This window comes from Pseudomonas sp. AC193, from assembly GCF_979258075.1.
This window is the reverse complement of sequence record NZ_OZ409832.1, coordinates 1,671,798-1,784,652: the sequence shown is the minus strand read 5'-3', so window position 1 is coordinate 1,784,652 and position 112,855 is coordinate 1,671,798. Positions and strand designations below refer to the sequence as shown.

At 59.2% G+C, this 112,855-nt stretch carries 106 protein-coding genes and 5 pseudogenes (2 of these 111 only partly in view); 61 read left to right on the top strand and 50 right to left on the bottom strand.

Annotation, left to right across the window (positions count from 1 at the left end):
* Positions 1-500, top strand: the 3' portion of a protein-coding gene (locus ACZZ0D_RS08280) for an AraC family transcriptional regulator (protein WP_463552896.1). The gene continues 289 nt to the left of window position 1, outside the view; 500 of the gene's 789 nt are visible here — the last part of the coding sequence; its start codon lies off the left edge, out of view; it ends in the stop codon at positions 498-500.
* On the opposite strand, the gene ACZZ0D_RS08275 is transcribed toward ACZZ0D_RS08280, so the two are convergent.
* Positions 501-1,445, bottom strand: coding sequence for a Dyp-type peroxidase (locus tag ACZZ0D_RS08275; protein ID WP_463552895.1), 945 nt, complete (start codon positions 1,443-1,445; stop codon positions 501-503). It abuts the gene before it with no gap.
* Between the two features lie 196 nt (positions 1,446-1,641).
* Between ACZZ0D_RS08275 and ACZZ0D_RS08270 the strand changes: the two genes are divergently transcribed.
* A complete protein-coding gene (locus ACZZ0D_RS08270; RefSeq protein ID WP_463552894.1) occupies positions 1,642-2,616 on the top strand; it encodes a TerC family protein in 975 nt (324 codons plus the stop codon).
* A gap of 123 nt (positions 2,617-2,739) precedes the next feature.
* Here the strand turns inward: ACZZ0D_RS08270 and ACZZ0D_RS08265 are convergent.
* Positions 2,740-3,841: pseudogene (locus ACZZ0D_RS08265) on the bottom strand (polyamine ABC transporter substrate-binding protein).
* Between the two features lie 250 nt (positions 3,842-4,091).
* Positions 4,092-5,498, bottom strand: coding sequence for a purine-cytosine permease family protein (locus ACZZ0D_RS08260; RefSeq protein ID WP_463552893.1), 1,407 nt, complete (start codon positions 5,496-5,498; stop codon positions 4,092-4,094).
* A 323-nt stretch (positions 5,499-5,821) separates the two neighbouring features.
* On the opposite strand from ACZZ0D_RS08260, the gene ACZZ0D_RS08255 reads away from it, so the two are divergent.
* Together ACZZ0D_RS08255 and ACZZ0D_RS08250 are read left to right on the top strand one after the other, a co-directional pair.
* Positions 5,822-6,307, top strand: coding sequence for a flavin reductase family protein (locus ACZZ0D_RS08255; protein ID WP_095120372.1), 486 nt, complete (start codon positions 5,822-5,824; stop codon positions 6,305-6,307).
* A gap of 160 nt (positions 6,308-6,467) precedes the next feature.
* Positions 6,468-7,511 carry an LLM class flavin-dependent oxidoreductase gene (locus tag ACZZ0D_RS08250; RefSeq protein WP_463552892.1) on the top strand — a complete coding sequence of 348 codons (1,044 nt, stop codon included), beginning with the start codon at positions 6,468-6,470 and terminating at the stop codon, positions 7,509-7,511.
* A 127-nt stretch (positions 7,512-7,638) separates the two neighbouring features.
* Here ACZZ0D_RS08250 and ACZZ0D_RS08245 read toward each other — a convergent pair whose 3' ends face one another.
* Together ACZZ0D_RS08245 and ACZZ0D_RS08240 are read right to left on the bottom strand one after the other, a co-directional pair.
* Complete coding sequence (locus ACZZ0D_RS08245) at positions 7,639-8,238, bottom strand: hypothetical protein (RefSeq protein ID WP_463552891.1); 600 nt, start codon at positions 8,236-8,238, stop codon at positions 7,639-7,641.
* A 97-nt stretch (positions 8,239-8,335) separates the two neighbouring features.
* Positions 8,336-8,685: pseudogene (locus ACZZ0D_RS08240) on the bottom strand (winged helix-turn-helix transcriptional regulator); the annotation flags it as partial.
* 165 nt (positions 8,686-8,850) lie between these two features.
* Here ACZZ0D_RS08240 and ACZZ0D_RS08235 point away from each other — a divergent pair.
* The 5 genes from ACZZ0D_RS08235 to argE all read left to right on the top strand — a co-directional run bounded on the left by ACZZ0D_RS08235 (position 8,851) and on the right by argE (position 13,773).
* Positions 8,851-9,669 carry an alpha/beta fold hydrolase gene (locus ACZZ0D_RS08235; protein WP_463552890.1) on the top strand — a complete coding sequence of 273 codons (819 nt, stop codon included), beginning with the start codon at positions 8,851-8,853 and terminating at the stop codon, positions 9,667-9,669.
* Positions 9,670-10,035: 366 nt separating this feature from the next.
* Positions 10,036-11,355 carry a flavin-containing monooxygenase gene (locus tag ACZZ0D_RS08230; protein WP_463552889.1) on the top strand — a complete coding sequence of 440 codons (1,320 nt, stop codon included), beginning with the start codon at positions 10,036-10,038 and terminating at the stop codon, positions 11,353-11,355.
* A gap of 58 nt (positions 11,356-11,413) precedes the next feature.
* Complete coding sequence (locus ACZZ0D_RS08225; protein ID WP_159814050.1) at positions 11,414-11,830, top strand: RidA family protein; 417 nt, start codon at positions 11,414-11,416, stop codon at positions 11,828-11,830.
* 120 nt (positions 11,831-11,950) lie between these two features.
* Entirely contained in the window at positions 11,951-12,628 is a 678-nt protein-coding gene (locus ACZZ0D_RS08220; RefSeq protein ID WP_463552888.1) for a DUF1028 domain-containing protein, read from the top strand.
* Entirely contained in the window at positions 12,625-13,773 is a 1,149-nt protein-coding gene (gene argE / locus ACZZ0D_RS08215) for an acetylornithine deacetylase (protein WP_463552887.1), read from the top strand. The genes ACZZ0D_RS08220 and argE overlap by 4 nt, the downstream gene beginning before the upstream one ends.
* 18 nt (positions 13,774-13,791) lie before the next feature.
* Here argE and ACZZ0D_RS08210 read toward each other — a convergent pair whose 3' ends face one another.
* Positions 13,792-14,703, bottom strand: a complete 912-nt coding sequence (locus ACZZ0D_RS08210; protein ID WP_053121255.1) for a LysR family transcriptional regulator — start codon at positions 14,701-14,703, stop codon at positions 13,792-13,794.
* Between the two features lie 463 nt (positions 14,704-15,166).
* Here ACZZ0D_RS08210 and ACZZ0D_RS08205 point away from each other — a divergent pair, with 463 nt between their 5' ends.
* Positions 15,167-16,582, top strand: coding sequence for a purine-cytosine permease family protein (locus tag ACZZ0D_RS08205; RefSeq protein WP_053121257.1), 1,416 nt, complete (start codon positions 15,167-15,169; stop codon positions 16,580-16,582).
* Between the two features lie 100 nt (positions 16,583-16,682).
* Entirely contained in the window at positions 16,683-17,306 is a 624-nt protein-coding gene (locus ACZZ0D_RS08200; RefSeq protein WP_463552886.1) for a glutathione S-transferase family protein, read from the top strand.
* Positions 17,307-17,360: 54 nt separating this feature from the next.
* On the opposite strand, the gene ACZZ0D_RS08195 is transcribed toward ACZZ0D_RS08200, so the two are convergent.
* From ACZZ0D_RS08195 to ptrR, 4 genes are all read right to left on the bottom strand, one after another.
* Positions 17,361-17,789, bottom strand: coding sequence for a TOBE domain-containing protein (locus ACZZ0D_RS08195; protein WP_158957911.1), 429 nt, complete (start codon positions 17,787-17,789; stop codon positions 17,361-17,363).
* A 96-nt stretch (positions 17,790-17,885) separates the two neighbouring features.
* Entirely contained in the window at positions 17,886-18,230 is a 345-nt protein-coding gene (locus tag ACZZ0D_RS08190; protein WP_053121263.1) for a gamma-glutamylcyclotransferase family protein, read from the bottom strand.
* 9 nt (positions 18,231-18,239) lie between these two features.
* On the bottom strand, positions 18,240-18,902 hold the full coding sequence (locus tag ACZZ0D_RS08185; RefSeq protein WP_463552885.1) for a M24 family metallopeptidase: 663 nt from the start codon (positions 18,900-18,902) through the stop codon (positions 18,240-18,242).
* Between the two features lie 82 nt (positions 18,903-18,984).
* Positions 18,985-19,863 (bottom strand): putrescine utilization regulator PtrR, encoded by an 879-nt coding sequence (ptrR, locus tag ACZZ0D_RS08180; protein ID WP_212544736.1) that lies wholly within the window; start codon positions 19,861-19,863, stop codon positions 18,985-18,987.
* A 103-nt stretch (positions 19,864-19,966) separates the two neighbouring features.
* Between ptrR and ACZZ0D_RS08175 the strand changes: the two genes are divergently transcribed.
* The 3 genes from ACZZ0D_RS08175 (at position 19,967) to ACZZ0D_RS08165 (ending at position 22,807) form a co-directional block, all read left to right on the top strand.
* Positions 19,967-21,358, top strand: coding sequence for an aldehyde dehydrogenase family protein (locus tag ACZZ0D_RS08175; protein ID WP_463552884.1), 1,392 nt, complete (start codon positions 19,967-19,969; stop codon positions 21,356-21,358).
* A 166-nt stretch (positions 21,359-21,524) separates the two neighbouring features.
* Positions 21,525-22,121: a paraquat-inducible protein A gene (locus ACZZ0D_RS08170; RefSeq protein WP_053121267.1), complete on the top strand. Its 597-nt coding sequence runs from the start codon at positions 21,525-21,527 to the stop codon at positions 22,119-22,121.
* Complete coding sequence (locus ACZZ0D_RS08165; protein WP_053121268.1) at positions 22,118-22,807, top strand: paraquat-inducible protein A; 690 nt, start codon at positions 22,118-22,120, stop codon at positions 22,805-22,807. The genes ACZZ0D_RS08170 and ACZZ0D_RS08165 overlap by 4 nt, the downstream gene beginning before the upstream one ends.
* On the opposite strand, the gene ydiJ is transcribed toward ACZZ0D_RS08165, so the two are convergent.
* Positions 22,740-25,760 (bottom strand): D-2-hydroxyglutarate dehydrogenase YdiJ, encoded by a 3,021-nt coding sequence (ydiJ, locus tag ACZZ0D_RS08160; protein WP_463552883.1) that lies wholly within the window; start codon positions 25,758-25,760, stop codon positions 22,740-22,742. The genes ACZZ0D_RS08165 and ydiJ overlap by 68 nt on opposite strands.
* Positions 25,761-25,918: 158 nt before the next feature.
* Between ydiJ and ACZZ0D_RS08155 the strand changes: the two genes are divergently transcribed.
* On the top strand, positions 25,919-26,803 hold the full coding sequence (locus tag ACZZ0D_RS08155; protein ID WP_053121272.1) for a LysR substrate-binding domain-containing protein: 885 nt from the start codon (positions 25,919-25,921) through the stop codon (positions 26,801-26,803).
* Positions 26,804-26,945: 142 nt separating this feature from the next.
* Here ACZZ0D_RS08155 and ACZZ0D_RS08150 read toward each other — a convergent pair whose 3' ends face one another.
* The 3 genes from ACZZ0D_RS08150 to ACZZ0D_RS08140 all read right to left on the bottom strand — a co-directional run bounded on the left by ACZZ0D_RS08150 (position 26,946) and on the right by ACZZ0D_RS08140 (position 29,043).
* Entirely contained in the window at positions 26,946-27,068 is a 123-nt protein-coding gene (locus ACZZ0D_RS08150) for a hypothetical protein (RefSeq protein WP_463552882.1), read from the bottom strand.
* On the bottom strand, positions 27,065-27,670 hold the full coding sequence (locus ACZZ0D_RS08145; protein WP_400644619.1) for a DUF6338 family protein: 606 nt from the start codon (positions 27,668-27,670) through the stop codon (positions 27,065-27,067). Before ACZZ0D_RS08145 ends, ACZZ0D_RS08150 begins: the two co-directional genes overlap by 4 nt.
* A 167-nt stretch (positions 27,671-27,837) precedes the next feature.
* Positions 27,838-29,043, bottom strand: coding sequence for an NAD(P)/FAD-dependent oxidoreductase (locus ACZZ0D_RS08140; RefSeq protein ID WP_463552881.1), 1,206 nt, complete (start codon positions 29,041-29,043; stop codon positions 27,838-27,840).
* A 293-nt stretch (positions 29,044-29,336) separates the two neighbouring features.
* On the opposite strand from ACZZ0D_RS08140, the gene ACZZ0D_RS08135 reads away from it, so the two are divergent.
* Positions 29,337-29,885, top strand: coding sequence for an RrF2 family transcriptional regulator (locus tag ACZZ0D_RS08135; protein WP_463552880.1), 549 nt, complete (start codon positions 29,337-29,339; stop codon positions 29,883-29,885).
* A 61-nt stretch (positions 29,886-29,946) separates the two neighbouring features.
* Here the strand turns inward: ACZZ0D_RS08135 and ACZZ0D_RS08130 are convergent, their stop codons facing one another.
* Positions 29,947-30,282, bottom strand: coding sequence for a hypothetical protein (locus ACZZ0D_RS08130; protein WP_053121280.1), 336 nt, complete (start codon positions 30,280-30,282; stop codon positions 29,947-29,949).
* Between the two features lie 186 nt (positions 30,283-30,468).
* Here ACZZ0D_RS08130 and ACZZ0D_RS08125 point away from each other — a divergent pair, with 186 nt between their 5' ends.
* A complete protein-coding gene (locus ACZZ0D_RS08125; RefSeq protein WP_053121283.1) occupies positions 30,469-30,708 on the top strand; it encodes a hypothetical protein in 240 nt (79 codons plus the stop codon).
* Positions 30,709-30,817: 109 nt separating this feature from the next.
* Here ACZZ0D_RS08125 and ACZZ0D_RS08120 read toward each other — a convergent pair whose 3' ends face one another.
* Positions 30,818-31,015, bottom strand: a complete 198-nt coding sequence (locus tag ACZZ0D_RS08120; protein WP_053121284.1) for a hypothetical protein — start codon at positions 31,013-31,015, stop codon at positions 30,818-30,820.
* Positions 31,016-31,225: 210 nt separating this feature from the next.
* Between ACZZ0D_RS08120 and ACZZ0D_RS08115 the strand changes: the two genes are divergently transcribed.
* On the top strand, positions 31,226-31,588 hold the full coding sequence (locus tag ACZZ0D_RS08115) for an NUDIX hydrolase (protein ID WP_053121286.1): 363 nt from the start codon (positions 31,226-31,228) through the stop codon (positions 31,586-31,588).
* Between the two features lie 3 nt (positions 31,589-31,591).
* On the opposite strand, the gene ACZZ0D_RS08110 is transcribed toward ACZZ0D_RS08115, so the two are convergent.
* The 3 genes from ACZZ0D_RS08110 to ACZZ0D_RS08100 form a co-directional block, all read right to left on the bottom strand.
* The gene (locus tag ACZZ0D_RS08110; RefSeq protein ID WP_053121289.1) at positions 31,592-31,831 is read right to left on the bottom strand and encodes a DUF1652 domain-containing protein; all 240 of its coding nucleotides are present in this window, start codon (positions 31,829-31,831) and stop codon (positions 31,592-31,594) included.
* 108 nt (positions 31,832-31,939) lie between these two features.
* Positions 31,940-32,839: a polysaccharide deacetylase family protein gene (locus ACZZ0D_RS08105; protein WP_463552879.1), complete on the bottom strand. Its 900-nt coding sequence runs from the start codon at positions 32,837-32,839 to the stop codon at positions 31,940-31,942.
* Positions 32,840-32,970: 131 nt separating this feature from the next.
* The gene (locus ACZZ0D_RS08100) at positions 32,971-33,918 is read right to left on the bottom strand and encodes an ABC transporter substrate-binding protein (protein WP_400644635.1); all 948 of its coding nucleotides are present in this window, start codon (positions 33,916-33,918) and stop codon (positions 32,971-32,973) included.
* 296 nt (positions 33,919-34,214) lie between these two features.
* On the opposite strand from ACZZ0D_RS08100, the gene ACZZ0D_RS08095 reads away from it, so the two are divergent.
* The 4 genes from ACZZ0D_RS08095 to ACZZ0D_RS08080 all read left to right on the top strand — a co-directional run bounded on the left by ACZZ0D_RS08095 (position 34,215) and on the right by ACZZ0D_RS08080 (position 37,444).
* Positions 34,215-35,201 (top strand): aliphatic sulfonate ABC transporter substrate-binding protein, encoded by a 987-nt coding sequence (locus ACZZ0D_RS08095; RefSeq protein WP_463552878.1) that lies wholly within the window; start codon positions 34,215-34,217, stop codon positions 35,199-35,201.
* A 61-nt stretch (positions 35,202-35,262) separates the two neighbouring features.
* On the top strand, positions 35,263-36,105 hold the full coding sequence (locus ACZZ0D_RS08090; protein WP_463552877.1) for an ABC transporter permease: 843 nt from the start codon (positions 35,263-35,265) through the stop codon (positions 36,103-36,105).
* A gap of 47 nt (positions 36,106-36,152) precedes the next feature.
* Positions 36,153-36,833: an SOS response-associated peptidase gene (locus tag ACZZ0D_RS08085; RefSeq protein WP_463552876.1), complete on the top strand. Its 681-nt coding sequence runs from the start codon at positions 36,153-36,155 to the stop codon at positions 36,831-36,833.
* A gap of 338 nt (positions 36,834-37,171) precedes the next feature.
* Positions 37,172-37,444: a hypothetical protein gene (locus tag ACZZ0D_RS08080; RefSeq protein WP_463552875.1), complete on the top strand. Its 273-nt coding sequence runs from the start codon at positions 37,172-37,174 to the stop codon at positions 37,442-37,444.
* Between the two features lie 42 nt (positions 37,445-37,486).
* On the opposite strand, the gene ACZZ0D_RS08075 is transcribed toward ACZZ0D_RS08080, so the two are convergent.
* The 3 genes from ACZZ0D_RS08075 to ACZZ0D_RS08065 form a co-directional block, all read right to left on the bottom strand.
* Positions 37,487-37,633, bottom strand: coding sequence for a hypothetical protein (locus ACZZ0D_RS08075; protein ID WP_463552874.1), 147 nt, complete (start codon positions 37,631-37,633; stop codon positions 37,487-37,489).
* Positions 37,634-37,696: 63 nt separating this feature from the next.
* Positions 37,697-38,008 (bottom strand): AzlD domain-containing protein, encoded by a 312-nt coding sequence (locus ACZZ0D_RS08070; protein ID WP_463401462.1) that lies wholly within the window; start codon positions 38,006-38,008, stop codon positions 37,697-37,699.
* Positions 38,008-38,706: an AzlC family ABC transporter permease gene (locus tag ACZZ0D_RS08065; protein WP_463552873.1), complete on the bottom strand. Its 699-nt coding sequence runs from the start codon at positions 38,704-38,706 to the stop codon at positions 38,008-38,010. The genes ACZZ0D_RS08070 and ACZZ0D_RS08065 overlap by 1 nt, the downstream gene beginning before the upstream one ends.
* Positions 38,707-38,900: 194 nt before the next feature.
* Here ACZZ0D_RS08065 and ACZZ0D_RS08060 point away from each other — a divergent pair, with 194 nt between their 5' ends.
* Positions 38,901-39,836, top strand: coding sequence for a GGDEF domain-containing protein (locus ACZZ0D_RS08060; protein ID WP_463554774.1), 936 nt, complete (start codon positions 38,901-38,903; stop codon positions 39,834-39,836).
* Between the two features lie 52 nt (positions 39,837-39,888).
* Positions 39,889-40,269 carry a DUF2784 domain-containing protein gene (locus ACZZ0D_RS08055; protein ID WP_463552872.1) on the top strand — a complete coding sequence of 127 codons (381 nt, stop codon included), beginning with the start codon at positions 39,889-39,891 and terminating at the stop codon, positions 40,267-40,269.
* Here the strand turns inward: ACZZ0D_RS08055 and ACZZ0D_RS08050 are convergent.
* Positions 40,266-40,793: a DUF3087 family protein gene (locus tag ACZZ0D_RS08050; RefSeq protein ID WP_463552871.1), complete on the bottom strand. Its 528-nt coding sequence runs from the start codon at positions 40,791-40,793 to the stop codon at positions 40,266-40,268. The two genes, ACZZ0D_RS08055 and ACZZ0D_RS08050, sit on opposite strands and share 4 nt — an antisense overlap.
* Positions 40,794-41,016: 223 nt before the next feature.
* On the opposite strand from ACZZ0D_RS08050, the gene ppnN reads away from it, so the two are divergent.
* Positions 41,017-42,390 carry a nucleotide 5'-monophosphate nucleosidase PpnN gene (gene ppnN, locus ACZZ0D_RS08045; protein WP_053121310.1) on the top strand — a complete coding sequence of 458 codons (1,374 nt, stop codon included), beginning with the start codon at positions 41,017-41,019 and terminating at the stop codon, positions 42,388-42,390.
* Between the two features lie 176 nt (positions 42,391-42,566).
* Here the strand turns inward: ppnN and ACZZ0D_RS08040 are convergent, their stop codons facing one another.
* Together ACZZ0D_RS08040 and ACZZ0D_RS08035 are read right to left on the bottom strand one after the other, a co-directional pair.
* Positions 42,567-43,958: an FAD/NAD(P)-binding protein gene (locus tag ACZZ0D_RS08040; protein WP_463552870.1), complete on the bottom strand. Its 1,392-nt coding sequence runs from the start codon at positions 43,956-43,958 to the stop codon at positions 42,567-42,569.
* Complete coding sequence (locus ACZZ0D_RS08035) at positions 43,959-44,522, bottom strand: helix-turn-helix domain-containing protein (protein WP_463552869.1); 564 nt, start codon at positions 44,520-44,522, stop codon at positions 43,959-43,961.
* A gap of 85 nt (positions 44,523-44,607) precedes the next feature.
* Here ACZZ0D_RS08035 and ACZZ0D_RS08030 point away from each other — a divergent pair, with 85 nt between their 5' ends.
* The 7 genes from ACZZ0D_RS08030 (at position 44,608) to ACZZ0D_RS08000 (ending at position 51,848) form a co-directional block, all read left to right on the top strand.
* On the top strand, positions 44,608-45,543 hold the full coding sequence (locus ACZZ0D_RS08030) for a DMT family transporter (RefSeq protein ID WP_463552868.1): 936 nt from the start codon (positions 44,608-44,610) through the stop codon (positions 45,541-45,543).
* 247 nt (positions 45,544-45,790) lie between these two features.
* Complete coding sequence (locus ACZZ0D_RS08025; protein ID WP_463552867.1) at positions 45,791-48,709, top strand: monovalent cation/H+ antiporter subunit A; 2,919 nt, start codon at positions 45,791-45,793, stop codon at positions 48,707-48,709.
* Positions 48,709-49,053, top strand: coding sequence for a Na+/H+ antiporter subunit C (locus ACZZ0D_RS08020; protein ID WP_007910763.1), 345 nt, complete (start codon positions 48,709-48,711; stop codon positions 49,051-49,053). Before ACZZ0D_RS08025 ends, ACZZ0D_RS08020 begins: the two co-directional genes overlap by 1 nt.
* Positions 49,050-50,729 (top strand): monovalent cation/H+ antiporter subunit D, encoded by a 1,680-nt coding sequence (locus tag ACZZ0D_RS08015; RefSeq protein ID WP_053121321.1) that lies wholly within the window; start codon positions 49,050-49,052, stop codon positions 50,727-50,729. Before ACZZ0D_RS08020 ends, ACZZ0D_RS08015 begins: the two co-directional genes overlap by 4 nt.
* On the top strand, positions 50,726-51,214 hold the full coding sequence (locus ACZZ0D_RS08010) for a Na+/H+ antiporter subunit E (protein ID WP_463552866.1): 489 nt from the start codon (positions 50,726-50,728) through the stop codon (positions 51,212-51,214). Before ACZZ0D_RS08015 ends, ACZZ0D_RS08010 begins: the two co-directional genes overlap by 4 nt.
* Positions 51,211-51,489, top strand: coding sequence for a K+/H+ antiporter subunit F (locus tag ACZZ0D_RS08005; protein ID WP_003225959.1), 279 nt, complete (start codon positions 51,211-51,213; stop codon positions 51,487-51,489). Before ACZZ0D_RS08010 ends, ACZZ0D_RS08005 begins: the two co-directional genes overlap by 4 nt.
* On the top strand, positions 51,486-51,848 hold the full coding sequence (locus ACZZ0D_RS08000; RefSeq protein WP_053121325.1) for a Na+/H+ antiporter subunit G: 363 nt from the start codon (positions 51,486-51,488) through the stop codon (positions 51,846-51,848). Before ACZZ0D_RS08005 ends, ACZZ0D_RS08000 begins: the two co-directional genes overlap by 4 nt.
* Before the next feature lie 115 nt (positions 51,849-51,963).
* On the opposite strand, the gene ACZZ0D_RS07995 is transcribed toward ACZZ0D_RS08000, so the two are convergent.
* The 3 genes and pseudogenes from ACZZ0D_RS07995 to ACZZ0D_RS07985 all read right to left on the bottom strand — a co-directional run bounded on the left by ACZZ0D_RS07995 (position 51,964) and on the right by ACZZ0D_RS07985 (position 55,171).
* Complete coding sequence (locus ACZZ0D_RS07995; protein WP_463552865.1) at positions 51,964-53,061, bottom strand: extracellular solute-binding protein; 1,098 nt, start codon at positions 53,059-53,061, stop codon at positions 51,964-51,966.
* Between the two features lie 2 nt (positions 53,062-53,063).
* Positions 53,064-54,188: pseudogene (aguA, locus tag ACZZ0D_RS07990) on the bottom strand (agmatine deiminase).
* A gap of 99 nt (positions 54,189-54,287) precedes the next feature.
* Positions 54,288-55,171, bottom strand: a pseudogene (locus ACZZ0D_RS07985) (LysR substrate-binding domain-containing protein).
* A 253-nt stretch (positions 55,172-55,424) separates the two neighbouring features.
* Here ACZZ0D_RS07985 and ACZZ0D_RS07980 point away from each other — a divergent pair.
* Both ACZZ0D_RS07980 and ACZZ0D_RS07975 read left to right on the top strand, forming a co-directional pair.
* Positions 55,425-55,913, top strand: coding sequence for a GFA family protein (locus tag ACZZ0D_RS07980; protein WP_463552864.1), 489 nt, complete (start codon positions 55,425-55,427; stop codon positions 55,911-55,913).
* 234 nt (positions 55,914-56,147) lie between these two features.
* Complete coding sequence (locus ACZZ0D_RS07975; RefSeq protein WP_463552863.1) at positions 56,148-58,355, top strand: TonB-dependent siderophore receptor; 2,208 nt, start codon at positions 56,148-56,150, stop codon at positions 58,353-58,355.
* A gap of 256 nt (positions 58,356-58,611) precedes the next feature.
* Here the strand turns inward: ACZZ0D_RS07975 and ACZZ0D_RS07970 are convergent, their stop codons facing one another.
* The 3 genes from ACZZ0D_RS07970 to ACZZ0D_RS07960 form a co-directional block, all read right to left on the bottom strand.
* Positions 58,612-59,898, bottom strand: a complete 1,287-nt coding sequence (locus ACZZ0D_RS07970) for an ATP-binding protein (RefSeq protein WP_463552862.1) — start codon at positions 59,896-59,898, stop codon at positions 58,612-58,614.
* The gene (locus tag ACZZ0D_RS07965) at positions 59,899-60,606 is read right to left on the bottom strand and encodes a response regulator (protein WP_463554773.1); all 708 of its coding nucleotides are present in this window, start codon (positions 60,604-60,606) and stop codon (positions 59,899-59,901) included.
* A gap of 181 nt (positions 60,607-60,787) precedes the next feature.
* Positions 60,788-61,396, bottom strand: a complete 609-nt coding sequence (locus ACZZ0D_RS07960; RefSeq protein WP_053121340.1) for a MiaE family protein — start codon at positions 61,394-61,396, stop codon at positions 60,788-60,790.
* A 158-nt stretch (positions 61,397-61,554) separates the two neighbouring features.
* Between ACZZ0D_RS07960 and ACZZ0D_RS07955 the strand changes: the two genes are divergently transcribed.
* On the top strand, positions 61,555-62,418 hold the full coding sequence (locus ACZZ0D_RS07955) for a universal stress protein (RefSeq protein WP_463552861.1): 864 nt from the start codon (positions 61,555-61,557) through the stop codon (positions 62,416-62,418).
* Between the two features lie 208 nt (positions 62,419-62,626).
* Here the strand turns inward: ACZZ0D_RS07955 and ACZZ0D_RS07950 are convergent, their stop codons facing one another.
* A complete protein-coding gene (locus ACZZ0D_RS07950) occupies positions 62,627-63,097 on the bottom strand; it encodes a DUF1289 domain-containing protein (RefSeq protein ID WP_159814138.1) in 471 nt (156 codons plus the stop codon).
* Positions 63,098-63,507: 410 nt separating this feature from the next.
* On the opposite strand from ACZZ0D_RS07950, the gene acnB reads away from it, so the two are divergent.
* Positions 63,508-66,117 (top strand): bifunctional aconitate hydratase 2/2-methylisocitrate dehydratase, encoded by a 2,610-nt coding sequence (gene acnB / locus ACZZ0D_RS07945; RefSeq protein ID WP_463554772.1) that lies wholly within the window; start codon positions 63,508-63,510, stop codon positions 66,115-66,117.
* A gap of 267 nt (positions 66,118-66,384) precedes the next feature.
* On the opposite strand, the gene ACZZ0D_RS07940 is transcribed toward acnB, so the two are convergent.
* From ACZZ0D_RS07940 to ACZZ0D_RS07925, 4 genes are all read right to left on the bottom strand, one after another.
* Positions 66,385-67,665, bottom strand: coding sequence for an HAAAP family serine/threonine permease (locus ACZZ0D_RS07940; RefSeq protein WP_463552860.1), 1,281 nt, complete (start codon positions 67,663-67,665; stop codon positions 66,385-66,387).
* A 256-nt stretch (positions 67,666-67,921) separates the two neighbouring features.
* Entirely contained in the window at positions 67,922-68,095 is a 174-nt protein-coding gene (locus ACZZ0D_RS07935) for a hypothetical protein (RefSeq protein WP_463552859.1), read from the bottom strand.
* Between the two features lie 35 nt (positions 68,096-68,130).
* On the bottom strand, positions 68,131-68,325 hold the full coding sequence (locus tag ACZZ0D_RS07930) for a hypothetical protein (protein WP_159814142.1): 195 nt from the start codon (positions 68,323-68,325) through the stop codon (positions 68,131-68,133).
* A gap of 179 nt (positions 68,326-68,504) precedes the next feature.
* A complete protein-coding gene (locus ACZZ0D_RS07925; protein WP_463552858.1) occupies positions 68,505-68,870 on the bottom strand; it encodes a DUF6124 family protein in 366 nt (121 codons plus the stop codon).
* A 602-nt stretch (positions 68,871-69,472) separates the two neighbouring features.
* Here ACZZ0D_RS07925 and ACZZ0D_RS07920 point away from each other — a divergent pair.
* From ACZZ0D_RS07920 to ACZZ0D_RS07900, 5 genes are all read left to right on the top strand, one after another.
* Complete coding sequence (locus tag ACZZ0D_RS07920) at positions 69,473-69,856, top strand: tautomerase family protein (RefSeq protein WP_463552857.1); 384 nt, start codon at positions 69,473-69,475, stop codon at positions 69,854-69,856.
* A 207-nt stretch (positions 69,857-70,063) separates the two neighbouring features.
* Positions 70,064-70,588, top strand: a complete 525-nt coding sequence (locus ACZZ0D_RS07915) for a cysteine hydrolase family protein (RefSeq protein WP_463552856.1) — start codon at positions 70,064-70,066, stop codon at positions 70,586-70,588.
* A 141-nt stretch (positions 70,589-70,729) separates the two neighbouring features.
* Positions 70,730-71,698 (top strand): 2-hydroxyacid dehydrogenase, encoded by a 969-nt coding sequence (locus ACZZ0D_RS07910; protein WP_463552855.1) that lies wholly within the window; start codon positions 70,730-70,732, stop codon positions 71,696-71,698.
* A gap of 351 nt (positions 71,699-72,049) precedes the next feature.
* Positions 72,050-73,117, top strand: a complete 1,068-nt coding sequence (locus tag ACZZ0D_RS07905) for a phosphotransferase family protein (protein WP_463552854.1) — start codon at positions 72,050-72,052, stop codon at positions 73,115-73,117.
* A gap of 22 nt (positions 73,118-73,139) precedes the next feature.
* Entirely contained in the window at positions 73,140-73,907 is a 768-nt protein-coding gene (locus ACZZ0D_RS07900) for an SDR family oxidoreductase (RefSeq protein ID WP_007911074.1), read from the top strand.
* 131 nt (positions 73,908-74,038) lie between these two features.
* Here ACZZ0D_RS07900 and ACZZ0D_RS07895 read toward each other — a convergent pair whose 3' ends face one another.
* The 6 genes from ACZZ0D_RS07895 to ACZZ0D_RS07870 all read right to left on the bottom strand — a co-directional run bounded on the left by ACZZ0D_RS07895 (position 74,039) and on the right by ACZZ0D_RS07870 (position 80,703).
* Complete coding sequence (locus ACZZ0D_RS07895; protein WP_053121366.1) at positions 74,039-74,248, bottom strand: hypothetical protein; 210 nt, start codon at positions 74,246-74,248, stop codon at positions 74,039-74,041.
* 825 nt (positions 74,249-75,073) lie between these two features.
* Positions 75,074-75,331, bottom strand: a complete 258-nt coding sequence (locus ACZZ0D_RS07890) for a DUF1652 domain-containing protein (protein WP_053121368.1) — start codon at positions 75,329-75,331, stop codon at positions 75,074-75,076.
* Positions 75,332-75,466: 135 nt separating this feature from the next.
* Positions 75,467-76,957 (bottom strand): helix-turn-helix transcriptional regulator, encoded by a 1,491-nt coding sequence (locus ACZZ0D_RS07885; protein WP_053121370.1) that lies wholly within the window; start codon positions 76,955-76,957, stop codon positions 75,467-75,469.
* A gap of 168 nt (positions 76,958-77,125) precedes the next feature.
* On the bottom strand, positions 77,126-78,019 hold the full coding sequence (locus ACZZ0D_RS07880; RefSeq protein ID WP_053121372.1) for a LysR substrate-binding domain-containing protein: 894 nt from the start codon (positions 78,017-78,019) through the stop codon (positions 77,126-77,128).
* A 6-nt stretch (positions 78,020-78,025) separates the two neighbouring features.
* A complete protein-coding gene (locus tag ACZZ0D_RS07875) occupies positions 78,026-80,239 on the bottom strand; it encodes a xanthine dehydrogenase family protein molybdopterin-binding subunit (RefSeq protein ID WP_463552853.1) in 2,214 nt (737 codons plus the stop codon).
* Positions 80,239-80,703 (bottom strand): (2Fe-2S)-binding protein, encoded by a 465-nt coding sequence (locus ACZZ0D_RS07870; protein ID WP_159815707.1) that lies wholly within the window; start codon positions 80,701-80,703, stop codon positions 80,239-80,241. Before ACZZ0D_RS07870 ends, ACZZ0D_RS07875 begins: the two co-directional genes overlap by 1 nt.
* Positions 80,704-80,821: 118 nt before the next feature.
* Here ACZZ0D_RS07870 and ACZZ0D_RS07865 point away from each other — a divergent pair, with 118 nt between their 5' ends.
* The 9 genes from ACZZ0D_RS07865 (at position 80,822) to ACZZ0D_RS07825 (ending at position 90,893) form a co-directional block, all read left to right on the top strand.
* Positions 80,822-81,712 carry a LysR substrate-binding domain-containing protein gene (locus ACZZ0D_RS07865; protein ID WP_463552852.1) on the top strand — a complete coding sequence of 297 codons (891 nt, stop codon included), beginning with the start codon at positions 80,822-80,824 and terminating at the stop codon, positions 81,710-81,712.
* Between the two features lie 389 nt (positions 81,713-82,101).
* Complete coding sequence (locus tag ACZZ0D_RS07860) at positions 82,102-83,031, top strand: amidohydrolase family protein (protein ID WP_463552851.1); 930 nt, start codon at positions 82,102-82,104, stop codon at positions 83,029-83,031.
* 4 nt (positions 83,032-83,035) lie between these two features.
* Positions 83,036-83,941 carry an amidohydrolase family protein gene (locus ACZZ0D_RS07855; protein ID WP_008081961.1) on the top strand — a complete coding sequence of 302 codons (906 nt, stop codon included), beginning with the start codon at positions 83,036-83,038 and terminating at the stop codon, positions 83,939-83,941.
* A 316-nt stretch (positions 83,942-84,257) separates the two neighbouring features.
* On the top strand, positions 84,258-85,643 hold the full coding sequence (locus tag ACZZ0D_RS07850; RefSeq protein WP_463552850.1) for a UbiD family decarboxylase: 1,386 nt from the start codon (positions 84,258-84,260) through the stop codon (positions 85,641-85,643).
* Between the two features lie 11 nt (positions 85,644-85,654).
* Complete coding sequence (locus tag ACZZ0D_RS07845; RefSeq protein WP_463554771.1) at positions 85,655-86,284, top strand: UbiX family flavin prenyltransferase; 630 nt, start codon at positions 85,655-85,657, stop codon at positions 86,282-86,284.
* Positions 86,285-86,430: 146 nt separating this feature from the next.
* On the top strand, positions 86,431-87,492 hold the full coding sequence (locus tag ACZZ0D_RS07840; RefSeq protein ID WP_282358471.1) for a CobW family GTP-binding protein: 1,062 nt from the start codon (positions 86,431-86,433) through the stop codon (positions 87,490-87,492).
* 228 nt (positions 87,493-87,720) lie between these two features.
* The gene (locus ACZZ0D_RS07835) at positions 87,721-89,088 is read left to right on the top strand and encodes a nucleobase:cation symporter-2 family protein (RefSeq protein ID WP_159814670.1); all 1,368 of its coding nucleotides are present in this window, start codon (positions 87,721-87,723) and stop codon (positions 89,086-89,088) included.
* 13 nt (positions 89,089-89,101) lie between these two features.
* Positions 89,102-90,490, top strand: a complete 1,389-nt coding sequence (locus tag ACZZ0D_RS07830; RefSeq protein WP_463552849.1) for an amidohydrolase family protein — start codon at positions 89,102-89,104, stop codon at positions 90,488-90,490.
* Positions 90,491-90,695: 205 nt separating this feature from the next.
* Positions 90,696-90,893 carry a hypothetical protein gene (locus ACZZ0D_RS07825; protein WP_463552848.1) on the top strand — a complete coding sequence of 66 codons (198 nt, stop codon included), beginning with the start codon at positions 90,696-90,698 and terminating at the stop codon, positions 90,891-90,893.
* 136 nt (positions 90,894-91,029) lie between these two features.
* Here the strand turns inward: ACZZ0D_RS07825 and ACZZ0D_RS07820 are convergent, their stop codons facing one another.
* The 3 genes and pseudogenes from ACZZ0D_RS07820 to ACZZ0D_RS07810 all read right to left on the bottom strand — a co-directional run bounded on the left by ACZZ0D_RS07820 (position 91,030) and on the right by ACZZ0D_RS07810 (position 94,996).
* Positions 91,030-91,956 (bottom strand): DHH family phosphoesterase, encoded by a 927-nt coding sequence (locus tag ACZZ0D_RS07820; protein ID WP_463552847.1) that lies wholly within the window; start codon positions 91,954-91,956, stop codon positions 91,030-91,032.
* 135 nt (positions 91,957-92,091) lie between these two features.
* Positions 92,092-93,377: pseudogene (locus ACZZ0D_RS07815) on the bottom strand (Zn-dependent hydrolase).
* Positions 93,378-93,511: 134 nt separating this feature from the next.
* Entirely contained in the window at positions 93,512-94,996 is a 1,485-nt protein-coding gene (locus ACZZ0D_RS07810; RefSeq protein WP_463552846.1) for an NCS1 family nucleobase:cation symporter-1, read from the bottom strand.
* Positions 94,997-95,620: 624 nt separating this feature from the next.
* On the opposite strand from ACZZ0D_RS07810, the gene hydA reads away from it, so the two are divergent.
* From hydA to preA, 3 genes are all read left to right on the top strand, one after another.
* Complete coding sequence (gene hydA, locus ACZZ0D_RS07805; RefSeq protein WP_463552845.1) at positions 95,621-97,060, top strand: dihydropyrimidinase; 1,440 nt, start codon at positions 95,621-95,623, stop codon at positions 97,058-97,060.
* Positions 97,061-97,253: 193 nt separating this feature from the next.
* On the top strand, positions 97,254-98,621 hold the full coding sequence (locus tag ACZZ0D_RS07800) for an NAD(P)-dependent oxidoreductase (protein WP_463552844.1): 1,368 nt from the start codon (positions 97,254-97,256) through the stop codon (positions 98,619-98,621).
* Positions 98,622-99,896: an NAD-dependent dihydropyrimidine dehydrogenase subunit PreA gene (gene preA, locus ACZZ0D_RS07795; RefSeq protein ID WP_053121404.1), complete on the top strand. Its 1,275-nt coding sequence runs from the start codon at positions 98,622-98,624 to the stop codon at positions 99,894-99,896.
* Positions 99,897-100,125: 229 nt separating this feature from the next.
* Here preA and ACZZ0D_RS07790 read toward each other — a convergent pair whose 3' ends face one another.
* Positions 100,126-100,746: a TetR/AcrR family transcriptional regulator gene (locus tag ACZZ0D_RS07790; protein WP_212544627.1), complete on the bottom strand. Its 621-nt coding sequence runs from the start codon at positions 100,744-100,746 to the stop codon at positions 100,126-100,128.
* A gap of 145 nt (positions 100,747-100,891) precedes the next feature.
* Here ACZZ0D_RS07790 and copC point away from each other — a divergent pair, with 145 nt between their 5' ends.
* The gene (gene copC, locus ACZZ0D_RS07785; RefSeq protein WP_159814677.1) at positions 100,892-101,254 is read left to right on the top strand and encodes a copper homeostasis periplasmic binding protein CopC; all 363 of its coding nucleotides are present in this window, start codon (positions 100,892-100,894) and stop codon (positions 101,252-101,254) included.
* 3 nt (positions 101,255-101,257) lie between these two features.
* A complete protein-coding gene (gene copD, locus ACZZ0D_RS07780; protein ID WP_463552843.1) occupies positions 101,258-102,112 on the top strand; it encodes a copper homeostasis membrane protein CopD in 855 nt (284 codons plus the stop codon).
* Between the two features lie 120 nt (positions 102,113-102,232).
* On the opposite strand, the gene ACZZ0D_RS07775 is transcribed toward copD, so the two are convergent.
* Positions 102,233-103,375 carry an HlyD family secretion protein gene (locus ACZZ0D_RS07775; RefSeq protein WP_159814679.1) on the bottom strand — a complete coding sequence of 381 codons (1,143 nt, stop codon included), beginning with the start codon at positions 103,373-103,375 and terminating at the stop codon, positions 102,233-102,235.
* Entirely contained in the window at positions 103,372-105,027 is a 1,656-nt protein-coding gene (locus ACZZ0D_RS07770) for an MFS transporter (protein ID WP_463552842.1), read from the bottom strand. The genes ACZZ0D_RS07775 and ACZZ0D_RS07770 overlap by 4 nt, the downstream gene beginning before the upstream one ends.
* A gap of 294 nt (positions 105,028-105,321) precedes the next feature.
* Here ACZZ0D_RS07770 and ACZZ0D_RS07765 point away from each other — a divergent pair, with 294 nt between their 5' ends.
* The 6 genes from ACZZ0D_RS07765 (at position 105,322) to ACZZ0D_RS07740 (ending at position 111,576) form a co-directional block, all read left to right on the top strand.
* The gene (locus ACZZ0D_RS07765; RefSeq protein ID WP_212544632.1) at positions 105,322-106,617 is read left to right on the top strand and encodes an OprD family porin; all 1,296 of its coding nucleotides are present in this window, start codon (positions 105,322-105,324) and stop codon (positions 106,615-106,617) included.
* Positions 106,618-106,894: 277 nt separating this feature from the next.
* Entirely contained in the window at positions 106,895-107,719 is an 825-nt protein-coding gene (locus ACZZ0D_RS07760; RefSeq protein WP_463552841.1) for an NAD-dependent epimerase/dehydratase family protein, read from the top strand.
* A 43-nt stretch (positions 107,720-107,762) separates the two neighbouring features.
* Positions 107,763-108,656: an SMP-30/gluconolactonase/LRE family protein gene (locus ACZZ0D_RS07755; protein WP_463552840.1), complete on the top strand. Its 894-nt coding sequence runs from the start codon at positions 107,763-107,765 to the stop codon at positions 108,654-108,656.
* Positions 108,657-108,717: 61 nt separating this feature from the next.
* Positions 108,718-109,689, top strand: a complete 972-nt coding sequence (locus ACZZ0D_RS07750; RefSeq protein WP_053121423.1) for a TRAP transporter substrate-binding protein — start codon at positions 108,718-108,720, stop codon at positions 109,687-109,689.
* Positions 109,690-109,768: 79 nt separating this feature from the next.
* Positions 109,769-110,296, top strand: a complete 528-nt coding sequence (locus tag ACZZ0D_RS07745; protein WP_463552839.1) for a TRAP transporter small permease — start codon at positions 109,769-109,771, stop codon at positions 110,294-110,296.
* Entirely contained in the window at positions 110,296-111,576 is a 1,281-nt protein-coding gene (locus ACZZ0D_RS07740) for a TRAP transporter large permease (protein WP_053121428.1), read from the top strand. The genes ACZZ0D_RS07745 and ACZZ0D_RS07740 overlap by 1 nt, the downstream gene beginning before the upstream one ends.
* A 101-nt stretch (positions 111,577-111,677) precedes the next feature.
* Here the strand turns inward: ACZZ0D_RS07740 and ACZZ0D_RS07735 are convergent, their stop codons facing one another.
* Positions 111,678-112,478, bottom strand: coding sequence for a sulfite exporter TauE/SafE family protein (locus ACZZ0D_RS07735; protein WP_463552838.1), 801 nt, complete (start codon positions 112,476-112,478; stop codon positions 111,678-111,680).
* A 9-nt stretch (positions 112,479-112,487) separates the two neighbouring features.
* A protein-coding gene (locus ACZZ0D_RS07730; protein WP_463552837.1) for an NAD(P)/FAD-dependent oxidoreductase crosses the window boundary here: on the bottom strand, positions 112,488-112,855 show its 3' portion. The gene runs 877 nt beyond the window's last position; the window shows 368 of its 1,245 coding nt (coding positions 878-1,245); its start codon lies off the right edge, out of view; the stop codon is at positions 112,488-112,490.

Here is a 112,855-nt window from a genome sequence, read left to right as displayed (position 1 = left end):
GCAGCGTGGCGGGCTGGGCGGTTGAGCATTGTCATGTGCTCGGCGTCAGTGATTTGCTTCGCGAACTGATCCGCGCGTTCAGTCAGGTGCCGGTGGAATACGACCAGAGCGGCCCGCACGGGCGCATGGCCCAAGTGATCCTAGATCAACTGGCAGACGCCCCGCAGATCGATTTGATGCTGCCGCTGCCGCAGGACGCGCGTTTAAAACAGATCTACCAAAGCCTGGAGCAACACCCCGAGCAGCAGACCACCCTGAGTCACTGGAGCGAAAAATTTGGCATCACCGAAAAGACCCTCACCCGCCTGTTCCTGCGCGACACCGGCCTGACCTTCCGCGCCTGGCGCCAACGCCTGCGCCTGCTCGGGGCACTGACGCCGCTGGAGAAAGGTGAACGCGTCACCGATGTGGCGCTGGCCTGTGGTTACGATTCGACGTCAGCGTTTATTGCGGCGTTTCGGCAGCAGTTTGGCGAAACGCCGGGGGAGTTCTTTCGTTGATCAGCGATCCGCCAACTCTTCCAGCAAATCAGCCGACGGCACGAAATACAGGCTCCCTGTGACTGCAGTGCTGAAATCCAGCAATTTGTCATAGTTGCCGACTGGCTTGCCGACAAACATGTTCTCCAGCATCTGCTCCATCGGCTCAGGCGAACGCGCATAGCCAATAAAGAACGTACCAAACTCCCCCGCTCCCGGTCGGCCAAACGGCATGTTGTCGCGCAGGATCTTCACCTCCTCGCCCTCGGCGGTGGTGATCGTCGTCAGTGCACTGTGTGAATTGGAAGGTTTGACCGAGTCGTCCAGTTCGATGTCGGAGAGTTTCTTGCGGCCGATCACTCGCTCCTGCGCCTCAACGCTCAGCGAATTCCAGGCAGTCATGTTGTGCAGGTATTTCTGCACCAGCACGTAGCTGCCGCCACTGAAGCCCGGATCTTCATCACCGACGATGGTGAAATTCACCGCTTTGCGCCCGACCGGGTTTTCCGTGCCGTCGACAAAACCGATGATGCTGCGCATGTCGAAATAACGGAAACCCTGCACCTCGTCGACCACGGTGACGGCATCGCCCAGCACGGCCATGATTTGTGTCGCCAGTTCAAAACACAGATCCATCTGATCGGCGCGAATGTGCAACAGCAGATCGCCCGGCGTCGACGGTGCGTGTCGCCCTTCCCCGCCAAATTCGCGGAACGCGTGCAGGGACGCCGGTCGCGGGCTGCCAAATAAACGATCCCAGGCGTTCGAGGAAAAGCCGCAGATGCAGGTCAGATTGCCTGACGGCACGCGCTTGCCGACCGAGCGCACCAGCCCGGCGACGTCGCCGCACCAGCCTTTCACGGTTGCGGCGGCGTCGGCGCCTTCATTGAGTGTCGCGACGATAAAAATCGCGCTACGGGTGATCGGGCTGCATACGGCTTGCGGTTCGAGGATGTCGGTTTGCATGGCTGAAAGTGCCGCCCTGTAGGGGTTACACCAAAGGTGCGACCCGAAATTCGAGGATGAGTCGGACTGCCTTGTTGGCCCGACACTTCGTTTTTATCGAACTCTACCGCAGAAATAAACGATTTTTCTTTCGCGCAAACTCGTCGCTAGCATGGCCACGTCTGACGCTAATCGAATAAAAGACAGGGAGCGTGACATGCCTTCAACCAATATCAATATCGGCGAACCGTGGATGTGGGGCGCCTTCGTCGTCTTCGTGCTGGCGATGCTCGCATTGGATCTCTTTGTGTTCGGCGGGCGCAAGGCGCACCGCGTCTCAGTGCGCGAAGCCTTGTCATGGGTGATTGCCTGGTGCTTGCTGGCTCTGAGTTTCGCCGCGCTGTTGTGGTGGTATTTGCACGGCGAATTCGGCGCTGATATCGCCCGGCAGAAGACCCTGGAATTTCTCACCGGTTATCTGATCGAGCAATCGCTGTCGATCGACAACATGTTCATCTTCGTGATGATTTTCACCTACTTCGCGGTGCCGCCGGAGTTGCAACGCCGCGTGCTGCTGTACGGCGTGCTCGGGGCGATTGTGATGCGCGCGGTGATGATTTTCGCCGGCGTGTGGCTGGTGTCGCAGTTCGAATGGCTGCTGTACGCGTTCGGCGTGTTCCTGATCATCACCGGGATCAAGATGCTGGTATTTGCTGACCAGCAACCGGATCTCGACAAGAATCCGCTGCTGCGCTGGGTGCGCGGGCATATGCGCATCACCAGTGGCTTTCATGGCGAACGGTTTTTTGTTCTGCAAAACGGTGTGCGCTGGGCGACGCCGATGTTTCTGGTGCTGGTATTGATCGAGGCCAGTGATTTGATGTTCGCGGTCGACAGCATCCCGGCGATCTTCGCCGTAACGACTGACCCGTTCATTGTGTTCACCTCGAACATCTTCGCGATCATGGGCTTGCGCGCGCTGTACTTCCTGCTGGCGGACATGGCTGACCGCTTTCATTTGCTCAAGTACGGGCTGGCGATTGTGCTGGTGTTTATCGGCGGAAAAATGGTGCTGATGCCATGGTTTCACATGCCGGTGGAGTGGTCGCTGCTGGTGGTGGGCGGGGTGATTTTTGGTTCGGTGTTGCTGAGTCTGGTCATCACCCGAGATGCCGAACGCAGCACCGAATGACACACCACAAAAAACTGTGGGAGCGGGCTTGCTCGCGAAAGCGGAGTATCCGTCGGCAAATAAGCTGCCTGATACACCGCCTTCGCGAGCAAGCCCGCTCCCACATTGGGTCGGCGTCGACTGTTATTTATCGGACTTGATGCTGGTTGCAGACGCGGGTGCGCACGCGTTCGAGTTTCTGCGGCAATGGCTGGACGACGTAGAGGTTTTTCAGTGCCTCCGGGGTCGGTGTCAGGTTCGGGTTGTCGGTGATCTCTTTGTTGATCAGCGGGATCGAATCCTTGTTCGCATTTGGGTACCCGAGGAAGTCACTGATCGGCGCGATCACTTTCGGATCGAGCAAGTTGTTGAGGAATTCGTGGGCCTCTTCGACGTTCTTCGCGCTCTTCGGAATCGCGAAAGTGTCGAACCAGATCGGCGCGCCTTCCTTCGGCAAGCGCCAGTCGACCACGACACCGTTTTTTGCCTCTTTGGCGCGGTTGCCAAACTGGTAGAAGCTACCCGAATAACCGATGGCCACGCAGATGTCGCCATTGGCGATGTCAGTCATGTACTTGGCCGAGTTGAAGTAGGTGACGTACGGACGAACCTTGAGCATCAGCTCTTTGGCTTTTTCATAGTCGGCGGGGTTTTGGCTGTTCGGGTCGAGCCCCAAATAGTGCAGGGCCAGCGGCAGAATTTCTGTCGGCGAATCGAGCATCGCTACGCCGCAGGATTTGAGTTTTTCCATGTTTTCCGGCTTGAACACCAGATCCCAACTGTCGACCGGCGCGTTATCGCCCAGTGCAGCTTTGACCTTGGCCGGGTTGAAGCCGATCAGCACGGTACCGACCATGTAAGGCACGCCGTACTGGTTGCCGGGGTCGTTCTTGCCCAGCAGTTTCAACAGCTCCGGATCCTGGTGGCTCCAGTTTGGCAATTTCGACTTGTCGAGTTTCTGGAACACGCCGGCCTTGATCTGCGTCTCGAGGAACTGGTTCGACGGCACGACGAGGTCGTAGCCGGAGTTGCCGGTGAGCAGTTTGGCTTCCAGGGATTCGTTGGTGTCGAAGGTGTCCCAGATCACTTTGATGCCGCTTTTTGCAGCGAAATCCTTGGGCACGGACGGCAGAATGTAATCCGCCCAGTTGTACACCCGCAGTTCGCGCTGCTCGGCCTGGACGGCGCTGGCCAGCAGCGTCAGCCCACACACGGCGGCACCCAGAATGCGTTTCATCGTGACCATGGTTGTTTCCCCAAAATGCGGCGTGAGTTCGATGGTTTTTATGTTCTGTACACGGCAGCGGCTTTAAAGGTAGCCGAGGGTAAAAAAGGTCTAGCGTTTCGTTGTGGTTTTGATTCTTGCTGACAGCGTAGACGGATCACAGTGGGGGATGGGCCAAAAGGGGATCGATGTGGCCAATATGAATGACCGCCGGGATGCGTGAGCATCCCGCAAGTCAATTGTGGTGAGGGGACATCACCAGAGAAATCGGTTAGGGGCGATAGCTCAGTTTTGCCACCCTGCTCTGCTGCGCCTGGCCACGTGTCGCCAGGCAGTAATACAGCGGCACAGTGACCACCAGCCCGACCAGCCACGACAGATCCGCACCCTCCACCAGATTGGCGTACGGCCCGACATACAGCGAAGTATTGGCGAACGGCAGTTGCACAATAATGCCGATGAAGTACGCAACGATCGCGTGCAGATTGAAGCGTCCGTAAATCCCGCCGTCAGCGCGGAAGATCGAGGTGATGTCGTAGTTGCCGCGTTTGATCAGGTAGAAGTCGATCAGGTTGATCGACGCCCACGGCACCAGCACCAGCAACAGCGCCAGAATCAGCCCGATAAACTCGGAGATGAAATCCGCCGAAGCCCCCAGCGCCACCACGCAGCAACCCGCCAACACGACACTCGATAGCACCACGCGCACCTTGATGCTCGGCGTCCATTGGCTGGCGAAGGTCTGAATCGAGGTGATGATCGACAGCACCGCGCCATACAGATTCAGGGCGTTATGGCTGATGATATTGAGCAAAAACAGCACCATCAAAATCGGCCCCAGCCAGCCCGTCGACTGCTTGACCGCCGCCATCGCCTCGGTGCCTTCCGGAGTCGCCAACACCGCCGCTGCGCCGAAGCTGAACGACAGAATTGTGCCCAGCGTCGCGCCCAGATACGTCGCCCAAAATGGCTTGGCGATGCCGATATCCGCCGGCAAATAACGCGAATAGTCGGACACGTACGGCGAGAAGCTGATCTGCCAGATGATCCCCAACGACACCGTCGCCAGCCAACCGGACAGGTTGAAGCTGCCGCGCGTGAGGAAATCCGCCGGCAAGTCATGGGCGAAGATATAGATAAACCCGGCGAGCAGCGCGCTGCCCATCACCCAGGTGCCGATGCGGTTCAGCGTGTGAATGAAGTTGTAGCCGATCACGCCAATGGCCGTGGCCGCCAGCGCACCAATCAAAATGCTCAGCGGAACCGGCACCGACGGCGCAAGGCCGACGATGGATTTACCCGCCAGGACGATGTTGGAAATGAAGAAGCCGATGTAAATGATCGCCGCAAAAAACACGATCAACAGCGCGCCATAACGCCCGAACTGACCGCGACTCTGCACCATCTGCGGAATGCCCATGCGCGGGCCTTGCGCCGAGGCCAGCGCAATTACCACGCCGCCAATCATGTGCCCCAGCGCAATCGCCAGCAGGCCCCAGAGCAAATCGAGATGGAACACCTGAACCACCATGGCGCCGGTGACGATGGGCAGTGGCGCAATGTTGGTGCTGAACCAAAGAGTGAATAGGTCACGGGCCTTGCCGTGGCGTTCCGCGAGTGGGACGTAGTCGACCGTATGATTCTCGATCAACGGATCTTGCCTGGACATCTGGGGCATAGGAATGAACTCGAGTTTGTCTGTTCTTATCTTTGTATGAAGCCAAACCGGGGGACTCTCTGGCCGCCCCTCAGATGCAGACCATATTATGGTATTCCAAGCATTTCACAAGACTGATCCGTAGTTCACAGCGCTAACTGATACGTCATCCTCCCTGAAACCGTGGCTCACAGGCCAGCCACAAGCCCAATAAACGTTGAGTTTCCGACGAAAGCACCACGTTAATCGGTTCAGCTTAAAAGCCCTTGCAAAGTAAAATTACTGGTATACCATCAGACCAACAAATACATAAAAATCGCGTCACAACACCCGAGGATCGTCCAATGATCGATGCAGCCATCTACAAACAAGTCATGGGCTCGTTTCCGTCCGGCGTCACTGTCATCACCACGCTGGATGATGACGGGCAGATCGTCGGCCTGACCGCCAGCGCCTTCAGCTCGCTGTCGATGGATCCTGCGCTGGTGCTGTTCTGCCCCAACTACAGCTCCGACTCCTACCCTGTGCTGATCAAGAACAAACGCTTCGCGATTCATGTTCTGTCCGGCGGCCAGCAAAGCGAGGCTTACGCTTTCGCCCGCAAAGGCAAGGACAAGGCGCAAGGCATCGAGTGGACGTTGAGCGAACTGGGTAACCCGATTCTGGCCAATGCCACGGCTATCATCGAGTGTGAACTGTGGCGCGAATACGAAGGCGGCGACCACGCCATCATGGTCGGCGCCGTGAAGAACCTGATCGTCCCCGAGCAGCACAGCGGCCCGCTGGTGTACTGCCACGGCAAAATGGGCGCCCTGCCCGTCCTGGCCTGAATAGATCAATGCAGGAGCTGCCGCAGGCTGCGATCTTTTGATTTTGCTTTAAAGACCAGATCAAAAGATCGCAGCCTTCGGCAGCTCCTACAGAGTTCAGCGTAAGCAGGCGAAGGCTTACAAGTTTTTGCCTCAACAACAAAAGATCCGAGGAAGCGTGATGAAATTTTCCCTGTTCGTACACATGGAGCGCTGGGACGAAAGCGTCAGCCACCGCCAACTGTTCGACGACCTGACCGAACTCACCCTGATGGCCGAGGCCGGCGGTTTCAGCACCGTGTGGATCGGCGAACACCACGCGATGGAATACACCATCTCGCCAAGCCCGATGCCGCTGCTGGCCTACCTCGCGGCGAAAACCACGACCATCCACCTCGGCGCCGGCACCATCATTGCGCCGTTCTGGCACCCGCTGCGAGTGGCCGGTGAATGCGCGTTGCTCGACGTGATCAGCAACGGTCGCATGGAAGTCGGCTTGGCCCGTGGCGCCTATCAGGTTGAATTCGATCGCATGGCCGGCGGCATGCCTGCCTCTTCCGGCGGTCAGGCCTTGCGTGAAATGGTTCCGGTGGTGCGCGCCCTGTGGAAAGGCGATTACGCCCATGACGGCGACATCTGGAAATTCCCCACTTCGACCAGCGTGCCGAAGCCGATTCAGCAGCCGAACCCGCCGATGTGGATCGCCGCCCGCGACCCGGATTCGCACAACTTCGCGGTGGCCAACGGCTGCAACGTGATGGTCACGCCATTGATGAAAGGCGACGAAGAAGTTCTCGACCTGAAGAACAAATTCCAGACCGCACTGGACAACAACCCCGACGTACCGCGCCCACAATTGATGGTGCTGCGTCACACCCACGTACACACCGCCGACGATCCGGACGGCTGGAAAGTCGGCGCCAAAGCGATCTCGCGCTTCTACCGCACCTTCGACGCGTGGTTCGGCAACAAGCAAACCCCGGTCAACGGCTTCCTCGACCCAAGCCCGGAAGAGAAGTTTGCCGGGCGTCCTGAGTTCGAACTGGAAAGCCTGCACAAAACCGCAATGATCGGCACGCCGGAAGAGATCATTCCGCGCATCAAGTACTACCAGGAACTGGGCGTCGATGAGTTCAGCTTCTGGTGTGACAACAGCTTGCCGCATGCCGAGAAAAAGAAATCGCTGGAGCTGTTTATCAAGCACGTGGTGCCGGCGTTTCGCTGAGTGATCTGCTGATCAGGCCTGGCCAATGAAAACGCCCCGATTGATTCGGGGCGTTTTTTACTCGAAGTCGATTGAGCCGCGCATAAACTACCCACCCTTACCCCTCTAGGTTATTCCCGCAAACAGGTCAACAAAAAAGTCTGTTAAAAACCAATCCAATGGAATTGTTCACAACAATCTGTCCAAAGGTAAAATCCAATGTGTCCGAGACTACAACCAGCGACCTTAAACTCTCGGGAAAGTCTTCAATCCCCGCAGGTACAGTTGGAACTAAAAACCGAAAATAGTCCCCATTTGATGCTTTTCCTTCATATCCGACCGGATAATCTTCGCCAGGAGAAGAGCTTTCCAATGCATGATAAACGTAAAATCCTTTGATTGACGGAATTGAATACTCTGAGAGTTTTTGATCAAAACCTGCTCTTTCTGAAACTATCAACTCCACATCTTTGCGCGAATGAGTATTACGGTATCTGCGAAATGAATACACATCTAACAAAGTTCGACCTGCCTTATTCTCTGGATAATCAGTAAAATCTAACGACTCCTCCCATAAAAACTCATTGATACCATCGAGTTTCGCTTCCAAGCCTGGAACATCCAGCAACACAGGAGGGAGGCGACCAAAACAGTTGTTTACCATCACTGCTATAAGTCCATTTTTATCCATGGCGAACCAAGTGATTATTTCTCCGAAACCAGGCTGCCAATCTTTATTCAGTGACATCACTTTCTCTCCGGCCAGCTAACTATGCTGTCAGCACAAGTATCAATTTTAGCGACGTTCCAAGTGAAACAATCACGGCGCCATTGTAGCCCCCGAGCTAGTGCTCGACCGCCAAGCGGGTCGCTACAGCCTCCGGTGCGAACACGCGACCATCGGTTGCCATCAGCTCCAGCTTGCGAATCGGCTGACGATTTTTTACATCAACCATCACCGAGCCCGGCGCATACATGCATTCCCCGCCTCATTGCGACAACGCAACGATCACCGTCTACAACGCTTTGCCACGTTCAGTCAGCACGTATTCCTTTGCGCACCGCCATCCGCTGCGGGCACTGTTTGCAGGATGCCCTGCTCGACCAGGCCCTTGAGCCGGGCGCTGAGCAGGTTCTTGGCGGTGTCCAGGTTCTTCTGAAAATCACTGAATCGCCGCATCCCGTCCAGCGCATCACAAAAGGTACTCCACTGACGGATCAAAGGTTGCATCAACCAACTCTGCTATGGATTAGAACCGATATAACCCAGCACCTGCATACAAGTAGCAGCAACGCTTTGCGCCGATAGTGAAGGCTGCCATTTCGGCTTTCCAAACCATCGCTGACGCAAGGAGTTTGCATGAGCACATTCACCACGCAAGACGGCACCGAGATCTATTTCAAGGACTGGGGCAGCGGCAAACCCGTGCTGTTCAGCCACGGCTGGCCGCTGGATGCCGACATGTGGGAATACCAGATGGAATACCTGAGTAGCCGCGGCTATCGCACCATCGCGTTCGATCGCCGGGGTTTCGGCCGATCCGATCAGCCGTGGACAGGTTACGACTACGACACTTTCGCCGACGACATCGCGCAATTGATCAATCATCTGGATCTGCGTGACGTCACCCTGGTGGGCTTCTCCATGGGCGGTGGCGACGTCAGCCGCTACATCGCCCGTCATGGCAGCGAGCGCGTTGCTGGCCTTGTGTTGCTGGGTGCGGTGACGCCGTTGTTCGGCAAAAAACCTGACTTCCCAGAAGGCGTCGACACGTCGGTATTCGACGGCATCAAGGCCGGCCTGCTGAAGGATCGTGCGCAGTTTATCGCCGATTTTGCTGCGCCGTTCTATGGCACCAATCAGGGCCAGAAAGTCTCTGACGGCGTACTCACACAAACCCTGAACGTCGCGCTGCTGGCTTCGCTCAAGGGCACCGTGGATTGCGTGACGGCGTTCTCGGAAACCGACTTCCGTCCGGACATGGCCAAGATCGATGTGCCGACGCTGGTGATTCATGGCGACGGCGATCAGATTGTGCCGTTTGAGACTACCGGCAAGCAGGCTGCTGCGCAGATCAAGGGTGCTGAGTTGAAGGTGTATGCCGGTGCACCGCATGGTTTTGCGGTGACCCATGCGCAAGCACTGAATGAAGACCTGCTGGCGTTCCTCAACCGATAACCCCTCTAAGATTCCCATTACCACTGTGGTGAGGGGATTCAGCGAAACGTCGCACCGCCCCGTTGGACTGCGCAGCAGTCCCTTTTTTGAAATCAAAAGAAGGGCCGCTTCGCGACCCAACGGGGATAAATCCCCTCACCACAAGGATTGCACTCTGGTTGAAGATTTTTGTGTGTAGTTGCAGGTTCGTCCACTGCTAGAACCCCCGTATTCAAAGGTCTTCACCCCCCTGCATCAGAATTTTATCTTCACATCCCAGCTTAATAATATTTTACCGATATCCCCCCTCTCCCTAGTCTGACCTCAAGCCAAACGGACAAGCCAACAGCGCCCGAATCCAACTGCCTTGCTAGGAAGGATGTAGAGATGACCACTGAAATAATAAAAACAGACACGCTGATCGTGGGTGCCGGCCAGGCAGGCGTCGCCATGAGCGAGCACCTGAGCAAACTCGGTGTGCCGCACCTGGTGCTGGAGCGCAACCGCATCGCCGAGCGCTGGCGCACTGGGCGTTGGGATTCGCTGGTCGCCAATGGCCCGGCGTGGCACGACCGCTTCCCGGGTCTGGAATTCGATGACGTCGACCCTGATGGTTTCGCCCCGAAAGAACGCGTGGCCGATTACTTCGAAGCCTATGCGAAGAAATTCAATGCGCCGATCCGCACCGGCGTTGAAGTCAAAAGCGTGGTGCGCAATGTCGGTCGTCCGGGTTTCACCGTCGAAACCTCCGAAGGCGTGATCGAAGCCAGCCGTGTGGTCGCGGCTACCGGCCCGTTTCAGAAACCGGTAATCCCGGCGATTGCCCCGCAAGACGAACGTCTGCTGCAGATCCACTCCGCTGACTATCGCAACCCGCAGCAACTGCGGGAAGGCGCAGTGCTGGTGGTCGGTGCCGGTTCTTCCGGCGTACAGATTGCTGATGAGTTGCAGCGCTCCGGCAAGCAGGTGTTCCTGTCCGTCGGCGCCCACGACCGCCCGCCTCGCGCTTACCGCAACCGTGATTTCTGCTGGTGGCTGGGCGTGTTGGGCGAGTGGGATCAAGCGGCGATGAAACCTGGCCGCGAGCACGTGACCATCGCTGTCAGCGGCGCCCACGGTGGTCGCACCATCGATTTCCGTGGCCTGGCCCATCGCGGTATGACCCTGGTCGGTGTGACCGAGTCGTTCAATAACGGCGTGGTCACTTTCAAGCAGGATCTGGTCGGCAACCTCAATCGCGGCGACGAAAACTATCTGGCGCTGCTGGACGCTGCCGACGCTTACATCGAGCGTAACGGCCTCGACCTGCCGGAAGAACCGGAAGCGCGCGAAACGTATCCGGAGCCTGACTGCGTGAAAAATCCGCTGGCCGATCTGGATCTGGCCAAGGCTGGCATCACCTCGATCATCTGGGCCACAGGCTTCGCCGTGGATTATTCCTGGCTGCAAGTCGCGGCGTTCGATGACAAAGGCAAGCCTGTGCATCAGCGCGGTGTGTCGTGCGAGCCGGGTGTGTATTTCCTCGGTCTGCCGTGGCAGTCGCGTCGCGGTTCGTCGTTCATCTGGGGCGTTTGGCACGACGCTAAGCACGTCGCCGATCACATCGCGACCCAGCGCAAATATCTGGACTACCGCGATGCCGAGCAGCGTGAAGCCGAACTGCACTCGCCTGCGCACAACAAAATCGCCGACACCGTCGACGCCTGATTTGCCTCTTTCGATCCGGCGCCGTTTGCGCCGGGCAACCCTGATTCTGGAGCTGTAAATGAGCACGCCAACCCACACCCGCATCCGTATGTTCAACACCAAGGACACCTACCCGAACCAGTCGCTGGACAACGACCTGTGCCAGGCCGTGCGTGCCGGTAACACGGTGTATGTCCGTGGTCAGGTCGGCACTGATTTCGATGGCAATCTGGTCGGTCTGGGCGACCCGCGTGCGCAGGCGGAACAAGCGATGCGCAACGTAAAGCAGTTGCTGGAAGAAGCCGGCAGCGACATGAGCCACATTGTGAAAACCACCACTTACCTGATCGACCCGCGTTATCGCGAAGCGGTGTATGGCGAGGTGGGCAAGTGGCTCAAAGGCGTGTTCCCGATTTCGACCGGTCTGGTGGTGTCGGCACTGGGGCAGCCGCAGTGGTTGATGGAGATTGATGTGATTGCGGTGATTCCTGAGTAAGCAGGTTCACCGCGTTATGGCGATCGCGAGCAGGCTCACTCCTACATTTGGAATGCGTTCACCTGTAGGAGTGAGCCTGCTCGCGATGAGGCCAGCCCAAACACACAAGGAGTTCATTAGATGACCTTTTCAATCGCAGCCCGCTGCGCCGAAACCGGCCAGTTCGGTGTCGCCATCAGTTCCTCCAGCATCGCCGTCGGCGCGCGCTGCCCATGGTTGCTGCCGGGCGTTGGCGCGGTGTCGAGCCAGAACATCACCCTGCCCTCGCTCGGCCCGGAAGTGCTCGCGCTGATGGAGCAAGGCCTGGCGCCGGACGAAGCACTGGACAAAGTCCTCACGCGCAACGGCTACAGCCAGTACCGCCAGATCACCGCGATCAACCACCTCGGCCAGACCGCACACTTCAGCGGTTCGCAGACCCTCGGCGTGCACAACGCGGTCTCCGGCGAACAGTGCGTCGCTGCCGGCAACATGCTCGCCGGGCGCTCAGTCATCGAAGCGATGGTCAGCGCTTTCGAAGACGGCGAAGGCCAACTCGCCGACCGTCTGCTCAAAGCCCTGCACGCCGCACAAGCCCTCGGTGGCGAAGCCGGCCCGGTGCATTCGGCTGCGGTTGTAGTGGTCGGTGAACAGACCTGGCCGATCGTTAACTTGCGCGTCGACTGGGCGGATAAAAACCCGATCGGTCAGTTACAGAAACTCTGGGATGCCTACCAACCACAGCTGCAAGACTACATCGACCGCGCCCTCGATCCCGCCAAGGCCCCGGGTTACGGCGTCGCCGGTGATGATCGATGAACAGCGTCGAGTTGCTCAGAGCGCTGGTGGCGTTCGACACCACCAGCCGTGAATCCAACTTGCAACTGATCGAATTCGTCCGCGATTACCTTGAAGGTTTCGACGTGCCCTGCGCGCTGATCTACAACGAAGAGCGCAGCAAAGCCAACCTGTTCGCCACGATCGGCCCGGTGGATCAACCGGGCATCGTGTTGTCCGGACACACCGATGTGGTGCCGGTCGACGGCCAGCCGTGGACGCTTCCTCCATTCGAACTGACGGAGCGCGACGGCAAAGTGTTCGGCCGTGGCACGGCGGACATGAAGGGCTACATCGCCTGCGTGCTCGCCTTGGTGCCGGCGCTGGTGCAGACGTCGTTGCGCATCCCGGTACACATCGCACTGTCCTATGACGAAGAAGTTGGCTGCCTCGGCGTGCGTTCTTTGCTCAGCGTTCTACAGCAGCGCCCAGTCAAACCGCTGCTGTGCATCATCGGCGAACCGACCGAACTGAAACCGGTGCTCGGCCACAAAGGCAAACTGGCAATGCGCTGCGATGTGCACGGCCATCCGTGCCATTCGGCCTACGCGCCACTCGGGGTTAACGCCATCGAGTACGCCGCCGAATTGATCGGCGAACTGGGTCGCCTCGGCCAGCAATTGAAAGCGCCTGAGCATCACGACAAGCGTTTTGACCCGCCCTACAGCACAGTGCAAACCGGCGTCATCAGCGGTGGTAAAGCGCTGAACATCGTGCCCGCCGATTGCCGTTTCGATTTCGAAATCCGTGCCCTGCCCTCGCAGGATCCGGCCTTGGTTGCCGAGGCGCTGAAAAGCTATGCCGAGCGCGAAGTGCTGCCGCGTATGCGTGCGGTCAGCGAGCAAAGTGAAATCCGTTTCAGCGAGTTGTCGGCCTATCCGGGGCTGGTCACCGATGCGCAGAGCCAGGCTGCCGAATTGATTGCGGCGTTCTGCGGCTCAACGGAATTTGGCACGGTCGCGTTTGGCACTGAAGGCGGACTGTTTGATGCGGTGGGGATTCCAACCGTAGTCTGCGGCCCCGGCAGCATGGATCAGGGCCACAAACCCGATGAGTTTGTCAGCCTTGATCAGTTGCAGGCTTGCGATGACATGCTCCAGCGCGTGCTGGCGTTTATCCGCAATTGAAACCCGGCTCGACTGCACTCACGCGTACAGTCGGGCCAATTCCTCACGGCAATGGTCGACGAACAACTGCACCGGTTTGGTCAGTTGCACGCGCCGCAACCACGCTGCCGACAATCCCGAACCGGTCACCGTTTCCGCCAACGGCACGCACACGACTTGTTGGCCGTCGTAGGTGTAATCGCTGAACGGTTTCGTCACCAGAATCGAAAAGCCAAAACCATTGCCAACCATGCCGCGCACCATCTCGATCGACGGTGAGCTGAAGACGATGTTCGGCGTCAGGCCGCGCTCTTCGAAGATGCTCACGAAGTAGGTGCGGCTCGGCACTACGTCGAGCAGGATCATCGGTTCCAGCACCAGATCGTGCAAAGAAACCTTGGCCTGTTGCGCGAAGCGATGGTTGGCCGGGAGCAGCGCATAAGGCTGCTGAGGCGGCATCAGCGGCGTGGTTTCGATGGTGCTGTCGAGGTCGTGCTCGAACATCATCGCCACGTCGATGCTGCCAGCGGTGAGGGCTTGCACCAGCTCCTGTTGTTCGCCGTCGCGAATGCGGATTTCCACGCCGGGCCAGCGCGCCTTGAAACCGGCGATCAGGCGCGGCAGGTACAGCGGCGCGACGGTTTCGAAACAGCCGATATCGATCTGTCCGGAGACCACGTCGTTGTCGGCCAGGGCGTTTTGTTCGAACTCGTGGGCAACGCGCAACAGTTCCAGCGCCTTGCGATAGAAGCGCGAACCGCTCGGCGTCAGCGAGACGCCCTGGGCGTGATGGCGGATGAACAGCTGCACACCGAAGCTTTCTTCCAGATGCTTGATCGCGGTGGAGACCGATGGCTGCGCGATGTAGAGCTTGCGCGAGGCTTCGGCGACGCTGCCGCAATCGGCGGTGGTGACGAAGTATTTGAGCTGGCGCAGGTTGTAGGCGGCCATGGGAATCTCCAGAAAATCAAAGGATCGCAGCCTTCGGCAGCTCCTACACGGGGCACCTTTGGTGAGGGGGCTATCTGTGGCAAAAAAATTTATCTGCGCCAGAGGGATTTATCTGTGCCACAAGATTTATATGTGGCGAGGGGATTTATCCCCGTTGGGCTGCGCAGCGGCCCCTCTTCTGATTTTAAAAACAGGGGCCGCTTCGCAGCCCAACGGGGATAAATCCCCTCGCCACAGAAATCCCCCTTACCGCAGGACTGTGTTTATCCAGATAAAAGTGATGCCTGAACATACCGGAGCGCCGCCTCACCCAGAGCATATTTTTTTTAACGTCTGTAGCAACAAACTTACTAATTTATCTATCCCGACGCTTTACCCATGATCGCTTCAACAAGAATTGCGCCGCCCGTGCCGGCGCTTGCCGAAGTACGTCCACGTACTCATCCTTGCCTTGGAGTTCGTCATGGCTACCCCCGCAGCATCCTCCGCTCCGCTGATTGAAAAACACACGATAGGATACGTGCCCCCCGAAGATCGCCACGGAAAGGTCAGGGATCTGTTCACGCTCTGGTTCGGCGGCAACATCGCGCCGTTGCCCATCGTCACCGGTGCGCTGGGCGTGCAGTTGTTTCACTTGAATCTGGTCTGGGGCATCGTCGCGATCCTCGTCGGCCATCTGGTCGGCGGCGTGCTGATGGCGCTGCACTCGGCGCAAGGCCCGCAGATGGGCATTCCGCAGATGATCCAGAGCCGCGCGCAGTTCGGCTCGCTCGGCGCGCTGCTGGTGGTGTTGATTGCCGGCGTCATGTACATCGGTTTCTTCGCCTCCAACATCGTCCTGGCCGGCAAGTCGTTGCATGGCGTGGTTGATAGCGTTCCAGTCCCCGTCGGCATTGTTATCGGCGCCGTGGGTTCGGGCATCATCGGCATCATCGGCTACCGCTTTATCCACGTGCTCAACCGCATCGGCACCTGGGTGTTGGGGATCGGCATAGTCGTCGGTTTCGGCTACATCTTTACCCATATTCAGACCGATGACTTCCTCACCCGTGGCAGCTTCAACCTGTCCGGCTGGCTGGCCACCGTGTCGTTGGCGGCGTTGTGGCAGATCGCGTTCGCACCGTACGTGTCCGATTATTCGCGTTACTTGCCGGCCGACGTCAAAGTCTCGTCGACGTTCTGGACGACGTACCTGGGTTCGGCGCTAGGTTCGAGTCTGGCGTTCATTTTCGGTGCCGTTGCCGTGCTCGCCACACCGGTTGGCATGGACACCATGGACGCAGTGAAAATGGCCACCGGCTCCATCGGCCCGCTGATGTTGGTGCTGTTCCTGCTCAGCGTGATCAGCCACAACGCCCTCAACCTCTACGGCGCCGTGCTGTCGCTGATCACTCTGGTGCAGACCTTCGCCTACCGCTGGATCCCGACCGCCAAGAGCCGCGCAGTGATCTCGATCATCGTGTTGCTGGCCTGCTGCTTCGCCGCCGTCGGCGCCTCCAAGGACTTCATCGGCCACTTCGTCGACATGGTGTTGGTGCTTTTGGTGGTGCTGGTGCCGTGGACCGCGATCAACCTGATCGACTTCTATGCGATCCACAAAGGCAAATACGACATCCAGTCGATCTTCCAGGTCGATGGCGGCATCTACGGCCGCTACAACCCGCAGGCCTTGCTGGCTTACGCGATCGGCATCGCCGTGCAGATCCCGTTCATGAACACGCCGCTGTACGTCGGCCCTGTGTCGGCACACATCAACGGCGCGGATCTGTCGTGGCTGGTGGGCTTGCTGGTGACGTCGCCGCTGTACTTCTGGCTGGCGAATCGGGATACGTCCTATCGTCGACGGATGATGGGCGGGAAGTTGGCGAGTAGTCTGTGACATGATCCTGTGAAAAAAAGAAGGCCCGCCATGTGCGGGCCTACTTCGTTTCGATGTGGTATTTCTTTACCTTCAACGACCTGATGGAAAAGGACATCCGATGCTGCGAATACTCGGTAAAGCCTCATCGATGAACGTGCGCAAAGTGCTGTGGACGTGTGCTGAATTGCACATCCCGTTCGAGCGTGAAGACTGGGGCTCGGGGTTTCAGCCAACGAATACACCGGAGTTTCTCGCGATGAATCCATGCGCCATGGTGCCGGTGATTCAGGACGGCGATTTCACATTGTGGGAATCGAATACGATCATTCGTTATCTGGTCTCGCGCTACGGCGGTTCGCAGCTATATCCAACTGAGCCGATGGCCCGGGCGCGGGTCGATCAGTGGATTGACTGGCAGGCTTCGGAACTGAATCGCTCGTGGTCGTATCCGCTGATGTCGCTGGTGCGCAAGTCGTCTGAATATCAGGACGGCGCTGCACTGGCGGTCGGGATCGAGCAATGGTCGAAGAACATGGAGATTCTGGATCGACAGCTGGAATTGACCGGCGCTTACGTCAGCGGCAACGAGTTTTCACTGGCGGACATCCCGATCGGACTCTCGGTTAACCGCTGGTTCGAAACACCGCTCAAGCATCCGCACTTGCCCGCCGTCAGCGCCTATTACGACCGCCTGAATCAACGCGAAGGCTATCGTTTGTATGGCAGAAACGGTACGCCATAACGCAAAAACCGCTGATCCCGGAATCAGCGGTTTTTTATTTGCCTGAAAAAACTATCAGGCCGGAACACCCAGAATGATGTGCGAAGCCTTGATCACTGCCGTCGCGCTGACGCCTTTGGCCAGGCCCAGTTCGGCAACGGCATCACGGGTCACGATCGAGTAGACCTTCGAACCGCCAGCCAGCTCGATCACCACTTCAGCGTTGACCGCACCATCCGTCACGCTCAGCACTTTGCCTTCCAGGCAATTGCGCGCCGACAGGCGAATGTCGCTGGATTCAGTCATCAGCATCACCCACGGCGCCTTGATCAGCGCAACGGCTTCCTTGCCGACGGCGATGCCAAGGTTCTTGATGCTTTCCATGGTCACGACGGCAACCAACTGCTCACCGCCAGCCAGGGTCAGTACCACTTCGGCGTTGACGGCGCCAGCCTGAACATTGCTGACTTTGCCTTTGAATACGTTGCGTGCGCTGACTTTCATGATGGATGTCCTGTTTTTTGACTTTGGAGTTAGGAAACGGCGTGCATCATCGAAGTTGGCGCTATATAAAAACAACTACAGCGCTGCGCTCTGTTGTCACGCCTGCACGTAAACCCATGCATCGACTCCAGACTTTAGCAGCACGCTGACGCGTTTGTAGTCCGCCACTTCGTATTCATCAGCTGCCGCCAGCTCCTGCGCGGTGATCTGGAAAACCGTGCCGGCAATCTCATCGGCCGCATTGCTACTTTCCTGCACGATCGGATGGTGGGTCTTGCCGCTGGTGGCGAGCACCGCAGGATCGGTGATCTCGACCATTTCCTGCTTATAGCCCGGCAGACTGTCCGGGCGCCCTTGCAGCTCGCGGCCGAAGTTGGAGAGTTGCACGGCGCGATCCTGCAAAGTGCCGTAGGAAAAAAGCAAAACATTAGGTGTAGTCATGAGGCTTTCCTAAATGAGCAAGTCTTCGTAAAAAGCGCCGAACGGCCGCGTCGGATGGGCGATCTGGATTTCCAGAATCCAAACGCCGGCGTTCGGCGCCTGCTCGAAATCGCCCAGATCGCCGCCACGGTGAATCGCATGCGGGAAATCGCTGACCCGGTGCCCTTTAATGTTCAGGTTCAGTACCCAACCCATCGCTTCGGCCTGTTCAGTCGCATAGCGGTAAAGCTCAACGCCGGAAACACCCTTGCGCCAGAACGCTTCGACCCGGTCGAACAATTCCTTGGCAGCCGCCGCGCAGGCAATCATTTGCGAGTCGGAACCGGTGGTGTAGGTCGCACCCGCATCGCCTTCGTGGCCTTGCCAGACCACGCCCATGTCGATGAAGAAAATGTCGTCCTCACCGAGCACCGGATCGCCGTCGGAGCGCTGTTTGAAGGTCTTCAGCGTGTTGGCACCGAAGCGAATCAGCAGCGGATGCCAGATCCGGTCCATGCCCAATTCGACGAGGATTTCCTTGCCTCGCGCCGTCGCTTCGGATTCAAGCATGCCCGGTTTGATCACCTCGGCAATGGCGTCGACGGCTTTCCAGGTCAATTGCTGGCCGTGGCGCATCGTTTCCAGCACAAAACGTTCGCCGACCGCTTCTTTACCGCTTAATGCTGTGGTCATGTCCCTGTCCTCATGGCCGCGCTGTATAGTTTTTTATATTGCGAAACGCCGATAAAGATACAGCCATGACACAAAGTGTCAATTACTCTTCTGCGCGTACCACCCCGCGTTCTTCGAGCAAACGGACAAACATGCTCAAACTGCGCGACACCGTGCCCCGCCGCCACACCAGCCACGTGGTCAGATAGCGAAAATCCTTTGCCAGCGGCCAGACGCTGACGGTCGCGCTGCCAGGCATGCTTTGCAACATCTTGCGTGGCATCAGCGCCAGACCGGCACCGGCGCTGACGCAGGCGAGCATGCCGTGATAGGACTCCATTTCGAAGATCTTGCCCGGCACCGCGGCATCGGTGCTGAACCATTTTTCAAAGTGATGACGATAAGAGCAGTTGGAGCGGAAGGCATAAATATTCTCGCCATTCACATCCGCCGCCCGCTGGACAGGCGCGTGATTGAGCGGCGCGATGATGACCATTTCCTCTTCGAAGGCCGGCACGCCTTCCAGCGTCGGGTGCAGCACCGGGCCGTCGACAAATGCCGCCGCAAGACGGCCGGAGAGCACGCCGTCGATCATCGTTCCCGAGGGCCCGGTGGACAGGTCGAGATCGACTTTCGGGTGTAATTGGTTATACGCCGCGAGCAACTCGGGAATGCGCACCGCCGCCGTGCTTTCCAGCGATCCCAGTGGAAATGCGCCTTGCGGCTCCTCGCCCGCCACGGTCGCCCGCGCCTCCTGCACAAGGTCGAGAATCCGTCGCGCGTATTCAAGAAAACTCCATCCGGCCGGCGACAGTCGCAAACGGCTTTTCTCGCGAATAAACAGATCGACGCCCAAATCCTGCTCAAGCTGCTTGATGCGCGTGGTCAGGTTCGACGGCACGCGATGGATCTGCGTGGCGGCGGCGCTGATGCTGCCGTGTTCGGCAACGGCTTTGAAGATTTCCAGCTGCACCAGATCCACAGTCATTCTCCAATCGTGAAAGAAACGATCTTTATTATTCAGTTTCCAGAAAACAAACACCACCCTACTCTAGGCTCATCCGACGAACATGCAGGACACAGCCATGAGCCAGATTTCCAGCCAGACCCACGCCATTTCGATCAATCCAGCCAACGGCGAGCAGATCGGCCACTACGCCTTTGAGTCCGCCGCCGCCCTCGACGCCGCACTGACCCGCGCCGCTTATGGCTTCGGCAAGTGGAAGCGCAAGCCGCTGCAGGATCGCTCGCGTTTGCTGACCGCCCTCGCCGGCGCGCTGCGTGACACCGCTGAAGCCATGGCGACCATGATCACCCAGGAAATGGGCAAGCCGATCGCTCAGGCCCGTGGCGAAATCGAGAAATGCGCCAAGCTCTGCGAGTGGTACGCCGAACACGGCCCAGCGATGCTCGACGCGGAACCGACTCAGGTTGAAGGCGGCAAGGCGCGCATCGAATACCGTCCGCTCGGCCCGATTCTCGCGGTGATGCCTTGGAACTTCCCGATCTGGCAAGTGCTGCGCGGCGCTGTTCCAGCATTGATCGCCGGCAACACTTATGTGCTCAAGCACGCCCCGAACGTGATGGGCAGCGCTTATCTGCTGCGTGATGCGTTCACTCGCGCGGGCTTCGCTGACGGCGTGTTTGAAGTGATCAACGTCACTCCGGAAGGCGTTTCCACTGCTATTGCGTACCCGCGCATTGCTGCGGTGACCCTGACCGGTAGCGTGCGTGCCGGCATGGCGATCGGCGCTCAGGCCGGTGCTGCGCTGAAGAAGTGCGTGCTGGAATTGGGCGGTTCTGATCCGTTTATCGTGCTTAACGATGCTGATATCGATGAAGCCGTGCAAGCCGCCGTTATTGGCCGCTACCAGAACTCCGGCCAGGTCTGCGCCGCCGCCAAACGTCTGATCATCGAAGAAGGCGTGGTGGAAGAATTCACCCGCAAATTCGTCGAAGCCACCCGCAAGCTGAAAGTGGGCGATCCATTGGCTGCCGACACTTACATCGGCCCGATGGCGCGCTTCGACCTGCGTGATGAACTCGATCAGCAAGTGCGCGACACCCTGGAAGAAGGCGCGACGCTGCTGCTCGGCGGCGGCAAATCTGAAGGTGCCGGCAACTACTACGAGCCCACCGTGCTGGCCGATGTCACCGACCGCATGACCTCGTTCAAACAGGAACTGTTCGGCCCGGTCGCCTCGATCATCACCGCCCGCGATTGCGCGCATGCCGTGGCATTGGCCAACGACAGCGAATTCGGCCTGACCGCAACGATCTACACCGCCAACGTGCAACTGGCCCAGCAACTGACCAGCGAACTGGAAACCGGCGGCGTGTTCATCAACGGCTACTCCGCCAGCGACCCGCGCGTGACCTTCGGCGGCGTGAAGAAAAGCGGTTTCGGCCGCGAGCTTTCGCACTTCGGCGTCCGCGAATTCTGCAACGCGCAAACCGTGTGGCTGGATCGTAAATAATCCCCAAGCCCCGCCACCTCCCCTGTAGGAGCTGCCGAAGGCTGCGATCTTTTGACCTTGCTTTTAAAAAGCCAGATCAAAAGATCGCAGCCTTCGGCAGCTCCTACACATGCGTCTATAATGCCCGAGTCTTCCTGCCCCTGCGGCCTGCTGTCGAGCGTTGTCCATGGTCAACCCCGAAACCCTGATCATCTGCGAGCATTGCGACTGTGTGTATGAAAAAGTCGCGCTCGCCAAACACCAGAAAACCCTCTGCGTACGCTGCGGCGGTGTGCTGCAGCGCTTCAATGGTCTGAGCGTTGAGCAGCGTCTGGCGCTGACCTTCACCGCCGCAATGCTGTGGCTGTTCGCCAATTTCTACCCGGTCATGAGCATCAGCCTGCAAGGCCTGAAAAACAGCGCGACGCTGTGGGATTCGGTGCTCGCGCTGAGCCAAGGCCCCATCACGTTTATTGCGATGGTCGCGGCGATTGCCATCATCATCGCCCCGGCGTTTCAACTGGTGCTGCTGGTCTGGGTGCTCAGTTACGCGATGCGCTCGCAACGCGCGCCGGGCTTCAAGGTTTGCATGCGCTGGCTGGAAACGTTGCGCCCGTGGAGCATGCTCGAAGTCTGCCTGCTGGGCGCAATGGTCGCGGTGTTCAAACTCGCCGGATTGCTTGACGTGTTGCCCGGCATCGGCCTGTTCGCACTGGCCGCGCTGAGCCTGATGATGATCCGTATTGCCGGCCGCGACATTCGCGATCTCTGGGACATTCTATGAAGCGACCACCGACCGCCACCGAACTCAATCTGTGCCTGTGCCACAGTTGCGGGCTGGCGTGTGACATGACCGACGAGCCGCACGAGTGCCCGCGTTGCGACGCACCATTGCATCGGCGCAAAACCAATTCGATGGCGCGCACCTGGGCGTACATGCTCGCCGCATTGGCGTTCTATGTCCCGGCCAATTTGCTGCCGGTGATGAACACCACCATGCTCGGCAACGGCGCCGACAGCACGATCATGAGCGGCGTGCTGGAGTTCTGGGAGGCCGGCGCCTGGGACATCGCGCTGATCATTTTCATCGCCAGTATTGCCGTGCCGGGGATCAAATTCGTCGCCCTGACTTTGCTGCTGGTCACCGTGCAACGCGACAGCGACTGGGCGCGCAAGGAGCGTTCGAAGCTGTACCGTTTCGTCGAGCTGATCGGCTATTGGTCGATGCTCGACGTTTTGGTGGTGGCATTGGTCGCGGCGCTGGTGAAGTTTCAGGCGCTCGGTGACATCGAACCACGACCGGGCATTCTGTTTTTCGGCTTGGTCGTGGTCTTCACCATGCTCGCGGCGATGAGTTTCGACCCGCGCATGATCTGGCGTAACGCCCCGGACGACGCAGACCTCAGCCGCGCAGAACCTGCAGCAACACCTGCAACGGATGGCGCAGTGCCCGATCCGACTGGCGCTTGACCTGACTGCGGCACGAATAACCGGTGGCCAGCGCCTCGCCCTGCTCCACCGGCGCCTCGACCTGACGCGCCCATGATTGCTCGTAAATCACCGCCGACGTTTCGCGGTTGCGCGCTTCGTGACCGTAGGTGCCGGACATCCCGCAGCAACCGGTGGCCTGCGTCGCCAGTTGCAATCCCGCCCGCTCAAACACTTGCTCCCACTGGCGGGTGGCGGCCGGGGCGTTGGTTTTCTCGGTGCAATGCGCGAGTAAACGGAACGCTTCGGTACGCTTCTTTTGCTCGGGCATGACCTTGAGCAACCATTCCTGCATCAGCGCCACTTCCGGGCAGTTCTGCATGCCCGGCACTTTCAGGTATTCCTGGCGATAGACCAGAGTCATCGCCGGATCAAGTCCCAGCAGCGGCACGCCGATTTGCGCCAACTCACCCAGCTGGCGGGCATTGCGCAATGCCGCGCGATTAAACGCCGACAAGAAACCCTGCACGTGCAGCGGCTTGCCGTTGGCATTGAACGGAGCCAGATAAACCTGATAACCGAGACGCGAAATCAACTCGACCAGATCCGCCAACAACGGCGCCTCGAAGTAGCGCGTAAAGGCGTCCTGCACCAACACCACACTGCGTTCACGTTGTGCCTGAGTCAGCGCTGACAGGTTGTCGACCGTCGCCGGCAACACCTGCCAACGGCGCATCGCCGCATGGAAATCAAAACGGCTGAGCAACGGCACATCAACCATGCCACCGACACGCTCCAGCAAGCCGCGCACCCACGCAGCGCCCATCAAACCGTTGTACAGCGCCGGAATCCGCGCCATGTACGGAATGCTGTACTCCAGCGAAGCAATCAGATAATCCCGCGCCGGGCGCAGATAACGGCTGTGATACAGCTCGAGAAACCGCGAGCGAAACTCCGGCACATTGACCTTCACCGGGCACTGTCCCGCGCAGGATTTGCACGCCAGACAACCGGCCATGGCGTCGTAGACCTCGTGGGAGAAATCCTCGGATTGCGCACGGGTGTTGCGCCAGCGCTGCCACAGCGTGCTGAAAAATGCCGGTTTGCGAATCGCGTCAGAGAGCACATCGACACCGGCCTCGCCCTGCAAACGCAGCCACTCACGCACCAGTGAAGCGCGGCCCTTGGGCGACTGCGAACGCTCGCGGGTGGCTTTCCACGAAGGGCACATCGCGTCATCGGGATCGAAGTTGTAGCAGGCGCCGTTGCCGTTGCAATGCATGGCCGCGCCGTAGCTCTGCCAAACCTTTTCGTCGATCTGCCGATCGAGCTCACCGCGCAGGGTGACTTCATCGATCTTCAGCAACGCCGCGCCGCTGTTGGCCGGGGTGGCGATCTTGCCGGGGTTGAACTGGTTGAACGGATCGAACGCCGCTTTCAGGGCTTGCAGCGCCGGGTACAACTCGCCGAAAAACGCCGGGGCGTATTCCGAGCGCAGACCTTTGCCGTGTTCGCCCCACAGCAGACCGCCGTAACGCTGGGTCAACGCCGCGACGCCATCGGACACCGGGCGTACCAGCGCCGCCTGCTGCGGATCCTTCATGTCGAGAATCGGCCGCACGTGCAGTACGCCGGCGTCGACGTGGCCGAACATGCCGTACTGCAAACCATGGCTGTCGAGCAGGTCGCGCAACTCGGCGATGTACTCGGCCAGGTGTTGCGGCGGCACAGCGGTGTCCTCGACAAACGGTTGCGGCCGCGCTTCCCCGGCAACGTTGCCGAGCAGGCCGACCGCGCGTTTGCGCATGCCGTAAACTTTATTGACTGCGGCCTGACCGACCGCCAGCGTGTGGCCCAAGCGCACCACAGTCTGGTCGCTGGTCAAGTGTTCGATAAAGCTTTCAACCCGCTGCTGCAGGTCTTCGGGATCGTCGCCGCAGAACTCGACGAGGTTGATCCCCAGCGTCGGCCGCTCAGCGCTTTCAGGAAAGTATTCAGCGACGCCGTGCCAGACGATGTCCTGCATCGCCAGCAGCAGAACTTTCGAGTCGACCGTTTCGATCGACAACGGCTTGAGCGCCATCAGTGCACGGGCATCGCGCAGCGCGTCCATAAACCCGGCGTAGCGGATGTTGACCAGCATCGTGTGCTTGGGAATCGGCAGCACATTGAGGCGCGCCTCAACGACAAAACACAGCGAACCTTCGGCGCCGCAGAGCACGCTGTTGAGGTTGAAACGGTTGTCCGCCTCACGCAGATGCGCGAGGTCGTAACCGGTCAGGCAGCGATTGAGATCGGGAAAGCGTTCCCGGATCAGATCGCCCTGCTCATCAATGATCTGCCGCGCACAGCGATAGACTTCACCGACGCGATCTTCCCGGGCGCACAGGTCTGAAAGTTCGTTCTCTTCTAGTGGCTGGCCGTGCAAGCGTTCGCCGCCACGCAGGATCATGTCGAGTTCGAGCACATGATCGCGGGTCTTGCCGTAGGTGCAACTGCCTTGGCCGCTGGCGTCGGTGTTGATCATGCCGCCGACGGTGGCGCGGTTGGAGGTCGACAATTCCGGAGCGAAAAACAGCCCGGCGGATTTCAGCGCAGCGTTGAGTTGATCCTTGACCACACCGGCCTGCACGCGCACCCAGCGCTGCTCAACGTTGATTTCAAGAATGCGGTTCATGTGCCGCGACAGGTCGACAACGATACCGTCGGTCAGCGATTGGCCGTTGGTGCCGGTGCCGCCGCCACGCGGGGTGATCACCACTTGCTGATACGCCGGTTCGGCAATCAGTCGTGCGACTCGCGCCACATCCTCGGCATCCATCGGAAATACCGCCGCTTGCGGCAGACGCTGATAGATCGAGTTATCGGTCGCCAACACCACGCGACTGGCGTAATCGGCGCTGATTTCCCCACGAAAGCCGCTGGCCTTCAGGGCTTTGAGGAACTGCTGATAATCAGTGGTCAGGGCTTTGGCGGGGGACAGCTGGGCAATCATCGGTCAGGTTATCTCGGTCAAAATCAGGCTATGCGGCGGTGAACAGTTGTACGCAACGAATGATTGCGTCAGGCTCCGCCATCTAATGGTGCCCATGTTCATTGCTGACCGACGCTGGGACAACCGTAAATTCGACCCGCTATTGATGACTTTTACGAATGAATCCGCGCACGCTCACCCCTTCCATGTCGTTATTGCTGGCCTTTGAGGCAGCAGCGCGCCATGAAAGCTACACCCGCGCCGCCCATGAGCTGTCGCTGACACAGAGCGCGGTCAGTCGTCAGGTGCAGATTCTCGAGAAGATGCTCGGCATGCGCCTGTTCAGCCGTGAGGGCCGCAAAGTGGTGCTGACCGATGTCGGGCGCATGTATCAGCGCGAACTCTCGGAGGCACTCGGACAGATTCGCAGCGCGACGTTGCAGGCGATGGCGTTCGGTTCGGGCATTCACAGTTTGCGCCTGGCGACGTTGCCGACGTTTGGCTCGAAATGGCTGTTGCCGCGCCTCAAGGATTTCTACACCGCGCATCCGGGCATGACCGTACATTTGCATTCGCGCATCGAAGCGATCGACTTTGATACCAGCGAAATCGACGCCGCGATTTGTGTGGGTGGCGGAGAGTGGCCGGGACTGACCGCCCTGCCTCTGCATACCGAAGAACTGGTCGTTATTGCGAGCGCGCAGTTATCGAAGGCCGAGCGCGATGACGCCGAAGCGCACATCGCCGGGCAACTGCTGCTCAATGTCAGCAGCAACGCGCAGGCGTGGACGGAATGGTTCAGCCATCACAGCCTGCCGCACCGCAGCATGCGCATCGGCCCTAGTTTTGAAATGACCTCGCATTTGATTCAGGCGGTGCGAGCGAATATTGGCGTAGGGCTGGTGCCGCGGATTCTGGTGGAAGAGGAACTGTTGAAGGGTGAATTGCTGCAGTTGGGCGAGCCGATTACCAGTCGGCGCAGCTATTACCTGGTGTATCCGCCGCGTAATGAGACGTTGCCGTCGTTGAAGGCGTTTCGGGATTGGTTGGTGGAGACACTTTGAGGTGATGTGTTGTCAGTCACGCAGCCTTCGCGAGCAAGCCCGCTCCCACAGGGAGATGCATTCCAAATTGTGGGAGCGGGCTTGCTCGCGAAGAGGCCGGCCCTCACAACCTATAATCCGCGGCATGACGCAATTGGCGGGGTCAACCCTTCAGCGGCGGCGGGCCACTCGGCGCCTTGGGCAGCGCATTCGCCACCGGTTTGCCATCCTTTGTATAACGACGCGCCACCCACTCTGGCATTGGTTGCGGTGCTCTGGCTGTCATAGCGAACTCTCCAATTTCGGGCCGAACTCGACCCACTTGACCTTGCCGGAATCTATCAGCAAATACTCGGCGCCAAAAGGCACCTCTGTTCCATCGGAGTCCAGCCAACAGGGGTTTTGCATCACAAACTGGCCGCTATTGGATTCCGGCGGCCACTCCACCGGCCAGCCAAAAACGCGCCTCTCATCGGTCAGGTGCAGGGTGACAAGGCGATGGTGCTGGGCAAAAATGCTGAACCATTCGCTGGGGTAGGAAGTTTGTTTCGTGACGTTTCTACTGCGCAGCCAACTGTGCAATTGGTCATTGGTTGCCAGATAACAGGAAAGCAACCCCAGCGTTATCGACACGACAAAAGCCCACACCGTCTCAGCCCTCGCATCCCATTGCCCTACAGAAAATCCCTTCGCGCCAACCCATAAACAGACAGATCCAACCCCCAACACAGCCCCTTGAATCACAAAAGTAAAAATCAGCGCCTGCACAATCTGCCCGAACGTATCCGGACGCTTGAACGCCGTCAGCGAGTAAAAAATCCACGCTGACAGGAATCCGGGAATCAGATACTGCAACAACGGAATAACTTCTTTGACCAGATCATCCATGATCCGAGGCTCCTTGAAAGACATGCAGGCCCATTCATAGCCCCGCGATCCAAAGCCTAGTCGACGCAGAAAATACGCCCACCCCCAACTGTCACATCTCGTTGCGCGCTTTTGCGGCGGGCAAAAAAATCCCGCTTTTGTAAGCGGGATTTTTTACAGGCTCAGAATTACGCAACCACAGGAATCATCGGATCCGCCGCCGCCAGCGCACTCACGCGATCAGCCGCGGGTGGATAAATCCACTGGGTGTTGATCTGCGTCTTCAGGGTTTTGCCTTCCTGTTTGACCAGTTTCACCTGACGATCCCAGCCCTCGGTGTACACCGCGCCCCAGGCGCCGAGATCCAGACAGGTCACGTATTTCGGCTGGCTATACGGCGTTGGGTCGATACCGAGAATCTGCGCAGCGACGTTGTTGCCAGCATGACGACCCAATGAAATCGCGTGCTGGCAGGTCATCAGCGCGAAATTGCCGAGGTCGTCGGTGGCGGCGTAGGCGACATCGCCGGTGGCAAAAATATCGTCCTGACCGATGACTTTCAGGTTCGCATCAACGTGCAAGCGACCTTGTTTATCGCGTTCGGCAGGGATCTGCTCGGTCAACGAACTGGCGCGCACGCCGGTCGTCCAGACCACGGTTTTTGCCTCGATGTGTTGACCGTCCGACAGCGTCACGCCATTGGCATCGACCGACTGCACCGAGACACCCAGACGCCATTCAACGCCCAGCTCTTCACTCGCCTCAAGGATGGAATGGCTGATTTCTTCACCCATTGCGGCGCCGATCTTCTGCCCGCGATCAACGATGATCACGTTGATATCGGCTTCCTCGCCGAGAATCTCGCGTAGACGCCCTGGCATTTCAGTCGCGGTTTCAATGCCGGTGAATCCACCGCCCGCGACCACCACGGTGTTGCGCGCCTTGCTCGACGGTTGGTCTCTGAGGGATTTCAAATGGGTTTCCAGACGAATCGCCGCTTCGATCTGATCAACGTCAAACGCATGTTGCGCCACACCCGGCGTGGCCGATTGCGCCAGACCGCTGCCCGAAGCCAGTACCAGTTTGTCGAAGTGGAAGACTTGTTGCTGCCCGGCCGTATCGGTGTAGCCAACGGTTTTTGCCGGGACATCGATGGTGTCCGCGGCGCCTTTGATGAAGTGAACGCCGACTGCTTCGAACAGTTCACCCAGCGGTGCCGCCAGTTGATGAGCATTCGGTTCGTAGAAACGCGGACGTACACGCAGCTCCGCTTGCGGAGCCAGAACGCTGATTTCAACATCATCACGTCCATGCAGATCGACCAGACGTGTCGCGCTCAATGCCGACCACATACCGCCAAAACCTACGCCGATAACCAGAATCTGCTGCTTCATTGTGCTTCTCCAGAAAAAGCCAAGCCGTTGAAAGAGGTGAAACGAATTTCGCCGGAGGCCCGTCGTCGCCACTCCGATAGCGCCGACTGTATTGGTCGGATATAAAACCAACAAGTCAGATTATTCGATGGTTTTGATCGAATAATCTGATCAACCAGAATGATAAGAATCCACCACAAAAAGCCATTTTTCTTGCTTTCAAGCACATAAAGAACAAAATCAGTCCACGCAGACAGATTGCCGAGCCTCCCTCAGGCTGATAATATTTACGACAACTTAAGTCGGAGATAAAAATGTCTCTTTACAGCGCAGGCGTCGAATACGGCATTCATTGCCTGGCATTTTTGGTGGGCAATGGTGGTGACTCTCGCGAGGCCAGTGTGCGCGACCTCGCCGAGTTACAAGGCGTGCCAGTCGAGTATCTGGCGAAGATTTTCACCAAACTGGCCAAAAGCAAATTGGTAGTGGCCAGTGAAGGCGTGCGTGGTGGGTTCAGCCTGGCACGACCGGCGGATGAGATCACCCTGCTCGACATCGTCAACGCCATCGATGGACGCAAGAATATTTTCGAATGCCGCGACATCCGGGGTCGTTGCGCCCTTTTTGAAGGCAATCCGCCGGAGTGGGCCATCGAAGGCACCTGCTCGATTCACGGCGCGATGATGACCGCGCAAAAGCGCATGGAAGAGGCACTTGCCCAGCAAACCATTCTCGATATCGCGAGAAAAGTCGGGCGCAAGGCCCCGGCGGAATTCGGCCAGCAAGTGGAAGACTGGATTCAGGATCGCCGAGAGAAGAAAGGCAATGTCGGCACCATCGCGCTGACCGACATTACTGACTGACCAAGCGCCCAATAAAAAAGCAGAAACCGAGGTTTCTGCTTTTTTTCATCCGGGAACGCCGTTACAGGCAGTCACGCACCGATTTGCGCAACGAGCCGGACTTGGCCCAGGGCGGCCCCTGATACAGCGAGACGCGGCTACCGTCCTTGTATTTGACGATATCGAGAATCTCGTCGGCCGTGATGATGCTCGGCGCGGTGATGCGATAACCGTTGGAAATCGACGTTTGCGATGTCTTGGAAACGTCCTGCTGCCACAGCGGCAAAATGCACGCGGCGTAGTCTTTGGGCGTTTTTTCGCTGGTCTTGCTGAGATTGGGTTCACCCGGAACCAGTGACGCCGGCAAGGAGCAACCTGCCAATACCGCCAACGTCAAACTTCCGATCCATATCCGCATGGGTGCTTCTCTAATCTGAAAAAAAGCGAATGTAACGTGTAACTGGTTACACATCCATCGTGGCATTGCGCCGTTGATGCGCTTTCGACAAATTTTCACAACCGCTCAGCTTAATGACAGCATCGCTCCGCCCCACCGGCGAAAATACGACTACTCTTTTTTACCGAGAATGTTCTGGAGGTGATCATGCGGCTCAATGAATACGAACACGAACTTCAACGCGACCTGCAAGCCGTCGCATCGGATCTGAGATGGTCAGCGGTCGACCTCAAACGCATTGCCGAACAATTGCGCAAATCGGGCAACGAGGCTGACGCGCAAACGGTGCTGCGCTCTTGCGAAGTGCTGCAAAGCGACGAAGAGCGGCTGCAACTTTATGCCAAGGAAGTGAAGGCACGCGCAATCAGCCGGACCAAAGTCCACTGACACTTGTGGCGAGGGAGCTTGCTCCCGCTGGGTCGCGAAGCGGCCCTCGCTCTTTATCCTAAAAGGGCCTTCTGCGCAGTCCAGCGGGAGCAAACTCCCTCGCCACAATTCAACTAACGTTGTGACTTTGCGCTTTCACCGAGCGTTTTCTGTAGCCGGGAAGTGCTGCGGCATACGCCAGCGCCTCCTCTCTGCTGGCAAATGACGCCAGTCGATCACCTTGCGTGCAAACCCGCCAAGGGCCGTTGTTCACGCTGAGTACGTCATAGCCGTTCATGTGCATCTTGTTCAACATGGGCATGCTCATGGGTACCTCCTTTTGCAACAGGGTTATTCAGCTTCACGCTTTTAACCTTACACCCTGATTTACTGGAGTGGCCGACCGCCCGGCAGCCAACGATCAGGCACTTTCGATGCAGAACAATACTCAACATCCACAGGGAACCTTTAAACAAAGGCCCGGCTCGAATATTGCAGTTTTATTTCGTTTTTGTGACAACCGGTAAACAGGTAACAGATGAAAGTACGCGCCACCGTCATTTGCGAGCAGGATCGCCATATCCTCCTGGTTCGCAAGCCCAGATGTTGCTGGACATTGCCCGGCGGCAAAGTCGAGCCTGGGGAAACCAAAGCCGCTGCGGCTGTGCGCGAATTGCATGAAGAAACCGGGCTGGAAGCCGAAGATGTTCTGTACTTGATGGAGTTACAGAGCGGCCGCACGCAACATCACGTCTACGAGGCCTCGGTACTGAACATTGAGGAAGTGCGTCCACAGAATGAAATCAGCGATTGCATGTGGCATCCGCTGAACGCAGTGCAGAATCTGAAAACCAGCGACGCGACGTTGCGCATCGTTCAGGCGTTTCAGCGGCGCCTATAAGCGTTAACCCGCGAAGGCCCGGCGCCCGGCGCTGATTTCCGTGCGCAATTCACCGATGAAGTTGGAAATGTCACGGATGGTGACGAGGTGTTCCGGGGAAACGCCATTGAGCTGCAACTTGATGTCGCCGCTGGCCGGCTCACTTACCTTGATCTGTAGCAGTCCCTGCGTCGCAATGCAGTTGCATGTGAACCCCGGAAACCCGGATTCGACAATGCGGCAAATGTCCGTAATGGCAAGCATGGGGCACGCCTCGCAGGCGATGAGTCGGTCGACCCGTAGAGCATAGATGAGCGTTTTGAAATCCGCCGCCCCGAAAAATGCCAACTCCCTCACATTTTTCGGGCGACTTTAATCAGCATCACGATCCCAGATCCAGTTCCAGATCCCCGGCAAATGCACCGGCTGAGAACTTTGCTGAACCGTGCGTGCCAGCGCGGCTTTTTCCAGTGCTGCGTGATCCACATAAAACGGCTGATCCGCCAGTGGCACGCCCGTCGCCGCCGCACTGTCGAGCAGGATCTGCAGATATTCGCGCGTATGCCGAGCGGTGTAGCGGTTCAGATCATGGAAAGTCACCACCACCGGAATCACACCGTCCACCACCGGAAACTCACCGCGCGCGATTTGCTCACGCACTTCCGACAACTGCCGCAGCATGTTCGCACGACGCCTCGGACTGGCGTTGAAGCCCCAGATCTTGCCGTCATTAGCACTTAAATCGGTCAACAACACGTGCATGCCATGCTGCTGATACGCGGCAAAAGTGCGTTTGTCGTAATTCCAGAATGGTGGACGCAGCAGTTTCGGCGGCGCGCCGCTAATCGCGGCAATGTCTGCCATGCCATTGCTCAACGATTCTTCAAGTTCTTGCGGGCTCAGTGAACGGTGATTGGTGTGCCAGTGGGTCGCAGTGTGGAACGCGAGAATATGACCTTCATCGTGTTCGCGACGCATGATGCCGCGACCGATATCGCTGTTACCGGCCCTCGGTGCGCGGGTCTGCACGAAGAACACTGCTTTGATGCCCGGCTGAATCGGGTTGTCCTTGAGGCTATCGAGCACCGTCGCCGACGGATTCCAAAAACTTGAAGCACTGGGGCCGTCATCGAAGGTCAGCAAAAAACGCACCGGCGCCTGCGCTTTCAGCTGTGTTTCGGTTTGCGCGGTCAATTCGATGGGCGCGGCGATGCAGCCAGCCAGCCCGAAAGCGATGGCCGCTGCACAGAATATTTTGAATAGCGATGTCATGTTTTGCCTTGAGCCCGACCGCTGCCGTGATGTTGTCGATTGGCAAAACTCCCTCGCCCTTATCCATCCCTGCGCTCCGATCCGCGAGCCGAGGTTGGATAAGGTACACAGGGTTTGGTTCCGGCGCTTGCTCAGTGAGCCAACGCTTGCTGAAACGAGGTGTCGATAATGCCGGCGGTGGCCAGTGGCGTCGGCAGTGCCTTGACCTTGAACAGGAAGTCCGCAGTGCTTTGCAGATCCGTCGCTGCCTGCTGATCAACCGGCCCGACCGTCATGTGCGCCTGGCGCAACCAGTGCCGCGAAACCTGTTGATCGAGATTGGCCTTTTTCGCCCAGAGGTCGGCGTACTCATCGGTATGACTGTCGACCCACGCCCGCGCCAGTTTCAAACGTCCAAGGAAATCGGCGATGGCTTCACGTTTACTGTCGATCGACGGTGTCGACGCGGCGATGGCACTGAGCCCCGGCATCAGGTTTTTTGCGGTCAGGATTGGCCGTGCGCCCGAAAAAACAATCTGCTGAGAAATATACGGTTCCCACACCGGGAACGCGTCGATGCTTCCCTGCGGCAACGCGGCGGCTGCATCGATCGGCATCAGTTTGACGAAGTCGACGTAGTTCTCCGGCAGACCGCCCTGCTCCAGCGCGCGCAAGGTCAACTGCTGACTCCAGGCACCGGGCCAATAGGCGACTTTTTTACCCTTCAGATCAGCGATGGTTTTCACCGGGGAATCTTTCGGCACCAGCAACGCAATGGTGTCGGGGTTTTGCCGCGACACGCCGATCAGCTTTACCGGCGCCTGCTTGGCTGCCAGAAACAGAAAGCCTGAATCACCTAAAAAGCCCAGATCCAGCGAGCCGGTTTGCAAGGCTTCAGCCAGCGGCGCGGCGGCCTGGAAATGTTTCCAGTCGACCGTATACGGCGCGTCTTTCAACACACCGGACGCTTCAATAGAGGCGCGGATGTTGTAGTAATTCTGATCGCCGATATGCAGGACGACTGGCTCGGCCGCGTAGGAAAGTGGTGAAGCAAACAGTGCCGCAGTCAGCGCACTGCGTAGGAATCGGGAAAGCTTCATGGCAAGTCCTGCAAAGGGGATTTGCATAGACCATAACGCTCTTAATATTCAGTTTTGAAATTCGATTAATGCATAAGCTCATCACTGTCGTTTCCAACTGTTCACGGCGCAACAGTGGCGCGGCATGCTGTTCACCAGGCAACAGTTAAAAACGAGCAAACCAGCGAAAAACCCAATAAACACGGGCTAGAACGGATATGGCACAGAGCCTGCAATATTCCATTCATGCAGGAAGCATTCACTAAAAATATCTTTTTGGACATAAGAAATCTGTGCCTTTGCCGGAGCGTTCCCCCATGAAAACGTTTTTCCCGTTCTTTCGAATCAAGACGCTGCTGGCTGCGAGCGCCATTCTCTTGAGCCTGCAACCAATCGCCCACGCCGCCGAGACCGCGCCGGCCGAAGTGCACCTCGACTACGCTTATTACTCGCCAGTCAGCCTGGTGCTTAAACATTTCGGCTTCCTCGAAAAAGCCTTGCCGCAAACCAAAGTCAGCTGGGTGCTGAGTCAGGGCAGCAACCGGTCATTGGAATACCTCAACAGTGGCGGCGTCGATTTCGCTTCCAGCGCCAGCCTCGCCGCCGTGCTGAGCCGCGCCAACGGCAGCCCGATCAAATCGATTTACGTCTACAGCCGTGCCGAATGGACAGCGTTGGTGGTGCGCAAAGACTCGCCGTACCAGACCGTCGCCGACCTCAAGGGCAAGAAAATTGCCGCCACCAAAGGCACCGATCCTTACCTGTTCACCCTGCGCAGCCTGCAACAGGCCGGGCTGAAAAAAGACGACGTTGAACTGGTGCACCTGCAACACCCGGACGGTCGCACTGCGCTGGAAAAAGGTGACGTCGACGCCTGGGCCGGCCTCGATCCGCACATGGCCGCCAGCCAGGTTCAGGCCGGTTCGCGCTTGCTCTATCGCAACCCTGCCTTTAATAGCTATGGCGTGGTCAGCGTCACCGAGCAGTACGCCAAGGAGCATCCGCAAACCATCGACACCGTGATCAAAGCCTACGAGCAGGCGCGCGAATGGTCGCTGAAAAATCCTGATGAATTCGCCGCCCTCCTCGCCAAAGAATCCGGCCTGCCGCTGGACGTGGCCAAACTGCAGCTGTCGCGCACCGACCTGAGCAGCCCGCAACTGACCGCCAACGACGTCAGCGCCTCCAAGGCTGCCGCGCCGATTCTGGTGTCGGAAGAACTGGTGCGCCGTGGCGTCAATGTCGATCAAGTCATCGATCAATTGCTCGACAGCGGTGTGCAGCAAGCCGTCGCCCGCCAGTAACTGAACAGACTCACCACGAATCCGCGCCCGTCGCGGATTTGTCGTGAGCGGAGCCATGATCATGACCAGTCACAGCAAAGACCTGCCCGCGCCACTTGCTCTGTCGCGACAGCCGAAATCCGTTTTCAACCCGGCATGGCAGCGCCGTCTGAAAGGCCTCGCGTTGCCGTTGCTGATCATCGTCGTGCTGGAAATTATCGTACGCATCGGCTGGCTGCCGTCCTACCAGATGCCGGCGCCCAGTGAGATCGCCGTGACGCTTACTGACCTTGCCGAAGGTGCGCTGTGGAAACACATCGGCGCCAGCCTGATTCGTGTGCTGCTGGGTTTCGCCATTGGTGCGAGCCTGGCGCTGGTGTTCGCGGCGTGGGTCGGTTTGAGCCGCGAAGCCGAGGCTTATCTGGAACCGATGTTCGCCGCGTTGCGTTCGATTCCGAGTCTGGCCTGGGTGCCGCTTTTGCTGCTTTGGCTGGGCATCGACGAAACCTCGAAAATCGTCCTGATCGCCATCGGCGCGTTCTTCCCGGTCTACGTCAACGTAGTCGCGGCGATCCGCAATATCGACCGCAAACTGGTGGAAGTCGGGCGCATCTACGGTTTCAGTCGCTTGCAACTGGTGCGGCGGATTCTGTTGCCCGCCGCCCTGCCCGGCCTGTTCACCGGGCTGCGCAGCGGCATGAGTCTGGCGTGGATGTTTCTTGTCGCCGCCGAACTGATCGCCGCAACCAAAGGCCTGGGTTATTTGCTCAGTGACGGCCGCGAAACCTCGCGTCCCGATATCGTGCTGGCGGCGATCATCGTGCTGGCCTTGCTTGGCAAACTCAGCGATGGCTTGCTCGCAGCGCTCGAACGCCGCTGCCTGAACTGGCGCGACACGTTCACCGGTCAAGGCGCCAAGGATTGAATGACTATTAGCATCTAAGCTGAAGGCGTCCAACCGGAGGTTCAGCCATGTGCGGAAGACTCTCGCAGTACCGGGGCATCCATGACTTTGTCGCGGTGCTGAGCATTCCCGACGCACTGATCAATCATGTCGGCGATGCCCCACTGGCGCATTACAACGCGGCCCCGACCACGTCGCTGGCGATTCTTCATCAACACGAACAGCAGATTTACGCCGATACCCTGCGCTGGGGCTGGCGCCCGCATTGGGCCAAGGATCGCGCCGCGCCGATCAATGCGCGGGTCGAGAAAGTCGCCCATGGGCCGTTCTTCCGGGCCATCTGGAAACAGCGCCTGATCGTGCCGGTCGACAACTGGTTTGAGTGGGTCGATGCCGAGGATAAAACCCGACAACCCTGGCTGATTCGTCGGGCGGATCATGGGCCGGTTTTCTGTGCTGCCATCGGGCAATTTCCTACACCAGAAAAACCGGCGCGGGACGACGATGGTTTCGTGATCATCACCGCCGACAGTGCTGGCGGGATGATCGATATCCACGATCGCCGCCCCGTGGTATTCCGCGCTGATTTAGTCCGCGAATGGCTGGATCCGGCGACACCGGCTGAACGCGCCGAGCAAATGTTGCTGTTCGAGGGGGAAAGCAGTGAAGCGTTCGAATGGCACAAAGTCGGCAAAGCGGTGGGTAACGTACGCAATCAGGGGCCCAGCTTGATCATCCAGCAGCCCTAAACATCCCTCAACGTCGTACGTCTATCGAATGTAGGAGCTGCCGAAGGCTGCGATCTTTTGATGTTGATTGTAAAAAACAAGATCAAAAGATCGCAGCCTTCGGCAGCTCCTACACGTGATTCCATATCTTTACAAAGGCTGTTTCATGCTTGAGACAGGCTTTATAAAACAGTCGTTTGAGCGAACTAACCGCTTGTCTGACATTTCGATCGTCATACATACATTTTCCAGCGCTAAAGCTAGCATGCGCGCCGCCTTCCGATTGGTATACCAATTGACCAAAGAGTCAATAAATCAGGAATCCACTAAAACATTTACAAGCCTTGCAGAGAAATAAGTTGCGCGACGATTTTGCAATCAAACAGGTCGGTGGCCTGGAGTGTGTCTATCTGTCGATGACAGAACGCTTTGAACTCGACTGTTTTATCGGCCACTACATCAAGACCCGAAACCTGCGTGATGTCTCGAATATTGATCGCATCCTGCGCACCACCCTCGAAGGGTATCCCGGCCACCCGCCGGTGATGGTCAACGAACTCAATGCCTGGATCGACCGAACCTTGGGCTATCGGGCGTCACACCCCGATTTCACGCAGTTGGAAGATCTGTAAAACCACGAAAAAGCCCCTTGAATCAAGGGGCTTTTTTTTGGATCAAAATTTGCTGTCAGGATCCGACAGATCCCTGCTTTCATCGCGTTTCCACGTTTGTTCCTTGTGCTTCTCGCGCTCGATCTCTTCTTCGGTCGGTTCGTCTGTGTCTTCTTCATCCCGTTGTGGATGTTCTTGCTCAGTCGCCATGCCCACCTCCTGTTACAAGTAAACGGTCATCCTTACAGCGTAGAACAGATTCGCTCAGGCAACTTACAACCACCAACGCAACAAAAAGAAGAACGCCATGCTCAACAACATGCTGAGCAGCGTATTGCGTGTGGCAAGTACAAGGCCAATAGCCACCAATGAACTAAGCAGGTAAGGATTGTCCCACTGCAGATTCAATTGTTTGTCCGGCATGAATACGATTGGCCCGCAGATCGCCGTGAGCATTCCCGGTACGGCAAAACCGAGAAATTGCCGCACGTTACTGCTCAGGCGCACCGGCAAACGCGGCTCGAGAAATACGTAACGGTTGAGGAACACCAGAATCCCCATGCCGAAAATCACTGCCCAAACCATCATGTGCGCTCCCGATACAGCTTGTTGCAGATAAATCCTGCGGTCATCCCCGCCAGTCCCGACAACACCAGCGCCGAGCCCCACTGCCAATAAATGAACAGCACCGAACAGAACAGCGAAACCGCCACGCACACCACCGTCGGCACGTTGCGCACCACCGGTGTGATCAGGGCGATGAAAGTGGCGGCAATCGAGAAGTCCAGGCCCAAATGTTCAAGCCCCGGAATGCTGCTGCCGAGGACGATGCCGGCCAGCGTGAACAGATTCCAGGCGATATAGAACGTCAGGCCCACACCCAACGCGTACCAGCGATTGAACTGCTGGCGTTCGTGTTGACTGGTCAAGGCAAACAGCTCATCGGTGAGCAAAAAACCCAGGCCGATCCGCCAGCGTCCCGGTAACGGCGAAATCACCGAACGCATGCTCATCCCGTAGAGCAAATGCTGTGAGGTCAGCAAAACCGTGGTCAGCAAAATCGAGAAAATCCCCGCGCCGCCCTTGAGCATGCCAATCGCCACCAGTTGCGCGGCACCGGCAAACACAATGCTCGACAAGCCCTGCCCTTGCAGCGGCGTGAGATTGGCTTCAATCGCCATGGAGCCGGCCAGCAGCCCCCAAGGCGCCGTTGCCAGTGATAACGGCATGATCGCCACAGCGCCGCGAAGAAACGCACTGCGCGGTAAAAGTGAGTCAGACATAACGCCCTTCAACCAGAGAAACGGCCGAAGACTGTGCCAGCAAACGCTGCTTTTTGGCTTGAACAATCTTGCGCACTTGTGGGAAATCGGCCCGAGTCAGCCGTTCATCGGCCAACTGCTTGCAACGCCTCAATGCTAGCAACATGCTGGCGCTGGATTTTTCCGTTGAAGACTTTTCCGAGACCGTGCCCGCCATGACCGCCATCGACAGCGACGTGTACAAGACCCTGCTGGAATCGACCAAAGCCATTCCGTGGCGAATCGACTGGGCAACCATGACCTTCAGCTACATCGGCCCGCAGATCGAAACCCTGCTCGGCTGGCAGCAGAACAGTTGGGTCGGGGTCAACGACTGGGTCGAACGCATGCACCCGGACGATCGCGATTACGTGGTGGAATTCTGCGTCTCGCAGTCACGCGCCGGCGTTGATCACGAAGCCGATTACCGTGCGCTGACCAGCACCGGCGAATACGTGTGGATCCGCGATGTCGTGCACGTGGTGCGCAAGGACGGTGAAGTCGAGGCGCTGGTGGGGTTCATGTTCGACATCAGCGAGCGCAAAAAAACCGAAGAACACCTGATCCGCCTGCAAAAGCAGCTGGAAGAATATTCGTTTCAGGACGGGCTCACCGGGATCGCCAATCGGCGCATGTTCGACACCGTGCTTGAGCGCGAGTGGGCCAGCGCGCAACGCAGTGGTTTGCCGCTGTCGTTGCTGATCCTCGATATCGATTATTTCAAGCAGTACAACGACCATTACGGCCACATCAAGGGCGACGAATGCCTGCGTCAGGTCGCGAAGACGTTATCGCTGGCAGCCAATCGGCCACGGGACTTTATTGCGCGGATTGGCGGCGAAGAGTTTGTCTGGTTGCTGCCGGAAACCGATGCGGAGTCGGCGCGCCTGGTGGCGCACAAATGCCTGCACCTGATCCGCCAGCAGCAGATCGCTCATGAGCATTCGGCGGTGTCGCCGCTGGTCACCTTGAGTCTCGGGGTTGGCACCACGCAAGTCGCCGTAGGCGGCGATCCGCTGCACTTCGTCGAACAGGTCGACAAGTTGCTGTATCAGGCCAAACACAACGGACGGATGCGCGCCGAGTTCGCTGATTTTCGCACTGACGTGTAAGCACCCGAGCGGCGTAAGATAACGCCATTCGCAAACACGTCAGGGAGACGACATGCTCTACCGAATCGCAGCCGACGGGCTGGTGCTACTTCATTTGTGCTTTATTTTGTTCGTGCTGTTTGGCGGGTTGCTGGTGCTCAAGTGGCCACGAGTGATGTGGCTGCATTTGCCAGCGGCGGCCTGGGGCGTGGCGGTCGAGGTATTGCACCTGACCTGCCCGCTGACCTACTGGGAAAACCTCATGCGCCACGCTGCCGGGCAGACCGAATACGCCGGCGGTTTTATCGAGCATTACGTCTGGCCAATCATCTACCCGGCCGGCCTCACTCCACAGATTCAACTGGCGCTGGGCAGCGTGGTGCTGGCGGTCAATCTGCTGGTCTACGGTCGCCTGTTCCGCGCATGGAAACTTCGTAGCAAGCAGGCGCTTTAACGCGACGCTTGCTTCAGGTTTTCCAGCCAGGCCGGATCCAGCCACGTCTGCTCGGTATCGAGCCCCAGCGTCTGCATCCGCTCTTTATGCGTTTCGACTTCCCGCCACAGTTGCCCATGATCGCTGGAGTTGCCGTCCAATTCATGCATCTGCGTCAGCCCCAAATGATAGAAGCGCAGCACTTTCATCGCCGTCGGATCGTTCTTCTCCACCGCCGCTGTCACCTGATGCATCACGTTGGTGATGCTCATCAGGCTGCGCTTGAGCCGCCAGCTGTACACCGCTGGGGCCATCCAGCTCTGATTCCAGAAGCGCCCGCGCAACAGGGCCGCCGTCAGCAGAAACGCCAGAAACACCCCGCCCACGTTAAACCGCAGGTTATCGCCGCCGGGCTCACCGAACAGCGCGACTGCCACGCTGGAAAACAACATCGCCAGCACCAGGAACAGCACGGCGATGATGATCGTGCTGCGCCGGGTCTGCTGGCGAAAGGTGGCGGCGTCCATCGGCTGAATCTCGAACATCACAAATGACTTCCTTGAGCGACAAAAGGGGCAAACAAAAAAACTCGCCGGCGCATTATCGCCTCCGCGAGGGATTTAGCTATGCTGGGGCTCCTTTTCATCTTTTCAGCGTCCAACGGGGACATGGCGGTACAGCGCAGATCGTGCCATCTTCATTCATGGATACACACTATTCGGATGCCATCGCCTAGTCTTGAGATGACATCGTTTTAAGGATCATTGCATGACCCAACGACACGTAATCAATGCCTCGGTCAGCCCGAAAGGCAGCCTGGAAACCCTTTCTCAACGTGAAGTTCAGCAACTGAGCGAAGCCGGATCCGGCAGCACCTATACCCTCTTCCGCCAGTGCGCCCTGGCCATCCTCAACACCGGCGCCCATGTCGATAACGCCAAGACCATCCTCGAAGCCTACAAGGACTTCGAAATCCGCATTCACCAACAGGATCGCGGTGTGCGCCTGGAGCTGCTGAACGCTCCGGCCGACGCCTTCGTCGACGGCGAAATGATCGCCAGCACCCGTGAAATGCTCTTCAGCGCCCTGCGCGACATTGTCTACACCGAAAACGAACTCGACAGCCAGCGCATCGACCTGACCACCTCGCAAGGCATCAGCGACTACGTTTTCCACCTGCTGCGCAACGCGCGCACCCTGCGCCCGGGCGTCGAACCGAAAATCGTCGTGTGCTGGGGCGGCCACTCGATCAACACCGAAGAATACAAATACACCAAGAAAGTCGGCCACGAACTGGGCCTGCGCAGCCTCGATATCTGCACCGGTTGCGGCCCCGGCGTGATGAAAGGCCCGATGAAAGGCGCAACCATCGCCCACGCCAAACAGCGTATTCATGGTGGCCGCTACCTCGGCTTGACCGAACCGGGCATCATCGCTGCCGAAGCGCCAAATCCGATCGTTAACGAACTGGTGATCCTGCCGGACATCGAAAAACGTCTGGAAGCGTTCGTCCGTGTTGGCCACGGCATCATCATCTTCCCGGGCGGCGCTGGTACGGCGGAAGAATTCCTCTACCTGCTCGGCATCCTGATGCACCCGGACAACCAAGGCCTGCCGTTCCCGGTGATTCTCACCGGGCCGAAACACGCCGCACCGTATCTGGAGCAGCTCGACGCCTTCGTTATCGCAACCCTTGGCGAAGCGGCCAAGCAGCACTACGAAATCATCATCGACGACCCCGCCGAAGTCGCACGGCAGATGACTCAGGGCCTGAAAGCAGTGAAGCAGTTCCGCCGCGAGCGCAACGACGCGTTCCACTTCAACTGGCTGCTGAAGATTGACGAGGGCTTCCAGCGTCCATTCGATCCGACCCACGAAAACATGGCGAATCTGAAACTGCACCGCGACCAGCCACCGCATGAACTGGCGGCAAACCTGCGTCGGGCGTTCTCGGGGATAGTGGCGGGGAACGTCAAAGACAAGGGCATTCGCTTGATCGAAGAACACGGGCCGTATCAGATCCGTGGTGACGCGGCGATCATGCAACCGCTCGACGCACTGCTCAAAGCCTTCGTCGCCCAGCACCGGATGAAACTGCCGGGCGGCGCGGCGTATGTGCCGTGTTATCGCGTGGTGGCGTAATTCTCCCCGCCACCGCTAAACACATGTAGGAGTGAGCCTGCTCGCGATAGCGGTCGATCATTCAACAACGGTTTTGAAGCGGACGGCCCCTTCGCGAGCAAGCCCGCTCCCACATTTTGCAATGCATTCCAAGTGTGGGAGCGGGCTTGCTCGCGAAGAGGTCAGCGCAAACACCCTCAACCCAACAGCCGTATCGCCAAAGCCTTCGCCTGCAACGCCACATCCGTCACCGCCGTACTCTCCCACCACATCCCCCGCAACGGCGGCCCCATCGCAAACAGTCGGCTGCCCACACGCCCTTCCGCATCCATCACCGCGCCATCCACTGCCGCAATCCCCAACGCCAACGGCCCCGGCTGCACCAATCCACGCGTCAGCAATTGTTGTGGCAACGGACGCGCCACGCGCCGCCAGTCGTATTCGATGCCACTGGAGTTGATCAACGCTGCACCGTGAACCACGAAGGTCTCAACCTCGCCACGGCGTCGGATGCGAATATTCACGCCACCCTCCGTTGTCGGCTCTAGCCCTTTAAACGATGCAGCCTGAATACGCAGCCGCCCTTCACTGTGCAACCGCGCCAGCAATTCAGCACTCAACGGCGGCGAACGATGATGATGACTTTCCCACCATGGCCGCACATGCCGTACGAATTGTCGCCGCTGCACGTCAGTCGCCTGACTCCACAACCGTCCGATATGTGCCCGAACAGTATCGAGCGGCGCCTGCCAGTCGATGCCTTGCGCGATCGCCTCACGACAATGGCGGCGCAACTCGCGCAGCAACTGCCGTGGTGTTCGAATGCTGTGATCCTCGGCGAGAAAATCCACCCACGCTGGCGGTTGCCGGCGTACGTGCGGCAGCAAGCCATGGCGGGAAAACACTTCGATAGGGCCGCGATGACCAGCCTGCTCCAGCGAAACCACCGCATCGACCATGGTCAGGCCAGAGCCAATGATCAGCACGGTGGATTGCGGATCGAGCTGGCGCATGGCCGCGACGCCCCACGGATCCAGCGCAGCGGCGTTGAGCCCACTGGATTCGGTCTGCGGCGTGCGCGCGGCGGGGAACATACCGGTGGCGATGACCGCAGAGGAACCTTGCAGATTCTGCCCAGTGCTCAAAGTGATCTGCACGCAATCTTCGCGCACCTGCAGATCAACAGCTTCTGAGCGTGCATGCTCGACGATCGAACCATATCGAGCGCCGACCGCCCGGGCTTCGGCCAGACGTTGCTGCACGTAAACACCAAACAACCCGCGCGGTGGGAACAGCTCACTGGTTGGCACATGCTGCTCGGCAGACTCAGGCCAGCCGCCCGCCGCGATGTGCTCGGTCAGCCATTGTGTGAGGTCGTCAGGGTTGTCTGGATCAACGCTCATTCGTGCAGCGTTGCCGTTGAGCGTGTGGCCCAATTCGACCGCGCTGTAGGCCTCACCTCGACCGAGTTCGGCGCGGGGTTCGATGATCAGGATTTTTCGCTGGCCCGGTTGCCGCAATAATTGCACTGCCAGCATCGTACCGCTGAGGCCACCGCCGATGATCAGGATGTCTGCGTTGTATTCCATTCAAATCACCACATTGCGCACAAACCGCGCCGGCACATCCCCGTCATTGCGATAGGTATGTGGCTGATTGCTCGCAAACATAAAAAACTCCCCTGTAGCAATATGCTGCGGCACGTCGCCGAGCATCAACGTCAGGCACCCTTCAAACACATAAATCTGCTCACTCCAGCCTTCGGCATCCGGTTGCGACGGATACACCTCGCCCGGCGCCAGGCACCATTCCCATTGCTCGACTTCACGGGTGGCGGTGGCTTTCGACAGCAGCACGGCTTTACTGCCCGGCAGCGTTCCGGCCCACGCCAGTTCGTTGATGCGGCTCGGATCGCGAGCATCCGGCGCTTGAATCAGATCGCTGAATGCCACTTCGAGTGCCGCAGCAACGCGGTCGAGCGTGGTCAGGCTGACGTTCTTTTCCCCGGCCTCGATCGCTACCAGCATCCGTCGACTGACTCCGGATTTCTCGGCCAGCGCCGTCTGGCTCATGTCGGCAGCGTGACGCAGACGTCTCACGTTGTGGCTGACGTGTTGAAGGACGGACGTTCTTGGGGCGGAATCTTTGGGCACTATATTGCTCACTCGGTGAGGTTGGGCAGTATACTGCGCAACGTTGGGCGCATTGTGCGTCCTGCCTTTTATAGTGCGCAAGGTCATGACGTCGTTGAACAGCTCCCCCACTTCCCTCCGTTTCTCCAGATTCAGCAAAGCCGAGTGCGTGCTGGTACTGATTACCATGATCTGGGGCGGCACCTTTTTGCTGGTGCAGCACGCGATGACGGTCAGCGGCCCGATGTTCTTTGTCGGCCTGCGATTTGCTGCAGCGGCGTGCATCGTTGCGTTGTTCTCGTGGCGGCATCTGCGCGACTTGACCCTGTTTGAACTCAAGGCCGGCGCCTTCATTGGCGTGGCGATCATGCTCGGTTACGGCCTGCAAACGGTTGGCTTGCAAACGATCCCGAGCAGCCAGTCGGCGTTCATTACCGCGTTGTACGTGCCGTTCGTGCCGCTGCTGCAATGGCTGGTGCTGGGACGGCGGCCGGGGTTGATGCCGAGCATTGGCATCATGCTGGCGTTTACTGGTTTGATGTTGTTGTCGGGGCCGGCGGGGGCTTCGCTGAATTTCAGTCCGGGCGAAATTGCCACGCTGATCAGCGCCATCGCGATTGCCGCCGAGATTATTTTGATCAGCACCTACGCTGGGCAGGTGGATGTGCGCCGGGTTACGGTGGTGCAACTGGCGACGACGTCGGTGCTGTCGTTCCTGCTGGTGGTGCCCACGGGCGAATTGATTCCGGACTTTTCCTGGACGTTGCTGGTGACCGCGTTGGGTCTGGGCGCTGCGAGTGCGGCGATTCAGGTGGCGATGAACTGGGCGCAGAAGAGCGTTTCGCCGACGCGGGCGACCTTGATCTATGCCGGTGAGCCGGTGTGGGCCGGGATCGTCGGGCGGATTGCTGGCGAGCGGTTGCCGGCGATTGCGCTGGTCGGGGCTGGTTTGATTGTCGCAGCGGTGATTGTCAGTGAGTTGAAGAGCAAGGTTAAGGTCGCAGAAGCCGAAGCTGAGCTGGAGCGGGAAATGCAGGGTTGATCATCAATATTTTTAGCGTCTGACCCTTCACTTTCGCGAGCAAGCCCGCTCCCACATTGGAATGTATTTCAAAATGTGGGAGCGGGCTTGCTCGCGAAAGGGCCAGCAGCCACAACATCCACCCTCCCGAAACAATGCCAAACCGAAATATTCAGACTACTTTGTAGGATTCTGAGACATCCTGGCGTTTGGTGATCGGGGAGCTGGCACGTATGATGCTTCACAAACTTCCGCAGATTAGAAGCCTATGTCCCTGATAGTTCTACTGCTTCTGCCATTCATTGGCAGCTGTCTGGCAGCGGTGCTGCCACACAACGCGCGTAACACCGAATCCCTGTTGGCAGGTCTGGTCGCTCTGATCGGTACCGTCCAGGTCGCGATGCTGTACCCGCAAATCGCCCACGGCGGCGTCATCCGCGAAGAATTCATGTGGCTGCCCAGCCTCGGTCTGAACTTCGTGCTGCGCATGGACGGCTTCGCCTGGCTGTTCTCGATGCTGGTGCTCGGCATCGGCACACTTGTTTCTTTATATGCCCGTTATTACATGTCGCCGGATGACCCGGTGCCGCGTTTCTTCGCGTTTTTCCTGGCATTCATGGGCGCCATGCTCGGCTTGGTGATCTCGGGCAACCTGATCCAGATCGTGTTTTTCTGGGAGCTGACCAGCCTCTTCTCGTTCCTGCTGATCGGCTATTGGCACCACCGCGCCGACGCCCGACGTGGCGCCTACATGGCGTTGATGGTCACCGGTGCCGGCGGGTTATGCCTGCTGGCGGGGGTCATGATTCTCGGCCATGTCGTTGGCAGCTACGACCTCGACAAGGTCCTGGCCGCCGGCGATCTGATTCGCGCACATGCCCTCTACCCTGTCCTTCTGCCCCTCATTCTTATCGGCGCACTCAGCAAAAGTGCGCAGTTCCCGTTCCACTTCTGGCTGCCCCACGCGATGGCGGCGCCGACCCCGGTTTCTGCTTATCTGCACTCGGCGACCATGGTCAAGGCCGGGGTCTTCTTGCTCGCGCGTCTATGGCCGTCGCTGTCCGGCAGCGAAGAATGGTTCTACATCGTCAGCGGCGCCGGCGCGTGTACGCTGCTGCTCGGCGCGTATTGCGCGATGTTCCAGAATGACCTCAAGGGCTTGCTGGCCTACTCGACCATCAGCCACCTCGGTCTGATCACCTTGCTGCTGGGCTTGAACAGTCCGCTGGCCGCCGTTGCGGCGGTGTTTCACATCCTCAATCACGCAACGTTCAAGGCCTCGCTGTTCATGGCCGCGGGCATCATTGACCACGAGAGCGGCACCCGTGACATCCGCAAACTCAGCGGCCTGATCAAACTGATTCCCTACACCGCGACCCTGGCCATGGTTGCCAGCGCCTCGATGGCAGGCGTGCCATTGCTCAACGGTTTCCTGTCGAAAGAGATGTTCTTCGCCGAAACCGTGTTCATCAACGCCACGGCCTGGGTAGAAATGTCGTTGCCGATTGTCGCGACCATCGCCGGCATGTTCAGCGTCGCTTACTCACTGCGCTTCACCGTTGATGTGTTCTTCGGCCCGCCGGCCACCGACCTGCCGCACACCCCGCACGAACCGCCGCGCTGGATGCGCGCGCCGGTTGAATTGCTGGTGTTCACTTGCCTGCTGGTGGGGATTTTCCCGGCGCAAATCGTCGGCCCGCTCCTCGCCGCTGCGGCGCTGCCCGTGGTCGGCGGCGTGCTGCCGGAATACAGCCTGGCGATCTGGCATGGCCTGAATGCACCGATGATCATGAGCCTGATCGCCATGTCCGGCGGCATCGTTCTGTACCTGCTGCTGCGCAACCAGTTCAAACTCGGCCGATTCAAATACCCGCCACTGGTGGGACGCTTCAACGGCAAGCGCCTGTTCGAACGCAGCCTGGTAGTGATGATGCGCATGGCTCGTCGCGTCGAGCGGCGTCTGGGCACCAAGCGTCTGCAGATGCAATTGTTCCTGATGGTGCTGGCCGCGGTGCTCGCCGGTCTGATCCCGATGCTGCACAGCACGCTGAGCTGGGGCGACCGGCCGAAGATCCCCGGCTCGATCGTCTTCGTGACCCTGTGGCTGCTGGCGATCGCCTGTGCCCTCGGTGCCGCTTGGCAGGCCAAATATCACCGTCTCGCCGCACTGACCATGGTCAGCGTTTGCGGCCTGATGACCTGTGTGACCTTCGTCTGGTTCTCCGCGCCGGATCTGGCGCTGACGCAACTGGCTGTTGAAGTGGTCACCACGGTGCTGATCCTGCTCGGCCTGCGCTGGCTGCCACGACGGATCGAAGAGGTTTCGCCGTTGCCGAGCACCCTGCGCAAGGCCCGCATTCGTCGTCTGCGCGACTTGTTGCTATCGATTGCCGTCGGCGGCGGCATGGCGCTGCTGTCCTACGCGATGCTCACGCGGCAGACGCCGAACGACATTTCCTCGTTCTACCTCAGCCGCGCCATGCCCGAGGGCGGTGGCAGCAACGTGGTCAACGTGATGCTGGTGGATTTCCGTGGTTTCGACACCCTCGGTGAAATCACCGTGCTGGTCGCCGTGGCGCTGACCGTGTTCGCCCTGCTGCGCCGTTTCCGCCCACCGAAAGAAAGCATGCAGTTGCCGGCTCAGCAACGCCTGCTGGCACCCGACGTGGTCACCGATCTGGTCAACCCGCGCTCGGCCAGCGACACCGCGCTCGGTTTCATGATGGTGCCGGCGGTGCTGGTACGCCTGCTGCTGCCGATTGCGCTGGTGGTGTCGTTCTACCTGTTCATGCGCGGGCACAATCAGCCGGGCGGCGGTTTTGTCGCCGGTCTGGTGATGTCGGTGGCGTTCATCCTGCAATACATGGTCGCCGGCACGCAGTGGGTCGAGGCGCAAATGAGCCTGCGACCGTTGCGCTGGATGGGCACCGGATTGCTGTTCGCCACCGTCACCGGTTTGGGGGCGATGCTGGTCGGCTATCCGTTCCTCACCACGCACACCTGGCATTTCAGCTTGCCGGTGCTGGGTGACATCCATATCGCCAGCGCGCTGTTCTTCGACGTCGGCGTATACGGCGTAGTAGTGGGTTCAACGCTGTTGATCCTCACCGCCCTCGCCCACCAATCGGTGCGGGGTCACAAGACCGCATCGCTGCCCAAGTCCGTCGCCAGCAAAGGAGCCGTCTGATGGAAGAAGTCATCGCAATCGCCATCGGCGTCCTCGCGGCGTCCGGCGTCTGGTTGATCCTGCGGCCACGGACGTTCCAGGTGGTCATGGGCCTGTGCCTGCTGTCCTACGGCGTCAACCTGTTCATCTTCAGCATGGGCAGCCTGTTTATCGGCAAGGAGCCGGTGATCAAGGACGGCGTGACTCAGGACTTGCTGCACTACACCGACCCGCTGCCACAGGCGCTGGTGCTGACCGCAATCGTTATCAGCTTTGCCATGACCGCGCTGTTCCTCGTCGTTCTGCTCGCTTCGCGCGGCCTGACCGGCACCGACCACGTCGATGGCCGGGAGCCTAAAGAATGATGGCGATGACTCACCTGATCGCCGCACCGATTCTGCTGCCGCTGCTGACAGCCGCCATCATGTTGATGCTCGGCGAACGGCACCGGCCGCTGAAGGCGAAAATCAACCTGTTCTCCAGCCTCGTCGGTTTGTTCATTTCGGTGATGCTGCTGCAATGGACACAAACCACCGGCGTGCCCGGCTCCATCGGTGTGTACTTGCCGGGCAACTGGCAGGCACCGTTCGGCATTGTTCTGGTAGTCGATCGACTGTCGGCGCTGATGTTGGTGCTGACCGGGATTATCGGCGTCAGCGCCCTGCTCTTCGCGATGGCGCGTTGGGACGGCGCCGGTTCCAGTTTCCACGCGCTGTTCCAGATTCAGTTGATGGGCCTGTACGGCGCGTTCCTCACGGCGGATCTGTTCAACCTCTTCGTGTTCTTCGAAGTCTTGCTCGCCGCGTCTTATGGCCTGTTGCTGCACGGCTCGGGTCGGGCGCGGGTGTCGTCAGGGCTGCATTACATCTCGATCAACCTGCTGGCCTCGTCGCTGTTCCTGATCGGCGCGGCGCTGATTTACGGCGTCACCGGCACGCTGAACATGGCGGATCTGGCGCTGAAAATTCCGCTGGTGCCGGAAGCCGACCGTGGCTTGCTGCATGCGGGCGCGGGCATTCTCGCTGTCGCGTTTCTGGCCAAGGCCGGCATGTGGCCGCTGAACTTCTGGCTGGTGCCGGCCTATTCCTCGGCCAGTGCGCCGGTCGCGGCGATGTTCGCGATCATGACCAAGGTCGGCGTCTACACCCTGCTGCGTTTGTGGACGCTGCTGTTCTCCGGGCAGGCCGGCGCTTCGGCGTACTTCGGCGGCGAATGGCTGATCTACGGCGGCATGGTGACCATCGCCTGCGCCGCGCTGGCGATTGTCGCGGCGCAACGTCTGGAGCGTATGGCCAGCCTGAGCATTCTGGTGTCGGCCGGGATTCTGCTGTCGGCGGTCGGTTTCGCTCAGCCGAACCTGATCGGCGCGGCGCTGTTTTATCTGGTCAGCTCGACGCTGGCCTTGAGCGCACTGTTCATGCTGGCAGAGTTGATCGAACGTTCGCGCTCGGCCAACGAAATCCCGCTGGAAGACGAAAGCGACATGCTGCCGCGCCCGCAAGAATCCTTGCAACCGCCCAAAGGCATCAACCTCGACGACGAACAAAAAGCCGTGGTCGGCCAGGTCATCCCGTGGACGATGGCGTTTCTCGGTTTGAGCTTCATCGCCTGCGCCCTGCTGATCATCGGCATGCCGCCACTGTCCGGATTCATCGGCAAACTCAACCTGATAAGCGCCCTGCTCAATCCCTTGGGACTGGGTGCCGGGGAGCCGATTTCGATGGCCGCATGGGCATTGCTGGCATTGCTGATTCTTTCTGGGCTGGGCTCGTTGATGGCGTTCTCGCGCCTCGGTATCCAGCGTTTCTGGACGCCTGAGGAACGACCTTCGCCGTTGCTGCGCAAACTCGAATGCGCGCCGATTTTCCTGCTGCTGGGTTTGAGCATCGTCCTCACCTTCAAGGCTGAGCCGCTGATGCGCTTCACCCAGGCCACCGCCGATGCGCTGAACAATCCGCAGCAGTACGTGATGGCGGTGCTGGGCACCCGCGCCGTACCAAGTCCGGAAGCCAAAGCGGCCATGCTGGAGGTGCAGCCATGAAGCGTATCTTTCCTGCACCGTTGCTGTCGCTGGCGCTGTGGCTGCTGTGGCTGGTGCTGAACCTGTCGGTCAGCCCGGGCAATCTGCTGATCGGTGCGATCCTCGGTTTTTGCGCACCGCTGATGATGCGCAAATTACGGCCAAAGCAGGTGCGCATTCGTCGTCCGCTGACAATTCTGCGCCTGCTATTGGTGGTAGGACGCGACGTGGTGGCTTCCAACCTGATCGTGGCCTGGGGCGTACTCAATGCCGGGCACCGCCCGCCTCGCTCCGGGTTTATCAAAGTGCCGCTGGATCTGCGCGACGCCAACGGTCTGGCTGCGCTCGCGGCAATCTGCACCGTGGTGCCCGGCACGGTGTGGTCGGAACTGGCGCTGGATCGCAGCATTTTGTTGCTGCACGTTTGGGATCTGGACGATGAGGCGCACTTCATCGAGCACTTCAAAACCACGTACGAGCGGCCGTTGATGGAGATCTTCGAATGAGCCCATTACTGTCGAACGCGATTTTGTTGACGCTGTTCCTGTTTTCGCTGGCCATGGTGCTGACGCTGATTCGCCTGTTCAAGGGCCCCTCGGCGCAGGATCGGGTACTGGCGCTGGATTATCTGTACATCGTCGCGATGCTGATGATGCTGACGCTGGGCATTCGCTATTCCAGTGACACGTATTTCGAAGCGGCGCTGCTGATCGCGCTGTTCGGCTTCGTCGGCTCGTTTGCCCTGGCGAAATTCCTGCTGCGTGGCGAGGTGATCGAATGAATGCTGAATTGTCTCTGTGGGTCGAGATTCCGGTGGCGATCCTGTTGGTGCTCAGCGGTGTGTTTGCGCTAATTGGTGCGACCGGATTGCTGCGGATGAAGGATTATTTTCAGCGCATGCACCCGCCGGCACTGGCTTCGACATTGGGCGCTTGGTGTGTGGCGCTGGCATCAATCATTTGCTTCTCGGCGCTGAAATCGGGGCCGGTGCTGCACGCGTGGTTGATTCCGATTTTGCTGGCGATCACGGTGCCGGTGACCACGTTGCTGCTGGCGCGGGCGGCGTTGTTTCGCAAGCGTATGGCGGGGGATGATGTGCCAGCTGAGGTGAGTAGTCGGCGGACTGAGGGTGGTAGCTGAGTTTTTTGTTGCCTGCAATAAAGCCATCGCGAGCAGGCTCACTCCTACAGGGGAACGCGTTCCAAATGTGGGAGCGGGCTTGCTCGCGAAGGCGTCGGGACATCCAACACAAATCTCAGAGCCCTGACTTCAACCGGCTAAACGCCCGAATCAACGCCCGGTTGAACGCCTTGCCATTGTCATTCTTGCTATACAACGTAGCCCGCACTTCAGCCGAGGGATACGTCCCCGGATCATTGCGAATCGATGCATCCACCAGACCATCCGCCGCCGTGATCGCATTGGCGTAATGGATGGTGTCGGTAATCGGCGCCATCACCTCCGGCGTCATCAAGTAATCCATCAACGCCAGCCCGGCCTCGGGATGCGGCGCATCCTTGGGGATCACCATCGCGTCAAACCAGATCAACGTACCCTCTTTCGGAATCCGGTAACTGAGCTTGAACGGCTTGTTCGCCGCCTCCGCTTGCCCAGCGGCAATCGCCACGTTGCCGTTCCACGACATCGCCACGCAGGTGTTGCCGTTGGCCAGATCGCTGATGTTCAGGTCATTGTCGAAGTAGCGAATATACGGACGAATCTTCGCCAGTTGCTGCTCGGCGAGTTTCAGGTCATCAAGGTTCTGCCGGTTGATGTCCAGGCCCATGTACTTCATGACCGCCGCAAACACTTCATTCGGATCATTGAGCAGGCTCACCCCGCAGTCGGCGAATTTCGACACCACCGCCGGATCGAACAGCATCGCCCAACTGTCCTTTGGCGCGTCGGGCAGACGCTTTTTGACCGCCTCTTCCTGATAACCCACGCCCGTGGTGCCCCACGCGTAAATCCCCGCGTAACGATTGCCCGGATCGAACACCGCCATGTGCTGACGGAACTCTTCCCCAACGCCGGAAAAGTGCGGCACCCGCGCCTTGTCCAGCGGCTGAATCGCGCCGCTTTCAATGGCTCGCGACAGATGCTGCCCAGCGGTGAGCACCAAGTCGTAGCCACTGCGCCCGGTGAGCAGTTTGGTTTCGACGGTTTCGAGCGAGTCGAAATGATCGGCAACCACATGGATGCCGGTTTTCGCCTCGAAATTCTTTAAGGTGTCCGGGGCCAGATACTCGCCCCAGATGTACAGATTAACCACCGGTTTGGCGGTGTCGGCAGCCTGCACACACAAGGGTGCAAGCACCAGCAATAACGCTTGAGTCAGTTTGTGCAGGCGCATGGTCACGCTCCCTTGTTGTGGTCAGGGGTGCCGGCGTATTGCGGCATGGTGATGCACGCCACGTTACCGCCGCCAAGGAGAATTTCCCGGGAGTTTTCAATGCCGACGATCTTGTGCTGAGGGAACAGTTCGGCCAGCGTCGCCATCGCGACTTTGTCCTGACGATCACCAAACAGCGGCACCACGATCGAGCTGTTGCCGGCGTAATAGTTGATGTACGACGCGCAGATTTTCGTGCCGGCCTGACGGGTGTGGGTGCTGTCCTGCTGATCCAGGCCTTCGGCTTCTTCGGCCGTCCATTCGAGTACGTCCGGTTGCGGCAGTTTGTGCACGATCAGTTCACGGCCACGGCTGTCGCGGGTGCTGCGCAGAATGTCGTAGGCCTCTTGATAGATTTCCCACTGCGGATCGTCGCGATTGTCGGTTCATTGCAGCACCACTTCACCGGGGCGGACGAAGCAGGCGAGATCGTCGACGTGGCCATCGGTTTCATCGAACTTGCAGCCGCGTGGCAACCAGATCACTTGTTCGGCGCCGAGGTAATCGGTGAGTCGGTGGGTGACTTCCTCTTTGCCCAGATGCTGATTGCGATTGCGGTTGAGCAGGCACTGTTCGGTGGTGAGGATGCTGCCCTGACCGTCGCTCTGGATGCCTCCGAGTTCGGCGATCAGTGGCGCACGGTAGCGGTCGAAGCGCTCGATTTCGAGGATTTTGCTGGCGATCTGATCGTCTTTGTCCCACGGGTAATAGAGGCCGCCGTCGAGGCCGCCGTAAGCGTTGAATTCGAAATCGACGCCGCGCACTTCACCACTCTGATCATTGACCACAAAGCACGGGCCGCTGTCGCGGAACCAGGTGTCGTTGCAGGTCATCTCGACCACGCGCACTTGCGGCGGCAACTGGCGACGGGCCGTGACAAATTGTGCAGCGGAGGCGCAAACAGTGACCGGTTCGCTGTGGGAGATGGCGGTAACGATTTGCACCCAGACTTTCTGCGCAGGCTTGGCGCCGTTGCGCCAGACGTCAGTGCGCTCCGGCCAGCCGAGCCAGCAGCCGGACTTGCTTTCGAATTCGCCGGGCAGGCGGAAGCCGTCGTGTTTAGGGGTGGAGTCGAGCAAACGTGCCATGGTCAAACCTCGTTTTCGCGATGGGAATGACCACACGGTACGGGCGTTGGCGGAGGGCCCGCCAACGATGAATATTGCGGAACAGTTGAATTCAACTCATCAATCAGCCAGCTGATCGTTGAACCATTCAAGCATCTGCGCCACCGCCGGACGCTCCATGCGCACCCGCTCGCAGACCAGTGCGTATTGGCCGAGCGCAGTCATACTCGAAGTAAATGGCCGCACCAGCCGCCCGCTCTGCAAATCTTCCTGCGCGGTGAGGTTGTCGCCCATCGCCACGCCCTGCCCTTGCGCCGCGGCTTCCAGCGCCAACCCCGCGTGAGCGAAATACAACTGACGCTGCGGACGCTGATCGCCGGCATGGCTGGTCAGCCACGCGGTCAGGTCTTACCGTCCTGATCGTCATGCAGCAGGCAGTGGCGGGCCAGATCCTTGGGCGTCTTCAGCGTGCCTTGGTTGAACAGGCCGGGGCTGCACACCGGGAAGAACTGCAGCGCCGGCAACGGTCGAACGAAGTAAGCGCTGCTGTCGACCGGGCCGGTGCCGTAGGTGATCGCCAGGTCGATGTCTTCGCCGGGGCCGCTGGCGTCGATTGGTTGTTCGTAAAGGTGCAACGTGATGTGCGGGTAGCGCGCGTAGAAATCGGTGAGGCGGCTCATCAGCCACTTTTGCGCAAGTTCGGCGGTCACGGCCAGGCGCAGCACGGCCAGCGAGGATGGATCGCGCAACTCATCGCAGGCGTCGCCGATCAATTCGAAAGCTTGCTGCAGGCTTTGCATCAGGCGGCCAGCGGCGATGGTCGGGCGGATTTGCCGGCCTTCGCGGATGAACAGGGGGACGCCGAGTTGTTCTTCGAGCTGGCGGATCTGGTGGCTGACGGCGCTGTCGGTGACGCACAGTTCGGCAGCAGCGCGACCGAAATGCGCGTGACGAGCGGCGCATTCGAAGGTTCGCAGCGCGGCCAGTGAGGGGAGTCGTCGCATGGGTTGTTGATCCCTGTTTTTAGGCGGACATGCTGACCGGCCGGACTGCGCCAGTCCAGTAGGAGCTGCCGCAGGCTGCGATCTTTTGATCTTGTTTGACTAACCAAAGTCAAAAGATCGCAGCCTTCGGCAGCTCCTACAGGGGCATGCATTTCAAATTGTGGGAGCGGGCTTACTCGCGAAGGCGGCGGCACATTCACCTCAACTCTTCTAGGCTAACCCGAACCATCCCAGCCAACCGGAGGCCCCCATCATGCACCTCGAAGGCTCCTGCCACTGCGGCGCGGTCACGTTCAGCCTGACCAGCGCCCACCCCTATCCGTATCAACGCTGCTACTGCTCGATCTGCCGCAAAACCCAGGGCGGTGGCGGATACGCGATCAACCTCGGCGGCGACGCGACGACGCTCAAGGTGCAGGGTCGCAAAAACATCACGATTTACCACGCGAAGATGAAAGACCCAGGCGAGAAACGCGCCCACCGCAGCACTGCCGAACGGCATTTCTGCGCAGTGTGCGGCAGCGGTTTGTGGCTGTTCAGCCCGGAGTGGCCGGAGCTGATCCACCCGTTCGCCTCGGCCATCGACACCGCGTTGCCGGTACCGCCGGAACACACGCACTTGATGCTCGGCTCGAAGGCGCCGTGGGTCGAAGTCGACGCCAAAGCCAAGGACAAGCAGTTCGACGTCTACCCAGAAGAATCCATTGCGCAGTGGCATGAACGCTTGAGTCTATCTCGCTGAAACTACAGGTAAACACAGATCCCTTGTAGGAGCGGGCTTGCTCGCGAAAGCGGTACTCCAGGCGCAGTTTGAGTCGTCTGACACTCCGTCTTCGCGAGCAAGCCCGCTCCCACATTGATGATTTCCACTGGCCCGGATTTTTTTTGATCAACGCAGTTCCCCTTTGCCGTTCTCGTTCGGTTAACCCCTCAGAAGCACTTCAACTACCGATCGATTCGATGCAAAGGGATCTCCATGTCGCACGTCCGTTTTCGTTTTGCCTTGTGCCCGTTGGCGCTGGCCCTGCTGAGCCTTCACGCGCACGCCGCTGAAACCGTCGCTAAAACCGATGAAGCCCTGCAGCTGGGCGCCACCAATATTTCCGCGCAAGGCCTCGGTGCAGTCACCGAAGACACCCATTCCTACACCACCGGCGCGACGTCGTCGGCCACCGGCTTGCCGCTGTCGATTCGCGAAACACCGCAATCGGTCACGGTCATCACCCGCCAGCAAATGGACGATCGCGGCGTGCAAAGTGTCGGCGATGCACTGCGCAACACCCCCGGCATTTCCACGCAAAAGTACGACAGCGACCGCACTGAGTTTTCCGCGCGCGGCTTCGCTATCACTAACTTCCAGTACGACGGCGTAAACATTCCGTACGACGGCGTGTACGGCGAAAACCCGAACAACGGTGACGACGCCGCGAGCATTGATCGCGTCGAAGTGATCAAAGGCGCGACCGGCCTCATGACCGGTAACGGCGATCCATCGGCCACCGTCAATCTGATCCGCAAGAAGCCGACCAAGGAATTCAAGGCGTCGATCAGTGGCACCGTCGGTTCGTGGGATGCCTATCGCACCGTCGGCGATATCTCCGGTTCGCTGACCGATTCGGGCAACGTGCGCGGGCGTTTTGTCGGTGCCTATTCGGACAAGAATTCCTACCTCGATCACTACAGCCAGAAGAAAGACCTGTTCTACGGCATCCTCGAAGCCGACCTGACCGACGACACCCTGCTGACCTTCGGCATCGACAAATCCAGCACCACGCCGCGCGGCAGTTCCTGGACTGGCAACCCGGTGTACTTCAGCGATGGCGGCCGCACCGAATTCCCGCGTCATTTCAACTCCGGTGCCGACTGGAGCCGCCGCGATTTCGACAACATCACCTACTTCGCCTCGCTGGAGCAGGCGCTGGCGAATGACTGGAAATTCAAGGTCAGCCTCGACCAGAAAACTACCGATCACGATACGCAACTCGCCTCGGCCAGCGGTGGCAATCCTGATCGCGCCACCGGCGAGGGCATGTTCTTGTATTGGGGCCGCTGGGAAGGCCATCGCGTGCAGAACACCGCCGACGTCAACGTCTCCGGCCCGTTCACCTTGGGCGGTCGCGAGCATGAGCTGATTGCCGGCGTGATGACCGCGCACTCGCGCCAGACCGGTTCGACCTACGACACCAGCGCCTTCTCGCAAGTACCGGGGAGCATTTACGACTGGAACGGTGAACTGCCGAAACAGCAATTCCCGAAGAACGGTAAATACGAGCGCACCCAAAGCCAGAACGGTGTGTACCTGGCCACGCGCCTGCACCCGACCGATGATCTGTCGGTGATCCTCGGCAGCCGCTTGAGCACCTTCAAATACAACGAAGATTACGGCTACATCCCCGGTGCCGGGCTGGACGATACCCACGCCAGCTACAAGGAACACGGCGTGGTCACGCCTTACGCCGGGCTGGTCTACGACCTCAACGACACCTACTCGCTGTACGCCAGTTACACCAGCATCTACCAGCCGCAGACCTACAAGGACATCAACGGTTCGACCCTCGCCCCGGTCGAAGGCGATAGCTATGAGGCAGGCTTGAAAGCGGCGTATTTCGACGGTCGATTGAATGCCGCGCTGGCGTTTTTCCGCATCGAACAGGACGGCGTCGCCGAATCGATCGGCACCAACCCGGTGACCAACGAAGGCATCTACAAATCCATCAACGGCGCGACCACCCAAGGCGTGGAACTGGAACTGGCCGGCGAACTGGCCGAGGGCTGGAACGTCTCCGCCGGCTATACCTACGCGCGCACGCGAGACGCCGATGAGCAGCGCATTTACGGGTACCCACTGTCGACCACCAAACCTGAACATGTGGTGCGCACCTTCACCACCTATCGACTGCCCGGCGTGCTGGACAAGGTCACCGTCGGTGGCGGCGTGAGCTGGCAGAGCGCGTTCTACGGCAACATCTACAGCGCCCCGGCCGGCGATTACACGCGCATCAAACAAGGTGGCTACACCCTCGTCGACCTGATGACGCGCTATCAGTACAACGAAAACCTGAGCTTCACGGTGAATGCCAACAACGTGTTCGACAAACAGTACCTGACGGGGCTGGGCAACTTCGACACCACGTTCTACGGCGAGCCACGCAATGTGATGCTGACGACGAAGTGGGATTTTTGATCCGGGGCTGAATTGGTTTTTTCAGGGCTGGCCTCATCGCGAGCAGGCTCACTCCTACAGGGTTTGGTGGTGCCTACAATATTTGGACACGACAGATAACCCATGTAGGAGTGAGCCTGCTCGCGATGGCGGTGGGTCAGTCAGAGCTGTTTTGACTGGGCTTACGCCTTCGCGAGCAAGCTCGCTCCCACAGGGGAATGCATTCCAAATGTGGGAGCGGGCTTGCTCGCGAAGAGGCCTTGACCACCACCGCGAATCAATCCAGATGCGCCCACGTCATCCGAAACGACGCCCCACCCCAAATTGATTCCCCCACCTCAACCTGTCCGCCATGGGACTGCGACACGCGCCGCACCAGCGCCAGACCCAAGCCAAATCCACCCGTGCGCCGATCCCGACTGGCATCCAGCCGCGAGAACGGTTCGAAAATCTTCTCCCGCCCTTCCAGCGGCACGCCCGGCCCATCGTCGTCGACCCGCACCTCGTAATAATCCCCGGTGCGCACCAGTGTCACTTCGACTTTTTGCTCGGCGTAACGAATCGCGTTGCGCAGCAGGTTGATCACCGCCCGCGCCATAAACCGTGGTTCGATGCGCACCGTGTCGAGCCGGCATTCGCCAATCAGCAACTGCACGCCCGCCGCTTCCGCCTCCAGCGCGACGCTGCCGACCACGCTGTCGAGCCAGTTGGTCGCCTGAATGTTCTCGCGTTTGATCACCGTCGCACCGCGCTCAAGGCTGGCGTAAGTCAGCAGCTCGGAGACCATTTCCTCCAGCTCGCCAAGGTCGGCGTACATGTCGGCAATCAGCTCACGGCTCTGGCTGGCGTCCGGCTGCTGCTTCAGTTGATCAAGCTCAAACGACAACCGCGCAATCGGCGTGCGCAGTTCGTGAGACACCGCGTTGGTCAGCTCGCGCTGATTGGCGATCAGGCCTTCGATGCGCGCGGCCATCAGGTTGAAGTGTTCCGCCAGATCACGAATGTTCGAGCGCTTCGACAATTGGATACGCACCGACAAATCGTTATCGCCAAAGCGCTCGGCGGCCAGCCGCAGCTTCTCCAGATCGCGCCAGTGCGGGCGCACCCAGAAGAACAACACGATGCCGATCAGAACCGCCAGCATCATGTACGCCGCCGTGATGTAGAACGGCATCAGGCTCGGCTCGGGCGGCAGCTTGATGCTGAGCAACTGCGAGCCACCGTCAATGTTGCTAATGAACTGCGTGTAGTTGTCGCGGATCACCAACAGATTCTGCGCGAGCTCTGATTTTTCTTCGTCGGTCAGTTTCAGTTGATCGGTTTCGACCAGCCCCAACGACAGGCCATAGTGCGGACGCAACGCCTCAAGCTGCTGCTCGCGTGCTTCGCCATGTTGATCGCGCATGTGCTCGACCAGCGACCACGCTTGACCGCGCACCGCCTCGCGGTTGTAGGCCTGCATCTGATTGTCGAGCAAGGCGTTAAAGGTGTGCTCGACCGTCTGCAAGGCCAGCACCAGCCCCACCGTCATCACCAGAAACAGCCCGAGAAATAAGCGCAGCATCTACAGCTCCCAGGCAAACGGATTGAACAGATAACCCTTGCCCCACACGGTCTTGATGCACACCGGCTCACGCGGATTGTCTCTGAGTTTGTTGCGCAGTTTGCTGATGTACACGTCGACGCTGCGGTTGAGCCCGTCGAAGGCAATCCCGCGCATGCGGTTGAGGATGTCGTCACGGGAAAGAATCTTGCCGGCAGCGCTGGCGAGCAACCACAGCAGTTCGAATTCCATGGTGGTCATTTCGATGATCTCACCGGCCAGACGCACCTCGCGACAACTGCGGTCGATGCTCAACTGACCAAACTCCAGGGAACTGACCACGCTGCTGTCCGGCACCTGACGCCGTTGCAACGCGCGCAAACGGGCGAGCAACACCGGCGGTTTGATCGGTTTGATCACGTAGTCGTCGGCACCGGATTCCAGACCGAGAATGTGGTCGAGGTCGTCTTCCTTGGCGGTCAAAATGACGATCGGCGTGTCCGACACGCTGCGAATTTCGCGGCACACGTGCAGACCGCTCTGCCCCGGCAACATCAGGTCGAGCACCACCACTTTCGGTTTGAATTCGAGAAAAGCGGCCACGGCCAGATCGCCACGGTGCACCGTGCGCACCTCGTAGCCGTGTTGTTCGAGGAAGTGGGCGATCAGCGCCGCGAGACGCTCGTCGTCTTCCACCAGAAGGACTTTGCCGAAACCCAGGTTATCCATAACGACCGTCTGCCAACCCATGTGTGAAGTGGTCGACATTATGGCGGCATTCTCAGGCGGAAGCCGGTTATCGGTGATGTTTCATACTCTTAAGAGTTTTTAACAGATTGGGTAGGAGCATGGCTTGCCAGCGAATGCGTCCTTGAGATCGCTATCGCAGGCAAGCCGTGCTCCTACAGGGTTATGCCGCGACAGGCACACCACTGTGAAAGCGGAATTCTTCATCCGGCGATTCAATCAGCTCTTGCTCGGCAGCACGAACCCGCACGATCACCTGCTCAACATCTTTGGCATCACCGTACTGATAAGCCAGCTTCAGATACCCCTGAAAATGCCGCGCCTCGCTTTTCAGCAAACCGAAATAGAACTTGCCGAGTTCCTCATCAAGATGCGGTACTAGCGCTTCAAAACGCTCACAACTGCGCGCTTCGATAAACGCGCCCACCACCAGCGTATCCACCAGTTTCACCGGTTCATGACTGCGCACCACTTTGCGCAGGCTCGACGCGTATCGGCCGGCGTGCAACTGGCGCAGTTCGATCTTGCGACGCTTCATCAGGCGCATGACTTGTTCGTGGTGCACCAGTTCTTCCCGGGCCAGACGCGACATCATGTTGATCAGGTCGACGTGGGAATGGTACTTGGCTATCAGGCTCAACGCGGTACTGGCGGCTTTGAACTCGCAGTTTTTGTGGTCGATCAGCAGGGTCTCCTGATCGGCCAGTGCGGCCTGAACCCAAGCGTCGGGAGTGCGGCAGCCAAGGAATTCGTGGATTTCGGGAAGGATCATGGGGCTCACGGTAAAGGTGTTCGAGCGAAGGGCGCCGATTATACCGGCCTGTCCGCAGACCACCAGCGGCTGGCGTTGATATGCATCAAGTCGCGCACGTTCTGGCAGCAACTATAGTTGTGCAACGCCGTGCCTTTTCTTTGCTGGAGACTCCGCTCATGCAAGCCATTCGCAGCATTCTGGTGGTCATCGAACCCGAACATTCGGAAAGCCTGGCGCTCAAGCGCGCCAAGTTGATCGCGGGCGTGACCCAGGCCCATCTGCACCTGCTGGTCTGCGACAAGAAGCACGACCACGCCGGCATGCTCGGCGTGCTCAAAGCCGCGCTACTGGCGGACGGTTACAGCGCCACCACCGAACAGGCGTGGAACGAGAGCCTGCACGAAACCATCATCGATGTGCAGCAGGCCGAGGGCTGCGGACTGGTGATCAAGCAGCATTTCCCGGACAGCTCACTGAAGAAAGCCCTGCTGACTCCGGCGGACTGGAAACTGCTGCGCCACTGCCCTACCCCGGTGCTGCTGGTGAAAACGTCGACCTCGTGGAAAGACCGAGTGATTCTGGCGGCGGTCGATGTCGGCAATGCCGATGGCGAGCACCGGCATTTGCACAATACGATCATTGATCACGGCTACGACATCGCCGCCCTGGCCAAGGCGCATCTGCATGTGATTGCGGCGCATCCCTCGCCGATGCTGTCGGCGGCGGATCCGACGTTCCAGCTCAGCGAAACCATCGAAGCGCGCTATCGCGAGCAATGCCGGGCGTTTCAGGCGGAATTTGATATTGATGCCGAGCATCTGCACATCGAAGAAGGCCCGGCGGATGTGTTGATTCCGTTTATGGCGCACAAGCTGCAGGCAGCGGTGACCGTGATTGGCACGGTGGCGCGCACCGGGTTGTCGGGGGCGCTGATCGGCAATACGGCGGAAGTGGTGCTGGATGAGCTGGAGAGTGATGTGCTGGTACTCAAACCGCAGGAGGTTGAGGATCATTTGGTGGAGTTGGCGGTGAAACATTAAAGATTGCAGCGCCTGATCTGGCCCCTTCGCGAGCAAGCCCGCTCCCACAGGGGTACGTATTTCAAATGTAGGAGTGAGCCTGCTCGCGATGGCGGTGTATCGGCCGAAGACTATGTTGAATGTACCGGCCTCATCGCGAGCAGGCTCACTCCTACAGGAAAACGCATTCCAAATGTGGGAGCGGGCTTGCTCGCGAAGTTTTTGATCTTCAAGCGCCAAAGGCGTCTTTGAGGAATCCGGGGGCGATGTAGCGCTGATAATGCGCTTCCGACAGCAGGAAAAATTCCCGATCAATGGCATCGCGCAATTCCGGCAGATTCCACTCGCGAAACTCCGGCAGCAGCACCATCCCGTACGCGTCGAGATTAATGATCACCCGCGCCCCCCGGGCAATCAGCTGATACGCCCAGCAATATTCCGATTGATGCGGCACGAAGCGGATCTTGCGCTGTTCGAGCTGCTCGCGCAGACGCGCCGAATCGAAAATCTCGACCTTGCCCGCCATCACTTGTGACAGCAATTGCTCCAGTCGCAACCACACCGCACGTTTTTCCTCCTCGTTGTACCCATTCCAATGGATCACTTCGTGGTGGAAACGCTTGCAGCCACGGCACACCAGATCACCGTAAACAGTGGAGCAGAGGCCGACGCAGGGGGTCTTGATGGTCTGATTGGGCATAAAGTAGGCAAAGGCACTGAAACGCGGAACAGGTCGGCATGTTAGCCCTTTGTCTAACATTCATCACCCCTCAAAGTTCAGGGGTGAACTTACCTTTAAATTTTTTTTGCCGTAGAATCAGCCAGCCTTTTAAGGCGCCAATGTCCGTTAGAAGCTGTTTTCAAAGCGTCACGAGCACAGTCGTTCCTTCAGAGCGGTGTTGGCGAAGGGTTTTTCCAGCGGGGAAAAGCCCAACGCCAACCCTCATCAGCTCCCCGTTCTGCAGGCGTAAAACTTTGAAAGCAGCTTCTGTAAGGAATGGTCGGTAATTCTGGCTAAGTGGCCCACAACGCCACGCAGCGCATGAGTACGGCCATTTCGGGATGAGCGTCCCGGACACCCATTTGGGACCACTGATGAGGGTAATAACTGTGCTTGAAGCCTACCGCAAACATATCGAAGAGCGTGCAGCCCTGGGTATCGTTCCCCAGCCGCTTAACGCCGAACAAACAGCAGGCCTGGTCGAGCTGCTGAAAAACCCTCCGGCTGGCGAAGAAGAATTCCTCGTTGACCTGATCACCAATCGCATTCCACCAGGCGTGGACGAAGCGGCCTATGTAAAAGCCGGCTTCCTGTCTGCACTGGCCAAGGGCGAAGTTTCCTCCCCTCTGCTGGACAAAAAACGCGCTGTAGAACTGCTCGGCACCATGCAGGGCGGCTACAACATCGTGACCCTGGTTGAGCTGCTGGACGACGCCGAACTGGCGCCAGTCGCTGCCGCGCAACTCAAGCACACCCTGCTGATGTTCGATGCGTTCCACGACGTCGCGGAAAAAGCCAAGAACGGTAACGTTCACGCTAAAGCCGTGCTGCAATCCTGGGCTGACGGCGAGTGGTTCAAAAACCGCCCGACTCTGGCCGACAAGATCAGCCTGCGTGTGTTCAAGGTTACCGGCGAAACCAACACCGACGACCTCTCCCCTGCTCCCGATGCCTGGTCGCGTCCAGACATCCCGCTGCACGCCCTGGCCATGCTGAAAATGGCCCGCGACGGCATCGTTCCTGATCAGCAGGGCGCCATCGGCCCGATGAAGCAGATCGAAGAAATGCGCGGTCAAGGCTTCCCGATCGCCTACGTCGGTGACGTGGTCGGCACTGGTTCTTCGCGTAAATCCGCTACCAACTCGGTGCTGTGGTTCTTCGGCGACGACGTTCCTTACGTGCCGAACAAGCGCGCTGGCGGTTTCTGCTTCGGCAGCAAAATCGCTCCGATCTTCTACAACACCATGGAAGATGCCGGCGCACTGCCAATCGAGTTCGACGTTTCCAACATGAACATGGGCGACGTGATCGACCTGTACCCGCATGCTGGCAAAGTCTGCAAACACGGCACTGACGAAGTCATCACCACCTTCGAAATGAAGACCCCGGTGCTGTTGGACGAAGTCCGTGCTGGCGGCCGTATTCCGCTGATCATCGGCCGTGGCCTGACCGAGAAGGCTCGCGCCGAACTGGGTCTGCCTGCGTTCGACCTGTTCAAGAAGCCTGACGCACCGATCGAAAGCACCAAGGGTTACACCCTGGCGCAGAAAATGGTAGGCAAGGCGTGCGGTCTGGCAGAAGGCAAAGGCATCCGTCCTGGCACCTACTGCGAACCGAAAATGACCACCGTGGGTTCTCAGGACACCACCGTTCGAATGACCCGTGACGAACTGAAAGACCTGGCGTGCCTGGGCTTCTCGGCTGATCTGGTGATGCAGTCCTTCTGCCACACCGCGGCATATCCAAAGCCGATCGACGTGACCACCCACCACACCCTGCCTGACTTCATCATGACCCGCGGCGGCGTTTCCCTGCGTCCGGGCGACGGCATCATCCACTCGTGGCTGAACCGCATGCTGCTGCCAGACACCGTCGGTACCGGTGGTGACTCGCACACCCGTTTCCCGATGGGCATTTCGTTCCCGGCCGGTTCCGGTCTGGTTGCGTTTGCTGCGGCCACCGGCGTTATGCCGCTGGACATGCCGGAATCGATCCTGGTGCGTTTCAAAGGCAAAATGAAACCTGGCATCACCCTGCGTGACCTGGTTCATGCGATTCCTTACTTCGCTATCCAGAACGGTCTGCTGACCGTCGAGAAGAAAGGCAAGAAAAACGCCTTCTCCGGCCGCATCCTGGAAATCGAAGGTCTGGAAGGTCTGACCCTCGAGCAGGCGTTCGAACTGTCCGACGCCTCGGCCGAACGTTCGGCTGCCGGTTGCACCATCAAGCTGTCGAAAGAGTCGATCACCGAGTACCTGAACTCCAACATCACCCTGCTGCGCTGGATGATCGGTGAAGGCTACGGCGATGCGCGCACTCTGGAACGTCGCGCTCAAGCGATGGAAGCCTGGGTTGCCAACCCGGAACTGATGGAAGCCGATGCTGACGCCGAATACGCCGAAATCATCGAAATCGATCTGGCCGACATCAGCGAGCCTGTACTGTGCGCGCCGAACGATCCGGACGACGCCCGTCTGCTGTCCAGCGTTGCTGGCGAGAAGATCGACGAAGTGTTCATCGGTTCGTGCATGACCAACATCGGTCACTTCCGCGCTGCCGGTAAGTTGCTGGATCAGGTCAAGGGTCAGCTGCCAACCCGTCTGTGGCTGTCGCCGCCGACCAAAATGGACGCTCACCAATTGACCGAAGAAGGCTACTACGGCATCTACGGCAAGGCTGGCGCACGCATGGAAATGCCAGGCTGCTCGCTGTGCATGGGTAACCAGGCACGTGTAGAGCCGAACGCTACCGTGGTGTCCACTTCGACCCGTAACTTCCCGAACCGTCTGGGCGACGGCGCGAACGTCTACCTGGCTTCGGCCGAGCTGGCGTCCGTGGCTTCGATCCTGGGTCGCCTGCCGACCGTCGAGGAGTACATGGAATACGCTGGCAAGATCGACAGCATGGCGGCCGATATCTACCGCTACCTGTCCTTCGACCAGATCGCCGAGTTCCGTGAAGCTGCTGCGAACGCCAACATCCCGGTCGTTCAAGCCTAACGTTACAACGCAATAAAAAACGCCGCCCATCGTCAGATGAGCGGCGTTTTTTTAGGCCTGTAGGGTAAGCATCACGCTAAACACTGTGGGAGCGGGCTTGCTCGCGAATGCATGGTGTCAGGCGACGCAAGCGCTGAAGACCCACCGCATTCGCGAGCAAGCTCGCTCCCACAGGAGATCTCTACAGGTTTGAGATTGAGGGTGTTGTGCAAAATACTGTGGGAGCGAGCCTGCTCGCGATGGCAGACTCGCAGCCGCACAGATCGGTCAGACAGTCAGCTTGTAAACCAATGCCGAAATCGCCACCAGACCTACTGCCGTGACAAACACGTTCGACGCCTGACCACGATAGCGCGCCATCGCCGGTACTTTGCGAATCGCGTACATCGGCATCAGGAACAGAATCGCCGCAATCACCGGGCCGCCGACGGTTTCGATCATGCCGAGAATGCTCGGGTTCAGCGTTGCGATGACCCAGCAGATCACCAGCATGAACGCCGCCACGATGCGATCCAGTGCCTTCGCGCCCGGACGCTTGCCGCTCTTCACGATCAGGCCTTTCAGACCTTCGCTGGCACCGATGTAGTGACCGAGGAACGACTTGGAGATCGCCACAAATGCAATCAGCGGCGCTGCAAACTCAATGGTCGGATTGTTGAAGTGGTTGGCCAGGTACGACAGGATCGACAGGTTCTGCTCTTTGGCCTCCGCCAATTGCTCCGGCGACAGCGTCAGCACGCAACTGAAGACGAAGAACAACACCATCAGCACCATCAACGCATGGGCGCGGAACAGGATCTGCGAGCTGCGCTCATCGGCATGCACGCCATACTGACGCTTCTGATCCACCGCAAATGCCGAAATAATTGGCGAGTGGTTGAACGAGAACACCATCACCGGAATCGCCAGCCACAGCGTGTGCAGCAGCGCCGACGCTGGCGGCACCTGCGAAACGGTGGTGAGGATGCCGCCGTTCCAGTGCGGAATCAGGTATATCCCCAGAAACAGTAGCGCGACGATAAACGGATAGACCATCAGGCTCATTGCCTTGACGATGGCGTCCTGGCCGCAACGCACCACTGCCAGCAAACCAAGAATCAGCACGAACGACAGCAGCGCACGCGGCGGCGGCGTGATGTGCAATTGATGTTCAAGGAAACTGGCGACCGTATTGGTCAGGCCCACGCTGTAGATCAGCAGAATCGGGAAGATCGCGAAGAAGTACAGCAGCGTGATCAGCGCACCGGCCTTGATGCCGAAATGCTGCTCGACCACTTCAGTGATGTCAGCGCCTTCGCGACCGGACAGCACAAAACGGGTCAGGCCACGGTGTGCGTAGAACGTCATCGGGAACGCCAACAGCGCAAGCACCACCAGCGGCCAGAAGCCACCCAAGCCTGCGTTGATCGGCAAATACAGGGTACCGGCGCCAATGGCCGTCCCGAACAACCCCAACATCCAGGTGGTGTCCTGGCGATTCCAGCTCGAAAGTTCAGCGGGTGCTGCTGCATCAAAGCGCTCTTCGACGCTATTGGCCTGATCATTCATCCGGTCGGATCTCCGCATTCCGGTCACTTGCCACTCGGTCAGGACGCGTCGGAAAAAACCGACAGACATGCTCCGGCCGAAACAGGGGCGCGATTCTCCGCGATAAATGAGCAGAAGCAAAGACTTAGCTGAGGAATGGTTGTGCGGAGCAGATCAGCGGAGTGTCGTTTTTAAGAAAATGACTGTCGTCAACGAGCACGCGACATGTCGTTTTTCGGCAAGTTATCGCATCGGGCATGAGGGAAAAACCTCAACCTCATCCGACTAATCGACCCAACATGAAACCCATTGACATGCAAAACAGACCGAAAGCCAGCATCGCCCAGACAGGTAACATGTCGCCTTTGTTCTTGATGCGCACTCTCTCAGCCCATTCATCGTGCTCCCGCTCGAGTTCTTCCATTCTGGCTTTTAGGTCATAGGTGCTCATTTTTGATTGTCCTTTTGGTTAGAAGGTTCGAGTACTTAAGACTTGAAAAAGAAGCCTGCTACGGCAGTGATTGCGGTCACCAGCCCCCCTAATATTGCGAGCGGATATAAATTCGCCTCCCTGCTCAGCTTTTTTTCCTCCGTCAAAAGCTTTTGACGTTCGGCTACGAGTTTGCGTGTCTCATTCAGGAGCCTTTCGAGTTCCAGGTTTTCCCGATTATTTTGAAGCATTCGCCTTCCTTGGCTGTTGGCAACCACTGTCCAGGCTGCCTTGCACCCACATCATTCCTCGTTCCTCCTCTACCGAATAGCAGACGGATCTGTAGGGTACGTAGGCAAAATCCGGGAGTTACGTAGGCAGCCTCATACAGAGACAGCGGCGAGACTTATCACCTCGCCGCCGTGCTGGATCAATCGACCGGTACCAAATTATCGAGCACCTGATTGACAGCCAACTCACCCAACATCACCACTTGCGCAATCCCTAACAACGTCCTGCGATGAGTGCCCTCAAGCATCCCCGCCAAGTCGTTAAGCATCACGGAGGCAGAGCCGAGGCTTTCGCTGGCGTCGGCCAATAGAGGTTCGTTCGCACTGGCCGGGTTGACCATGAACAAACGGTTGGACGCATACGGTGCGGCCATGATTTCGGCAGTGGGAGGGCCGAGGTAGTGGTCGAGGGCGCGTTCGGCGGCTTCGTGGAATTTCTTGGATTGGGAGGATTCGTACGGCGATGCCGGATCGGTGGCCGGCGGGTTTGGCGTTACCTTGAACATAAATGCTTACCTCGTAATAAGGCTGCATCCATTCCACCGCTAAGCAAAAGGGAGGCAGCTGTGCGCAAGTTAGCGGTCCGGTAAGCATTCACAACCCGGCGCATCCGAAGATGCCATGCGCACAGCCACCATCGAGCGCAGGCGAAAGCCTGACTTGATAGGACTTGTACAACCGTGGATGCATACCGAGCCGCTAAGCCCGATCACTGGAAATCAGTGACCCGATCAACGTTACCGACCCGCCCCAAGGCGCACAAGCCGGCGGATTCTGTCTTAGGCGTAGGCAACGACGCAACGATTTGTGGGCAATCGTACGTAACTTCAGGTGTCTATAAACACGAATCACCGAGTTGTGTTTATTGGCTGACAACACGAGGCGAAATGTCCGACAGATTGTGGCGCGAGAGCACCGTGCAAGAGGCAGGCTTTAGTGTTGGTCGTACCGGCCTCTTCGCGAGCAAGCCCGCTCCCACAGTTGGAATGCGATCCTTTGTGGGAGCGGGCTTGCTCGCGAAGGCGTCGGATCGGCGAGCGAAATACTTTCAATCCCCACCATTTCATCTAGCGTGAGAAAGGCCCCACTACTCCCTCGGAGCCTACCCATGCCATTAGTCCGCGTCGAAATCAAAAAACACCCCGATCCGACCTTTGCCAAACGCATCGGCGAGCAGATTTACAGCGCCATGCGCAGCGCCATCAACGTCCCGGATCATGACAACTTCCAGATCCTCAACGAGCACGACGCCAATCACTTTATCTTCGACACCGAGTACCTCGGCATCCAGCGCTCCGACCAATTGGTGATCATCCAGATCACGCTCAACGAAGGCCGAACGCTGGAGCAGAAAAAAGCGCTGTACCAAACCATCGCGCAGAACCTCAACACGCACCTGTCGATTCGCCTCGAAGATGTGTTCATCAATCTGGTGGAAGTGAAAAAAGAGAACTGGTCGTTCGGCAACGGCATCGCTCAATACGCCAATTGACAGGCGCGCAACCCGCACAGCATGATCAGCCCCATGAACCTTTGCGCGCTGCACCTCACCCGTACCACCACGACCGCCATCGGCGGGTCGTGGTGTTTGCGCCTGAGGTAACCCCAGCGCAGCAAACCCAAGGCCCCGCCAGCAATGGACGGGGCCTTGTTGTTTCTCCCGTCCGTGCGGCATTTGCAGCACTCAAGGAGAGACATCATGTCTGCAGCACTGTTGATCATCGATATGCAGGTCGGTCTGTTTCATGGCCCGGAACAACCTCATCACGGCGAGCACATTCTCGCCAACATCCAGCACCTGATCGCCAAGGCGAGACAACAGCAGGTGCCGATCTTTGCGGTACGCCACACCGGGCCCCAAGGTTCGCCGATTGCCGCTGGCAGTCCGTTCTGGCAATTGCTGCCCGAGCTTGAGCTCAACGCTGAAACCGCAACCCTCTTTAACAAGTCCAGACCCAACGCCTTCCATGGCACTGACTTGGCGCAGCAACTGCAATCCAGAAAAATCGAGAATCTCTACCTCGTCGGAATGAAGACTCAATTCTGCATCGACAGCACTTGCCGCGCTGCTGCCGACCTGGGCTTCAAACCCGTGTTGATCGCCGACGCCCACACCTGCATGGACACTCCTGCCCTATCAGCGCAGGCGATCATCGATCACCACAACGCCACCCTCGGTGGCGCCTTCGCCCGGGTAATAAACAGCGCCGACGTAAGCTTCTGACGAAGCGTTCAGGCGAGCCCTGCATCAGCTCCTACACTGGCTGATGCGGGGCAACGTTCAACCATTGCCAAACCGCTCTGGAATCAGCACTCTGAAGCATAATTTGATGCCCTCGACGCCGACGATCACAGGAGCCGCGCAATGCCCGCAACCGTTCTGGTACTGGTTGAAACCATCAACGACTATTTGCCGATTCTGGAAAATCAGGGTTTTCATCTGATCCTCGCGCCGACGCCCGCCGAACGCGCGCAGGCTATTGCCACTCACGGCAGTCGCATCGATGCGGTGCTGACCCGTGGCCCGCTGGGTCTGACGGCTGACGAGATTGCCGCCCTGCCCGCACTGAAAATCATCACCGTGATCGGGGCCGGTTATGAGCAAGTTGATCTGCAAGCCGCCAGTGATCGCGGGATTACCGTGACCAATGGCGCCGGGGTTAACGCCTCGTCCGTGGCCGACCATGCGATGGCGATGCTGCTGGCATTGGTGCGTGATATTCCGCGTTGTGATGCGGCGGTACGTCGTGGTGAATGGCCGAAGATCATGCGGCCGTCGCTGGCCGGGAAGCGCTTGGGGATTCTCGGATTGGGTGCAGTGGGTTTGGCGATTGCCAAGCGCGCGCACTTCGGTTTCGACATGGAAATCAGCTACCACAGCCGTCAGGTGCGCAGTGAGGTGCCTTACGCGTTTTGCTCGACGCCAACCGAACTGGCGCGAGCTTCGGACTTTCTGATCATCGCGACGCCGGGCGGGATTGGCACTCAGCATATGGTGACGCGTGCGGTGCTCGATGCACTGGGGCCGAAAGGTTTTATCGTCAACATTGCGCGGGCCAGTGTGATTGCCACAGCAGACCTGATCACGGCCCTTGAACAACGAAAAATTGCCGGTGCGGCACTGGATGTGTTCGATCACGAACCGCAGGTGCCGGATGCGTTGAAATCCCTCAGCAATGTGTTGCTCACGCCTCACGTTGCCGGCCTGTCGCCAGAGGCCACCCAAGGCACGGTCGAACTGGTGGGCAAAAACCTCGTCGCGTTTTTCTCCGGGCAACCGGTGCTCACCCCGATCGCTCTCCCGCCAAAACTCAACAACCAGCGCGTGCACTGATCTGACTGACCTGAATGACCTGAATGACCTGAATGACCTGTAGGAGCTGCCGAAGGCTGCGATCTTTTGATCTTGCTTTTATAAGATCAAAAGATCGCAGCCTTCGGCAGCTCCTACACGGTGGGCTCTTGTGCCTATTCGGAACGCTGATTATCCGGAAACACGGTGGGCTCTTGTGCCTATTCGGAACGCTGATTATCCGGAAACACGGTGGGCTCTTGTGCTTATTCGGAACGCTGATTATCCGGCAACACGCTAACCTATAAGACCGCACCGCGCTTGTGAGCAATCGGGCGCGCCATTAGATTAGCCAATGATGTCTGGCCTCCAAAATAAGCAGAAGGGATAAGCATGGCGCTTACTGACCAGTCCACCCGTATCCGCTCTGGCGAAGAACTTGATGCCAGCCTGATCGATCCGTACCTCAAGGCGCATATTCCGGGCCTGAGCGGCACGCCTGCGATCAGCCAGTTTCCCGGCGGCGCGTCGAACCTGACCTACCTGCTGGAATACCCGGAACAGGAATTCGTCCTGCGCCGTCCGCCGTTCGGCCACAAGGCCAAATCCGCCCACGACATGGGCCGTGAATTCCGCATCCTCAATCAATTGCGCGATGGTTTTCCGTATTGCCCGAAAGCCTACGTGCACTGCACCGATGAGTCGGTGATCGGCGCCGAGTTCTACGTGATGGAACGGGTCAACGGCATCATCCTGCGCTCGGAACTGCCGCCGGAACTGGGCCTCGATTCGGCAAAAACCGAAGCGCTGTGCAAGAGCTTTATCGACCGTTTCGTCGAGTTGCACCGTGTTGACTACAACGCCTGCGGCCTCGCCGATCTGGGCAAACCGGAAGGCTACGTCGCCCGCCAGATCAAAGGCTGGAGCGAGCGCTACGAAAAAGCCCTGACCCCGGACGCACCGCACTGGGAGGCGGTGAAAGCCTGGCTCAACGACAAGATGCCGGCCGACCATTCGACGTCGAGCATCGTCCATAACGACTACCGCTTCGACAACGTCATCCTCGACCCGAACAATCCGATGCAAATCATCGGCGTGCTCGATTGGGAACTGACCACCCTCGGCGATCCGCTGATGGATCTGGGCAACACCCTCGCCTATTGGATTCAGGCCGACGACCCGGCGCCGGTGCAACTGATGCGCCGCCAGCCGAGCCACGCACCGGGCATGTTGACCCGTCGCGAGTTCGTCGATTACTACGCCGAACGCTCGGGCATCCAGATCGACAATTTCGACTTCTACTACACCTACGGCCTGTTCCGCCTGGCCGGCATCGTGCAGCAGATCTACTACCGCTTCTACCACGGCCAGACCCAGGACAAACGCTTCGCGCAGTTCATTCACATGAACAAACTGCTGGAGCAGATGAGCCTGCAAGTCATCGCGAAATCGAGCCTCTGACGGCCCACACCAAGGAACCCCTATGTCCAAGACTCAGTTGTTCGACCTCGACGGCAAAATCGCTTTCGTCTCCGGCGCCAGCCGTGGCATCGGCGAAGCCATCGCCAAACTGTTGGCCCAGCAAGGCGCCCACGTCATCGTCTCGAGCCGCAAACTCGACGGCTGCCAGCACGTTGCCGACGCGATCATCGCGGCCGGCGGCAAAGCCACTGCAGTGGCCTGCCACATCGGTGAAATGGAGCAGATTGCCCAAGTGTTCGCCGGCATCAAAGAACAGTTCGGTCGCCTCGATATTCTGGTCAACAACGCCGCGACCAATCCGCAATTCTGCAACGTGCTCGACACCGATCTCGGCGCGTTCCAGAAGACCGTCGACGTGAACATTCGTGGCTACTTCTTCATGTCCGTTGAAGCCGGCAAACTGATGCGCGAAAACGGTGGCGGCAGCATCATCAACGTTGCATCGATCAACGGTATTTCGCCGGGGATCTTCCAGGGCATCTACTCGGTGACCAAGGCTGCGGTGATCAACATGACCAAGGTCTTCGCCAAGGAATGCGCGCAGTTCGGCATCCGCTGCAACGCCCTGCTGCCGGGCCTTACCGACACCAAATTCGCCTCGGCGCTGGTGAAGAACGACGCGATTCTCAAACAAGCGCTGACGCAGATTCCGCTCAAGCGCGTGGCCGATCCGAGCGAAATGGCCGGTGCGGTGCTGTACCTGGCGAGTGATGCATCAAGCTACACCACCGGCGTTGCGCTGAACGTGGATGGCGGTTTCCTCTCCTGATCCCGCTCAAACCCTGAACGGATCCTGCCCCTGTAGGAGCTGCCGCAGGCTGCGATCTCTTGATTTTCGTGGATCAAGATCAAAAGATCGCAGCCTTCGGCAGCTCCTACAGTTTTTTTCAAGCAATGGATCTATTGGGTGACGCAACGGGTGGTGGTGATGTGGCGAGTCACCTGCTCGTCGATGTACATGTCACCGACCACCTCGGTGCTTTCCTGAATCTGACAAGTGCGTTCCGGCGGCGGAGGCGGCGCCACGGGCGGAGGCGGCGGAGGACTGGCACAACCGGCCAACACACCAAAAATAACCAACGGCAACACGCGTTTCCCAAGACTGTTCATAGGACGACCCGCGAAAAATGAGCGACAAACTCCCGCGACCCAACCGACCACGAGAGACCTGACCACTCATTCTTTATAGCCGAGGTGAGTGCAAGCGCCAGTGAAATGGCTGGATTGGGGGAATGGAGCTGTCGATTTTGGGTGGGGATCGCGATTGGATTGCCTGAGAGAGCGCCATCGCGAGCAGGCCTGGCTTCTACCACAGCAAGATCAAAAGATCGCAGCCTTCGGCAGCTCCTACACAGGATGAGCGCAAGGTTGGCTGCCGCGTATATTCTGAAAGCCCCTCACCCTAGCCCTCTCCCAGAGGGAGAGGGGACTGACCGAGGTGTTTGAGCAAGTTACGCCGACCTGAAATACCGCGCCGCACACAAATCCCGAAAAGCCCACCAATCGGCCCCCTCTCCCTCGGGAGAGGGCTGGGGTGAGGGGCAAAAACACCACAAATCCAAATCCAAACACTCCACGCTCTTCACCACTCAATAGGCCGAGTGTCAGCTCGCCTGCTTTTGATTTTGATCTTAGAGCCCGTCGGGAGGCTGAGTGGAGGGATTCATACGGGGACAGCATCGAGAGGAGGTGCAGCGAAGCAAACCGTAGGCGATGCCCCCGGATGAACCCGGAGCGAAGGAACCCGAGCCTTAGCGAGGGCCGGACGTCAGGGCACAGACCTTTGGTTCCTTTGGGCTGGGCCGGCACTCCGGCGTTTGCCAAAGGGACTCGCCGTAAGGGCGAAACCATAATCAGCAACCCCCGCAGCAACGGATATGTACCCCAAAGCCAAATAATCAAAAGATCGCAGCCTTCGGCAGCTCCTACACGGGCTCAGGCCAAGTCGGGGTCTCGAGACGAGCGCAAAGAATTACTCTCCAACTCATAACGCAATTCTTCAATCAACCCCGCCACCGACTCCGCCGTGCGCAACACATCCAGTTTCAACCCACTGACAACCAGATCCACCTGCCCAGACACCGGGTGATAAAGCTTCACCGTCAGCGAATGATCACCATCCACCAGACACTCACACGCCAGCGGCGAAAAACTCTGCTCAAGCTGAGCGCGCAACTGCGCAAGATTCATCATTGAGGCTGTTCCTTTAGCTACTTCGAAGGGACACGGTCACGCAAAAAAAGCCACGCACCGCACCCCACCAGACTAAGAACCACCCGCCCCCACCAGAACCTCAATTTGCACCGGATCAACTAGTGCATTTGCACCCTAACGCTGCCCGCGCCATTCCCCCGAAAACAACCCGCGCTCGCGCGCCCAGACAATCGCCTCACTGCGACTATGAACATCCAGCTTGGAATACACCGTCGCCACATGATTACGCACGGTATTCGGCGCCAGCTTCAGCCGCGCGGCGATCTCCTTGTCCGCCAGTCCCTCACAAATCAGCCCCAACACATCCCGCTCCCGCGCGGTCAGATCGGTAAACGACACACTCGGCAATTGCGGCGAATTGACCTTCTTCACATTCGCCAGCTTCTCGATCAGCGTACGACTGAACCACGAAGCATCCTTCATCACCTCTTCAATCGCCGCCACCAGCTCAAGCTCGGTACGCTTGCGCTCGGTGATGTCCATCAGCACCAGCAAATAACACGGCACATCATGAATATTCACGGTGTCGGCCGACAGCGCACACTCGAGCAAATCAGCGTCCTTGGTGCGCACCCGCACGTCCACCCGATCCACTCGGCCATTGTTCTCAAGCGCCGCGAGCAGACGAGACCGCGCACCGTTGTCATCGATAAAACCAATCTGCGTCACGGTTTTACCGAGCACATCGTCCCCGTCAAAAGCCAGGGTATCGAGAAACGCCTGATTGACGTCGAGCACCCGCTGCTCCTCCGCTGTGCAGATCAGAATCGGCACCGGCGTCAGGCGAAACGCCTTGGCAAACCGCTCCTCACTCTGACGCAGCGCCACCTCGGCCTTGTGCCGCAGCTCCATGTCGACAAAGGAAAACAGCATGCAATCTTCGTCGTTGAGCACCAGCGGTTGCCCGGCGACGATCACCTGTTTGCTGCTGCCATCGGGCAAGCGCAATTCAGCCTGCATCTGCGGAATGGTCTCGACGTCGCGCAGGCGCTGAATGGCCAGATCGCGTTTTTCTGCCTGCTCGTAGATGTCGATTTCATAAGCTGAGGTGCCGATCACCTGCTCGCGGGTATAGCCGGTCATCTCCAGAAACCCCGGATTGACCTTGATATAGCGCAAGTCGCTGATTCGGCAGATCACCGCCGGCGCCGGGTTGGCATTGAAGGTTTTTTCGAAACGCTGCTCAGCGTTGGCCCAGTCGGTGACGTCGCTCATGATCAACACCAGCGACTCGGGCTGCCCCTCGCGATCGGTAAGGATCATGCTGCGCACGCTGTGTACCCAGACGCGTTCCGGGTCATCCGCCGCATTCACTTCGATCAGCACATCATTGAACGCCTCGCAGCGGGCCACGCGGCTGATCGGATAATTCTCGGGCGCCAACGTGTGGTTGTTGCGATAACGCAGGTTGAAACGCTGCGCGTACTCGGCGGCATTGTGGCCCAGCTCACCGATCCGGCTGACGCCATGCATGGCCAGCGCGGCCTCGTTGGCCCAGAGGATGCTCTGATCCCGCTCCAGCAGAATCACCCCGTCGGACAACCCGGCGATGATTTGCTGCAACTGGCGGCGATTGGTTTCGGTGGTCAGGACTTCCTGGCTCATTGGATCTCCACAAGTGATGCGCCATGTGAAGAGTACGACCGCAGCCACCTCTGATCGTGCCACCCTTTTCGTACACACCAAGTCCCCCTGTAGGAGCTGCCGAAGGCTGCGATCTTTTGATTTTGTTTTTTAAAAGCAACATCAAAAGATCGCAGCCTTCGGCAGCTCCTACAGGGGTTGGGGGTTGCCGTTGAGTTCTCGCAGGGTGTCGAGGAAGAGTTTCAGGACGGGGGAGGCATCATCCGCCCGATACGTTGCATACAACGGCACTTCCGGCAGCGCCGGGGTCAGGCGTCGAAACACCAGCCCCGCCGGCGCCAACTGTTCAATCGACGCCGGCAACAGCGCCACGCCAAACCCGGCTCGCACCAAGCTCAGCAACGTCTGCACCTCAATCACCTGCTGCCGTATCTGCGGGGTAAACCCGGCCTGAATGCAGCACTGATAGAGAAAATTAGCGAACCGCGACTGCTTCAACTCCAGCGCCACAAACGGCTCCTGCGCCAGATCCGCCGGGGCCAGCACCTCGCGCTGCGCCAACGGATGATCCGCCGGCATCACCACATGAATCGGCTCGTAAATCAGCAGTTCATTGCGCAACAGCGGGTCGTCATAACCGACACGAAACACGCAGGCATCAATGCGTTTCTCCTTCAACGCCTTGACCTGCGCCGCCGGGGTCATTTCGTGCAGACGCCAGTTGACCTGCGGATAGCGCTCGCGAAACAGGTGCAAAGCCTTGGGCAGCACGCCGACCATCACCGAACTGATCATGCCGATTTCCAGTTCACCGAGCTGACCGCGCCCGGTTTGCCGGGTCAGATCCAGCGCCCGCTCAAGCTGTTCGAACACCAGCGGCGCCTGCTCCTTGAGCATCTGCCCCGCCGCCGTCAGTTCGACCCGATGATGGCTGCGTTCGAACAGCGGCGTGCCCAGTTCCTCTTCCAGCAAACGAATCTGCTGGCTCAGCGGCGGCTGGCAGATGTGCAGGCGTTCGGCGGCGCGACCGAAATGCAACTCATCGGCCAATGCCATGAAGTACCGCAGCAAGCGCAAGTCCATGGCGATTTATCCCAGGCTCAGTGGCGTCGAACGTTGACGAACACCGGTCAGCGCGAACAAGGCATTGGCGATGGCCGGCACCACCGAAGGGCTGCCCAACTCGCCTACGCCACCGGGTTTGCTCGGCTCACCGTCGAGCACGAGGATGTCAGTGGCCGGCATGTCGGACATGCGCGTGACGCGATAGTCGTGGAAGTTGCTCTGCACCACCCTGCCCTGTTTGATGTCGAGCCGATCGAACAACGCGTGACCGAAGCCCCACATCAGACCGCCGTAGATTTGCTCTTCAACACCGCCTGGCGACACCGCCAAACCGCAATCGACCACGCAAGTGAGCTTCTCGACTTTCGGCTTGCCGTCGACTGTCGCGACGCGCGCGACCACCGCGATAAAACTGGTGTAACCCTGATTGGTCGCGATGCCCAGCGCGGTTCCCGGCGGTAATGGTTTACCCCAACCGGCGCGCTCGGCTGCCTGCTTGAGCACCGCCACATGCCGTGGCCGTTCCTGCATATTGGCCAGGCGGAACGCCAGTGGATCTGCACCGGCCGCGTGGGCCAGTTCATCCATGAAACTTTCCACAGCAAACACGTTGGGAATAAAACTCACCGAGCGATACCAGCCGCTCGGCACGTCGCTTTCGTGCTTGACCCAGTTCAGTTCCAGATGCGGCGGACGGTAGGCGAAGTCCCACGCGGTGATCGCTTCGGTGGTGCTGTAATCCATCTTGTCCGGGCGTTCGAAATAGCCCGGCTCCCACTGTTCCGGCGAGGCTGGCGATACCGCGTGCAATTGCAGCGCGCTGAGTTTGCCTTGAGCATCCAGCGCGCCTTTGACCCGATGCAAGGTTGCCGGGTGATTGAACAGCGCGTGCATTTCATCTTCACGGCTGTTGAGCAGTTTCACCGGCACGCCGGTTTTCTGCGCCAGATACGCGACTTCAAACAACCAGTATTTGGCTTCCCGCGCACCGAAACTGCCACCGGAGACCAACTCATGAATGGTGACGTTGGCCTTGTCGATCCCGCACACGGTTTGCGCCGCTTCCAGTGCCGACGACGGCACCTGCACGCCGCCCCAATAGGTGATCGCCTTGTCCTTGACCTGCGCGGTGATGCAGATCGGTTCCAGCGGGTTTTGCACCTTGTAGGGCATGGTGTAATCGGCTTCGATCAGCTTCGCCGCGCCCGCCCATTGCCCGGCGACATCACCTTGGGTCATGGCTTTGACGGTTTGCGCTTGCGGATCGCCGATGGCTTTGGCTTGAGCGCTGAACAACTGCTCGCTGTCGAACCCGGCCAGCGGTGAATCGCTCCACTTGATCTCCAGTACTTTGCGGCCCTGCTGCGCGGCCCAGAACGTATCCGCCAACACGGCGACGCCTTCCAGATTGCCGCCGAGCACATCCGGACGCCCCGGAATCGCCAGCACCTTGCGTACGCCCGGCACTTGCAGAGCCGCCGCTGAATCGACGCTGACGACCTTCGCGCCGACCACCGGCGCACGCTGAATCACCGCCACCAGCATGTCCGGCAATTGCACGTCGATGCTGTACTTGAACCGCCCGCACACCTTGGCCGCCGCATCGCGTTTGTGCCGCAGCTTGCCGATGTATTTGAACTGCGTCGGGTCTTTCAGCGTGACGTGGGTCGGCGCTGGCAGATTCGCCGCGACCCCGACCAGTTCGCCATAACCGAGGCTACGCTTACTCGACGTGTGAACGACGCGACCTTCCTCGGTGGTGCAACTGTCGGGGCTGACTTTCCACTGTTTCGCCGCTGCTGTAATCAACAGCGCCCGCGCCGTGGCACCGGCCATGCGCAAGCGATCGTATTCAAGGGAAACACTGGTGCTGCCGCCCGTGGAGAAGACTTTCCAGACCGGATGAATGTAGGTTTCGAAAAACGGATCTTCCGGGGTAATCACCTGCACGGTCATCGGGTTGACGTCCAGCTCTTCCGCCACGCACGCGGCCAATGCCGTTTGCGTGCCGGTGCCGGAATCGTGCTTGTGCACCACCAGTTTCACCGTGCCGTCGGGAAAGATCCGCACCCAGGCATTCGGCTCAAATTCGTTGGCCGGCGCCATGGCTTTTGGATCGGTGGCTGCGATGCCGCCGGGCAGATAGAGGGCAATCGCCAGTCCGGAAGCGACGGTCGCCGCTTGCTTGAGAAAAACCCGGCGCGGCAGTTCGATGCGGGTGTCGTCGATAAGGCTCATCAGGCCTCCTTCGGCGCATTCGCCGCACGTTTGATCGCTTTATTGATGCGCCCGTAAGTGCCGCAGCGGCAGATATTTCCGGACATGGCGTTGCGGATCGAATCGTCGGTCACCGCCGCACCGGTGTTGAGCAGCGCGGCGGCGGACATGATCTGCCCGGATTGACAGTAGCCGCATTGCGGCACATCTTCGGCGACCCAGGCCAGTTGCAGCGGATGGTTTTCCGTCGGCGACAAACCTTCGATGGTGGTGATGCTGTGGCCCGCGACGGCGGCCGCCGGCAATTGGCAGGAACGCACCGCGACGCCGTCCAGGTGCACGGTGCAGGCACCGCACAGGCCCATGCCGCAGCCGAACTTGGTGCCGGTGAGTTTCAGTTGATCACGCAAGACCCATAACAAGGGCATGGAGGAGGACGCTTCATCCAGCTCGCGTCGTTCGCCGTTAACCGTGAATGCAATCATTGTCAGGCTCCAAAAGAGCGGCCCGTCTTTGTGCGGGCCTGGTCACCGATTATTGGAACCCTGAGCAACACGCGGCCAGCGACGATTTCTGCCAACCGCTGTAAGCAGGACTAACAACATGTACAAGCGATACCCGTCGGTGCAGTCCATGAGCGCGTTTATCCACGCCGCGCGCAGCGGCAGTTTCTCCAGTGCTGCGCGCAAACTGGATCTGACCCACAGCGCGATCAGCCAGCAGATTCGTGCGCTGGAAGATTTCATTGGCCAGCCGTTGTTCGTGCGTGAGGGTGGTGGCAGCAACCTGACCGACGCCGGGCAGTTGTTTGCCAGTGTGTTGTCGGACGGTCTGGCGCAGATTGACCGGGCGATCTCTTCGGTTAAGAACCGCAGCGTGGCGCAACGGTTGACGCTTGATGTCGACAGCGAACTGGCGCAGAGCTGGCTCAATCCGCGCCTGCCGCAGTTGCTCGATGGGCTGCCGGATTACGAGGTGACGTTGCTGTCGATGCCGCGCAGTGATCGCAGCACGTTTGAGCGGGTCGATCTGGCGTTGCGCTATGGCTATGGCGATTGGGACGACTGCGAGATGACGCAGATTTGTTGCGATCGGGTGCTGGCAGTGGCTTCGCCGGATTTGCTGGAACGCTATGGGTTACAGGTGCCGTTGACCCCGGCGCAGATTTTGGAGTTGCCGTTGTTGGGCTATACGCGAAGGTCGTGGATTCCGTGGCTGGATGCGGCCGGAATGACGCCGACCGAACCGCCGGCACGGGTGATTTTTGATAATGCGGCCAACCTGATCGCCGCTGCCGAAGCGGGCGTTGGTGCGGGGCTGGTGCGTGGATTGCTCGCGGCTGATGCGTTGCGCAGTGGGCGGTTGGTGGCGTTGAACGAGGCGCAGATTGCGGCGCATTACAACCTTTACGCGGTGTGGCCGCATGGGCAGGCGGAGCGTGTGGCGCCGGTGGTTGAGGCGATCAAACTGTTGGCTTTGCGTACACAATTTTGACGCTATCGCGAGCAGGCTCACTCCTACAATTGGAATGCGCTCCCCTGTGGGAGCGAGCCTGCTCGCGAAGAGGCGAGCACAATTACCGAAGATCAAAAGATCGCAGCCTGCGGCAGCTCCTACACCGATCCCCGTAGGAGCTGCCGAAGGCTGCGATCTTTTGATTTTGCTAAAAGGCCCATATCGAACGCATATCACCACCCCGCCCAATTAATATTGTACGAACCCCTCCCCCTTTCCAATACTCGCCCTCAGCAGCCACCCACCCGGGCCGGATGCGAACAGGCGAGGGAATGCGCGAGTCTTGCGCATAGAAACGGCCGATTGCCCGGGACGTGGATGCCGAGAGCCGCAAGGCTCCCTTCCCCGCTATCAGGAGATCGACTGCAATGATCATCGATATCAGCTGCTATCCCACCGATCTGGTGGACCTCGCCTGGAGGCATGACGGTGACCCGTTCACCGGCGAGCGTCTGCTGGAGATGATGGATGGCCCGTACATGGTCAACGGCAAGCCTCGCCGCATTGACAAAGCCTTCATCCAGCCGCCGCAAGGCAACACGATTTACACCTGGACCGACGGCGACCTGACCGGCCGCGAATCCATCGACGCCTACATGGCCTACACCCTGAAAATGGTGCAGACCTACCCGGATCGTTTCATCGGCTGCTTCGTTTACAACCCGCGCTGCGGCGTGGAAAACGGCGTCGAGGCGATCGAGCGCTACGTCAAGGAACACGGTTTCGGCATGGTGCAGATGCAGGCCAACATGCACGCCTACCGTCCTGACCGCGCACTCGACTGGGTGCGCCCATGCTTCGAGAAGTGCGCCGAGCTGGGCATTCCGGTCAAGCTGCACACCGGCGACGGCCCTTACAGCATCCCGTCGGAATGGGTGCCGATGATCAAGGAATTCCCCAACGTCAATTTCATCATGGCCCACTTCGGCGTGCAGACCGGTGGCGTCTACGTGTTCGAACCGATGCAATGGGCGATGGAATTGCCCAACGTCTACTGCGAATCCGGCTGGTGCCTGCAATCGCGGATCGTCGAATTCGCCAAGGTCTTGCCGACGCACAAGATCCTCTTCGGCACCGACACACCGCCGAACGAACCGGGCATGTGGCTGCGCCTGCTCGAAGTGCTCTGCCACGAACCGCCGCAAGGCCTGAACCTCGACGAGGACACCCTCGAAGACTACTTGGGCAACAACACCGCGCGGATGATCGGCCTTGAGCCAACCCCGCCACCACGTTCCGTTTCCGAAGCAGAGGCGCAACTCAAGCGCCCCGTCTCCACTCAACTGGCCAGGAGCTGAACCGATGATCATCGACACCCATCTGCACCCAACGAATCTGGTCGACGAGGCCTGGCGCCACACCGGCGAACCGTTCACCGGCGAGCGCATGCTCAAGCTTATGGACGGCCCGTACATGATCAACGGCAAACCACGCCGCATCGACATGGGTTTCATCCAGCCGCCACCGGGCAACACCGGTTATCGCGACGGCAACCGCCGGGGCCGCGAAGGCGTGCGCGACTACATGTCGTACATCGCCGAACTGTGCATGAAGTACCCGGATCGCTTCATCGGCAACTTCAACTTCAACCCGCGCTGGGGACCGGAAAACGGTGCGGCGGAGCTGGAATTCCACATCAAGGAATACGGTTTCAAGATGCTCAAGCTGCACGCCAACATGCACGGCTATCGCCCGGATCGCGCACTCGACTGGCTGCGTCCGGCGATGAAGGTCTGCGCCAAGTACAACATCGTCGTGCTGATCCACACCGGCGACGGCCCGTACACGATTCCGACGATGTTCTACCCGATCATCCGCGAGTTCCCGATGGTCAATTTCATCATCGGCCACTTCGGTATCCAGACCGGCGGCAACTACTCGTTCGAAGCGTTCTGGATGGCGATGGACACGCCGAACGTGTACTGCGAATCGGGCTGGTGCTTCCAGTCGCGGATCGTCGAATTCGCCAAGGAACTGCCGCGCAACAAGATCGTGTTCGGCACCGATTCGCCGCCGAATGAGCCGGGAATGTGGCTGCGGGAACTGGAGGTGTTGTGCTCGCCGGCGCCGCAGGGCTTGGGAATTGACGAGGATCATCTCGAAGACTACCTGGGCAACAACATTGCAAGGTTGTGCGGGATCGAACCGACGCCACCGCCGAAGGATCTGGCCGAGGCCGACATACGCCTGACCACGACGTACTTGTAGATACACACAACCCAATGTGGGAATGGAGTTTCCTGTGGTGAGGGGATTTATCCCCGTTCGGCTGCGAAGCAGTCGTAAAACCGGCAACCGCGGTCTGCCTGATGCAGCGCGGTGGCAGGATTTGGGGCCGCTTCGCAGCCCAACGGGGATAAATCCCCTCGCCACGAAGGCCCTCGCCACAAGGGATCTGTGCACAGAGCACACAGCGACTTTACAGGCACGAAGATGACCCGGCGTTCGTTCGACCGGCAGGCCAACGGCTGGCCGCGCGAACGCCCTCTCACCCCTGCGTGCCTGCTTTTTACGAGGTGAGACCATGACCCGTTCGACGCTCGGCGATTCTCAGGACTTTCACGTTTTCATCGACGCCTATCGCCGTGAGTACCCGGACGATGTGCTGACCGTCACTCAACCGATTTCTGCCGATCAGGACGTCACCGCCCTGGTCGATGCCCTCGCCGCCCAGGGCCGCGATCCGCTGCTGATCTGCGAAAACGTCGGCCACCTCGGCGTGCCGGTGGCGACCAATCTGTTCGCCTCCCGAACCCGCATCGCCCGGCTGTTCGGCGTCACCCCGGCGCAACTGCACGAAACCTTTCAAACCCGCGCCAACCAACCCATCGCCCCGCGCTATGTAGAAAACGGCCCGATCCTCGATGAAGTCTTCGAAGGCGAAGCGCTGGATCTGGCGCTGCTGCCGATGCTCAAGCATTTCGACAGCGACCGCGGCCCGTACATCACCAACGCAATCATCGTTGCCGAAGACCCGCTGACCGGCATCGCCAACATGAGCTATCACCGCTCGATGCGCCACGCCCGCCAGGCCCTCGCCACCAGCCTGCATTCACGCGGTCATTTGTGGCGGATGCTGCAAACCGCGCGCGAACGTGGCGAAGAATTGCGTGTGGCCATGGTGGTCGGTGCGCACCCACTGTTCATGCTCGCCGCCGCTGCACGCTTGCCCTATGGCGCCGATGAACGCGCCGTCGCTGGCGGGCTGTTTGGTGCGCCGCTGGAGTTAGTGAAAACCCCGCGCTACGGCATCGGTGTACCGGCGTATGCCGAGTTTGTTCTGGAAGGCGCGATTGACCCGGCGGCCTATGCCGAGGAAGGCCCGTTCGGTGAATTCAGCGGTTATTCCTCGGATCGCTCGACCAACAATGTGCTGCGTGTCGACACCCTGTTAAAGCGCAAGGACGCCTGGCTGGTCGACGTTATGGGTGGCCGCTACGCCGAGCATTTGACCCTCGCCCGCCTGCCGCGCGAAGCGGAGATGAGCGAAAAACTCAAGGCACGTTTCCCCGCCGTCACCGCCGTGCATTACCCGAATTCCGGCACGCATTTTCACTGCTACGTGGCGCTGGATCAGAGCCGCGACGGCGAGGCGCGGCAGATCATGTTGGCCCTGCTCGGCTGGGATCCGTACCTGAAAACGGTGATCGCGGTGGACAGCGATATCGACATCAGCGATGACAGCCAGGTGCTGTGGGCACTGGCCACACACTTTCAGCCGCATCTGGATATTTTCACCATCGATGGTTTGCCCGGTAGTCCGCTCGATCCTTCGTCGTCGGTCAACGGCACTACTTCGCGGATGGGCCTGGATGCGACTCGCGGTTCCGGGTTTGACGGGATCAAGGCGCAGCTGGATCAGGATGTACTCGAACGCGCGCGGGTTTTGCTCAAAGGACTGGAATCGTGAACCGGCAACGGATGGTCGTCGGCATCAGCGGCGCGTCCGGCTTCATCTACGGCGTGCGCTTGCTGCAATTGCTCGCTGAACTGGACATCGAAAGCCACCTGATCATCAGTCGCGCTGCGCTGCTGACCATGGCCCACGAGACCGACTACAAACTCGCCGACGTCACTGCGCTGGCCAGTCATTACCACCGCGCCGATGACGTCGCCGCCGGGATTGCCAGCGGTTCGTTTCGCTGCCTCGGCATGGTGGTTGCGCCGTGCTCGATGAGGACGCTGGCGGAGATTGCCACTGGCACCTCATCGGGGCTGATCGGCCGTGCTGCCGACGTCACGCTCAAGGAGCGCCGCACGCTGGTGTTGATGGCCCGCGAAACCCCGCTGACCCTCGCCCACCTGCGCAACATGACCGCCGTCACCGAGATGGGCGGAATCATCGCCCCGCCGGTGCCCGCGTTCTACGCCCGCCCGGAAAACCTCGCGCAAATGGTCGACCACAGCCTCGGCCGCGTGCTCGACCTGTTCGGCCTCGATGCGGGCGTTGCCAGCCGCTGGCAAGAACACCCGGATCCAACTGTGGAAATCAATAACTGTGGCGAGGGGATTTATCCCCGCTCGGCTGCGAAGCAGTCGCAAAACCTGTGAATGAGGTTTTCCTGACACAGCGCGATTGCAGGTTTTGGGGCCGCTTCGCGACCCAACGGGGATAAATCCCCTCGCCACAGGGTTTACACAGAAAAGCAGCATCACCCCGAATTCAGTGTGCACCGGTCAATCAAAGGAGCCTCACCATGAACACCCCATTCAACGCCCCAACCCGCAACACCAAAATCCCCGTGACCATCCTCACCGGTTTCCTCGGTGCCGGTAAAACCACCTTGCTCAACTACATCCTCAAAGAAAACCACGGCCGCAAAATCGCCGTGATCGAAAACGAATTCGGTGAAGTCGGTATCGACGGCGACCTCGTCCTCAGCTCCGAGACCGAAGAAATCTACGAGATGGTCAACGGCTGCGTGTGCTGCACCGCCGAAGTTCGCGAGGACTTGGTGCGCATCGTCCGCGAACTGGTCGCGCGTCCGGTGCGGCTTGACCACATACTTATCGAGACCAGCGGCCTGGCCGATCCGTACCCGGTGGCGCAGAGCTTTTTCATCAATGACCCGATCGCCGATGAAGTCGAACTCGACGCCATCGTGACCATGGTCGACGCCAAGCACATCGCCCAGCACCTGGAGGATCTGCAACTCGACGGCGTCGACAATCAGGCAGTGGATCAGATTGTTTGCGCCGATCGGATTGTCATCAACAAGGTCGATCTGGTCAGCGCTGAAGAAGTGGAAACCTTGCGCGGCAAGATCCGTGGCTTGAATGCCACGGCAGATCTGGTGACCTCGACCCACGCGCAAATCGATCTGACGAAGATCCTCGGCATCGGCGCGTTTGAATGCACGCAGAAGCTGATGGAAATCGGCGCGGATCAGCACGATCACGATCACCACGACCATGAGCATCACGCTGAGCACTCTATTGAAGAGCAGGATCACCAACATGACCCAAGCGTGTCATCGGTGGGCATCGCTGTGGACGGCGCGGTCAACCTGATGGCGTTCCATCGCTGGATCAGCGAGCTGCGCTCCTCCCAGGCCGACAACCTCTATCGCATGAAAGGTGTGCTCGCCGTGGCCAATGAAGACCAGCGCTACGTGCTGCAAGGCGTGCACAGCCTGGTGGAATTTCGCGCCTCGACCGCGTGGGGCACGGAGCCCCGCTCGAGCAAGATCGTGTTCATCGGCCGCGACCTGGATCGCGCGGCCCTGAACCAAGGCTTCGCCGCCTGCCTGGCAGGCTGAAACAAGGCATCGGAGCCGGTGGATGGCGGCTTCGGGCACATGTGTACGAATGACTGATGCCACAAAACCTGTAGGAGTGAGCCTGCTCGCGATAGCGGTGTGTCATTGAGCAATCATGGTGACTGATTCACCGCTATCGCGAGCAGGCTCACTCCTACAGGGGATCTGCAGACGGCATCAGACGAATACCCCTCTCTACCGCATAAAAACAGCCAGAGGTGTTTCCCCATGTCGTCAGCCACATCCCCATCAAAAACCGCATCCACCGTGCACCCCGTCGACCGCGTTTTGCCGGTGCGACAGATGCTCACCCTCGGCCTGCAACACATGGCCGTCTCGTACATCGGCGCCATCGCCGTGCCGTTGATTGTCGCCAGTGCCCTGAAAATGTCTCACGCCGACACGGTGGTGTTGATCAGTACCACGCTGTTCTGTTCCGGCATCGCCACCCTTCTGCAAACCGTCGGCTTCTGGAAATTCGGCGTGCGCCTGCCGATTCTGCAAGGCGTGGCTTTCAGCAGCGTTGGCCCGGTGATCGCCATCGGCAGCAACCCGGAGGTGGGGTTCGCCGGGGTCTGCGGGGCGGTGATCGGCGCGGGGATTTTTACCATGCTGATGGCGCCCTTCGTCGGTCGATTACGGCGGTTTTTTCCGCCCGTGGTCACCGGTTGCATCGTCACCGTGATCGGTTTACAGCTGTTCCCGATTGCCTATGAATGGGTTGGCGGCGGGCGCAACGCGAGCAACTTCGGCGCGCCGGCGTTCCTCGGTGTGGCGGTGGTGGTGTTGCTGACGATCCTGTTGGTCAACCGTTATGGCAGCCCGATGCTGCGCAACATGGCGGTGTTGATCGGGATGCTGGTTGGCGCCGGTCTGGCCTACGGTCTGGGCATGGGCAGTTTTCACAGCGTCGAAGATGCACCGTGGCTGACCGTGCCCTACCCGTTCTATTTCGGCCTGCCGACCTTCAGCCTGATCCCCATCGCGACCATGGTGGTGGTGATGATCGTGCAGATGGTCGAGTCAATGGGGCTGTTCGTGGCCATCGGCGACATTGTCGAAAAACCGGTCGAGGACAAACAGGTCATCAACGGTCTGCGCGCTAATGGTTTGGCCAGCACCATCGCCGGGATGTTCGCCGCGTTTCCCTTCATCGCCTTCATGGAAAACGTCGGCCTGGTGATCCTCACCGGCGTGCGCAGCCGTTGGGTGGTCGCGGTCAGCGGCTTGCTGATGTGCTCGATTGCCTTGGTGCCGAAGGCCGGCGCGATCATCGCTTCGATGCCGACCGCCGCCCTCGGTGGCGCTGGCATTGCGATGTTCGGCGTGGTCGCGGCGGCGGGCATTCAGACCCTCGCCAAAGTCGATTACGAGCGCAATCGCTACAACGTGCTGATCGTCGGTTTCACCATCGCCGCCGCGCTGGTGCCGGTGCTCGCCCCCACCTTGTTCAAACAACTCCCCGAGTGGTCGCAGCCGTTCCTGCACAGCAGCGTGGTTATCGCTTGCCTGGTGTCGGTGCTGCTCAACGCCGCGCTGAATGGCGTCAGCGTGCCGGAAACCACCGCCAGTAAATCCGCCTCGCACATCCTTTAGTTTGGAGCTGCCCATGACTCAACTTCAGAACATCCTGATCAAAAACCCGGTCGCGGTGATGACCGGCCTGCGCGGCCCTCGCGCGCGGGCCGGGGCCGTGGACATCCGCGTGGTCAACGGTCGCATCGCCGAAATGGCCGCGAACCTTGAACCACAACCCGGCGAACGGCTGATCGACGCGCGCAACTGCGTGATCTATCCGGGCTGGATCAACACCCACCATCACCTGTTCCAGAACCTGCTCAAAGCCGTGCCCGCAGGTCTCAATCAGGATCTGCAAGGCTGGCTGGCCAGCGTGCCCTACCCGCGCCTCAACCGCTTTACCCCGCAACTGGCGCGGATTGCTGCACGGCTAGGCATGGTCGAATTGCTGCTGTCCGGCGTCACCACCTGCGCCGATCACCACTACCTCTACCACGCTCACGGCAGCACCGAGACCGGCGACTTGCTGTTCGACATGGCCGATGAATTTGGCCTGCGCTTTGTGCTGTGCCGTGGCGGCGCGCTGGAATCGGCGAGCGCACATCCGGGCTTCTCGAAAACCGCGCTGCAACCGGAAAGCCTCGAGCAAATGGTCGGCGATATCGAGCGGCTGAAATCGCTGTATCACCAGGACACTCCAGACGCGATGCGCCGCGTGGTTGTCGCGCCAACCACGCCAACGTTCTCGCTGCCGCCGACGCTGCTGCGTGAACTCGCCCACACCGCACGCGGCCTCGGTTTGCGTCTGCACACACATTTGTCGGAAACGCAGAACTACGTGAATTTCTGCCGTGAAAAATACAACTGCCTGCCGGTGGAATTCGTCGCCGAACACGAATGGCTCGGCCCCGACGTTTGGTTCGCCCACGCCGTACACCTGCAACCGGGCGAAATCCGCATGCTCGCGCAGACCGGCACCGGCATCTCCCACTGCCCGGTGAGCAATGCGCGGCTGGGCAGCGGCGTCGCGCCAGTGCCGCAGATGTACGAGGCAGGTGTGCCGATTTCCCTGGGCGTGGATGGCGTAGCGTCGAATGAATCCGGAAGCATGGTCGGCGAGGCCAACACCGCGTGGCTGATCCACCGCGCCGAACAAGGCGCCTCGGCGACCACCGCTGAAGACGTCATTCACTGGGGCACGGCGGGTGGCGCACAGGTGTTGGGGCTCGGCGCGGTTGGCACTTTGGAAGTCGGGCAAGCGGCGGATTTGGTCGTCTACAGCCTCGACCACCCACGGTTCTACGGCTTCCACGACAGCGCCGTCGCGCCGGTGGTTGCGGGCGAACCGATCACGGTGAAATACAGCCTGGTCGGCGGCAGGATTGTGGTCGACAACGGCGTAATCCCCGGCCTGGACATCGAACGCATGCGCGCCGAAGCGTGGGAAGGCGTGCAACAACTGATGAACGTTGACGACTGACCAAAACCCACCACAAACCCCTTGTAGGAGTGAGCCTGCTCGCGATAGCGGTGTATCAGTCAGAGTTAATGTGGCTGACAGACCGCTATCGCGAGCAGGCTCACTCCTACAGGGGATTGCGGTGCATTCGCGCCTTCCGGGTTTGTCGTCTAACGTTACTCCCTCATCGGACTGAGCCCATGGGCTCTTGATCAAGGAGAGACTGATGGCGTCGCGTGGCACGATCGAACAGACCTACCGCACCTGGTCCAGCCCCATTTTGCTGGAGCTGAAAAAGCGCGAACACCAAATGGCGCCGTTCGAGCGTCAGGCGCTGGAGAATGTGTTGGTGGAGAGGCGGTTGCTGGATGTTGGCAATCCGCAGGGCAATGATCGCCGAACAAAAAACCTCACCCTGGATTAATCGCGTAACCCAACTGCACGCATGAATGACTTGTAGGAGTGAGCCTGCTCGCGATGGCGGTACATCAGACAATATTGCATTGTCTGACAGCCCGTTATCGCGAGCAGGCTCACTCCTACAAATTCCATATGCGTTTTCAGGATTTGCTACAGGGGGCCACTGAAAGGCTCAGCTTCAGCAGTTCTTTGCGTAACATCGATGGCTCGACAACAGCCATTCCAGAGCACCATCCAAACTGCATCAGCCTATTCAGCTTTTGTTGACTGAGTTCGGGTTCAACCAGCAAGCAACTTTTCCGGTCGCGGATGCTGATGACATTCAGCATCCAGTCATCGCCCTGCTCCGCCATCCATTGGCTGATCGCTGGCCGATGCTTTTGCAGCAACGCATCGGCATCCCACACGGTCATTTGTGCGAAGACTTGCGGCAGATTACTTTCGGGTTTCAGTCGTTTCAGGTCGGCTGCCAAGGCATTGGCAAGGTCTGATTCGATGCTGGCCTGGCATTCGAGGAAGTATTTCTCGGGCCAGTCGGTCGCGAGTTTCGCCCGAAACGCGAGTTCGGCGTAGGCGTCGATGTCCGCTGCGGTGGTCATCTGGCTGGTGAAGTTCAGGGTGTTGTCGAGGATCGCGGTGGCCAACAGTGCGGCGCTTTGTTCGCTGATTTTTGCTAGCAAGTCTGAGGTCTGCCAACGCTGAAAGACCTGAGTTGCCGCAGCGCCGATCGGGCGGATGTCGGCGGCTGAACCGAGTTTCTTTGCCCAGTAATCTTCGTAACCTGGATGATGGTCGATGACTTCCACGACCTGATCGAGCACGACCAATGGATCGAAATGGTGATAGTCGGATACGTCGACCAAGATGAATTCGTCAGTCAGCGATGGTTCATGCGTTTGAAAAGCGCGACCCCAAGCAAGCACGGTTTTCGAGACGCTGGCGTTGGGTTTTGCGCTGCTGACGACGCGGGCGGGGATGCCCTGCAGATTGAGTAATTCGGCGTAGGCGATGCAGCAGGCGTAGGCGTCGATGTCCAGATAGGACGCGCCGGAGGTGATGATTTTCATGGGCGGCAACGTCGCACATTTTCATGACATTTGCGTGTCAGCAAAAAGATCGCAGCCTCGTTTCACTCGACAGCTCCTACAGAGATGAACACAAATCCCATGTAGGAGCTGCCGAAGGCTGCGATCTTTTGATCTTCAAGCCGCGCGTTGTCCCCCAGCCACCGCCGCCGAAGCCGCGAGCATCGCCCGCAACAACACCGCACACCCAGCCGCCAGATCATCCGGCGCGGCATTCTCGATTTCGTTGTGGCTGATCCCGCCTTCACACGGCACGAAAATCATCCCCGCTGGCCCAAGTTCGGCGAGGAAGATTGCGTCGTGGCCAGCGCCGCTGACGATGTCCATGTGCGACAACCCCAAGCCTTTCGCCGCGCCGCGCACCGCTTCCACGCAGCCTTTTTCGAAATACAGCGGCGGGAAGTCGGCGGTGGGGGTCAGTTCATAAGTCAGGCCATGTTCCTCACAAGCCGCTTCGATGACCTGCTTCACTTCAGCAATCATCGAATTCAGCCGCGCCGGTTCCAGATGCCGGAAATCGAGGGTCATGCGCACTTCGCCGGGGATGACGTTGCGCGAGCCGGGATAGGCTTGCAGGCAGCCGACCGTGCCGCAGGCGTGCGGTTGATGGCCGAGGGCGGCGCGATTGACGGCGCCGACGATGACCGAGGCGCCGACCAGTGCATCTTTGCGCAGGTGCATCGGTGTTGGGCCGGCGTGGGCCTCGACGCCGCGCAGTTTCAGATCGAACCACTTCTGCCCCAGCGCACCGAGCACCACGCCGATGGTTTTCTGTTCGTCTTCAAGGATCGGGCCTTGTTCGATGTGAGCTTCGAAATAGGCGCCGACCTTGTGCCCGCTGACTTTGCGCGGGCCGGCGTAGCCGATCGCATTGAGTGCTTCGCCGACCGTGATGCCCTCGGCATCGACCTTGGCCAGCGTTTCTTCGAGGGTGAATTTTTCGGCGAACACGCCGGAGCCCATCATGCATGGCGCGAAGCGTGAGCCTTCTTCGTTCGTGTCCAGACCACCACTTCCAGCGGCGCTTCGGTTTCCACGCCGAGGTCGTTGAGTGTGCGCAGAACCTCGACGCCAGCGAGCACACCGAAGCAGCCGTCGAACTTGCCACCGGTGGGTTGCGTGTCGATGTGGCTGCCGGTCATCACTGGCGGCAGGTCGGGATTGCGCCCCGGCCGGCGGGCAAAGATGTTGCCGACGGCATCGACCGTGACGCTGCACCCGGCGTCCTTGCACCATTGCACGAACAGGTCGCGGGCCTGGCGGTCGAGGTCGGTCAGGGCCAGGCGACAGACCCCTCCCTTAACTGTGGCGCCGAGCTTGGCCAGCTCCATGAGCGAGGCCCAGAGGCGATCGCGGTTGATGTGCTGATGGGTCGATTGCAGAACGTCTACGGCTGCATTCATGGGGATCTCCTCAGGCTGCTTTTCTTATGGATATTGCTGGGGTGTCTGTCAGGCCGCCTTCGCGAGCAAGCCCGCTCCCACAAGGGTACGTATTTCAAATGTGGGAGCGAGCCTGCTCGCGAAGAGGCCATCCGCTACACCGCCGACTTAACTGCAGAAGGCTGCGCCCGCATCACGCACAACCCGTAATAAATAATCCCGCCCAACGCCGAGCCGGTGAACCAGCCATAGCTGTAAAACCAGCTGAACGCATCGCTACCCAGCGACAACAACGTCAGCACCACCGGCACACCAAACGCGAGAAACCCGGCCCGGTTCCACGCCGGATACACGTCATCGCGGTACAACCCGGCCAGATCCAGTTGCTGTTTCTTGATCAGGAAATAGTCCACCACCATGATCCCGGCAATCGGCCCGAGCAGGCTTGAATAACCCAGCAACCAGTTGGAATACACGGTCTCCAGGCTCACATCGGAAACGATCAAACCAAGCTTTTTCAGCAGCTCATGCCCCATCAACAACAACCCGACCAACCCGGTCAGCAACACCGCTTTGGTGCGGTTGATCACCTTGGGCGCGATGTTTTGAAAATCGTTGGTCGGCGAGACAATGTTCGCGGCGGTGTTGGTCGACAGCGTGGCGATGATGATCAGCGCCATGGCCACCGCGACCCACACGGGACTCTGGATATGGCCGATCAAAGTCACCGGATCAGACACCGTCACGCCGACCAGTTTCACCGACGCCGCGGTCATGATCACGCCCAGCGAGGCGAACAAAAACATGGTCAGCGGCAGGCCAAAAATCTGCCCGAGGATTTGATCTTTCTGGCTCTTGGCGTAACGACTGAAGTCCGGAATGTTCAACGACAACGTCGCCCAGAAACCCACCATTGCCGTCAGCCCGGCGGCGAAGTAACTCACCACACTGGCGCCTTCAGGACGCTTCGGCGGGATCGCCAGCAGTTCGGTCATCGAGACATTGGGCATCGCCCACACCAGCAAGCCGATGCCGACCGCCACCAGCAATGGCGCGGACAAGGTTTCCAGCCACTTGATCGACTCGGCGCCGCGAATCACCACCCACAGGTTCAGCGCCCAGAACACCATGAAGCCGATCACCTCCCCCGTTCCGCCAAGGGATTTCCAGCCGTCGAAAATCGAGCCGAGAAACAGGTGAATCGCCAAACCGCCAAACATCGTCTGAATGCCGAACCAGCCGCACGCCACCAGCGCGCGAATCAAACAGGGCACGTTGGAACCAAGAATCCCGAACGACGAGCGCAGTAACACGGGAAACGGAATGCCGTATTTGGTGCCGGGAAAGGCGTTCAGCGTCAGCGGAATCAACACGATGATATTGGCGAACAGAATCGCCAGCAGCGCTTCGCCCACACTCAAGCCGAAGTACGCCGTGAGCACGCCGCCGAGGGTGTAGGTCGGCACGCAGATCGACATGCCGACCCACAGCGCGGTGATGTGCCATTTATTCCAGGTTCGTTCGCGCACCTTGGTCGGTGCCATATCGTGGTTGTAACGGGGACTGTCGAGGACGTCGCTGCCGGCTTCGAGTTCGAACAAGCCGTCGCGCTCGGTCACTTGCGATCTGTTCTGTTGCATGGCCGCTCCACTGTTCTTCTGATTATTTTTTTGCTCATCAGGCGGCTTGCACACAAGGCGCGAGCCGGACGATGGCCGGAGGAACTGACAACTTTCGTGCACCGGCCATGGTGTCAGCGGCGGCATCAATAAACGTGCCGGGTGAACCGCTTGGCGCTAGGGCCGTGCTTCAAACGTATTGCAACTTTCTGATATTTATCAGTTTTAATTATTCACCTGATGAGTTCGCGGAAACTTGTCTGGGTGCTCAGGCTAAACACTTGGCAAGTTGTCCGAACAGACAGGACTCAAACTGGTGCACTGCATTTATTTTCATTGTGAACGTGCAACCGCAGCTCAACTTCAAGCGGCTGATTTCACATAGGAAATCTTGCTCATATTTCCATCCTGTCAAGTGCGTCAAAATGGTGAGCCGCCTCACCATTTTGGTGATTTACACTTTTTATCGTTATTTTTCATAGAGTTAAAACAGACATAAGCTTATAAAAAATATTCTTGCTCTATTGCAAATTCACGACTAGTTTCTATTCCTGACAGCGCTGACAGGAATACACCCTGCACTGCTGTACATCAATAAAACATTTAGAACCGGCACAAGTCGGTCATGCCTGCGAGGAACTCGGAATGTCTCTGTTGATCCGTGGCGCCACCGTTGTTACCCATGATGAAAGTTATCGCGCCGACGTCTATTGCGCCGACGGCGTGATCAAAGCCATCGGTGAAAACCTGGATATTCCCGCCGGCGCCGAAGTGCTCGACGGCAGCGGCCAATACCTGATGCCCGGCGGCATCGATCCGCACACGCACATGCAACTGCCGTTTATGGGCACCGTGGCCAGCGAGGATTTCTACAGCGGCACGGCGGCCGGTCTGGCCGGCGGCACCACGTCGATCATCGACTTCGTCATTCCCAATCCACAGCAATCATTGATGGAAGCGTTTCATCAGTGGCGCGGCTGGGCGGAGAAGTCCGCATCCGACTATGGCTTCCACGTCGCGATCACTTGGTGGAGCGAGCAGGTGCGCGAAGAGATGGCCGAACTGGTCAGCCATCACGGCATCAACAGCTTCAAGCATTTCATGGCCTACAAGAACGCGATCATGGCCGCCGACGACACACTGGTGGCGAGTTTCGAGCGTTGTCTGGAGCTCGGTGCGGTACCAACCGTGCACGCGGAAAACGGCGAGCTGGTCTATCACCTGCAACGCAAGTTGATGGCCCAAGGCATCACTGGGCCGGAGGCGCATCCGCTGTCGCGGCCTTCGCAGGTTGAAGGGGAAGCGGCGAGCCGGGCGATTCGTATCGCTGAAACCATTGGCACGCCGTTGTATCTGGTGCACGTCTCGACCAAGGAAGCCCTCGACGAAATCACCTATGCGCGCAGCAAGGGCCAGCCGGTTTACGGCGAAGTACTGGCCGGGCATTTGCTGCTCGACGATAGCGTCTACCAACACCCGGACTGGCAGACTGCTGCGGGTTACGTGATGAGCCCGCCGTTCCGTCCGCGCGGTCATCAAGAGGCGCTGTGGCACGGGCTGCAGAACGGTAATGTGCACACCACTGCGACGGATCATTGCTGCTTCTGCGCCGAGCAAAAAGCAGCGGGTCGTGATGACTTCAGCAAAATCCCTAACGGTACGGCGGGTATCGAAGATCGCATGGCGGTGCTTTGGGATGAGGGCGTTAATTCCGGTCGTTTATCGATGCAGGATTTCGTTGCGCTCACCTCAACCAACACCGCGAAGATCTTCAATCTTTATCCGCGCAAAGGTGCGATCCGCGTTGGCGCCGATGCCGACCTGGTGCTGTGGGATCCGCAAGGCACGCGCACCATTTCCGCCAAGACCCACCATCAGCAGGTGGATTTCAACATCTTCGAAGGCAAAACCGTGCGCGGCGTGCCGAGCCATACCGTCAGTCAGGGCCGGGTGGTCTGGGCCGATGGCGACCTGCGCGCCGAGCGTGGCGCTGGGCGGTATATCGAACGGCCGGCGTATCCGGCGGTGTTTGATTTGCTGAGTAAGCGGGCTGAGCAACATAAGCCAGTTGCTGTGAAACGCTGACATCGAGGCCTTCGGCCTTCGCGAGCAAGCCCGCTCCCACATTTGAAATGCATTCCCCTGTAGGAGCTGCCGAAGGCTGCGATCTTTTGATCTTGTTTTTTAGATCAAGATCAACAGATCGCAGCCTTCGGCAGCTCCTACATGGGGATTTGGCCAATGCCCGATAGAGGCAGTTACCGTGAGGCACACAACCGTGATCGAGACCCTGAACCATCTCCCCCACCCGCACGAAAGCGCGGCCGCCCTCGCCGGCCAGTTCACTGATCTGGCGCCGCCGCTTAATGATCGCCAAGCGCATCTGGAAGCCTCGCGCTGTCTGTATTGCTACGACGCGCCGTGCGCGAATGCGTGCCCGAGCGAGATCGATATCCCCTCGTTCATCCGCAATATCCATCAAGACAACGTCCCCGGCGCCGCGCAGAAAATCCTCTCGGCAAACATCCTCGGCGGCAGTTGTGCACGCGTTTGCCCGACTGAAATCCTCTGCCAGCAAGCCTGCGTGCGCAACAACGCCCACGAATGCGCGCCGGTGCTGATCGGCCTGCTGCAACGCTATGCCGTCGACAACGCGCACTTCACTGAGCATCCATTCCAGCGCGCGGCAGCCACCGGTAAACGCATCGCCGTGGTGGGTGCCGGGCCGGCCGGTTTGTCCTGCGCGCATCGCAGCGCCATGCACGGTCATGACGTGGTGATTTTCGAAGCGCGGGAGAAGGCTGGCGGGCTCAACGAGTACGGAATCGCCAAGTACAAACTGGTCGACGATTACGCGCAAAAGGAGCTGGATTTCCTCCTGCAAATCGGCGGCATCGAAATTCGCCACGGGCAGAAACTCGGCGAGAATCTGACCCTCAGCGAACTGCATCACCAGTTCGACGCGGTGTTTCTCGGCCTCGGCCTCAACGCCAGCAAACAACTCGGTCTGGCCCACGAAGATGCGCCGGGCCTGCTCGCCGCCACCGATTACATCCGCGAACTGCGTCAGGCCGATGACCTCACGCAACTGCCGCTGGCTGAGCGCTGCATCGTCCTCGGCGCCGGCAACACGGCGATCGACATGGCCGTGCAAATGGCTCGCCTCGGCGCTCGCGATGTCAATCTGGTGTATCGCCGAGGCGCGGCGGACATGGGCGCCACCGGTCACGAACAAGACATCGCCAAGGCCAATCAGGTGCGTCTGCTGACCTGGGCACAACCGGAAGAAGTGCTGCTCGACGATCAAGGCAACGTGCGCGGTATGCGCTTCGCTCGCACCGACCTGGTCGAAGGACGCCTGCAAACCACCGGTGAAACCTTCGAACTGGCCGCCGACGCGATCTTCAAAGCCATCGGCCAGTCCTTCGACAGCAGCGCCCTCGCCGACCCGCTCGCCCGTGATCTCAAGCGTCAGGGCGAACGCATTCAAGTCGACGAAAACCTGCGCACCAGCATCCCCGGCGTGTATGCCGGCGGCGACTGCACCAGCCTCGATCAAGACCTCACCGTGCAAGCCGTGCAGCACGGCAAACTCGCCGCCGAGGCGATCAACGCTCAACTGATGCTCAACGTGGAGGCTGCGTAAATGGCCGATCTCTCGATAGTCTTCGCCGGCATCAAAGCACCGAACCCGTTCTGGCTGGCCTCCGCGCCACCGACCGACAAAGCCTACAACGTGGTGCGCGCGTTCGAAGCAGGCTGGGGCGGCGTGGTCTGGAAAACCCTTGGCGAGGATCCGGCGGCGGTCAACGTTTCGTCGCGTTACTCGGCACATTACGGCAACAACCGCGAAGTGCTCGGCATCAATAACATCGAGCTGATCACCGACCGCTCGCTGGAAATCAACCTGCGCGAAATCACTCAGGTGAAGAAGGACTGGCCGGATCGCGCAATCATCGTTTCGCTGATGGTGCCGTGCGTTGAAGAGTCGTGGAAACACATTCTGCCGCTGGTTGAGGCCACGGGCGCTGACGGCATCGAGCTGAATTTCGGTTGCCCGCACGGCATGCCAGAGCGCGGTATGGGCGCAGCGGTCGGTCAGGTGCCGGAGTACGTCGAGCAGGTGACGCGCTGGTGCAAGACTTATTGCTCGCTGCCGGTGATCGTCAAACTGACGCCGAACATCACCGACATCCGCGTCGCCGCTCGCGCCGCCCATCGCGGTGGCGCCGATGCGGTGTCGCTGATCAACACGATCAACTCGATCACCAGCGTCGATCTGGAGCACATGGTCGCCCTGCCCACCGTCGGCAGCAAAAGCACCCACGGCGGTTATTGCGGTTCGGCGGTGAAGCCGATCGCGCTGAACATGGTCGCGGAAATTGCCCGTGATCCTGAGACGCAGGGCTTGCCGATCTGCGGGATTGGCGGCATCGGCAGTTGGCGTGATGCCGCAGAATTCATGGCGCTGGGCAGCGGCGCGGTGCAAGTGTGCACGGCGGCGATGCTGCATGGTTTCCGCATCGTCGAGGAGATGAAGGACGGCTTGTCGCGGTGGATGGACAGTCAGGGTTACGCCAGCATCAGTGAGTTTTCCGGGCGCGCGGTGGGCAATACCACGGACTGGAAATACCTCGATATCAACTATCAGGTGATCGCCAGGATTGATCAGGAAGCGTGCATTGGTTGCGGGCGTTGCCACATTGCCTGCGAGGACACTTCACATCAGGCGATTGGCAGCCTGCGCCAGGCGGACGGGACGCATAAATATGAAGTGATTGATGATGAGTGCGTGGGCTGCAATTTGTGCCAGATTACTTGTCCGGTGGCGGACTGTATCGAGATGGTGCCGATGGATTCAGGCAAGCCGTTTCTGGACTGGAATCATGATCCGCGCAATCCGTATCACGTTGCAGTCTGAAAAAGCCCCTCACCCTAGCCCTCTCCCAAAGGGAGAGGGGACTGATTGGGGGATATTGACGAACTGCACCGACGTGAACGATCTGCTTTGAATCCATTATCGATACAGGCAGAGGCTCGGACTGCTTTAAACCCATAATCGACTGGATTTTTCAGGTCAATGTAACCCGCAAGACACCTCCGTAGGCTCCCCTCTCCCTCCGGGAGAGGGCTGGGGTGAGGGTCTGTTTCTAGGGTTCCAAACCAATCCCACGCAATATCACACTCGTCACCGTCTGCACCGCCCGCTCAAACTGCATGTCCGACAACGGCTGGTGATCATTCAAAATATTCACCTGATGATCAAAGTCGGCATAGTGCTGCGTCGACGCCCAGATCATGTACAACAACCCCGACGGCTCCACCGGCAAAATCCGCTTGTCCTCGACCCACTGCCGAATCTTCGCTTCCTTCATTTTCGCCCAGTCATACAGGCTGACATCCAGCGCCTCGCCCAGCGTCGGCGCGCCATGGATGATTTCATTGGCCCAGACTTTCGAGCCGTACGGCCGGCTGCGCGAGTGATTCATCTTGGCGCGGATGTAACTGCTGAGCACCACGCGCGGATCGTCGAACATCTCGAAGCACAGCGCGTCCTGCTTCCACACTTCCAGCAGATCAAACAGCACCGCGCTGTACAGCTCGCTCTTGGTGCTGAAGTAATAATGCAGATTGGAACGCGGCAGTTGCACTTCGGCGGCGATGTCGGCCATCGCGGTGCTGCCGAAACCTTTTTCGGCGAAGACTTTTTCCGCCGCCAGCAGGATTTTCTCGACGTTATTGCGGCGAATTTCGATCTTGTGATTGCCCATGTGGGCTCCCTGACAACAGCGTTGTTGAAGACTAGCATCCGCTCAGGCACGCGGGCGACAGATGAAAACGAAACTTCGTACAGACGCGCCCGGACGCGGTTGAGTAAACTGGCCGTTCTTCGATTCTGCCTCAGAGGTATCCGCGATGCTGCTCAAGAATGTCCTGACCACCACTGCCCTGCTCGCCTCGCTGTTCGCTGCGTCTTCTGTATTTGCCCACGCCCATTTGAAAAGCCAGACCCCGGCCGCTGACAGCACCGTCGCCGCCCCGGCCGATCTGCGCCTGACCTTTTCCGAAGGTGTCGAAGCCACGTTCACCAAAGTCACCGTGACCAAGGACGGCGCACCGGTTGCGGTCAAACCGCTGACCACCGAAGGCGACAAGAAAACCCTGATCATCACCCCGGCTGCGCCGCTGACCGCCGGTGAATACAAAGTCGAATGGCACGCGGTATCGGTCGACACGCACAAAAGCGAAGGCGCCTATCAGTTCAAGGTTGGCCAGTAATTCATGAGCGAGGCGCTGGTGCTGTGCCGCTTTCTGCATTTCACCGTGGTGTTGATGCTGTTCGGCGCCTGGCTATTCCGGCCGTTGCTGCTCAAGGGTGAAGCGCTGGAACTGGATCAGCACCTGACGCGACTCGCCCGTTGGTTGGCTGCGGTTGCGCTGGTCAGCGGGATTGCCTGGGCGTTGCTGATTACCGCGAGCATGGCCGGTTCGGCTGCGGCGGCGTTTGATCCAGACACGATTGCGCTGGTGTTGGGCAATACGTTTTTTGGTCAGGTGTGGCGCTGGCACTTGCTGATCAACGCGGTGCTGCTGGCGTTGCTGTTCACTCCGTGGCGTTCAAGCATACCGTTGCGCCTGGGTTTGAGTGGCTTGCTTTTGGCGACGCTGGCACCGGTCGGGCACGGCGCGATGCTTGATGGTCTGAGCGGGCAACTGCTGATTCTCAACCAGATCGTTCATCTGACCTGCGTGGCCGCGTGGCTGGGTGGGTTGTTGCTGCTGGTGATGATCCTGCGTCAGCCGAGTGAGCTTCGTGGTGTTTTGCAGCGTTTCAGCGGCGTTGGTTATTGGCTGGTGGCGGGGTTGCTGATCACCGGATTGATCAACGTCCGTGTGCTGACCGGCCAGTGGTGGCCGACGCCGTTGTTCAGCGGGTTTGCGCTGATTCTGTTGATCAAGGCGATGATTGTGCTGGGGATGCTCGGGCTGGCGTTGTTCAACCGCTTGCGCATGGAAGATTGCGAACAGCGGATCGGCACGCTCAAACGCAGTGTGATGCTGGAGTGGCTGCTCGGCATTGGCGCCGTAGCCGCCGTCTCGCTGCTCGGCACCCTGCCCCCGATGATCACTGGATAAACGCAGTTCAAACTGTGGGAGCGGGCTTGCTCGCGAAAGCGGTGTGTCAGACAAATATATATCGCTGATACACCGCTTTCGCGAGCAAGCCCGCTCCCACAGTTTTTGATTTGTGTGGTGTCAGTGGGGTTGGGTGTTGCCTGCTGCCGTATCGATACTAACCACCACCGACATCCCCGGCCTTAGCCGTTCCTCTTCCTGCTGATCCGGATCAATCGTGATCCGCACTGGCACCCGCTGGGCAATCTTCACAAAATTACCCGTCGCATTGTCCGCTTGCAGCAAGGCGAATTCAGACCCCGTGCCCGGCGAAATATGCTGCACATGCCCGGTGAATTTACGGTGGTTCAGCGCATCGACGGTGAAGCGCACCGGTTGCCCGACCCGCACGTTGTCCATCTGGGTTTCCTTCATGTTGGCGATCACCCATTTCTGGTTCGGCACCAACGCCATCAACTGCGCCCCGGAGTTGACGTAAGCGCCGAGGCGCACGCCAATCTGCCCCAACTGCCCGTCACGCGGCGCGACAATGCGCGTGTTCGACAAATCGATCCGCGCCAGTTGCACCGCCGCTTCCGCACTGGCCACCGACGCCTCCAACGAACCACGATTGACGATCACCGTCTGCAAATCCTGACGGGCGATTTCGACATTGGCCTTGGCCTGCGCCACCGCAGCAATGCTTTGCGCATTGGCTGCGAGCGCCACGTCCATTTCACGTTTCGACACTGAGCCGTCGCTCACCAGTTCCTTGTTACGCCGCAGATCCGCCTCGCTTTTGCGCAACTGCGCTTCGCTGTCGGCCTGCACCGCTTGGCGCAACTTGATCGTCGCCTCGGCGCTATTGCGTTGCTGCACGACGTTGGCCAACGCGGCTTTCTGCACCGCCAGTTGCGCCAGCGATTGATCGAGACGCTGCTGATAAATGCGATCATCCAGACGCACCAGCAAATCACCGGCCTTCACATACTGAAAATCCTGCACCGGCACTTCATAGACGTAACCGGCGAGTTGCGGGCCGATGATCGTCACCTGCCCGCGAATCAGCGCATTTTCAGTGGTCTCGACCGCGCTGCTGAACGGCGGCAATTGCCAGGCATACAACACGATCAACACGCCGACGATGGCGATCGCGGCAAAGCCCATTGAAGAGATGATCCGCACCCGCAACGAACGTGGTTCAGTGTTCGGCGATGACGGCGGCGCCACGCCTTCGGGCGTGGCGGCAATGGCGTTGGTGGTTGTGGTGGTCGGTTCGGTCATGAAGAAATGGCACCGCTCGAAGGTGTGGATGGCGCAGGGGCGACGGCTTTGGTGGTGCTCATCAGCCACAGCGCACGAATGGACAGCCAGATCATGGTCAGCACCGCGATCACGGCGATCAGCATGAACACGTCGTTATAGGCCAGCACGTTGGCCTCGCGGGTCGCGGCGTTGGCCAGGCTACGAATACCCGCAAGGTTGCGCAGGCTCGGGTCGGCCAATAGCGAGCCATACGCCGAGCCGCCACTCTGTACGCGCGCGGCCACCAAAGGGTCAGACAGCGTCAGGTGCTCAACGATTTGACTGGAATGAAATTTTTCCCTGACGATCTGAAAGGTGCCCAGAAGCGCCGCGCCGATTAAACCGCCGAGGTTATTACAGATCCCGAACAGCACGGAAAAACTCACCAGGTTGCGCGGATTGGTCAACACGTTGCGCGTGCCGAGCACCATGGTCGGCCCGAGGAAAAACGTGCTGCCGAAGGCCAACAGGAACTGACTGAAATAGAGGTTTTCCGGGCGGGTCAGGTTGTTGGAAGAACTGTCCATCACCGCTCCGGTGGCCATCAGACCCAGCGAGACGATCAGCGGCATCAGCAGGTGTTTGGGGTCGATCGTCAGTGCGCTGGTCAACAACCCCGCGACGCTGCCAATCAGCATTACCACGTACAGGCTGTGCAATTGCTCATAGCCCATGTTCAGGTTCTGCATGAAACCCACCGCACCGGTGGACTGCTCGGAGGTGACCATACGAATCAGGGTCACCGCCAGCGCGAGACGAATCATCGTCCCGCTGCCGAGCCAACGGGTCATCAGCATCGGGTTGCTGCGGTTATGTTCGATGGCCAGACCGGTGATGATCAGCGCAATCGACGACGCGAGGGCGACGCCGATCCAGTCGGCCTCCAGCCACCAGTCTATCCGCCCCAACGACAACACCGCGCACAGCAATGCGACGCCACTGGCGAGAATGGCGAAGGTCAGGAAGTCGAGTTTTTCGAAAGTTTTGAAGCGGTCGCCGGGCGGCAACTTGAGCATCAAAACGCAGCCCAGCGACAGCAACGCCATGCCCAATTCGAACAGGTACAAGCCGCGCCATTCGGCAATTTGCAGCAAGTCTTCGGAGAATAATCGTGCCAGCGGCAAGGCTAACTGCGACGTGCCGAGGCCGAGCACCAGCGCCTTCATTCGCCACTTCGCCGGGAACGCCTGCACCATGTAATACAGGCCCAGCGAGCTCAGCGCCGCGCCGACCATGCCGTGCGCCGCCCGCACCGCGACTGCGGAATTGAGATCGTTGACGAACAAGTGGCCGAAGGTCACCAGCGCGTACAACACGAGGAATACTTCGGTGAACGCACGCAAACCGAACTGCTGGCGAAACTTCACCAGCAACAGGTTCATCGACACGTTGGTCATTACATACGCGGCCGGCAGCCAGGCCATTTCCGCCGTGGTCGCGCCGAGCGCGCCTTGCAAATAAGGCAGGTTGGCAACCACCAGCGAGTTACCCAAACCACCGGTCAGCGCCACCAGCAAACCGACCAGCGCATAGGCCAGGCGCTTGGGGTTGGAGTGCAGCGGCGTCGAAGGGGAACCGGGCAGACTGGGCTTCTCGTGCGGCTGCCAGTGGCGCGGGGCGTATTGATCCATTGAAAAGCCTCGTGCTGAAGGTGGATGAAGTTTGCCGCAAATTCACGGTTAAAACACTTTTCCCCCTGTGGGAGCGAGCCTGCTCGCGAAGGCTGTGTGTCAATCGACAACTGGGTTGGATGAATGTCCGAATTCGCGAGCAGGCTCGCTCCCACAAGGAGTCGGGGTGATGGCCGGGGGTCATCGTATAACTTGCTGTTGACATTCCCGCAAAACATAGGAAATATCCGCAACCATGTTGTACGACGACGTATGACAAATAATAAAAACAACAATGAAACAGGGAGCGTCACAGTGAGCACACTCGTCCGCAATTCCGCCCGCCCTTCGCGTTTTTTTGCCCGTCGCCCGCGATCTACTCTGAGCCTGATAGGTTGCAGCAGCCTCGCCTTCGCCATGCCCATGAGCGCCGACGCTGAAGGCTTTCTGGAAGACAGCAAAGCCACGCTGAACCTGCGTAACGCCTACTTCAACCGCAATTTCGTTAACCCGGCCAACCCACAAGGCAAGGCTGAAGAGTGGACGCAAAGCTTCATCCTCGACGCCAAATCCGGTTTCACCCAAGGCACCGTCGGTTTCGGCCTCGACGTGCTCGGGTTGTACTCTCAGAAGCTTGATGGCGGCAAAGGCACCGGTGGCACGCAACTGTTGCCGATCCACGATGACGGGCGTCCGGCGGACAACTTCGGCCGGCTCGGCGTGGCGATGAAAGCCAAGGTGTCGAAGACCGAATTGAAGGTCGGTGAATGGATGCCGGTCCTGCCGATCCTGCGCTCCGACGATGGCCGCTCCCTGCCGCAAACGTTTCGTGGCGGGCAGATCACGTCCACCGAGATCAACGGCCTGACCGTCTACGGCGGCCAGTTCCGCGGCAACAGCCCACGCAACGACGCAAGCATGGAAGACATGTCGATGAACGGCCGGGGCGCTTTCACCTCCGATCGTTTCAACTTCGGCGGTGGCGAATACAGCTTCAATGACAAGCGAACCCTGGTCGGCGTGTGGTACGCCGAACTCAGCGACATCTACCAGCAGCAGTACTTCAACCTCAGCCACAGCCAGCCCGTGGGCGACTGGACGCTCGGCGCCAACCTCGGCTTCTTCACGGGCAAGGAAGACGGCAGCGCCCAGGCGGGCGAACTCGACAACAAGACCGCGTTCGCCATGCTCTCGGCCAGATACGGCGGCAGCACCTTTTATGTCGGCCTGCAGAAACTCGGCGGCGACGATGCGTGGATGCGGGTCAACGGCACCAGCGGCGGCACCCTGGCCAACGACAGTTACAACGCCAGTTACGACAATGCCAAGGAACGCTCGTGGCAGTTGCGCCATGACTACAACTTTGTCGTTCTGGGCATCCCCGGCCTGACCATGATGAACCGCTATATCAGCGGCGATAACGTCCACACCGGCTTGATCACTGACGGCAAGGAATGGGGCCGCGAGTCGGAACTGGCCTACACCGTACAGAGCGGCCCGCTGAAAAACCTCAACGTGAGATGGCGCAACGCGACCATTCGCAGGGACTTCAGCACTAACGAGTTTGACGAGAACCGGGTTTTTATCAGCTATCCGATTTCGTTGTTGTAAGTCCCTGCAACACCACAAAACCCCTGTAGGAGTGAGCCTGCTCGCGATAGCGGCCCGTTAGCCGCCATTGTGCTGACTGATACACCGCTATCGCGAGCAGGCTCACTCCTACAGGGGAATGCATTGCAGAGCAGCCATTGGGCGATCGAAATGCCAATCGGCCCATCCGTCATCTACACCAAAAGTCGCGTTGACAAGATCCGGAAACCCTACCGATACTTCAGCGAAGTCATACGACAACCTACAACAAACCAATAACAATTTGTAAGGGAATGCCATGACGTCTACCACCCCTTCCCGCGCCCCGTTCAACCGGCTGCTGCTGACTGGTGCTGCCGGTGGCCTGGGCAAAGTCCTGCGCGAACGCTTGCGCCCCTACGCCAACATGCTGCGACTGTCCGACATCGCCGCGCTCACGCCCGCTGTCGATGATCGCGAAGAAATCGTGCTCTGCGATCTCGCCGACAAACAGGCCGTGCATCAACTGGTCGAAGGCGTCGACGCGATCCTGCATTTCGGCGGTGTGTCCGTGGAGCGGCCGTTTGAGGAAATCCTCGGCGCCAACATTTGCGGGGTCTTTCACATTTACGAAGCGGCGCGCCGGCATGGCGTCAAACGAGTGATTTTCGCCAGTTCCAATCACGTCATCGGTTTCTATAAACAGGACGAGCAACTCGACGCCAGCTCTGCGCGCCGCCCTGATGGCTACTACGGTTTGTCCAAGTCCTACGGCGAAGACATGGCCAGTTTCTACTTCGACCGCTATGGCATCGAGACCGTCAGCATCCGCATCGGCTCCTCGTTCCCCGAGCCGCAAAACCGTCGAATGATGCACACCTGGCTGAGCTTCGACGACCTCACGCAACTGCTCGAGCACTCGCTGTACACGGCCAATGTCGGTCACACCGTGGTCTACGGCATGTCCGATAACAAAGACGTCTGGTGGGACAACCGATTCGCCAGCCACCTCGGTTTCGAAGCCCGGGACAGCTCCGAAGTATTCCGCGAGAAAGTCGAGGCGCAACCGATGCCGGCCGCCGATGACCCGGCGCGGATTTATCAGGGTGGCGCCTTCGTCGCGGCGGGCCCCTTCGGCGACTGACCGACTCACTTGATCCCCCCCAATCAAAACCAAGGGAATGAGTATGCAAGCCGAATTGATCGTCGACGCCCGCAACGCCGTGGGCGAAAGCCCGGTCTGGGTGGCGCAGGAAAATTCGCTGTACTGGGTCGATATCCCCAACGGTGCGCTGCAACGCTGGAGCGCCGATACCGGCCAGGTGCGTGCCTGGAAAGCCCCGGAAATGCTCGGCTGCATCGCCCGGCACCAGCGTGGCGGCTGGATCGCCGGCATGGAGAGCGGCTTCTTTCATTTGCATCCGCACACCGACGGCAGCCTCGACGCCGAGCGGCTTGCCAGCGTTGAACACGCCCGCCCGGACATGCGCCTCAACGATGGTCGCTGCGACCGTCAGGGGCGCTTCTGGGCGGGCAGCATGGTGTTGAACATGGGCCTGAATGCGCCCGAAGGACGGCTCTATCGCTACGGTGCCGGCGCAACCGGGACGATCGAAGCGCAACTTGATGGCTTCATCGTCCCCAATGGCCTCGGCTTCAGTCCCGACGGTAAAACTCTGTACTTGTCCGACTCACACCCGAATGTGCAGTTGATCTGGGCTTTCGACTACGACACCGACAGCGGCACGCCATCGAATCGCCGTGTCTTCGTCGACATGAACAACCACTGCGGGCGCCCCGACGGCGCGGCAGTGGACGCCGATGGCTGCTACTGGATCTGCGCCAACGACGCCGGTCTCGTGCATCGCTTCACACCCGACGGGCGCCTCGATTACTCACTGCCTGTACCGGTGAAGAAACCGACCATGTGTGCGTTCGGCGGCAGCCAGATGGACACCTTGTTCGTCGCCTCGATCCGCCCCGGTGACGACCACGATCCGCAATCTCTGGCCGGCGGCGTGTTCGCCCTGAACCCCGGCGTCAAGGGCCTGCCGGAACCACTGTTCAACGATTTGCTGTAACCCGCCTCTGCTGCACCGCTGTGCCTTGAACACAAAAATAACAAGACTGGAGATACCCCTCATGGACTTCAAACGCACGTTGCTCGTCGCTGCACTCCCTTTCGCGTTCACCCTCAGCAGCGCCGTTCAGGCACTGGAAATCAAATTCGCCGACATCCATCCGGCCGGCTATCCGACGGTGGTGGCTGAAGAGCAACTGGGCAAAACACTGGTCGCCGACAGCGACGGCAAACTGACTTTCAAGATGTTTGCCGGCGGCGTGCTGGGCTCGGAAAAAGAAGTGGTCGAACAGGCGCAAGTCGGCGCGATTCAAATGGCTCGCGTCAGCCTCGGCATCGTCGGCCCGGTGGTACCTGACGTGAACGTGTTCAACATGCCTTTCGTGTTTCGCGACCAAGCGCACATGCGTAAAGTCATCGACGGCGAAATCGGCGATGAAATCCTCGACAAGATCACCCAGTCGGAATTCAACCTCGTAGCCCTCGCCTGGATGGACGGCGGCACTCGGAATATCTACACCAAGAAACCGGTGCGCACACTCGAAGATCTCAAAGGCATGAAGATCCGCGTGCAAGGCAACCCGATGTTCATCGAAACCATCAACGCAATGGGTGGCAACGGCATCGCCATGGACACCGGCGAGATCTTCAGCGCCCTGCAGACCGGAGTGATCGACGGCGCGGAAAACAACCCGCCAACCCTGCTCGAACATAATCACTACCAGAACGCGAAGTTCTACAGCCTGACCGGACACCTGATCCTGCCAGAGCCCATCGTGATGTCGAAAATCACTTGGGAAAAACTCACCCCCGACCAGCAGACCCTGGTGAAAAAAGCCGCGAAAGCCGCTCAAGCACAAGAGCGCACTTTGTGGGATGCCAAGTCGGCCAGCAGCGAAGAAAAACTCAAAGCGGCCGGCGTCGAGTTCATCACCGTCGACAAGAAACCGTTCTATGAGGCCACCGCATCGATACGCGAGAAGTACGGCGCACCTTACGTCGATCTGATCAAGCGCATCGAAGCCGTGCAGTAACCCTCCCAGCCCTCAACGAAAGGCCCGGCAACGCTGACCTCGCCGAAGGTCGGCGGCTGCCCGGTTACGGTGGAACCCGATGAAGAATTTGCTGCTGCGCATCAACGACCGGATCTACATGACCTGCATCTGGGTCGCCGGTCTGTCGGTGCTGACCATTGCCCTGATCATCCCTTGGGGCGTATTCGCCCGTTACGTCCTCGGCACCGGCTCCAGCTGGCCGGAACCCACCGCCATTCTGCTGATGATGGTCTTCACCTTCATCGGCGCCGCCGCCAGTTATCGCGCCGGCGCACACATGGCCGTCGCGATGATTACCGATCGCTTGGCGCCGAACATGCGCAGAACCATGAGCATTGTCTCGCAGGTATTGATGGCGACCATTTGCCTGTTCATGACCATCTGGGGCAGCAAACTCTGCCTGTCGACCTGGAACCAGTTCATGAGCGCCCTGCCCACTCTGCGGGTGGGCATTACCTACATGCCGATCCCGGTCGGCGGTGCGTTGACGCTGATTTTTGTGCTGGAAAAACTCTTTCTCGGCGACCAGAGCAATCGCCGCGTGGTGCGCTTTGACCTGGTTGAAGAAAACGAAGGGGCTGCCTGATGGACGCATTGATTCTGCTGGGCAGTTTTATCGCCTTGATCCTGATCGGCATGCCGGTCGCTTACGCCCTCGGGCTGTCGGCGTTGATCGGCGCGTGGTGGATCGACATTCCGTTTCAGGCGCTGATGATTCAGGTCGCTGGCGGCGTAAACAAATTTTCCCTGCTGGCGATTCCGTTCTTCGTGCTCGCCGGGGCGATCATGGCCGAGGGCGGCATGTCGCGCAGGCTGGTGGCGTTTGCCGGGGTGCTGGTGGGGTTCGTCCGTGGCGGTCTGTCGCTGGTCAACATCATGGCCTCGACATTCTTCGGCGCGATCTCCGGCTCGTCAGTGGCGGACACCGCGTCGGTGGGCTCGGTACTGATTCCGGAAATGGAGCGCAAAGGCTATCCGCGTGATTTCTCCACAGCGGTGACGGTCAGCGGTTCGGTGCAAGCGTTGCTGACACCCCCGAGCCACAATTCGGTGCTCTATTCGTTGGCGGCCGGCGGCACGGTGTCCATCGCTTCGCTGTTCATGGCCGGCGTGGTGCCGGGCCTGTTGATGAGCGCGTGCCTGATGGTGCTGTGCCTGATTTTCGCGCGTAAACGCAACTACCCGAAAGGCGAAGTCATCCCGCTGCGCCAGGCGCTGAAAATCTGCGGCGAAGCGCTGTGGGGCCTGATGGCGATGGTGATCATTCTCGGCGGGATTCTATCCGGGATTTTCACCGCAACCGAATCAGCGGCCATCGCTGTGCTCTGGTCATTTTTCGTGACCATGTTCATCTACCGCGACTACAAATGGAGTGAGTTGCCGAAGCTGATGCACCGCACAGTGCGGACAATTTCGATCGTGATGATCCTGATCGGTTTCGCGGCGAGCTTCGGCTACATCATGACCCTGATGCAGATCCCGGCGAAGATCACCACGATGTTCCTGACCCTGTCAGACAACCGCTACGTGATCCTGATGTGCATCAACGTCATGCTGCTGTTGCTCGGCACCGTGATGGACATGGCCCCGCTGATTCTGATCCTCACACCGATTCTGATGCCGGTGATTCTCGGCATTGGCGTAGATCCGGTGCAGTTCGGCATGATCATGCTGGTGAACCTGGGGATCGGATTGATAACACCGCCGGTAGGTGCGGTGCTGTTTGTCGGGTCGGCGGTGGGCAAGGTCAGTATCGAAAGCACGGTAAAAGCACTGCTGCCGTTCTACGCGGTGCTGTTTCTGGTGTTGATGCTGGTCACCTACATTCCCGCCATTTCCCTGTGGCTACCGCACTTGGTGTTGTAACAACCTGAAAGATCGCAGCCTTCGGCAGCTCCTACAGAAATCGCATTCCATGTAGGAGCTGTCGAGTGAAACGAGGCTGCGATCTTTTGATCTTCAAATACTCAAGCACGCAACAACATATATCCCGCCACCACCAGACACACACTGGCAAACCCCACCTGCAACGCCCGCGCCGGCACTCGCGCGCACAGCTTGCGGCCGATGATCATGCCGACAATGCTGGCGATAATGAACGCCGCGCCCTGCCCGTCAATCCGCACCCCGGCGTGAAACGATCCGATCACCCCGATCGCCGAAATCAGGCTGATCACCATCAACGATGTGGCGACAATCCCGCGCATCTGCACGTCGGTCAGTTGCTTGAACGCCGGCACAATCAAAAACCCGCCGCCAACGCCAAGCAACCCGGACACCACCCCCGTAACCGCACCCAACGCCGCAAGGGTTGCGGTGCATTTGGCCGTCCAGTCGAAGCGCCCGGTTTCTTCATCGAGCATGCAGTTCTTCTGACCCCAACTGCCATGCCCGTGATCGCTCGGCCCTTGTTCCTGACGCTCGCGCCTCAGCATGCGCCAAGCGACCATGACCATCAGCAGGCTAAAAAGGATCATCAGAATCTTCTCCGGCAATTGATGCGCGAAGTAGATCCCCAGCGGCGAAAACACCGCGCCGAGCGCCGCAATCAACAGTGCCGCGCGATAACGCACCAGACCATGGCGCAAACCGTCAATGGCTCCAACCGCCGCCGCACTGCCCACCGCAAACAACGCGACCGGCGCCGCTTGCGTCATCGTCCAGCCAAGCCCGAGCACCAGCGCCGGCACCGCCAGAATGCCGCCGCCCGCACCGGTCAAGCCGAGCACCAACCCCATCACCACGCCAAACAGACTTGCCAGCAACATAGGGTTTTCTCAGTCGACCTTGGACAGACTAGTCAGCCATTCGCGGCCCTTGAGCATGCCGTTCCAGTAGAACCACGGCAGCAACGTCGCCTTGAGCAACCACGCAGAACGCCGCGCCACGGTCGGATCAAGAGGAAACGTCGGCAGCAACTTACCGGCATAGCCAAACTCGGCGAGGATCACCTTGCCCTTCTCCACCGTCAGCGGGCACGAACCGTAGCCGTCGTACTTCAACGGCAGCGGTTGTTGCTTGCGCTGAGCCAGCAGATTTTGCGCAACAACCACGACTTGCTTGCGCACTGCTGCTGCGGTCTTCGCGTTGCTGGTGCCGCAGATATCGCCGAGCGCAAACACCTCGGGATAACGCGGGTGTTGCA

Excerpts from the sequence above, each read along its gene's own strand:
- ACZZ0D_RS08170 (WP_053121267.1), top strand. The coding sequence starts at position 21,525 with ATGGTCAACCCCGAAACCCTGATCATCTGCGAGCATTGCGACTGTGTG.
- ACZZ0D_RS07860 (WP_463552851.1), top strand. The coding sequence starts at position 82,102 with ATGATCATCGATATCAGCTGCTATCCCACCGATCTGGTGGACCTCGCC.
- ACZZ0D_RS07950 (WP_159814138.1), bottom strand. The coding sequence starts at position 63,097 with ATGCCCAATCAGACCATCAAGACCCCCTGCGTCGGCCTCTGCTCCACT.
- ACZZ0D_RS08235 (WP_463552890.1), top strand. The coding sequence starts at position 8,851 with ATGAGCACATTCACCACGCAAGACGGCACCGAGATCTATTTCAAGGAC.
- ACZZ0D_RS07980 (WP_463552864.1), top strand. The coding sequence starts at position 55,425 with ATGCACCTCGAAGGCTCCTGCCACTGCGGCGCGGTCACGTTCAGCCTG.
- ACZZ0D_RS08010 (WP_463552866.1), top strand. The coding sequence starts at position 50,726 with ATGAAGCGTATCTTTCCTGCACCGTTGCTGTCGCTGGCGCTGTGGCTG.
- ACZZ0D_RS08245 (WP_463552891.1), bottom strand. The coding sequence starts at position 8,238 with ATGTCACTGAATAAAGATTGGCAGCCTGGTTTCGGAGAAATAATCACT.
- ACZZ0D_RS08050 (WP_463552871.1), bottom strand. The coding sequence starts at position 40,793 with ATGTTCGAGATTCAGCCGATGGACGCCGCCACCTTTCGCCAGCAGACC.
- copC (WP_159814677.1), top strand. The coding sequence starts at position 100,892 with ATGCTGCTCAAGAATGTCCTGACCACCACTGCCCTGCTCGCCTCGCTG.
- ACZZ0D_RS08070 (WP_463401462.1), bottom strand. The coding sequence starts at position 38,008 with ATGGTTTGGGCAGTGATTTTCGGCATGGGGATTCTGGTGTTCCTCAAC.
- copD (WP_463552843.1), top strand. The coding sequence starts at position 101,258 with ATGAGCGAGGCGCTGGTGCTGTGCCGCTTTCTGCATTTCACCGTGGTG.
- ACZZ0D_RS08005 (WP_003225959.1), top strand. The coding sequence starts at position 51,211 with ATGAGCCCATTACTGTCGAACGCGATTTTGTTGACGCTGTTCCTGTTT.
- ACZZ0D_RS07810 (WP_463552846.1), bottom strand. The coding sequence starts at position 94,996 with ATGCAACAGAACAGATCGCAAGTGACCGAGCGCGACGGCTTGTTCGAA.
- ACZZ0D_RS07930 (WP_159814142.1), bottom strand. The coding sequence starts at position 68,325 with ATGCTTCAAAATAATCGGGAAAACCTGGAACTCGAAAGGCTCCTGAAT.
- ACZZ0D_RS07925 (WP_463552858.1), bottom strand. The coding sequence starts at position 68,870 with ATGTTCAAGGTAACGCCAAACCCGCCGGCCACCGATCCGGCATCGCCG.
- ACZZ0D_RS08225 (WP_159814050.1), top strand. The coding sequence starts at position 11,414 with ATGAGCACGCCAACCCACACCCGCATCCGTATGTTCAACACCAAGGAC.
- ACZZ0D_RS07875 (WP_463552853.1), bottom strand. The coding sequence starts at position 80,239 with ATGAGCCTTATCGACGACACCCGCATCGAACTGCCGCGCCGGGTTTTT.
- ACZZ0D_RS07820 (WP_463552847.1), bottom strand. The coding sequence starts at position 91,956 with ATGAAAATCATCACCTCCGGCGCGTCCTATCTGGACATCGACGCCTAC.
- ACZZ0D_RS07825 (WP_463552848.1), top strand. The coding sequence starts at position 90,696 with ATGGCGTCGCGTGGCACGATCGAACAGACCTACCGCACCTGGTCCAGC.
- ACZZ0D_RS08210 (WP_053121255.1), bottom strand. The coding sequence starts at position 14,703 with ATGGCCGCCTACAACCTGCGCCAGCTCAAATACTTCGTCACCACCGCC.
- ACZZ0D_RS07910 (WP_463552855.1), top strand. The coding sequence starts at position 70,730 with ATGCCCGCAACCGTTCTGGTACTGGTTGAAACCATCAACGACTATTTG.
- ACZZ0D_RS08015 (WP_053121321.1), top strand. The coding sequence starts at position 49,050 with ATGATGGCGATGACTCACCTGATCGCCGCACCGATTCTGCTGCCGCTG.
- ACZZ0D_RS07890 (WP_053121368.1), bottom strand. The coding sequence starts at position 75,331 with ATGATGAATCTTGCGCAGTTGCGCGCTCAGCTTGAGCAGAGTTTTTCG.
- ACZZ0D_RS08155 (WP_053121272.1), top strand. The coding sequence starts at position 25,919 with ATGAATCCGCGCACGCTCACCCCTTCCATGTCGTTATTGCTGGCCTTT.
- ACZZ0D_RS08060 (WP_463554774.1), top strand. The coding sequence starts at position 38,901 with ATGACCGCCATCGACAGCGACGTGTACAAGACCCTGCTGGAATCGACC.
- preA (WP_053121404.1), top strand. The coding sequence starts at position 98,622 with ATGGCCGATCTCTCGATAGTCTTCGCCGGCATCAAAGCACCGAACCCG.
- ACZZ0D_RS08120 (WP_053121284.1), bottom strand. The coding sequence starts at position 31,015 with ATGAGCATGCCCATGTTGAACAAGATGCACATGAACGGCTATGACGTA.
- ACZZ0D_RS07840 (WP_282358471.1), top strand. The coding sequence starts at position 86,431 with ATGAACACCCCATTCAACGCCCCAACCCGCAACACCAAAATCCCCGTG.
- ACZZ0D_RS08195 (WP_158957911.1), bottom strand. The coding sequence starts at position 17,789 with ATGAAAGTCAGCGCACGCAACGTATTCAAAGGCAAAGTCAGCAATGTT.
- ACZZ0D_RS07960 (WP_053121340.1), bottom strand. The coding sequence starts at position 61,396 with ATGATCCTTCCCGAAATCCACGAATTCCTTGGCTGCCGCACTCCCGAC.
- ACZZ0D_RS07895 (WP_053121366.1), bottom strand. The coding sequence starts at position 74,248 with ATGAACAGTCTTGGGAAACGCGTGTTGCCGTTGGTTATTTTTGGTGTG.
- ACZZ0D_RS08270 (WP_463552894.1), top strand. The coding sequence starts at position 1,642 with ATGCCTTCAACCAATATCAATATCGGCGAACCGTGGATGTGGGGCGCC.
- ACZZ0D_RS07770 (WP_463552842.1), bottom strand. The coding sequence starts at position 105,027 with ATGGATCAATACGCCCCGCGCCACTGGCAGCCGCACGAGAAGCCCAGT.
- ACZZ0D_RS08220 (WP_463552888.1), top strand. The coding sequence starts at position 11,951 with ATGACCTTTTCAATCGCAGCCCGCTGCGCCGAAACCGGCCAGTTCGGT.
- ACZZ0D_RS08255 (WP_095120372.1), top strand. The coding sequence starts at position 5,822 with ATGATCGATGCAGCCATCTACAAACAAGTCATGGGCTCGTTTCCGTCC.
- ACZZ0D_RS08030 (WP_463552868.1), top strand. The coding sequence starts at position 44,608 with ATGACGTCGTTGAACAGCTCCCCCACTTCCCTCCGTTTCTCCAGATTC.
- ACZZ0D_RS08000 (WP_053121325.1), top strand. The coding sequence starts at position 51,486 with ATGAATGCTGAATTGTCTCTGTGGGTCGAGATTCCGGTGGCGATCCTG.
- ACZZ0D_RS07965 (WP_463554773.1), bottom strand. The coding sequence starts at position 60,606 with ATGGATAACCTGGGTTTCGGCAAAGTCCTTCTGGTGGAAGACGACGAG.
- ACZZ0D_RS08110 (WP_053121289.1), bottom strand. The coding sequence starts at position 31,831 with ATGCTTGCCATTACGGACATTTGCCGCATTGTCGAATCCGGGTTTCCG.
- ACZZ0D_RS08055 (WP_463552872.1), top strand. The coding sequence starts at position 39,889 with ATGCTCTACCGAATCGCAGCCGACGGGCTGGTGCTACTTCATTTGTGC.
- ACZZ0D_RS08020 (WP_007910763.1), top strand. The coding sequence starts at position 48,709 with ATGGAAGAAGTCATCGCAATCGCCATCGGCGTCCTCGCGGCGTCCGGC.
- ACZZ0D_RS08065 (WP_463552873.1), bottom strand. The coding sequence starts at position 38,706 with ATGTCTGACTCACTTTTACCGCGCAGTGCGTTTCTTCGCGGCGCTGTG.
- ppnN (WP_053121310.1), top strand. The coding sequence starts at position 41,017 with ATGACCCAACGACACGTAATCAATGCCTCGGTCAGCCCGAAAGGCAGC.
- ACZZ0D_RS08165 (WP_053121268.1), top strand. The coding sequence starts at position 22,118 with ATGAAGCGACCACCGACCGCCACCGAACTCAATCTGTGCCTGTGCCAC.
- ACZZ0D_RS08140 (WP_463552881.1), bottom strand. The coding sequence starts at position 29,043 with ATGAAGCAGCAGATTCTGGTTATCGGCGTAGGTTTTGGCGGTATGTGG.
- ACZZ0D_RS08040 (WP_463552870.1), bottom strand. The coding sequence starts at position 43,958 with ATGGAATACAACGCAGACATCCTGATCATCGGCGGTGGCCTCAGCGGT.
- ACZZ0D_RS08190 (WP_053121263.1), bottom strand. The coding sequence starts at position 18,230 with ATGACTACACCTAATGTTTTGCTTTTTTCCTACGGCACTTTGCAGGAT.
- ACZZ0D_RS08125 (WP_053121283.1), top strand. The coding sequence starts at position 30,469 with ATGCGGCTCAATGAATACGAACACGAACTTCAACGCGACCTGCAAGCC.
- ACZZ0D_RS08200 (WP_463552886.1), top strand. The coding sequence starts at position 16,683 with ATGCTGCGAATACTCGGTAAAGCCTCATCGATGAACGTGCGCAAAGTG.
- ACZZ0D_RS08185 (WP_463552885.1), bottom strand. The coding sequence starts at position 18,902 with ATGACCACAGCATTAAGCGGTAAAGAAGCGGTCGGCGAACGTTTTGTG.
- ACZZ0D_RS07995 (WP_463552865.1), bottom strand. The coding sequence starts at position 53,061 with ATGCGCCTGCACAAACTGACTCAAGCGTTATTGCTGGTGCTTGCACCC.
- ACZZ0D_RS08105 (WP_463552879.1), bottom strand. The coding sequence starts at position 32,839 with ATGACATCGCTATTCAAAATATTCTGTGCAGCGGCCATCGCTTTCGGG.
- ACZZ0D_RS08130 (WP_053121280.1), bottom strand. The coding sequence starts at position 30,282 with ATGCGGATATGGATCGGAAGTTTGACGTTGGCGGTATTGGCAGGTTGC.
- ACZZ0D_RS07790 (WP_212544627.1), bottom strand. The coding sequence starts at position 100,746 with ATGGGCAATCACAAGATCGAAATTCGCCGCAATAACGTCGAGAAAATC.
- hydA (WP_463552845.1), top strand. The coding sequence starts at position 95,621 with ATGTCTCTGTTGATCCGTGGCGCCACCGTTGTTACCCATGATGAAAGT.
- ACZZ0D_RS07750 (WP_053121423.1), top strand. The coding sequence starts at position 108,718 with ATGGACTTCAAACGCACGTTGCTCGTCGCTGCACTCCCTTTCGCGTTC.
- ACZZ0D_RS08205 (WP_053121257.1), top strand. The coding sequence starts at position 15,167 with ATGGCTACCCCCGCAGCATCCTCCGCTCCGCTGATTGAAAAACACACG.
- ACZZ0D_RS07970 (WP_463552862.1), bottom strand. The coding sequence starts at position 59,898 with ATGCTGCGCTTATTTCTCGGGCTGTTTCTGGTGATGACGGTGGGGCTG.
- ACZZ0D_RS07745 (WP_463552839.1), top strand. The coding sequence starts at position 109,769 with ATGAAGAATTTGCTGCTGCGCATCAACGACCGGATCTACATGACCTGC.
- ACZZ0D_RS07935 (WP_463552859.1), bottom strand. The coding sequence starts at position 68,095 with ATGAGCACCTATGACCTAAAAGCCAGAATGGAAGAACTCGAGCGGGAG.
- ACZZ0D_RS07920 (WP_463552857.1), top strand. The coding sequence starts at position 69,473 with ATGCCATTAGTCCGCGTCGAAATCAAAAAACACCCCGATCCGACCTTT.
- ACZZ0D_RS08085 (WP_463552876.1), top strand. The coding sequence starts at position 36,153 with ATGTGCGGAAGACTCTCGCAGTACCGGGGCATCCATGACTTTGTCGCG.
- ACZZ0D_RS07755 (WP_463552840.1), top strand. The coding sequence starts at position 107,763 with ATGCAAGCCGAATTGATCGTCGACGCCCGCAACGCCGTGGGCGAAAGC.
- argE (WP_463552887.1), top strand. The coding sequence starts at position 12,625 with ATGAACAGCGTCGAGTTGCTCAGAGCGCTGGTGGCGTTCGACACCACC.
- ACZZ0D_RS07870 (WP_159815707.1), bottom strand. The coding sequence starts at position 80,703 with ATGATTGCATTCACGGTTAACGGCGAACGACGCGAGCTGGATGAAGCG.
- ACZZ0D_RS07940 (WP_463552860.1), bottom strand. The coding sequence starts at position 67,665 with ATGAATGATCAGGCCAATAGCGTCGAAGAGCGCTTTGATGCAGCAGCA.
- ACZZ0D_RS08090 (WP_463552877.1), top strand. The coding sequence starts at position 35,263 with ATGACCAGTCACAGCAAAGACCTGCCCGCGCCACTTGCTCTGTCGCGA.
- ACZZ0D_RS07975 (WP_463552863.1), top strand. The coding sequence starts at position 56,148 with ATGTCGCACGTCCGTTTTCGTTTTGCCTTGTGCCCGTTGGCGCTGGCC.
- ACZZ0D_RS08145 (WP_400644619.1), bottom strand. The coding sequence starts at position 27,670 with ATGGATGATCTGGTCAAAGAAGTTATTCCGTTGTTGCAGTATCTGATT.
- ACZZ0D_RS08260 (WP_463552893.1), bottom strand. The coding sequence starts at position 5,498 with ATGCCCCAGATGTCCAGGCAAGATCCGTTGATCGAGAATCATACGGTC.
- ACZZ0D_RS07900 (WP_007911074.1), top strand. The coding sequence starts at position 73,140 with ATGTCCAAGACTCAGTTGTTCGACCTCGACGGCAAAATCGCTTTCGTC.
- ACZZ0D_RS07740 (WP_053121428.1), top strand. The coding sequence starts at position 110,296 with ATGGACGCATTGATTCTGCTGGGCAGTTTTATCGCCTTGATCCTGATC.
- ACZZ0D_RS08230 (WP_463552889.1), top strand. The coding sequence starts at position 10,036 with ATGACCACTGAAATAATAAAAACAGACACGCTGATCGTGGGTGCCGGC.
- ACZZ0D_RS08250 (WP_463552892.1), top strand. The coding sequence starts at position 6,468 with ATGAAATTTTCCCTGTTCGTACACATGGAGCGCTGGGACGAAAGCGTC.
- ACZZ0D_RS08100 (WP_400644635.1), bottom strand. The coding sequence starts at position 33,918 with ATGAAGCTTTCCCGATTCCTACGCAGTGCGCTGACTGCGGCACTGTTT.
- ACZZ0D_RS07885 (WP_053121370.1), bottom strand. The coding sequence starts at position 76,957 with ATGAGCCAGGAAGTCCTGACCACCGAAACCAATCGCCGCCAGTTGCAG.
- ACZZ0D_RS08175 (WP_463552884.1), top strand. The coding sequence starts at position 19,967 with ATGAGCCAGATTTCCAGCCAGACCCACGCCATTTCGATCAATCCAGCC.
- ACZZ0D_RS07775 (WP_159814679.1), bottom strand. The coding sequence starts at position 103,375 with ATGACCGAACCGACCACCACAACCACCAACGCCATTGCCGCCACGCCC.
- ydiJ (WP_463552883.1), bottom strand. The coding sequence starts at position 25,760 with ATGATTGCCCAGCTGTCCCCCGCCAAAGCCCTGACCACTGATTATCAG.
- ACZZ0D_RS08150 (WP_463552882.1), bottom strand. The coding sequence starts at position 27,068 with ATGACAGCCAGAGCACCGCAACCAATGCCAGAGTGGGTGGCGCGTCGT.
- ACZZ0D_RS07845 (WP_463554771.1), top strand. The coding sequence starts at position 85,655 with ATGGTCGTCGGCATCAGCGGCGCGTCCGGCTTCATCTACGGCGTGCGC.
- ACZZ0D_RS07735 (WP_463552838.1), bottom strand. The coding sequence starts at position 112,478 with ATGTTGCTGGCAAGTCTGTTTGGCGTGGTGATGGGGTTGGTGCTCGGC.
- ACZZ0D_RS07865 (WP_463552852.1), top strand. The coding sequence starts at position 80,822 with ATGTACAAGCGATACCCGTCGGTGCAGTCCATGAGCGCGTTTATCCAC.
- ACZZ0D_RS07905 (WP_463552854.1), top strand. The coding sequence starts at position 72,050 with ATGGCGCTTACTGACCAGTCCACCCGTATCCGCTCTGGCGAAGAACTT.
- ACZZ0D_RS08075 (WP_463552874.1), bottom strand. The coding sequence starts at position 37,633 with ATGGCGACTGAGCAAGAACATCCACAACGGGATGAAGAAGACACAGAC.
- ACZZ0D_RS07955 (WP_463552861.1), top strand. The coding sequence starts at position 61,555 with ATGCAAGCCATTCGCAGCATTCTGGTGGTCATCGAACCCGAACATTCG.
- ACZZ0D_RS07915 (WP_463552856.1), top strand. The coding sequence starts at position 70,064 with ATGTCTGCAGCACTGTTGATCATCGATATGCAGGTCGGTCTGTTTCAT.
- ACZZ0D_RS07830 (WP_463552849.1), top strand. The coding sequence starts at position 89,102 with ATGACTCAACTTCAGAACATCCTGATCAAAAACCCGGTCGCGGTGATG.
- ACZZ0D_RS08115 (WP_053121286.1), top strand. The coding sequence starts at position 31,226 with ATGAAAGTACGCGCCACCGTCATTTGCGAGCAGGATCGCCATATCCTC.
- ACZZ0D_RS08275 (WP_463552895.1), bottom strand. The coding sequence starts at position 1,445 with ATGCAAACCGACATCCTCGAACCGCAAGCCGTATGCAGCCCGATCACC.
- ACZZ0D_RS08135 (WP_463552880.1), top strand. The coding sequence starts at position 29,337 with ATGTCTCTTTACAGCGCAGGCGTCGAATACGGCATTCATTGCCTGGCA.
- ACZZ0D_RS07880 (WP_053121372.1), bottom strand. The coding sequence starts at position 78,019 with ATGGACTTGCGCTTGCTGCGGTACTTCATGGCATTGGCCGATGAGTTG.
- ACZZ0D_RS07850 (WP_463552850.1), top strand. The coding sequence starts at position 84,258 with ATGACCCGTTCGACGCTCGGCGATTCTCAGGACTTTCACGTTTTCATC.
- ACZZ0D_RS07855 (WP_008081961.1), top strand. The coding sequence starts at position 83,036 with ATGATCATCGACACCCATCTGCACCCAACGAATCTGGTCGACGAGGCC.
- ACZZ0D_RS07760 (WP_463552841.1), top strand. The coding sequence starts at position 106,895 with ATGACGTCTACCACCCCTTCCCGCGCCCCGTTCAACCGGCTGCTGCTG.
- ACZZ0D_RS07835 (WP_159814670.1), top strand. The coding sequence starts at position 87,721 with ATGTCGTCAGCCACATCCCCATCAAAAACCGCATCCACCGTGCACCCC.
- ACZZ0D_RS08095 (WP_463552878.1), top strand. The coding sequence starts at position 34,215 with ATGAAAACGTTTTTCCCGTTCTTTCGAATCAAGACGCTGCTGGCTGCG.
- ACZZ0D_RS08025 (WP_463552867.1), top strand. The coding sequence starts at position 45,791 with ATGTCCCTGATAGTTCTACTGCTTCTGCCATTCATTGGCAGCTGTCTG.